The organism is Hafnia alvei (assembly GCF_034424155.1).
GTDB classification, from domain to species: domain Bacteria; phylum Pseudomonadota; class Gammaproteobacteria; order Enterobacterales; family Enterobacteriaceae; genus Hafnia; species Hafnia alvei.
The window spans coordinates 806,095-921,437 of the sequence record NZ_CP139992.1; the positions used below are offsets into that span (position 1 = coordinate 806,095).

At 49.2% G+C, this 115,343-nt stretch carries 89 protein-coding genes, 6 tRNA genes, 3 rRNA genes, 3 pseudogenes and 1 other annotated feature (2 of these 102 only partly in view); of the genes and pseudogenes, 61 read left to right on the forward strand and 40 right to left on the reverse strand.

Going from position 1 to position 115,343, the window contains the following annotated elements; all coding sequences use genetic code 11:
- Positions 1 to 775: the 5' portion of an HTH-type transcriptional regulator GalR gene (gene galR / locus U0008_RS03730; RefSeq protein WP_121626101.1), read on the reverse strand. 233 nt of this gene lie to the left of the window's left edge; the window shows 775 of its 1,008 coding nt (coding positions 1–775); it begins with the start codon at positions 773 to 775; its stop codon lies beyond the left edge, outside the window.
- A 707-nt stretch (positions 776 to 1,482) separates the two neighbouring features.
- Between galR and aas the strand changes: the two genes are divergently transcribed.
- On the forward strand, positions 1,483 to 3,651 hold the full coding sequence (gene aas / locus U0008_RS03735) for a bifunctional acyl-ACP--phospholipid O-acyltransferase/long-chain-fatty-acid--ACP ligase (protein ID WP_043491056.1): 2,169 nt from the start codon (positions 1,483 to 1,485) through the stop codon (positions 3,649 to 3,651).
- Positions 3,648 to 4,856: a lysophospholipid transporter LplT gene (lplT, locus tag U0008_RS03740; RefSeq protein ID WP_043491058.1), complete on the forward strand. Its 1,209-nt coding sequence runs from the start codon at positions 3,648 to 3,650 to the stop codon at positions 4,854 to 4,856. The genes aas and lplT overlap by 4 nt, the downstream gene beginning before the upstream one ends.
- Before the next feature lie 45 nt (positions 4,857 to 4,901).
- Here lplT and U0008_RS03745 read toward each other — a convergent pair whose 3' ends face one another.
- Complete coding sequence (locus U0008_RS03745; RefSeq protein ID WP_043491060.1) at positions 4,902 to 5,942, reverse strand: NADP(H)-dependent aldo-keto reductase; 1,041 nt, start codon at positions 5,940 to 5,942, stop codon at positions 4,902 to 4,904.
- 322 nt (positions 5,943 to 6,264) lie between these two features.
- On the opposite strand from U0008_RS03745, the gene phoA reads away from it, so the two are divergent.
- Both phoA and U0008_RS03755 read left to right on the forward strand, forming a co-directional pair.
- Positions 6,265 to 7,656 carry an alkaline phosphatase gene (gene phoA, locus U0008_RS03750; RefSeq protein ID WP_043491098.1) on the forward strand — a complete coding sequence of 464 codons (1,392 nt, stop codon included), beginning with the start codon at positions 6,265 to 6,267 and terminating at the stop codon, positions 7,654 to 7,656.
- 205 nt (positions 7,657 to 7,861) lie between these two features.
- Complete coding sequence (locus tag U0008_RS03755; RefSeq protein WP_043491064.1) at positions 7,862 to 8,695, forward strand: hypothetical protein; 834 nt, start codon at positions 7,862 to 7,864, stop codon at positions 8,693 to 8,695.
- 54 nt (positions 8,696 to 8,749) lie between these two features.
- Here the strand turns inward: U0008_RS03755 and U0008_RS03760 are convergent, their stop codons facing one another.
- Both U0008_RS03760 and mutH read right to left on the reverse strand, forming a co-directional pair.
- Entirely contained in the window at positions 8,750 to 9,466 is a 717-nt protein-coding gene (locus U0008_RS03760; RefSeq protein WP_121626102.1) for a TerC family protein, read from the reverse strand.
- Between the two features lie 100 nt (positions 9,467 to 9,566).
- On the reverse strand, positions 9,567 to 10,253 hold the full coding sequence (mutH, locus tag U0008_RS03765; RefSeq protein WP_043491100.1) for a DNA mismatch repair endonuclease MutH: 687 nt from the start codon (positions 10,251 to 10,253) through the stop codon (positions 9,567 to 9,569).
- Positions 10,254 to 10,964: 711 nt separating this feature from the next.
- On the opposite strand from mutH, the gene rppH reads away from it, so the two are divergent.
- The 10 genes and pseudogenes from rppH (at position 10,965) to rpoS (ending at position 20,511) form a co-directional block, all read left to right on the forward strand.
- Positions 10,965 to 11,501 carry an RNA pyrophosphohydrolase gene (gene rppH, locus U0008_RS03770; protein WP_025801564.1) on the forward strand — a complete coding sequence of 179 codons (537 nt, stop codon included), beginning with the start codon at positions 10,965 to 10,967 and terminating at the stop codon, positions 11,499 to 11,501.
- Between the two features lie 12 nt (positions 11,502 to 11,513).
- Positions 11,514 to 13,760: a phosphoenolpyruvate--protein phosphotransferase gene (gene ptsP / locus U0008_RS03775; protein ID WP_043491103.1), complete on the forward strand. Its 2,247-nt coding sequence runs from the start codon at positions 11,514 to 11,516 to the stop codon at positions 13,758 to 13,760.
- Between the two features lie 176 nt (positions 13,761 to 13,936).
- Positions 13,937 to 14,281: a cell division protein FtsB gene (gene ftsB, locus U0008_RS03780; RefSeq protein ID WP_025801562.1), complete on the forward strand. Its 345-nt coding sequence runs from the start codon at positions 13,937 to 13,939 to the stop codon at positions 14,279 to 14,281.
- 117 nt (positions 14,282 to 14,398) lie between these two features.
- On the forward strand, positions 14,399 to 15,109 hold the full coding sequence (ispD, locus tag U0008_RS03785) for a 2-C-methyl-D-erythritol 4-phosphate cytidylyltransferase (RefSeq protein WP_043491068.1): 711 nt from the start codon (positions 14,399 to 14,401) through the stop codon (positions 15,107 to 15,109).
- Between the two features lie 86 nt (positions 15,110 to 15,195).
- Complete coding sequence (gene ispF / locus U0008_RS03790) at positions 15,196 to 15,669, forward strand: 2-C-methyl-D-erythritol 2,4-cyclodiphosphate synthase (protein ID WP_025801560.1); 474 nt, start codon at positions 15,196 to 15,198, stop codon at positions 15,667 to 15,669.
- A gap of 3 nt (positions 15,670 to 15,672) precedes the next feature.
- Positions 15,673 to 16,719 carry a tRNA pseudouridine(13) synthase TruD gene (gene truD, locus U0008_RS03795; protein ID WP_025801559.1) on the forward strand — a complete coding sequence of 349 codons (1,047 nt, stop codon included), beginning with the start codon at positions 15,673 to 15,675 and terminating at the stop codon, positions 16,717 to 16,719.
- Positions 16,700 to 17,461 carry a 5'/3'-nucleotidase SurE gene (gene surE, locus U0008_RS03800; RefSeq protein ID WP_025801558.1) on the forward strand — a complete coding sequence of 254 codons (762 nt, stop codon included), beginning with the start codon at positions 16,700 to 16,702 and terminating at the stop codon, positions 17,459 to 17,461. Before truD ends, surE begins: the two co-directional genes overlap by 20 nt.
- A complete protein-coding gene (locus U0008_RS03805; protein ID WP_025801557.1) occupies positions 17,455 to 18,087 on the forward strand; it encodes a protein-L-isoaspartate(D-aspartate) O-methyltransferase in 633 nt (210 codons plus the stop codon). Before surE ends, U0008_RS03805 begins: the two co-directional genes overlap by 7 nt.
- A gap of 407 nt (positions 18,088 to 18,494) precedes the next feature.
- Positions 18,495 to 19,472 (forward strand): murein hydrolase activator NlpD, encoded by a 978-nt coding sequence (gene nlpD, locus U0008_RS03810; protein WP_080723909.1) that lies wholly within the window; start codon positions 18,495 to 18,497, stop codon positions 19,470 to 19,472.
- Between the two features lie 52 nt (positions 19,473 to 19,524).
- Positions 19,525 to 20,511: pseudogene (rpoS, locus tag U0008_RS03815) on the forward strand (RNA polymerase sigma factor RpoS).
- Between the two features lie 74 nt (positions 20,512 to 20,585).
- Here rpoS and mutS read toward each other — a convergent pair.
- The 3 genes from mutS to U0008_RS03830 form a co-directional block, all read right to left on the reverse strand.
- Positions 20,586 to 23,144, reverse strand: a complete 2,559-nt coding sequence (gene mutS / locus U0008_RS03820; protein ID WP_043491071.1) for a DNA mismatch repair protein MutS — start codon at positions 23,142 to 23,144, stop codon at positions 20,586 to 20,588.
- Positions 23,145 to 23,408: 264 nt separating this feature from the next.
- On the reverse strand, positions 23,409 to 26,843 hold the full coding sequence (locus U0008_RS03825; RefSeq protein ID WP_264097728.1) for an autotransporter outer membrane beta-barrel domain-containing protein: 3,435 nt from the start codon (positions 26,841 to 26,843) through the stop codon (positions 23,409 to 23,411).
- A 627-nt stretch (positions 26,844 to 27,470) separates the two neighbouring features.
- Positions 27,471 to 28,025 carry a winged helix-turn-helix domain-containing protein gene (locus U0008_RS03830; protein WP_121626110.1) on the reverse strand — a complete coding sequence of 185 codons (555 nt, stop codon included), beginning with the start codon at positions 28,023 to 28,025 and terminating at the stop codon, positions 27,471 to 27,473.
- Between the two features lie 531 nt (positions 28,026 to 28,556).
- Between U0008_RS03830 and mltB the strand changes: the two genes are divergently transcribed.
- From mltB to luxS, 13 genes are all read left to right on the forward strand, one after another.
- Positions 28,557 to 29,657: a lytic murein transglycosylase B gene (mltB, locus tag U0008_RS03835; RefSeq protein ID WP_025801552.1), complete on the forward strand. Its 1,101-nt coding sequence runs from the start codon at positions 28,557 to 28,559 to the stop codon at positions 29,655 to 29,657.
- A gap of 291 nt (positions 29,658 to 29,948) precedes the next feature.
- Positions 29,949 to 30,437, forward strand: coding sequence for a nicotinamide-nucleotide amidase (gene pncC, locus U0008_RS03840; protein ID WP_043491073.1), 489 nt, complete (start codon positions 29,949 to 29,951; stop codon positions 30,435 to 30,437).
- A gap of 72 nt (positions 30,438 to 30,509) precedes the next feature.
- A complete protein-coding gene (gene recA, locus U0008_RS03845) occupies positions 30,510 to 31,562 on the forward strand; it encodes a recombinase RecA (protein WP_025801550.1) in 1,053 nt (350 codons plus the stop codon).
- 66 nt (positions 31,563 to 31,628) lie between these two features.
- Positions 31,629 to 32,069 (forward strand): recombination regulator RecX, encoded by a 441-nt coding sequence (gene recX / locus U0008_RS03850; RefSeq protein WP_025801549.1) that lies wholly within the window; start codon positions 31,629 to 31,631, stop codon positions 32,067 to 32,069.
- Positions 32,070 to 32,203: 134 nt separating this feature from the next.
- On the forward strand, positions 32,204 to 34,831 hold the full coding sequence (alaS, locus tag U0008_RS03855) for an alanine--tRNA ligase (RefSeq protein ID WP_043491077.1): 2,628 nt from the start codon (positions 32,204 to 32,206) through the stop codon (positions 34,829 to 34,831).
- Positions 34,832 to 35,085: 254 nt separating this feature from the next.
- Positions 35,086 to 35,271: a carbon storage regulator CsrA gene (csrA, locus tag U0008_RS03860; protein ID WP_004091602.1), complete on the forward strand. Its 186-nt coding sequence runs from the start codon at positions 35,086 to 35,088 to the stop codon at positions 35,269 to 35,271.
- 360 nt (positions 35,272 to 35,631) lie between these two features.
- Positions 35,632 to 35,724, forward strand: a tRNA-Ser gene (locus U0008_RS03865).
- Between the two features lie 4 nt (positions 35,725 to 35,728).
- Positions 35,729 to 35,805: transfer RNA gene (locus U0008_RS03870), tRNA-Arg, on the forward strand.
- 55 nt (positions 35,806 to 35,860) lie between these two features.
- Positions 35,861 to 35,937, forward strand: a tRNA-Arg gene (locus tag U0008_RS03875).
- 434 nt (positions 35,938 to 36,371) lie between these two features.
- Positions 36,372 to 36,938 (forward strand): fructose-1-phosphate/6-phosphogluconate phosphatase, encoded by a 567-nt coding sequence (gene yqaB / locus U0008_RS03880; protein ID WP_025801547.1) that lies wholly within the window; start codon positions 36,372 to 36,374, stop codon positions 36,936 to 36,938.
- The gene (locus tag U0008_RS03885; protein ID WP_043491080.1) at positions 36,938 to 37,366 is read left to right on the forward strand and encodes a YqaA family protein; all 429 of its coding nucleotides are present in this window, start codon (positions 36,938 to 36,940) and stop codon (positions 37,364 to 37,366) included. Before yqaB ends, U0008_RS03885 begins: the two co-directional genes overlap by 1 nt.
- Before the next feature lie 70 nt (positions 37,367 to 37,436).
- Positions 37,437 to 39,008: a glutamate--cysteine ligase gene (gshA, locus tag U0008_RS03890; protein ID WP_040047203.1), complete on the forward strand. Its 1,572-nt coding sequence runs from the start codon at positions 37,437 to 37,439 to the stop codon at positions 39,006 to 39,008.
- A gap of 157 nt (positions 39,009 to 39,165) precedes the next feature.
- Positions 39,166 to 39,681 (forward strand): S-ribosylhomocysteine lyase, encoded by a 516-nt coding sequence (gene luxS / locus U0008_RS03895; RefSeq protein WP_040047202.1) that lies wholly within the window; start codon positions 39,166 to 39,168, stop codon positions 39,679 to 39,681.
- 68 nt (positions 39,682 to 39,749) lie between these two features.
- Here luxS and U0008_RS03900 read toward each other — a convergent pair whose 3' ends face one another.
- Positions 39,750 to 41,051, reverse strand: a complete 1,302-nt coding sequence (locus U0008_RS03900; protein WP_025801543.1) for an HlyC/CorC family transporter — start codon at positions 41,049 to 41,051, stop codon at positions 39,750 to 39,752.
- 71 nt (positions 41,052 to 41,122) lie between these two features.
- Positions 41,123 to 41,914, reverse strand: a complete 792-nt coding sequence (locus U0008_RS03905) for a cytochrome C assembly family protein (protein ID WP_025801542.1) — start codon at positions 41,912 to 41,914, stop codon at positions 41,123 to 41,125.
- 167 nt (positions 41,915 to 42,081) lie between these two features.
- Here U0008_RS03905 and ffh point away from each other — a divergent pair, with 167 nt between their 5' ends.
- From ffh to rplS, 5 genes are all read left to right on the forward strand, one after another.
- The gene (gene ffh, locus U0008_RS03910; RefSeq protein ID WP_025801541.1) at positions 42,082 to 43,443 is read left to right on the forward strand and encodes a signal recognition particle protein; all 1,362 of its coding nucleotides are present in this window, start codon (positions 42,082 to 42,084) and stop codon (positions 43,441 to 43,443) included.
- Positions 43,444 to 43,613: 170 nt separating this feature from the next.
- Complete coding sequence (rpsP, locus tag U0008_RS03915; protein WP_025801540.1) at positions 43,614 to 43,862, forward strand: 30S ribosomal protein S16; 249 nt, start codon at positions 43,614 to 43,616, stop codon at positions 43,860 to 43,862.
- Positions 43,863 to 43,880: 18 nt separating this feature from the next.
- Positions 43,881 to 44,414 (forward strand): ribosome maturation factor RimM, encoded by a 534-nt coding sequence (gene rimM, locus U0008_RS03920; RefSeq protein WP_040047199.1) that lies wholly within the window; start codon positions 43,881 to 43,883, stop codon positions 44,412 to 44,414.
- 66 nt (positions 44,415 to 44,480) lie between these two features.
- Complete coding sequence (trmD, locus tag U0008_RS03925; protein ID WP_004090614.1) at positions 44,481 to 45,248, forward strand: tRNA (guanosine(37)-N1)-methyltransferase TrmD; 768 nt, start codon at positions 44,481 to 44,483, stop codon at positions 45,246 to 45,248.
- A gap of 63 nt (positions 45,249 to 45,311) precedes the next feature.
- The gene (rplS, locus tag U0008_RS03930) at positions 45,312 to 45,668 is read left to right on the forward strand and encodes a 50S ribosomal protein L19 (RefSeq protein ID WP_004090612.1); all 357 of its coding nucleotides are present in this window, start codon (positions 45,312 to 45,314) and stop codon (positions 45,666 to 45,668) included.
- Positions 45,669 to 45,806: 138 nt separating this feature from the next.
- On the opposite strand, the gene U0008_RS03935 is transcribed toward rplS, so the two are convergent.
- From U0008_RS03935 to btsR, 4 genes are all read right to left on the reverse strand, one after another.
- Positions 45,807 to 46,571: a DUF481 domain-containing protein gene (locus tag U0008_RS03935; RefSeq protein ID WP_040047198.1), complete on the reverse strand. Its 765-nt coding sequence runs from the start codon at positions 46,569 to 46,571 to the stop codon at positions 45,807 to 45,809.
- A 192-nt stretch (positions 46,572 to 46,763) separates the two neighbouring features.
- On the reverse strand, positions 46,764 to 48,107 hold the full coding sequence (locus U0008_RS03940) for an anaerobic C4-dicarboxylate transporter (protein WP_043491083.1): 1,344 nt from the start codon (positions 48,105 to 48,107) through the stop codon (positions 46,764 to 46,766).
- 179 nt (positions 48,108 to 48,286) lie between these two features.
- Entirely contained in the window at positions 48,287 to 48,640 is a 354-nt protein-coding gene (locus U0008_RS03945) for a DUF2799 domain-containing protein (RefSeq protein WP_043491086.1), read from the reverse strand.
- Between the two features lie 69 nt (positions 48,641 to 48,709).
- Positions 48,710 to 49,426: a two-component system response regulator BtsR gene (gene btsR / locus U0008_RS03950; RefSeq protein WP_043491088.1), complete on the reverse strand. Its 717-nt coding sequence runs from the start codon at positions 49,424 to 49,426 to the stop codon at positions 48,710 to 48,712.
- A gap of 248 nt (positions 49,427 to 49,674) precedes the next feature.
- Here btsR and U0008_RS03955 point away from each other — a divergent pair, with 248 nt between their 5' ends.
- Together U0008_RS03955 and tyrA are read left to right on the forward strand one after the other, a co-directional pair.
- On the forward strand, positions 49,675 to 50,757 hold the full coding sequence (locus U0008_RS03955) for a 3-deoxy-7-phosphoheptulonate synthase (RefSeq protein ID WP_281726529.1): 1,083 nt from the start codon (positions 49,675 to 49,677) through the stop codon (positions 50,755 to 50,757).
- Between the two features lie 5 nt (positions 50,758 to 50,762).
- Entirely contained in the window at positions 50,763 to 51,884 is a 1,122-nt protein-coding gene (gene tyrA, locus U0008_RS03960; RefSeq protein ID WP_025801532.1) for a bifunctional chorismate mutase/prephenate dehydrogenase, read from the forward strand.
- Between the two features lie 62 nt (positions 51,885 to 51,946).
- Here tyrA and pheA read toward each other — a convergent pair whose 3' ends face one another.
- From pheA to bamD, 3 genes are all read right to left on the reverse strand, one after another.
- Complete coding sequence (gene pheA / locus U0008_RS03965) at positions 51,947 to 53,098, reverse strand: bifunctional chorismate mutase/prephenate dehydratase (protein ID WP_043491091.1); 1,152 nt, start codon at positions 53,096 to 53,098, stop codon at positions 51,947 to 51,949.
- Between the two features lie 48 nt (positions 53,099 to 53,146).
- Positions 53,147 to 53,272 (reverse strand) — a sequence feature (Phe leader region).
- A gap of 129 nt (positions 53,273 to 53,401) precedes the next feature.
- Positions 53,402 to 53,755, reverse strand: a complete 354-nt coding sequence (raiA, locus tag U0008_RS03970) for a ribosome-associated translation inhibitor RaiA (RefSeq protein WP_025801530.1) — start codon at positions 53,753 to 53,755, stop codon at positions 53,402 to 53,404.
- A 324-nt stretch (positions 53,756 to 54,079) separates the two neighbouring features.
- A complete protein-coding gene (gene bamD, locus U0008_RS03975) occupies positions 54,080 to 54,817 on the reverse strand; it encodes an outer membrane protein assembly factor BamD (protein ID WP_043491093.1) in 738 nt (245 codons plus the stop codon).
- Between the two features lie 131 nt (positions 54,818 to 54,948).
- On the opposite strand from bamD, the gene rluD reads away from it, so the two are divergent.
- The 10 genes from rluD to U0008_RS04025 all read left to right on the forward strand — a co-directional run bounded on the left by rluD (position 54,949) and on the right by U0008_RS04025 (position 67,150).
- The gene (rluD, locus tag U0008_RS03980; protein WP_025801528.1) at positions 54,949 to 55,929 is read left to right on the forward strand and encodes a 23S rRNA pseudouridine(1911/1915/1917) synthase RluD; all 981 of its coding nucleotides are present in this window, start codon (positions 54,949 to 54,951) and stop codon (positions 55,927 to 55,929) included.
- Positions 55,926 to 56,660: a purine nucleoside phosphorylase YfiH gene (yfiH, locus tag U0008_RS03985; protein WP_043491095.1), complete on the forward strand. Its 735-nt coding sequence runs from the start codon at positions 55,926 to 55,928 to the stop codon at positions 56,658 to 56,660. The genes rluD and yfiH overlap by 4 nt, the downstream gene beginning before the upstream one ends.
- Before the next feature lie 175 nt (positions 56,661 to 56,835).
- Positions 56,836 to 59,409, forward strand: coding sequence for an ATP-dependent chaperone ClpB (gene clpB / locus U0008_RS03990; RefSeq protein ID WP_025801526.1), 2,574 nt, complete (start codon positions 56,836 to 56,838; stop codon positions 59,407 to 59,409).
- Positions 59,410 to 59,953: 544 nt separating this feature from the next.
- Positions 59,954 to 61,496, forward strand: a 16S ribosomal RNA gene (locus U0008_RS03995).
- Between the two features lie 138 nt (positions 61,497 to 61,634).
- Positions 61,635 to 61,710 (forward strand) — tRNA-Glu (locus U0008_RS04000).
- Between the two features lie 263 nt (positions 61,711 to 61,973).
- Positions 61,974 to 64,882 (forward strand): 23S ribosomal RNA (locus U0008_RS04005).
- 121 nt (positions 64,883 to 65,003) lie between these two features.
- Positions 65,004 to 65,119 (forward strand): 5S ribosomal RNA (gene rrf / locus U0008_RS04010).
- The 16S, 23S and 5S rRNA genes sit together here with 2 tRNA genes alongside, the layout of an rRNA operon.
- Before the next feature lie 87 nt (positions 65,120 to 65,206).
- Positions 65,207 to 65,283: transfer RNA gene (locus U0008_RS04015), tRNA-Asp, on the forward strand.
- 260 nt (positions 65,284 to 65,543) lie between these two features.
- Positions 65,544 to 65,669 carry a hypothetical protein gene (locus tag U0008_RS04020; protein ID WP_327058440.1) on the forward strand — a complete coding sequence of 42 codons (126 nt, stop codon included), beginning with the start codon at positions 65,544 to 65,546 and terminating at the stop codon, positions 65,667 to 65,669.
- Positions 65,670 to 66,373: 704 nt separating this feature from the next.
- On the forward strand, positions 66,374 to 67,150 hold the full coding sequence (locus U0008_RS04025; RefSeq protein ID WP_051874078.1) for a lipoprotein YafT: 777 nt from the start codon (positions 66,374 to 66,376) through the stop codon (positions 67,148 to 67,150).
- A gap of 762 nt (positions 67,151 to 67,912) precedes the next feature.
- Here U0008_RS04025 and U0008_RS04030 read toward each other — a convergent pair.
- The 21 genes from U0008_RS04030 to tssB form a co-directional block, all read right to left on the reverse strand.
- Positions 67,913 to 68,392 (reverse strand): Hcp family type VI secretion system effector, encoded by a 480-nt coding sequence (locus U0008_RS04030; RefSeq protein ID WP_043491115.1) that lies wholly within the window; start codon positions 68,390 to 68,392, stop codon positions 67,913 to 67,915.
- A gap of 23 nt (positions 68,393 to 68,415) precedes the next feature.
- Positions 68,416 to 69,762, reverse strand: coding sequence for a VasL domain-containing protein (locus U0008_RS04035; RefSeq protein WP_043491118.1), 1,347 nt, complete (start codon positions 69,760 to 69,762; stop codon positions 68,416 to 68,418).
- Between the two features lie 184 nt (positions 69,763 to 69,946).
- On the reverse strand, positions 69,947 to 70,477 hold the full coding sequence (locus U0008_RS04040) for a DUF1240 domain-containing protein (RefSeq protein ID WP_043491120.1): 531 nt from the start codon (positions 70,475 to 70,477) through the stop codon (positions 69,947 to 69,949).
- The gene (locus tag U0008_RS04045; RefSeq protein WP_043491124.1) at positions 70,467 to 70,961 is read right to left on the reverse strand and encodes a DUF1240 domain-containing protein; all 495 of its coding nucleotides are present in this window, start codon (positions 70,959 to 70,961) and stop codon (positions 70,467 to 70,469) included. The genes U0008_RS04040 and U0008_RS04045 overlap by 11 nt, the downstream gene beginning before the upstream one ends.
- Entirely contained in the window at positions 70,945 to 71,445 is a 501-nt protein-coding gene (locus U0008_RS04050) for a DUF1240 domain-containing protein (protein ID WP_043491126.1), read from the reverse strand. Before U0008_RS04050 ends, U0008_RS04045 begins: the two co-directional genes overlap by 17 nt.
- Positions 71,435 to 71,929, reverse strand: coding sequence for a DUF1240 domain-containing protein (locus U0008_RS04055; protein ID WP_043491128.1), 495 nt, complete (start codon positions 71,927 to 71,929; stop codon positions 71,435 to 71,437). Before U0008_RS04055 ends, U0008_RS04050 begins: the two co-directional genes overlap by 11 nt.
- Positions 71,919 to 72,422, reverse strand: coding sequence for a DUF1240 domain-containing protein (locus U0008_RS04060; RefSeq protein ID WP_043491129.1), 504 nt, complete (start codon positions 72,420 to 72,422; stop codon positions 71,919 to 71,921). The genes U0008_RS04055 and U0008_RS04060 overlap by 11 nt, the downstream gene beginning before the upstream one ends.
- A 12-nt stretch (positions 72,423 to 72,434) precedes the next feature.
- Positions 72,435 to 73,328, reverse strand: a complete 894-nt coding sequence (locus U0008_RS04065) for a hypothetical protein (RefSeq protein WP_043491132.1) — start codon at positions 73,326 to 73,328, stop codon at positions 72,435 to 72,437.
- A 135-nt stretch (positions 73,329 to 73,463) separates the two neighbouring features.
- Positions 73,464 to 76,925, reverse strand: coding sequence for a type VI secretion system membrane subunit TssM (gene tssM, locus U0008_RS04070; RefSeq protein WP_051874079.1), 3,462 nt, complete (start codon positions 76,923 to 76,925; stop codon positions 73,464 to 73,466).
- Between the two features lie 75 nt (positions 76,926 to 77,000).
- Positions 77,001 to 78,428 carry a type VI secretion system protein TssA gene (gene tssA, locus U0008_RS04075; RefSeq protein ID WP_043491137.1) on the reverse strand — a complete coding sequence of 476 codons (1,428 nt, stop codon included), beginning with the start codon at positions 78,426 to 78,428 and terminating at the stop codon, positions 77,001 to 77,003.
- A gap of 4 nt (positions 78,429 to 78,432) precedes the next feature.
- Positions 78,433 to 79,176, reverse strand: coding sequence for a type VI secretion system-associated protein VasI (gene vasI, locus U0008_RS04080; protein WP_043491142.1), 744 nt, complete (start codon positions 79,174 to 79,176; stop codon positions 78,433 to 78,435).
- On the reverse strand, positions 79,173 to 81,923 hold the full coding sequence (gene tssH / locus U0008_RS04085) for a type VI secretion system ATPase TssH (RefSeq protein WP_043491146.1): 2,751 nt from the start codon (positions 81,921 to 81,923) through the stop codon (positions 79,173 to 79,175). The genes vasI and tssH overlap by 4 nt, the downstream gene beginning before the upstream one ends.
- Positions 81,924 to 81,934: 11 nt before the next feature.
- A complete protein-coding gene (gene icmH / locus U0008_RS04090) occupies positions 81,935 to 82,756 on the reverse strand; it encodes a type IVB secretion system protein IcmH/DotU (protein ID WP_080723911.1) in 822 nt (273 codons plus the stop codon).
- Positions 82,757 to 82,760: 4 nt separating this feature from the next.
- A complete protein-coding gene (gene tssK, locus U0008_RS04095; protein ID WP_025802556.1) occupies positions 82,761 to 84,104 on the reverse strand; it encodes a type VI secretion system baseplate subunit TssK in 1,344 nt (447 codons plus the stop codon).
- A gap of 2 nt (positions 84,105 to 84,106) precedes the next feature.
- The gene (tssJ, locus tag U0008_RS04100; protein ID WP_115349384.1) at positions 84,107 to 84,613 is read right to left on the reverse strand and encodes a type VI secretion system lipoprotein TssJ; all 507 of its coding nucleotides are present in this window, start codon (positions 84,611 to 84,613) and stop codon (positions 84,107 to 84,109) included.
- Between the two features lie 23 nt (positions 84,614 to 84,636).
- A complete protein-coding gene (gene tagH / locus U0008_RS04105; RefSeq protein WP_043491149.1) occupies positions 84,637 to 85,923 on the reverse strand; it encodes a type VI secretion system-associated FHA domain protein TagH in 1,287 nt (428 codons plus the stop codon).
- A gap of 16 nt (positions 85,924 to 85,939) precedes the next feature.
- Positions 85,940 to 86,983: a type VI secretion system baseplate subunit TssG gene (tssG, locus tag U0008_RS04110; RefSeq protein WP_043491151.1), complete on the reverse strand. Its 1,044-nt coding sequence runs from the start codon at positions 86,981 to 86,983 to the stop codon at positions 85,940 to 85,942.
- On the reverse strand, positions 86,950 to 88,773 hold the full coding sequence (tssF, locus tag U0008_RS04115; RefSeq protein WP_043491154.1) for a type VI secretion system baseplate subunit TssF: 1,824 nt from the start codon (positions 88,771 to 88,773) through the stop codon (positions 86,950 to 86,952). Before tssF ends, tssG begins: the two co-directional genes overlap by 34 nt.
- 5 nt (positions 88,774 to 88,778) lie before the next feature.
- A complete protein-coding gene (gene tssE / locus U0008_RS04120; protein WP_404813191.1) occupies positions 88,779 to 89,198 on the reverse strand; it encodes a type VI secretion system baseplate subunit TssE in 420 nt (139 codons plus the stop codon).
- Positions 89,199 to 89,205: 7 nt separating this feature from the next.
- Positions 89,206 to 90,690: a type VI secretion system contractile sheath large subunit gene (gene tssC, locus U0008_RS04125; protein ID WP_043491159.1), complete on the reverse strand. Its 1,485-nt coding sequence runs from the start codon at positions 90,688 to 90,690 to the stop codon at positions 89,206 to 89,208.
- 19 nt (positions 90,691 to 90,709) lie between these two features.
- On the reverse strand, positions 90,710 to 91,210 hold the full coding sequence (gene tssB / locus U0008_RS04130; RefSeq protein WP_025802543.1) for a type VI secretion system contractile sheath small subunit: 501 nt from the start codon (positions 91,208 to 91,210) through the stop codon (positions 90,710 to 90,712).
- 684 nt (positions 91,211 to 91,894) lie between these two features.
- Between tssB and U0008_RS04135 the strand changes: the two genes are divergently transcribed.
- The 11 genes and pseudogenes from U0008_RS04135 to U0008_RS04185 all read left to right on the forward strand — a co-directional run bounded on the left by U0008_RS04135 (position 91,895) and on the right by U0008_RS04185 (position 107,808).
- Positions 91,895 to 92,413 (forward strand): Hcp family type VI secretion system effector, encoded by a 519-nt coding sequence (locus tag U0008_RS04135; RefSeq protein WP_043491161.1) that lies wholly within the window; start codon positions 91,895 to 91,897, stop codon positions 92,411 to 92,413.
- A gap of 215 nt (positions 92,414 to 92,628) precedes the next feature.
- Positions 92,629 to 94,620 (forward strand): type VI secretion system Vgr family protein, encoded by a 1,992-nt coding sequence (locus U0008_RS04140; RefSeq protein WP_043491164.1) that lies wholly within the window; start codon positions 92,629 to 92,631, stop codon positions 94,618 to 94,620.
- A gap of 10 nt (positions 94,621 to 94,630) precedes the next feature.
- Complete coding sequence (locus tag U0008_RS04145) at positions 94,631 to 95,809, forward strand: DUF2169 family type VI secretion system accessory protein (RefSeq protein ID WP_043491167.1); 1,179 nt, start codon at positions 94,631 to 94,633, stop codon at positions 95,807 to 95,809.
- A 2-nt stretch (positions 95,810 to 95,811) separates the two neighbouring features.
- Positions 95,812 to 100,383: a PAAR-like domain-containing protein gene (locus tag U0008_RS04150; protein ID WP_080723912.1), complete on the forward strand. Its 4,572-nt coding sequence runs from the start codon at positions 95,812 to 95,814 to the stop codon at positions 100,381 to 100,383.
- A gap of 1 nt (position 100,384) precedes the next feature.
- Positions 100,385 to 100,744 carry a hypothetical protein gene (locus tag U0008_RS04155; RefSeq protein ID WP_043491171.1) on the forward strand — a complete coding sequence of 120 codons (360 nt, stop codon included), beginning with the start codon at positions 100,385 to 100,387 and terminating at the stop codon, positions 100,742 to 100,744.
- 353 nt (positions 100,745 to 101,097) lie between these two features.
- A complete protein-coding gene (locus U0008_RS04160; protein ID WP_080723915.1) occupies positions 101,098 to 103,230 on the forward strand; it encodes an RHS repeat-associated core domain-containing protein in 2,133 nt (710 codons plus the stop codon).
- Positions 103,230 to 103,613, forward strand: a complete 384-nt coding sequence (locus U0008_RS04165) for a hypothetical protein (RefSeq protein ID WP_121626114.1) — start codon at positions 103,230 to 103,232, stop codon at positions 103,611 to 103,613. The genes U0008_RS04160 and U0008_RS04165 overlap by 1 nt, the downstream gene beginning before the upstream one ends.
- A gap of 320 nt (positions 103,614 to 103,933) precedes the next feature.
- A complete protein-coding gene (locus U0008_RS04170; RefSeq protein WP_080723913.1) occupies positions 103,934 to 106,057 on the forward strand; it encodes an RHS repeat-associated core domain-containing protein in 2,124 nt (707 codons plus the stop codon).
- A 2-nt stretch (positions 106,058 to 106,059) separates the two neighbouring features.
- Positions 106,060 to 106,380: a hypothetical protein gene (locus U0008_RS04175; RefSeq protein WP_043491176.1), complete on the forward strand. Its 321-nt coding sequence runs from the start codon at positions 106,060 to 106,062 to the stop codon at positions 106,378 to 106,380.
- Between the two features lie 151 nt (positions 106,381 to 106,531).
- Positions 106,532 to 106,750 (forward strand): annotated as a pseudogene (locus U0008_RS04180) (transposase); the annotation flags it as partial.
- 293 nt (positions 106,751 to 107,043) lie between these two features.
- Positions 107,044 to 107,808: an endonuclease/exonuclease/phosphatase family protein gene (locus U0008_RS04185; protein ID WP_004090817.1), complete on the forward strand. Its 765-nt coding sequence runs from the start codon at positions 107,044 to 107,046 to the stop codon at positions 107,806 to 107,808.
- Positions 107,809 to 107,884: 76 nt separating this feature from the next.
- On the opposite strand, the gene mltD is transcribed toward U0008_RS04185, so the two are convergent.
- Together mltD and gloB are read right to left on the reverse strand one after the other, a co-directional pair.
- Positions 107,885 to 109,288: a murein transglycosylase D gene (gene mltD / locus U0008_RS04190; RefSeq protein WP_043491177.1), complete on the reverse strand. Its 1,404-nt coding sequence runs from the start codon at positions 109,286 to 109,288 to the stop codon at positions 107,885 to 107,887.
- A gap of 70 nt (positions 109,289 to 109,358) precedes the next feature.
- Positions 109,359 to 110,114: a hydroxyacylglutathione hydrolase gene (gene gloB / locus U0008_RS04195; RefSeq protein ID WP_043491178.1), complete on the reverse strand. Its 756-nt coding sequence runs from the start codon at positions 110,112 to 110,114 to the stop codon at positions 109,359 to 109,361.
- 46 nt (positions 110,115 to 110,160) lie between these two features.
- Here gloB and U0008_RS04200 point away from each other — a divergent pair, with 46 nt between their 5' ends.
- Positions 110,161 to 110,883, forward strand: coding sequence for a class I SAM-dependent methyltransferase (locus U0008_RS04200; RefSeq protein WP_043491180.1), 723 nt, complete (start codon positions 110,161 to 110,163; stop codon positions 110,881 to 110,883).
- 20 nt (positions 110,884 to 110,903) lie between these two features.
- On the opposite strand, the pseudogene rnhA reads toward U0008_RS04200, so the two are convergent.
- Positions 110,904 to 111,474: pseudogene (gene rnhA / locus U0008_RS04205) on the reverse strand (ribonuclease HI).
- Here rnhA and dnaQ point away from each other — a divergent pair.
- The 5 genes from dnaQ to ydcS form a co-directional block, all read left to right on the forward strand.
- Complete coding sequence (gene dnaQ / locus U0008_RS04210) at positions 111,428 to 112,168, forward strand: DNA polymerase III subunit epsilon (RefSeq protein ID WP_025800395.1); 741 nt, start codon at positions 111,428 to 111,430, stop codon at positions 112,166 to 112,168. The pseudogene rnhA and the gene dnaQ sit on opposite strands and share 47 nt — an antisense overlap.
- A 134-nt stretch (positions 112,169 to 112,302) precedes the next feature.
- Positions 112,303 to 112,379: transfer RNA gene (locus U0008_RS04215), tRNA-Asp, on the forward strand.
- 209 nt (positions 112,380 to 112,588) lie between these two features.
- Positions 112,589 to 113,494 (forward strand): LysR substrate-binding domain-containing protein, encoded by a 906-nt coding sequence (locus U0008_RS04220; protein WP_043491183.1) that lies wholly within the window; start codon positions 112,589 to 112,591, stop codon positions 113,492 to 113,494.
- A gap of 172 nt (positions 113,495 to 113,666) precedes the next feature.
- Positions 113,667 to 115,124 (forward strand): gamma-aminobutyraldehyde dehydrogenase, encoded by a 1,458-nt coding sequence (locus U0008_RS04225; RefSeq protein WP_043491185.1) that lies wholly within the window; start codon positions 113,667 to 113,669, stop codon positions 115,122 to 115,124.
- Positions 115,125 to 115,206: 82 nt separating this feature from the next.
- Positions 115,207 to 115,343: the start of a putative ABC transporter substrate-binding protein YdcS gene (ydcS, locus tag U0008_RS04230; protein ID WP_043491187.1), read on the forward strand. It continues 1,027 nt past the right edge of the window; the window shows 137 of its 1,164 coding nt (coding positions 1–137); it begins with the start codon at positions 115,207 to 115,209; its stop codon lies off the right edge, out of view.

Sequence of the window (115,343 nt, forward strand, 5' to 3'; positions counted from 1 at the left end):
TGTCGCTCAGCACCGATAGCGCGCCAGCTGCCATAGGATCGTTATAGCAGGTCACGGCGGTTACTGCTTTTCCGTGGCCAAGCAGCTCAGTCATCGCCTGTTCGCCACCGATTTCATCCGGTGAACCGTAGGCGATCAGCCTGTCGTCAACCGGAATATGATGTTCGTGCAATGCGTCTAAATATCCCTGTAGGCGATCGTGCGCATCGGAGATAGGGTGGTTTGAACAGATGCAGGCGATGTTTTTGTGCCCTTGCTGGATCAAGTGACGCGTAGCGAGCCAAGCACCGTAACGGTCATCCAGTGCCACACAGCGCTTTTCGAATCCCGGTAATGTACGGTTGATCAATACCATTCCCGGAATTTGCTTCATGAGATGCGCCAGCTCTTCATCTGGGATCATCTTGGCGTGAACCACCAGCGCCGCACAGCGATGTCGGATCAATTGCTCAATCGCCTGACGTTCTTTATCGGCGTTGTGGTAACCGTTACCAATCAATAAAAAGTTACCGGTGGCATAGGCGACCTGCTCAACCGCTTTGACCATCGCGCCAAAAAAGGGGTCAGAAACGTCAGATACAATTAAGCCAATCGTTTCAGTCGATTGCTGAGCCAGCGCGCGGGCATTGGCATTGGGATGATATTGCAACTGTTCCATGGCAGACATCACGGCATTGCGTGAGCTGTCGCTGGCTTTAGGTGAATTATTGATAACGCGAGAAACCGTGGCTACGGAAACACCCGCGAGTTTGGCAACATCCTTTATGGTAGCCATGGGATTATCCAAAAATACAGTGTGGGGAAGCGGTTACACGCCAGTGTTGCGGAAAACCCCCGCCGCCGCAAGTCCCGTGCGATATCGGTTTCTAGGGATATGTCTCAGAACGACAGAAATAACACCGCTAGTTACATTTTGCTCACGAATGTTGCGATTCACAGCTGGTAGCGAATGGAACGACGTTTTAACCTAAATATCCCAGAGGTATTGATTGGTGCGATTTCAGTACATTTGTGACTGAAGCCAATGTTTACACCGACCTACGCGGATGCGTAGGTTTTTTTTTGTTTCCCCTGCGTATTTGGAGCTGCTGCTGTGTTGGCAGCGTTCTCCACTTTTTCCGGTATTTCCCTGAGGTGTTTCGGGTTTGAAAGGTATTTTACATATCGTTGCATTTTGAATGGTTATCTTGCGATAAATGCATAGTGATGCAGCCGAATGTCTTCTACATTAGCCGTCCCAGAGGTATTGATTGGTGGGTTTTTCAGTGCATTTGCTACTGAGCCAATAAATTACACCGACCTACGCGGATGCGTAGGTTTTTTTTTGCCTCAATCCTGCCGTAACTTCTTATCGTGCGTTACATACTCTTAAAATATGATTATTTCTTATCTGTTTCCTGAAAAAATATCAGGGCTTTAGTATGCTCAACGAAAATATGCGTGATATTTATTGCGTATAACCTTTGAACATAGGGAGATGTCATGATTTTCCGTTTTTTCCGCGCTTTGTTTCGCTTGATATTCCGCATAAAAATTACCGGTCTTGAGCACTCTTTCAAGCATGAAAAATTGCTCATAACGCCCAATCATGTCTCATTTTTAGACGGCGTTTTAATGGCGCTTTATTTGCCCATTAGGCCTGTATTTGCCGTTTATAGCTCGATTGCTGATAGCCGGTACATGCGTTTTATCAGCAAGTATGTGGATATTGTGGCGCTCGATCCTACTAAGCCGATGGCGATTAAACATCTGATCCGTCTGGTTGAGCAGGGACGTCCGGTGGTGATTTTCCCTGAAGGGCGTATCACCGTGACCGGCTCGATGATGAAGATTTATGATGGTGCCGCGTTTGTGGCGGCGCGATCAGGTGCGGCGATTATTCCCGTTCGAATTGAAGGCGCAGAGTTTACGCCGTTTGGTCGCCTACGCGGGCTGTTTAAAATCCGCTGGTTCCCTCAGATCAGTATTCATATTTTGCCGCCAACGCATTTGGCCATGCCCGAAGCACCGCGTGCGCGCGACCGTCGTTTGTTAGCCGGTGAGCATCTGCATGACATCATGATGAAGGCGCGGATGGATTCTCAGCCGCAGCATACTTTATATCAGGGGCTGCTGGCGGCAATGACCCGCTACGGCGCTTCCAAACCGATTATCGAAGACATCTCTTTTAAAGAAGATAGCTACCGTACGCTATTAAAAAAATCACTAGGGGTAAGCCGTATTCTCGAGCGATTCACCACGGAAGGTGAGCACGTGGGTATGTTGTTGCCGAACGCAACGATTACAGCCGCCGCGATTATTGGTGCCACCATGCGTAACCGCGTTCCCGCATTGTTGAACTACACTGCGGGCGTTAACGGCGTGAAGAATGCCATGTTGGCTGCTAACATCAAAACCATCGTGACGTCGCGCCAGTTTTTAGAAAAAGGCAAGCTGACGCATTTGCCCGAGCAGGTGACCGAGGCTAACTGGGTCTATCTGGAAGATCTGAAAGATACCGTAACGCGCGATGATAAAATTTGGATTATCAAACATTTGCTGCGGCCTGAACGCGCGATGCTTCCCCAAAAGCCGGATGATGCCGCGCTGATCCTGTTTACCTCAGGCTCTGAAGGCTATCCAAAAGGCGTGGTGCATTCCCACGCTAGCCTGATGGCTAACGTTGAGCAAATTCGTACCGTGGCTGATTTTACGCCTGCGGACCGTTTTATGTCGGCCTTACCGCTGTTCCATGCCTTTGGTTTGACCGTTGGCTTGTTCACGCCGTTGATGACCGGCAGCCGCGTTTTCCTCTATCCAAGTCCTTTGCATTATCGCGTAGTGCCGGAACTGGTCTACGATCGTAACTGTACCGTGCTGTTTGGTACCTCAACCTTCTTGGGGAACTACGCGCGTTTTGCTCATCCTTATGATTTTGCTCGCTTGCGTTACGTGGTGGCTGGCGCTGAGAAACTATCGCCACATACGGCGCAGGTTTGGCAGGACAAATTTGGCATTCGTATTCTGGAAGGCTATGGCGTGACCGAATGTGCGCCAGTGGTGGCGATTAACGTACCAATGTCGACGAAGGTCGGCAGCGTTGGCCGAATTTTGCCATCGATGGAAGCGCGCTTAATGAAGATTACTGGCATAGAGCAAGGCGGGCGTTTACAGCTACGCGGGCCAAATATCATGAAAGGCTATCTGCGAGTCGAGAATCCTGGCGTGCTGGAAGTTCCACAGGCGGAAAATGCTGACGGCGTGATGGAAGCGGGCTGGTATGACACCGGTGATGTGGTCACGTTAGACGATAGAGGCTATTGCGTTATCCGCGGGCGCGTTAAGCGTTTTGCGAAGTTAGCGGGCGAAATGGTATCGCTGGAAAGCGTGGAGCAGCTGGCCTTAAAAGTGTCTCCCGATCATGAACATGCAGCGTCGTCGCGTAGTGACAGCAGTAAAGGCGAAGCGCTGGTGTTGTTTACGACCGATGCTGAATTAAGCCGTGATCGCTTGTTAAAACAGGCGCGTGAAAGCGGTGTGCCAGAACTTGCCGTGCCACGCGATATTCGTTTCCTTAAACCATTGCCGGTGTTAGGGAGCGGGAAAATTGATTTCGTTACCCTACGCCAAATGGCCGAAAACAAAGAGACCGCAACCGGAGAAACAGCATGAGTGATGCAGTAAGTCCGACAGCGCCGCTGTTAAACCGCAGCATGAAGGCGGTGATTCTGGCGCAGTTTTTCTCGGCGTTTGGTGATAATGCGTTGTTGTTTGCCACGCTTGCGGTGATCAAACAGCAGCTCTATCCCGATTGGAGCCAGCCGGTTTTACAGATGGCGTTTGTGGCGACCTATATCATTCTTGCCCCGTTCGTGGGGCAGTTTGCCGACAGTTTCTCCAAAGGCCGAGTCATGATGGTCGCCAATGCGCTGAAACTGCTGGGCGCGTTGGTTATCTGTTTCGGCTTTAATCCATTCTTGGGATATACCCTGGTGGGCATTGGCGCGGCGGCTTACTCTCCGGCGAAATACGGTATTCTCGGCGAGATCACCAGTGGCGATCAGTTGGTGAAAGCGAACGGGTTGATGGAGGCCTCCACGATCGCGGCGATCCTGATTGGATCGGTGGCTGGCGGTATGATGGCTGATCTCAATGTGATCGCGGCATTGGCACTATGCGTATTGGTTTATGGCGCAGCGGTGGCGGCTAATTGGTTCATACCGAAACTAAAAGCGGCGCATCCCGCGCAGTCATGGAATCCTGCCCGTATGGTGTCGATTTTCGGCAATGCGTGTCGGGTGTTATGGAATAATCAGGAAGCACGTTTTTCGCTGATTGGCACCAGCCTATTTTGGGGAGCCGGTGTTACGCTGCGTTTCCTGCTCGTGCTGTGGGTGCCAGTGGTGCTGAATATCACGGATAACACCACACCAACCTTGCTGAACGCGATGGTGGCGGTCGGGATTGTGATTGGCGCGGCGGCGGCGGCGAAACTTGTCACGCTAACTACGGTGAAACGCTGTCTGCCTGCGGGTGTTTTGATTGGCGTTGTGGTGGCGTGGTTTGCAATGCAAAGCAGCCCATCGGTTTCTTATGCGCTGTTAGTGCTGGTGGGGATTTGCGGCGGCTTCTTTGTGGTGCCGCTAAATGCGTTGCTGCAAGAGCGTGGAAGGCACAGCGTAGGCGCGGGTAATGCTATCGCGGTACAGAATCTAGGTGAAAACACCGCCATGCTGCTGATGCTAGGGTTGTATTCGCTGGTGGTGAAAATCGGTGTCCCTGTGGTGGGGATCGGTGTGGGCTTTGGCGTGGTCTTTGCCTTGGCAATCGCGGGCGTCTGGGGATGGGACGTGGTGCGTAGAAAACGCAAAATTTAAATGGTTTTAAGTGCCCTCCCGGTAAAGGGAGGGCCGTTTTAGCACTTATGGTGCCGGATAAGTAAAGCGGCTATGGATCTCATCAATAGCTTTCAGCACATCTTCGTTGAGCACCAAATTTCTGCTTTCAATATTACTCTTCAACTGTTCCTGCGTGGTTGCGCCCAGCAAAGTGCTGGACACAAATGGCTGCTGACGCACAAACGCCAATGCCATCTGCGCGGGATCTAACCCATGTTTTTTCGCTAGTGCCACATATTCAGCAACGGCACCTTCGGTTTGTTTGCTGGTGTAGCGAGTGAAACGGCTAAACAGGGTGTTACGCGCCGTGGCGGGTTTTGCCCCGTTGAGGTATTTTCCGCTTAAGGTGCCGAAGCCTAAGCAAGAATAGGCCAACAGCTCAACGCCTTCATATTGGCTGATTTCCGCTAATCCCACTTCAAAACTGCGATTGAGCAAACTGTAGGGGTTTTGGATGGAAACGATACGCGGCAGATCGTGTTTTTCTGCCAGCTGTAGGTAACGCATGACGCCCCAAGGCGTTTCGTTAGAAACCCCGATATAGCGAATTTTACCTGCACGAACTTGCTCAGACAGTGCTTCTAAGGTTTCTAAGATCGTGACTGCGGGCTTCTGTTCGGTATAGCGGTAACCCAGCTGACCGAAACAGTTGGTTGGCCGCTGAGGCCAATGCAGTTGGTAAAGATCGACATAATCGGTATTGAGCCGCTTTAAGCTGGCATCCAGCGCGGCGCGTATATTTTTACGATCGAGAGCTTGTTCAGGACGAATACCGCTGTCGTTGTTACGCACAGGCCCGGTGATTTTCGTCGCCAGCACAATTTTCTCACGGTTGCCTCGTTTGGCTAGCCAGCTGCCAATATAGGACTCGGTCAGACCTTGAGTTTCTGGGCGAGGCGGCACCGGATACATTTCTGCGGTATCAATCAGGTTAATTCCGCTGGCAATCGCCAGATCGAGTTGTGCGTGGGCATCAGCTTCGCTGTTTTGTTCCCCGAACGTCATGGTTCCTAAGCCCAGTTCGCTAACTTCCAGCGAGCTGTGTGGAATGCGGTGATATTGCATAGCTGAGCATCCTTCATGTATGGAACGTGTTCTTAGAGGATGGAACGTCATCCTCATTTTATTTCTGCTACTACTTTAGCAAGATTATATGGGCCTATACCCTTCATACTTGAAGCAACTCCAACTCCAATTATTTTGGGTATATATTTACCTCGATATTTCGAGATTACGCCACATTGTCATATTTCTAGAACAACTCCGTCACAAAACCTTCACTAAGCCTTCTTATACTGCCTGCATCTTGAAGCGCGAAGCGTATATGCAGAGTATTTATTTACAAGGAGATAGTGAAGTGGCCTCTAATAAAATTTTTTCGTTATCGATGTTAAGCCTGATGATGTTAATGCCACCGGTGCAGGCCGCTAATCCGGCTGTCGCTGATTTAACGGCGCGAGCAGCCCAAGGGGATATCACCCAGTTTGGTGGTGCACGACGCATGACGCAGGATCAAACGACCGCACTCATTGCTTCTTTAAGTAATAAAACGGCTAAAAATGTCATTTTGCTGATTGGCGACGGTATGGGGGATTCTGAAATTACCTCTGCGCGTAACTATGCCGAAGGCGCTGGCGGCCAATTTAAAGGAATTGATGCCTTGCCGCTGACGGGGCAATACACGCATTACTCTTTGGATAAGAAAAGCCATAAACCAGACTATGTCACAGACTCTGCGGCTTCAGCGACCGCATGGAGCACCGGCGTGAAAACCTACAATGGCGCTCTGGGCGTAGACGTGAACGGTAAGTCTCATCGCACCCTATTAGAAATTGCGAAAGCGGCGGGAAAAGCCACGGGCAACGTCTCAACGGCAGAATTGCAGGACGCCACGCCTGCGGCACAGGCATCTCATGTAACCTCACGGAAATGCTATGGGCCAAGTAAAACGCTGGAACTGTGCCCAGGGAATGCGTTGGAAAATGGCGGTGAAGGCTCTATTACCGAGCAGCTTTTAAAAACCCGTGCCGACGTGACGCTGGGCGGTGGGGCCAAAACTTTCTCTGAAACGGCAAATTCAGGCGATTGGAAAGGCAAAACGCTGATGCAGCAGGCCGAAGGGCTTGGCTACCAGGTGGTCACGAATCTGGATGAGTTAAACAAACTGAGCATTGCTGACCAGCAAAAGCCGGTTCTGGGGCTCTTTTCTGAAGGCAACATGCCGGTACGCTGGCAGGGGCCAAAAGCGACCTATCACGGGAATCTGGATGGCGCGCCGGTAACCTGTAGCGTTAATCCTGAACGCAGCGCTTCTACGCCGACGCTGGCGCAGATGACAGAAAAAGCGATTTCGTTGTTAGATAAAAATCCAAAAGGTTTCTTCTTGCAGGTAGAAGGGGCGTCGATCGATAAACAAGATCATGCTGCTAATCCCTGTGGGCAATTCGGTGAGACCGTTGACTTAGATGAAGCGGTACAAAAAGCATTAGAATTTGCGCGCAAAGAGGGCAATACCTTGGTGATTGTGACCGCAGACCATGCCCATTCCAGCCAGATTATTGCACCCGATAGTAAAGCGCCGGGGCTGACTCAGGCGTTAACGACCAAAGATGGTGCGGTGATGGCGATTAGCTACGGCAATTCTGAAGGTGACTCACAGGAACATACGGGAACTCAGCTTCGTGTCGCAGCCTATGGGCCACATGCGGGTAACGTGGTTGGCTTGACCGATCAAACCGATCTGTTCTTTACCATGCGTAATGCGATGGGAATTAAGTAGCTGTTTATACTTATTATATAAGGAATAGCATTGGTCATTGGGTGGGGTTCCGCCCATATTTAACGGTGGGGAGGTGGGTGCTTCTTGGCACGCCTCCTAAAAAATAGATGGCGTTTAGATAAAGTAACTCTGCGGTAATACCTTATTGCATGTTATGTTTTGGCTATAAGTATTTTCATAGGCAGTATGTATTGCGCGTTATCTTATGAAAGAAAATAGTCCAGCAGATAAACAATCCCTTATTGAAAATGAAGTTGGAGAGCATCTCCGTTTTTATCGACTTTGCGGGATAATGGCTGCAGCAAGTGTCGTATTTATTACCTTACTAACGGTATTGGTGTATCCGGAAAGCATGCATGAAAATGCCTACCGCGTCGCTTGTCTGGTGTATGGCCCTGCAACACTTCTTTTACTCCTCGGCATGTTTAAATATCCAACGGTATGCAGTTGGATATTATTCGCTGCTTTTCACGCCATGCTGCTGTATTTATTTATTGATGGCACGACGTTTAATCTCGTTATATCGACATTGTTTTCGTTATTCTTTTTATTCGGTGTTGTTGCGAATACCCAATTCTATCGTGGTATCGAACGACCGCTGTGGCTGGCGCAGCGCAGATGCAAACCAGTTGGGTTACTGTGTTTTATTGCATTACTGGCGGCTTTACTGAGCAGCGGGTATGCGTTTCGTTGGATTGAAAAGAAAAAAGAAGATCCGCTGCAGTGGATTGAATATCGCCGTGAAATGCTGAAACGCTATGTGGATACGACTCCGCAAGCTGATACTTCAGACAGCATGTTTAAGCTGCGTCGGGTCAGGTTGGAAGGGAAAACGCTGGTGTTTGTTTTCCGTGTTATTCCGCCATCGGATGAGCCGATTGAAAGCACTTTAGCCAAACATGCCAAAGATGATTTTATTGCACACTGCAAAGAGAAAGGAATTCGCCATTACAATATGAAAATCATGTACGTGTATCACGTTGAGCAGCTCGAACATATCTTTGTAATGGATAAGAAAGACTGTGCCCGATTAAGCTAATAAAAAAGGAGAACGAGAGTTCTCCTTTTTTATTTGTGTATGAATAATCTGATGTTAATCGGTGCTTTTTTCTTTTTTGCTGCGTAGCAAATTCAGCGCTTCAACCGTCATCGAGAAGAACATCGCAAAGTAGATGTAACCTTTGGGTACATGGATGCCGAAGCTTTCAAGAATTAGGGTAAAGCCAACCAGTATCAGGAAGGATAGCGCTAGCATTTTTACCGATGGATGGCAGGCAACAAATTCGCCGATTGGGCGAGCGGCAAACATCATCACGCCTACTGCAATCACCACCGCAGCCATCATAATAAAGAGATGATCTGAAAGGCCGACGGCGGTAATTACCGAATCCAAGCTGAAGATAATATCCAGCAGCATGATTTGCACGATGGCACCTAAAAACGAATGGACGTTGGTGGTAATGTCTTCGCCACCGCCCTCAATGGTTTCGTGGATCTCTTTTATCGCTTTATAAATCAGGAACAAACCACCCAACAGCAAAATGAGATCGCGCGTGGAAACGGCATGGCCGAATGCGCTAAAGAGTGGGTGCGTTAAGCGAACAACCCACGCAATGGAAGCTAACAAGCATAAACGCATCCCCATTGCCGCCAGCAGGCCGATGCGGCGGGCTTTGTTTTGCTGTGCTTTAGGAAGTTTGGCGACAACCAGAGATAAGAAAATAATGTTATCAATGCCAAGGACGATTTCTAGAATAGTCAGCGTGCCGAGCGCTAACCAGGCATTGGGATCCACAATCCATTCAAACATGACTCAGTACTACCTAAATAAACGATAAACGAAGATTATACGCTTTCTTGACCGTTCAGGGATCCTATGAACGTAGTGAAATGCTTAAGCGAGTTTGGCGTTATAGCAGAAAGTGGCGTGCGAGCAGGGCTGCGGTGAAGTTTTTCTTGAGGTAAAAACCTCGAGGGAGCGTGAGTATGGGTTCCCCATGTTCACCCGTGGCTTCGGTCAACGCACGGCTGTTGGCCGCTTTAGGTCTGATTTGTAGCACTTCGCCGTGGCGGGCGGTAATGCGCTCTACTTTGCCCAACACGATCATATCCATCAGCTCTTCCCAATCGCGCTTAAGCTGTTCGTTTTCCTCTTCATTGGGTGTCCACAACAACGGGCTGCCCACTCGGCGCTGTTCCAGTGGAATCTGCCGTTCGCCTTCAACGGGGATCCACAGAACGCGCTGTAGTTTGTGACGAACATGGCTTGATTCCCACGTTACGCCGCTGTTTCCCGTTAAGGGCGCTACGCAAACGAAGGTGGTTTCTAATGGTTTTCCGCGGCTGTCGATGGGGATGGTTTTGAGCTCAACGCCTATCTCGGGAAAGTCTTGCTCAGGCTTACTACCCGCGCTGGCACCGAGATATAACTCTAACAGCATGCCAACCCAACCCTTATCTCGCTTCAAATCGCGTGGAATAGCGATATTCGCTCTAGCCGCGAGTTCACCCAATGTATAACCGGCCAGTGACTGGGCGCGATTTAACAGTTGTTGCACATTTTCAGGCGTGGTGGTGGGGAGTGGAGGTGTCGTCATCGTTGAAATTTCACTAATTTTAATAGAACTCACGATTTGGTTAAAAAATGAACTGCACGCTGTGAGTAAAATTTGATGCCGAGTTATTTGCACCGAGCAGGAAATAATACCATGATTCATAAAAGAAATTATCGAAATTTTCTTTTATGCCGCAATTTCAAAAATTTGTTGTGCAAGACTAGACACCGACAATGAACAGGATCTTACACCTATTTATCCACAGATTTTTGGGATAACCCATTTATTTACCGATCACTGGTTTGATTTACAGGCTTGACGTAGGGGGTTTTTTGGGAAATTGCCGTCTCAGTGTGCAAGTTTGGCGAATAAGCTGTGGATAAAATCGCCATTGGACGATCTTTGAACAAGCTAAGATCCAAACCGTGCATAGGTCACATTTTTGCTTATTGGTGATATGATTGTTTCTACCTATTTAACTGATATATAAGATTAATGTCAGGATATGTAAAACGAGTTGTTTTGAGCTATCCAAAGGTTTACACCCTTTCCCCTGAAGTTCTACACAAATATATCCACAGAAAAAGTGAATAAAAACGGTGTTGGGGAGCAAACAATGTTTATAACTATGGATGAATCTGTGAGTTATCCCAATGTTATCCGTTTTTTACCCGATTTAATGCGGTGGTTTACCACCACAGGGGAGTGTGAAACAATCAGCCTATCTTGCGAATTTGCTATTGAGGTAGTCCAGTGATCGATGATGATGGCTACCGCCCGAACGTGGGTATCGTAATCTGTAATCGGCAGGGGCAAGTACTTTGGGCCCGTCGCTTTGGTCAGAACTCTTGGCAGTTTCCTCAAGGGGGAATTAATCCTGGAGAAACCGCCGAACAGGCGATGTACCGCGAACTGTTTGAGGAAGTGGGGCTGGGGCGAAAGGACGTTAAAATTCTTGCATCAACCCGTAACTGGTTACGCTATAAATTACCTAAACGTTTGGTGCGTTGGGATACAAAGCCGGTTTGTATCGGCCAGAAGCAGCGTTGGTTCTTATTGCAACTGATGTGCAATGAGTCAGAAATCAACATGCAGAGAAGTAGTACGCCTGAATTTGATGGCTGGCGCTGGGTCAGTTTTTGGTATCCAGTGCGTCAGGTTGTCTCATTTAAACGCGATGTATATCGTCGGGTGATGAAAGAATTTTCGCCCGTGGTCATGCCATTACAGGAAGTGTTGCCGCCAACGACGCGCCCATCATCTCCTGCTTATCGCCGTAAAAGAGGTTAAGTGGCTTTAATCATGCTCACGCGTTTGCGGGAAATCGTTGAGAAGGTGGCTGCGGCCACCAGTCTGACTGATGCATTGGAAGTGCTGGTTGATGAGACGTGTCAGGCAATGGATACGGAAGTTTGTTCGATCTATTTGGCTGATAACGATCGTCAATGTTATTACCTGATGGCGACGCGTGGTTTGAAAAAGCCACGCGGACGTGTGGTGACGCTCGCTTTTGACGAAGGCATCGTTGGGTTAGTGGGGCGTTTAGCCGAGCCAATTAACTTGGCTGACGCACCGAGCCATCCCAGCTTCAAATATGTTCCTAAGGTAAAAGAGGAGCGCTACCGCGCTTTTCTCGGCGTGCCGATGATTTATCGCCGTCAGCTGCTCGGCGTTCTGGCCGTACAGCAGCGTGAATCCCGCCAATTTAATGAAACCGAAGAGTCGTTTTTGGTAACATTGGCGACTCAGTTAGCCGGGATCCTTTCTCAGACTCAGCTCAACGGTTTGTTTGGCAAGCTGCGACAGAGCAGGATCCGTGCGATCGCAGCCTCTCCCGGAATTGCCGTGGGTGAAGGCTGGATGGATGTCAGCCAACCTTCGCTTGAACATGTCTATCAAGCTTCAACCCTAGACAGCGTTAGTGAACGCGAGCGTTTGACGCAGGCCTTGGAAGAGGCGGCGGCAGAATTTCGTCGCTTCAGCAAACGTTTTACGGCTAACTCGCAGAAAGATAGCGCGGCCATCTTCGATCTCTATTCGCATCTGATCAATGACGCGCGGCTTAAACGCGAGCTCATGAATGAGATCGACGCAGGATCCGTCGCTGAATGGGCAGTCAAACAGGTGATTGAGCGTTTCGCCGAACAGTTTGCCAGCTTGCAAGATCCTTATATGCGCGAGCGCGCCAGTGATTTGCGTGCGCTTGGGCAACGTTTGCTTTTCCATCTCGATGATAACGCGACCGGCATTAACCAATGGCCAGAGCGTTTTATTCTGGTTGCCGATGAACTCACCGCGACGCTTTTAGCTGAGGTTCCGCAGGAGCGGATGCTTGGCGTGGTGGTACGTGACGGTGCGGCAAACTCACATGCCGCCATTCTGGTACGCGCCATGGGCGTGCCGACGGTGATGGGGGCTGATATACAGCCTGCGTTATTGCATGAGCGTCAGCTGATTGTTGATGGCTATCGCGGTGAGGTGTTGGTGGCACCGGATCCTGTGTTGGTGCATGAATATCAGCGCTTGGTGAGTGAAGAGATCGCGCTCAGCAAAATGGCGGAAGACGACGCCGAAAAACCCGCGCAGCTCAAAAGCGGTGAACGCGTGCAGGTTATGCTCAACGCCGGTTTGAGCGCGGAGCATGAGCAACGCCAAGATAGCCGTGTTGATGGGGTTGGCTTATACCGCACTGAAATACCGTTCATGTTGCAAAGCGGTTTCCCATCGGAAGAAGAGCAGGTTGCGCAATATCAAGGGATGCTGCAAATCAATCCCAATAAGCCCGTAACGCTACGCACGCTGGATATTGGTGCGGATAAACAGCTGCCCTATATGCCGATCAGCGAAGAGAATCCAAGCCTTGGATGGCGCGGGATTAGGATCACGCTCGATCAGCCAGAGATCTTCTTGGTTCAGGTCCGTGCGATGCTGCGTGCTAACGCGGCCAGCGGCAATTTAAACATTTTGCTGCCGATGGTCACCAGTCTTAGCGAAGTGGATGAGGCAAAACGCCTGATTGAGCGAGCAGGTCGCGAAGTGGAAGAGATGATTGGCTATGCGCTGCCGAAGCCGCGTATTGGCGTCATGCTTGAAGTTCCCTCACTGATTTTCTTGCTGCCGTTTTTGGCCGAGCGCGTAGATTTCATCTCTGTGGGCACCAACGATTTAACCCAATATTTGCTGGCGGTTGACCGTAATAATACGCGGGTAGCATCGCTCTATGACAGCCTGCATCCGGCTATGTTGCGCGTACTCAACCAAGTGGTTAATGAGTGTGATCGTCTGAATTTACCGATTAGCGTATGTGGTGAAATGGCGGGTGATCCTATGGGCGCGCTGTTATTGATCGGTATGGGCTATCGAAACCTCAGCATGAATGGTCACAGCGTTCCTCGCATAAAATATCTGCTGCGAACGATTGAGCTGGAAGATGCGCGCTTTTTAGTTCAGCGAGTGCTGGAAAATCAAATGTCGACTGAAGTTCGTCATCTCACCGCTGCTTTTATGGAAAGGCGTGGGCTGGGTGGCTTAATTCGCGGTGGCTTGTAATTATTTTGTTTTATTTTCCAACTATTGCTTATGAATAATCCTAAACTATTCACGGTGATGAGTTCTTCTTATACGGATCTGATAAAGAGAAATCTGTATAACGCAGTAATTTTCCCTTGAGTGTGGAGTCTCACTAAAAGTTGTGGGATGATTGTGCGGTTTTTCAGGGGGCGTGAATGGGTAAACTAACGCTATTATTATTGATACTGTTGGGCTGGCTGCAATATTCATTGTGGATCGGCAAGAATGGTATCCATGATTATGTGCGCGTAAAAGAAGATGTTGCGAGTCAGCAGGCTAATAATGGCAAGCTGAAGTCTCGTAACGATCAACTCTTTGCAGAAATCGACGATCTAAATGGCGGGCAAGAAGCCATTGAGGAACGCGCACGCAACGAACTTGGTATGATAAAGCCTGGCGAAACGTTTTATCGTCTGGTTCCAGAACAGGCAAAGCATAATGGTGGAGCAACTCAGTCTTCTCCAACGCCTTCGTTCTCATCGTCTACGGCACGAAACTAGCCTCGAACATCGTTTTTCGTTCACTCATCATGTCCGTTAGTTTAGTTATGTCATTGGACCTAACGTCATATCCATGATCTTCATTACAATAATCTTGATAAGAACAAACTGATAAGTATGAGTGATCCTGACGTGTCTACACTCCTCCCCATTGTTGCCGTTGTACCGGCGGCAGGCGTTGGCAGCCGAATGCGTTCGGCCTTCCCTAAGCAGTATTTGACCATTACGGGAAAAACGATCCTTGAGCATTCGATCGCGGCGTTACTATGTCATGCCGAGGTTGAGCGGGTGATTGTTTCTATCAGCCCCGACGATGGCTATTTTAACGATCTGCCGTTAGCCAACGATCCTCGCATTCAGGTTGTCTTTGGCGGCGCCCAACGCGCAGATTCGGTTTTTGCCGGTTTGAAAGCGGCGACGGATGCCGCATGGGTATTGGTACATGACGCTGCTCGCCCATGTTTACACCAAGAAGATCTCAGCCAGCTGTTGGCGTTGCGCCATACCTCTAAAGTCGGCGGTATTCTTGCCGCACCGGTGCGTGACACCATGAAGCGCGCAGAAGCGGGCGCTGGTTGCGCGATTGCGCACACGGTCGATCGTGAGGCGCTGTGGCATGCGCTGACCCCTCAGTTTTTCCCCCGCGAATTGCTCATGATGTGTCTGGAACGTGCGCTCAATGAAGGCGCTAACGTGACAGATGAGGCATCGGCGTTGGAATATTGTGGTTATCATCCACTGTTGGTGTCTGGCCGTTCTGATAATATCAAAGTGACAAGGCCAGAGGATTTTGCTTTGGCTGAGTTTTATTTATCCCAGCGTACTTAATTGTTTGGTACGTGGTTTTTTTGCACTTGCGATAACTCTACGATGTTTTATTTCATTACCACACTGCCTCCAAAGGAGAATGCTTGATGAGAATTGGCCACGGTTTTGATGTTCATAAATTTGGTGGCGAAGGCCCTCTGATCATTGGCGGCGTGCGTATCCCTTACGAATTTGGTTTGCTGGCGCATTCAGACGGTGACGTTGCCTTGCATGCTGCTACTGACGCGCTGCTTGGCGCCGCTGCGCTGGGCGACATTGGTAAACTTTTCCCCGATACCGATCCTGCGTTTAAAGGTGCGGATAGCCGTGAGCTTCTGCGTGAGGCGTATCGCCGTATTCGCGCGAAAGGATACCGTTTGGGCAATCTCGATATTACGATTATTGCTCAGGCTCCAAAGATGGCGCCGCATATCCCGCAGATGCGCGTGAATTTGGCGGAAGATTTAGAGTGCCATATGGATGACGTCAACGTTAAAGCGACGACCACAGAGAAATTGGGTTTTACCGGCCGCGGTGAAGGCATTGCCTGTGAAGCTGTTGCACTGTTGATTAAGGAGTAACGCGTGGATTTTGATGCACTTCATTATTTGCACGGGCGCCCACGTGGAACGGGGGTTTTAAAAGCGTTCCCAGAAGACTTCTTTGTTTCGGAAGATTTGGGGTTTGAGCCCGACGGCGAAGGTGAGCATCTGCTGGTGCGCATTCGTAAGGAAGGTTGTAACACGCAGTTTGTTGCGGACAATTTGGCTCGCTTTGCCAAAATTCCACAGCGTTCAGTGAGTTATGCTGGCCTAAAAGACCGTCATGCTGTTACCGAGCAGTGGTTCTGCCTACATCTGCCGGGTAAAGAATCACCGGATTTGAGTCAGTTCATCTTGGAAGGCTGCCAAGTGGTGCGCAGTGCGCGCCATTTACGTAAGTTGCGCATTGGAACGTTGAAAGGCAATACGTTCCGCTTGGTGCTGCGCCATATTACCGATCGCGATGATGTCGAGCAGCGTTTGCAGGCCATTGCATCGGAAGGTGCTCCAAACTATTTTGGCGCGCAGCGCTTTGGCCGCGGTGGTAACAATCTGGTTCAGGCCGCAAAATGGTCGCGTAATGAAATTCAGGTTAGAGAGCGACCTAAACGTAGCTTTTATCTGTCTGCAGCCCGTAGTGCGATGTTTAACCAGATCGCTAATAAGCGTTTGGAACAGGGCTCTCAGCGTCAGGTGATGCTGGGCGATGCCATGCAGTTAACGGGTCGTGGTAGTTGGTTTGTGGCGAATGCCGAAGAGCTAGATAGTCTACAGCAGCGAACAGACAGCGGTGAGCTACAAATTACGGCAGCGTTGCCGGGCGATAACGATTTGGGTACGCGTGATTTAGCCGCAGAGTTTGAGCAACAGGCGATTGCCGAATATGGCGATTTACTGGCGCTGGTTAAGCGTGAGCGCGTGGAATCTGCGCGTCGAGCTATGCTGGTCAAACCGCAGGAGATGAGCTGGTCTTGGTGGGACGATGCTACGGTAGAAGTTGAGTTTGCGCTTCCAGCAGGCAGCTTTGCTACCAGTATCGTGCGTGAGTTATTTAATCAGGAAAACCCTAATGCGGATCTTGCTGAGTAACGATGACGGCGTGATGGCTCCGGGCCTGCAAACGTTGGCGGCAGCGCTGCGTGAGTTTGCTCAGGTGCAGGTCGTTGCCCCCAATCGTAATCGCAGCGCTTCTTCAAATTCATTAACGCTCGAGTCGCCGCTTCGTATTGATACTTTGGCGAACGGTGATATTAGCGTGATCGACGGTACGCCGACCGACTGCGTTTATCTGGGCGTGAATGCTTTAATGCGGCCTCATCCAGAAATTGTCGTATCGGGTATCAATGCGGGGCCTAATCTGGGTGACGATGTGATTTACTCGGGAACCGTGGCCGCGGCAATGGAAGGGCGACACTTAGGTTTTCCTGCGCTGGCGGTTTCACTTGATGGTTTCCAGCATTATGATACGGCGGCTCAGGTTACATGTCGCCTGCTGAAGGCATTGGCCGCGCACCCTTTACGCACGGGGCGCATTCTCAATGTGAACGTACCTGATTTGCCTTTGTCACAGATTAAAGGCATTAAAGTGACGCGCTGTGGTAGCCGGCATCCGGCTGATAAGGTGATTCATCAGCATGATCCACGTGGCCGCGATCTGTACTGGATTGGGCCTCCGGGCGCGAAACACGATGCAGGGCCTGATACTGATTTTGCCGCCGTCGAGCAAGGTTACGTATCTATTACGCCGTTGCAGGTGGACTTAACGGCGTATCACGCGCAGGATTTGCTTTCTTCGTGGCTTGAACAGACTAAGGTCGGTGAGGAATGGTAGATAGACGTGTGCTGACCTTATTGCAGCAGTTGATGCAGCAAGGGATCGGTGATGAGCGGGTGCTGAAAGCCATGGCTGAAGTTCCGCGTGAAAAATTCATTGATGAGGCCATGTCTCACAAGGCCTACGACAATACGGCCTTACCGATAGGCTTAGGCCAAACTATCTCTCAACCCTATATGGTTGCGCGTATGACGGAGTTGCTCCGCGTTGGGCCAGAGTCTAAGGTGCTAGAAATTGGCACCGGTTCTGGCTACCAAACTGCGGTACTGGCACATCTCGTACATCACGTATTCTCGGTTGAGCGGATTAAAAGCCTTCAGTGGCAGGCTAAAAGACGCCTTAAGCAGCTGGATTTACACAATGTGTCCACCCGCCACGGTGACGGTTGGCAAGGATGGGCATCGCGCGGGCCATTTGACGCAATTATTGTTACCGCTGCGCCGCCGGAAATCCCTGAGGCATTGCTAACACAGTTAGCCGATGGTGGACGCTTGGTTCTGCCAGTAGGTGAATTTGATAAAACTCAGCAGCTACGCTGTGTTCAGCGGCGTGGAAATGATTTCTCCGTTGAGTCGATTGAACCCGTGAGATTTGTGCCACTCGTTCAGGGTGAGTTAGCCTGATTTTTTCAGCCATGCCCCCTATTTTTTATCGTCGGGCATCGGCTATGTTTTGTGCATCAAGGCGAGTAATCGAGAACATATCTGCTATGTTAAATCTACATAACGATTTTTCTTATTGATTCGCATTTGACCCGCACTCTGTTTTTAGTGTCCAATTCATTACTTATTGCCGTATATGATTGGAAACTAAATGCAGCAGGTGAGGCTTTTGATCGTGACCTTGCCTGATTTTTTGTCTTGTTTTGTATTTCTTCGCTAACCCAATGGTTGGGCTAGCGGGTTCAGAGCGCGTAAAGTTCTGGTTACTTGAGGCTGTGGCTATCGGTAATTCAGACGGATAAGAGACTGAATATGTTGGATATCGCTGATTTTGCTGTCATGGGGGAAGCATGAGCATGGGAAGCCCGATGATGAAGTGGCGCCAGGTAGCGGCGTGTACTTTGATTACGTTATGGTTAGCTGGTTGTTCGTCAGATAATAGTTCTGCGCCGATAAGTTCGGTAAATGGCGGCGGCAATGGCCGTATGCTGTCAAATGGTGGAAATACCAGCATGGCCCAGTCCGGTGACGGCGGACGCATTGTATACAATCGTAGCTATCAGAATATTCCGAAGGGAAGCTATAACGGCGGCACTTATACCGTAAAACGCGGCGATACACTTTTTTATATCGCTTGGATCTCAGGAAATGACTTCCGCGATCTTGCAGAGAAAAACAACATTCCTGCGCCGTACAGCCTCAATGTTGGCCAAACAATCAAATTAGACGCCAACAGCAACAGCGGTGGAATGCTTGCTGCTAATGATGGAACCAGCGGAGTCCCTACGCAACCATCAAGTGGTCAAATTAAGAGCACAGGTGTTGATTCTCAATCAACCACAGCGTATTCTGACAATTCGGGTAAACAGAATGTTGGCAAAATGTTGCCTGCATCTACGGCTACAGCGGCGACAACGACTGCTGCAGCAACAGTTCCGAACTCGTCAGCCAGTAGCGTAAGCAGCAGTGCTCCAGTTGGAACCTGGCGCTGGCCTACTGACGGTAAAATTATCGATAACTTCTCTTCTGCCGAAGGTGGAAATAAAGGCGTCGATATTGCGGGTTCACGCGGCCAGTCGGTGGTCGCCACGGCTGATGGTCGTGTGGTATACGCCGGCAACGCGCTGCGTGGTTACGGAAATCTGATCATCATTAAACATAATGATGACTACCTGAGCGCCTATGCCCATAACGACACGATGCTGGTCCGGGAACAACAAGAGGTTAAGGCGGGTCAAAAAATTGCAACCATGGGGAGCACCGGAACCAGCTCAGTAAGATTGCACTTTGAAATTCGTTACAAGGGGAAATCCGTAAACCCGCTGCGCTACTTGCCGCAGCGATAGTCGGGGCAGAATCGCTGTATTCTGCCCGCAATATCACGGGTAGGGTACAGCTATGAGCCAGAATACGCTGAAAGTTAACGAGTTAAATGAAGAAGTAGACTTCGATGAGAACGGAGAAGAAGCGTTTGACGAGAAGGTGCTCGTTGAAGAACCCACCGAGGTTGATTCATCCGATGAACTGATGGCACAAGCCGTTTCACAACGTGTACTTGATGCTACTCAGCTTTACTTGGGCGAAATCGGTTACTCTCCGCTACTAACAGCAGAAGAAGAAGTCTTTTTTGCACGATGAGCGTTACGCGGAGACGAAGCGTCTCGTCGTAGAATGATTGAAAGTAACCTGCGTCTGGTGGTTAAAATCGCCCGTCGCTATAGCAATCGCGGCCTAGCGCTGTTAGATCTGATCGAAGAAGGCAATTTAGGTTTAATCCGTGCCGTCGAGAAGTTCGACCCAGAGCGTGGCTTCCGTTTCTCTACCTATGCAACATGGTGGATCCGCCAAACGATTGAGCGGGCTATCATGAATCAGACGCGAACGATCCGTTTGCCGATTCATATTGTCAAAGAGTTGAACGTTTATCTGCGAACCGCACGTGAGCTTTCACACAAACTGGATCATGAACCGAGCGCGGAAGAGATTGCTGAGCAGTTAGATCGTCCGGTCACTGACGTTAGCCGTATGCTGCGCTTAAACGAGCGTATTACTTCAGTGGATACTCCGCTGGGGGGCGATTCAGAGAAGGCCTTACTGGATATTCTCACCGATGAGAATGAAAGCGGCCCGGAAGATACCACGCAAAGCGATGACATGAAGCAGAGTATTGTTAAGTGGCTGTTTGAGCTTAACGCGAAACAACGTGAAGTTTTGGCGCGTCGTTTTGGTCTGCTGGGTTATGAAGCCGCTACCTTGGAAGATGTGGGGCGCGAAATCGGTTTAACCCGAGAGCGTGTGCGTCAAATTCAAGTTGAAGGTTTGCGTCGTCTGCGTGAAATTCTGCAAGGACAGGGATTGAGCATTGAGGCTCTATTCCGCGAATAAGACTTTCGATAATGCATAAAATAAAAAGGTGAAGCTTTGCGGCTTCACCTTTTTTTATGCTTCAAGTTTAGAGTTTAAACCATGCCTTTTAGGCGATAGAGCCAATCCAATGCCTGACGCGGCGTGAGTGTATCGGGATCGAGCGTTTCCAGAGCTTCTACGGCAGGAGAGGCTTCAGGTTCAGCCAGAAGCTGAAGCTGTGATCCGTCAATTTGGCTATTGCCGGTTTGCGCTGACAAGGTTTCCAGCTCTTTGAGTTTTTGTCTTGCACGCTTAATGACATCCCGAGGAACGCCCGCCAGTGCGGCAACGGCAAGGCCATAGCTTTTACTGGCCGCGCCATCTTGTACACTGTGCATAAAGGCAATGGTGTCACCATGCTCAAGGGCATCGAGATGGACGTTGTACACGCCTTCCAGTTTTTCTGGCAGCGTGGTTAATTCGAAGTAATGCGTGGCGAATAACGTCATGGCCTTGATGCGGCTGGCCAGATTCTCGGCACAGGCCCATGCCAGCGATAAGCCGTCATAGGTTGATGTCCCGCGACCAATTTCATCCATCAGCACCAGACTGTTTTCCGTGGCGTTATGCAAGATATTGGCGGTTTCGGTCATCTCAACCATGAAGGTGGAACGGCCAGAGGCCAAATCGTCGGCTGCGCCCACGCGGGTGAATATACGGTCGACAGGCCCAATCACAGCTTTTTCTGCGGGAACAAAACTACCAATGTGCGCCATCAGCACAATGAGCGCGGCTTGACGCATATAGGTGCTTTTACCGCCCATATTCGGGCCAGTGATCACTAGCATGCGGCGCTGTGGGGAAAGTGACAGCGGGTTAGCAATGAAAGGTTCTTTGAGCACTTGCTCAACGACGGGATGGCGTCCGCCAACAATTTTAATTCCGGGCTTATCGCTGAGCTCTGGACGGACATAGTTTAGCGTTTCAGCGCGTTCGGCCAAATTGCTCAACACATCCAGTTCGGCCAGCGCGTTGGCGCTTTGCTGTAGATCGGCCAGATGCGGTAACAGCATGTCGAACAGTTCTTCATAGAGACGCTTTTCTAGCGCCAATGCTTTGCCTTTTGATGTCAGAACTTTGTCTTCATACTCTTTTAATTCAGGGATGATATAGCGTTCTGCATTTTTTAAGGTCTGGCGACGGACATAGTGAATCGGGACTAAATGGCTTTGGCCACGGCTGACCTGAATGTAATAGCCATGCACGCCGTTGAAACCAACTTTCAAGGTGTCTAAACCGAGTTTTTCGCGTTCGCGAATTTCTAAACGATCGAGATAGTCAGTAGCCCCATCGGCTAGCGCGCGCCATTCGTCTAGCTCTTCATTGTAGCCCGGCGCGATGACCCCACCGTCGCGAACCAGAACGGGAGGCGTTTCTACCACCGCTCTTTCCAGCAATTCTTTCAGCTCATCAAACTGACCGGAATTTTTCGCCAGCGTCGCAATGTGAGGCGTAGCATGGTCGCCGATGAGTGCCTGAATTTCAGGTAGCTGCTGGAACGCATAGCGCATGCGCGCAAGGTCACGTGGGCGAGCGGTACGTAGAGCTAAACGCGCAAGAATTCGTTCAAGATCGCCGACCTGACGCAGTAGCGGTTGAAGATCTTCAACCAGAGGCTGAAGGGCTTCGATAGCCTGTTGACGATTATTGAGCGCTTTGTGATCGCGGCTCGGCATATGCACCCAGCGTTTGAGCATACGGCTGCCCATTGGTGTGACGGTGCAATCCAAAATAGCGGCCAGCGTATTTTCAACCCCGCCCGATAGGTTCTGTGTGAGCTCTAAATTTCGGCGGGTAGCGGCATCCATAATAATGCCGTCTTGCTGGCGCTCGATGGTAATACCACGAATGTGAGGCAGCGTGGTTCGCTGCGTATCCTTCACATATTGCAGCAAACAGCCAGCCGCACGCAGCGCCTGTGTAGATTGCTCTACGCCGAAGCCATTGAGATCGCGGGTACCAAACTGGAGGTTCAGCTGTTGCCGAGCGGTGTCTAACTCAAATTCCCAAAGCGGACGGCGACGCAGGCCACGGCGGTTTTCAATCAACGGCATAGAGCCAAAATCTTCGGGGTAAAGCAGCTCTGCCGGATTAGTACGTTGGAGTTCTGCTGCCATGGTTTCGAGATCGGCTGGTTCGGCAACGTGAAAACGGCCAGAGCTAATATCGAGAGTCGCAAAGCCAAAGCCGCGCGCATCCTGCCAGATTGCGGCTAGTAGGTTATCCTGACGCTCTTTAAGCAGCGCTTCATCGCTGATGGTACCCGGCGTGACGATACGAACCACTTTGCGTTCGACAGGCCCTTTAGTGGTTGCCGGATCGCCAATTTGTTCACAAATAGCGACGGATTCACCTAGCTGTACCAGCTTTGCGAGATAGTTTTCAACGGCATGATGCGGAATACCGGCCATGGGAATCGGCTCTCCGGCAGAGGCTCCGCGCTTGGTTAGCGAAATATCCATGAGCTGAGAGGCGCGTTTGGCATCATCATAAAATAGCTCGTAGAAGTCACCCATACGATAGAACAGCAGGATATCAGGATGCTGTGCTTTCAGTTTTAAGTACTGCTGCATCATGGGGGTGTGTGAGTCTAGGTTTGTCATGTCGCTCATAGAATTTCTATATCTAATATATTGAATTTTAAGATTGTCGTGATTTTTTAGATTCTGTTTAAGCATCACGAAATCGTTTGGAGAAGCAGTCATCCAGAACGATTTTTTAGGGCACTATACTAACGTAGGGATCTGCAAACTGACATAGTTAATATCTGGAAGTGCTTCGCAAGTTTGGTATGCAATAGGTGTGCTGGTTTACAGATAAAAAAAGCCCACCATACAGGTGGGCTGTGTCTTCAACTAGGGACTTAGGAACAAGGCTTAGAAGCTATATTTAATCCCTAACATCCCAGACGTATCGTTATAGCCGGCATCGCCAATTTGCTGGGCAATATTTATCCAGCCGCTGGTGCGTTGACTGAATTGCCCTTCAATACCGACTTTGACCTCACCAATGTTGCGTGCACCGTCTTGGGACAGTTTGACATTATTCATCTCTACGCCGAACCGCTGGGTATTATGGATCCAGTTAACCTCAGCGAAGGGTTCGAAAGTACGATCTTTATTGTCATCCTGCGTTGCATTGCCCTGCATATAGGCCCGAACGCCAAGTCGGGTTTGCAGATTGTTGTTGCCCGTGCTGTCTACTCGGGTGCCGTTTCTTTCAATGTGACGATCCGCTTTGACACCCATCCACGTTAGCTGTGCTTTAGGCTGAATAAACACTTTGCGGCGTTCGCTTTCACGCACTTTGAAGGTATATCCACTTTCCACAGATCCGGTGAAACCGCTAGAATCATAGGATTCTGATGGTAAATCATCACCGTTTACCGAGTTTTTAAACCAGTTGTACAGCAACCAGGTATCAACATAGAGTCCTGTCTTATCTGCATCGTTGTTATACCAAGTACCGTAAGCGCCGACGGAATAGCCATCAATGCTTGAACGCGAGTCATGGCGTGATTTATTCGAGTGGGTATGACTTTTCGCGTTGGCATAGCCAGCCATCAGGCCAAGGTGCCAACGATCCAAACCATCCGTACTCCACTGCGCGATATCACCGCCTAATTGCATAACGTAGCGGTTGGTGCTGGTTTTCAATTGCCCACTGCTGTCTTTAAAGTTATTACGCCCACCGATCTGGCGTAGCCACATGCTGGTCACTTTTTCTTCACCGGTTAATACGTCGGTATATTGGGTTTCCCCTAAGCGATCGTGCAATCGGGTCGTGAATAAAGTATTTCCTGCTGCATGGTTAGCAATGTAGCTACCTGCTTCAGGGCGTACGACCAGATCTTTCGGCTTGTTGGGGACTACCGGTGGTTCAGGTTCTTTAGGGTCAACAACCGGAGGCTCGGGCTCTTCAGGCGGTTCAACGACCGGAGGCTCGGGCTCTTCAGGCGGTTCAACGACCGGAGGCTCGGGCTCTTCAGGCGGTTCAACAACCGGAGGCTCAGGCTCTTCAGGCGGTTCAACAACCGGAGGCTCAGGCTCTTCAGGCGGTTCAACAACCGGAGGCTCAGGCTCTTCAGGTGGTTCAACGACCGGAGGCTCGGGCTCTTCAGGCGGTTCAACAACCGGAGGCTCAGGCTCTTCAGGTGGTTCAACGACCGGAGGCTCAGGCTCTTCAGGCGGTTCAACAACCGGAGGCTCGGGCTCTTCAGGTGGTTCAACGACCGGAGGCTCGGGCTCTTCAGGCGGTTCAACAACCGGAGGCTCAGGCTCTTCAGGTGGTTCAACGACCGGAGGCTCGGGCTCATCAGGTGGTTCAACGACCGGAGGCTCAGGCTCTTCAGGCGGAAGTTTGGAAATCAAATACCAGTCATTTAGCGCTGACTGCGTTGGATCATAAGCGGTTGGCGGCGTGTAAGATGAATCACCGCGCTGTAAATAATAGTCATACAGGCCTGCGACAATACGCCCTTGCTGAACGAATTGGCCGCTAGAATCACCTTGAACTTCAATGAGTTTAATCCCGTTGGTGGTCAGTGCGCCTATGCCGCCCGCGTTATTCACCGCAACATAAGTGGAGCCAGTGGTATCACCGGTAACAATGAGTTTGTCGGTCGGGGAGTTATCATCGCCTAACTGGGTATTCATAACCAATAGGCCGCCATCGCCGTGGTAGTTGCCCGTGACGGTTAAAGTTTTGAATGTTGGATCTGCATCGCTGTGGGCAAAGTTGATTTGGCTGCCTGTATTTAGCGTGAGCGCACTCACCGAGGAGTCGCCGTCCATATTCCATGAGGCATTGGTCAGTGCTACGCGGCTTTCACCGAGGCTGCTTTGATAGGCTGCACCGTTCCAAACTGAACCGTCGGTTAGGTTCAAATCGATAAGGCTGCCCGTGCCTTCTGCGTTGATGTCACCGTCAATATTATATTTACCGCCGGTGGAGCCATCGATGGTGCCTCCGGCTGCATAGAGTGCGTAGCTACCGTCTGTTTGACGACCTGCGGTGGCCACATTGAGCCCGCCCTCTAAAGTGACGAGGCCAGCTGCCGTGCTGTAAATTCCGTGAGTTGTATTGGCGCTATTCACCTGAATAGACGAGCCATCGCCCAGCGTCACCTCTGGTGATGTATATCGAGCATTGTATAAACGTGCATATATACCGTGTGCGCCATCACCGTTTGTAATGATAGACGACGCACCACCTACAGCGGCTTTACCTGAATATGCATAGATACCATAGGCCGCATTGCCCGTGGTTATGATGTTGGTCTGGCCTAACGCTACGTTGCCATCGTAATAGCTGTAGATACCGTAGGCATCAGTATTGCTTGTTGTAATTGTATTATTGCTGCCACCTGTCACTTCGCCCTTATTGAAACTATAAATGCCAGATGCTTTACTCCCTATAGTCGTAATGGTCATGCCGTCATCAACCAGAATTTTTGCTGAGCTGGTAGCATAAAGTGCGTGAGCCGAGGTGCCTTCGGTACTGAGTAGGGCATTTTTACCTAATTCTATTTGGCTGGATGATGCCGCATAAGCAGAGTAAGCGCTGCTGCCGAAGGTGCTAAGTTGAGCATCATTGCCGATTTTAATGCTGGATCCTGATTGAGCGGTACGGATAGCGTTGGAACTATCGCCATGGCTGATGATTGTTGCACCATCGCCAACGGTTACGTTGTTTGCGGCAAGCGTTCCGTCTCTAAAGGCTGATACGGATATTCCGTGCCCAGAGCGACCCCATGTTTCAATATGCGCATTTTTGCCCACATAAACATTCGCTGAACCAAGCCCGCCAGTACCGTTTGTAAAACTATAGGATGTATAGCCAGTGTTGATAGCGTCGCCAGATGACCCTTTGGCATAAATTTTGGCGTTATCGCCAATAATGACGAACATAGGGTTATCAGGTGTGCTCGCATTACCGTGAGTACGGATGGTGTCGTAGTCGGTACCGTCAGAAGTTGCCGTGAAATTATCGCCAAAAATAACCCCGATGCTGGCACCTGTCTGAGTATTATTGTTGATCATGACAGTGTGTTTGAAGGCTTCGCCTCCGGGGCCATTTAGCGTCACGTCATCGCCATAGACTCTCACGGGTTCATTAGCCCAGATATAGACGTAGTTAGGGCTGCCCGCGACGGCATTATATTCTGTGTTTGCTGCGTTGGGGATTTTTGCCCGAATGTCGTCTGGTAACGATGAGACCGGCAGCGAATAGGCTGGAATAGAAAAGGCAATCAGCGCAGCTGAAATACAGCTGGCAAGCATTGATATTTTTAACGGGCGTACTTGCTTCATAATTATTCTCCCTTCTTCTTCCATTCAGGAATGCCTCTAACCAGAGAAACCATCCGTGTAAGTAGAATCATCAATAACCCTTAGTTTTATGCCTTCATCCTAACTCAATAAAAATTAATTGGAATTTTAAACTGCCAATATGTGTTATTACAGTTTTTTGTTCTTGTTGTTTGTTTGTATTAATCTTTATTAAGTTTTAAGTTTTGTTTTATTGTGGGGGTTAATTGACGGGAACTTGATGTGATAAGCCTTTTAATGTGAATTTAGCTTTTTAAGTGGTGACGGTCGCAGGAATAAAAATGCCCGAAGGAATTACGGGCATTGGAAAAGTTAAAGATAACTTAATTTATCTAAAGGGACCTTTCATTAGTGATGCTTTCACATATTTCTATTTTGTTTTCACGCAAAATTTTGCATTTAACAACAAAGATTCTCGATATGTCAGAAATATAGCTGCTTACTCTATTGCTTCGATTGACCAAAATATAGTCGTCAGGTTTGCAACTAACATCTTTTGCCTTTAGGAATTCCAATATGTTATTGCGAGCATCCTCGGTGATAGGGCTATAGAGGGAGTTATCCGCAATAAACGTTTTGCACTCACCGACTTTACCAATGTAAATTTCTTTACTTATGGATAGATAGTAAATGGATAACGTCGCAATAAGAATTACAACGACTAGCGCGATGCCTACCAATAACAGCCATTTTTTGCGCCTGCCGCTGATTTTTTTTTTGTAAACTGGATGTTTCTATTGGTTGAACTGGAGGACTATGCGTTCTCTCAGTAATTGACGGTTCTTGCTGAGAATTATTTTCATCTTGCTCACACTTCTCTGCTTCAATTTGTATTTCGCTACGCAGCATAAAACCCATTTTAGGCGCGGTTGTGATGAACTCTTCATCTAGCCCCATGCTTTTTATTAAACGACGTAACTTGCTAACACATTGATTTAAATTACTATCGCTGGATATTAAACCATAATTATCCCATACCTTCTGAAATAGTAGATTTCTACTAACGACTTCACCTTGGTGAGTAAGTAGCAGTAATAATAGTCGCTTAGTGATATTGGATATAAGAATGGGCTCAATATCCGGTTGTTTCACAAAAGATAAAGCGCTGGTGGCTGGTGTAAATAAAATTAGGTCATTAATTTTATAACTTATGTCATCTAACATATTCACCTCGTTAACACCGACTAATGGCATCCCCCGATTGCCAGTGAACAGCTTCATAGTGGTGGTAATTAGTGTGTAAAAAATCGTACCGCGCATGAGCACAGCAGGAAATTGGCTATATTCTTATGAATAAATTGATTTTACTGGCGTAGCCAACCGTTAAGTAAATAATTAGATGTTTTCATAGTGGCTATAAGTCCTCCGTTCCATGGATGAGCGTAGGTCATTTATAGCTTATATCTATTATCAATGGAAATAATATATAACTGAAGGATTTAATGGTATAGCATTTCGTAAATAAGCGTTAAATCAGTTTATTGTTCTGTACTGTTTTGAAAAATAAGATTTTTCTCAATGCTAATTATATTTTGTGAGGTCTTATGTTCAGGCGTGAGAGGGTATAAAAAACATTAATTATGGTGGTCTATGTTTTACGTCTGTTTAGTATCACTGGATGAGATTCCAGTTTTCACCCCCTAGACAACGCGCTAACATATCGGTCACTTTTTCTTGCATTGCGATGGATATTCGATGCGTTATCTAGCTGCGCTCCTGCCTATTGTTGTCTTGCTATCTGCCTGTAGCAGCAAGCCAAAACCCTCTAACGACGTGACTGAAACTACGCCACAAACGGCCAAGGGCGGTTTTTTACTGGATCCTTCCCACTCGGGCCAAGTGCAGATGGGGGATTTTGCCTACGATCCCGCGATGAATCGTTTTGTAGACAAAATGGTCAGCGAGCATGGCTTTGATCGTCAGCAGTTGCACGATGTGTTGGCGCAGACCAAACGTTTGGATTACGTGCTCAAATTGATGGATAGACAAGCACCGACTACGCGCCCGCCTGCGGGGCCTAACGGTGCTTGGCTGCGCTATCGCGGCAAGTTTATTACTCCTGATAACGTACAAAATGGGGTTGTGTTCTGGAATCAATATCAGAATGCCTTGCAGCGTGCTCAGCAGGTATACGGTGTGCCACCAGAAATTATAGTGGGCATTATTGGCGTTGAAACCCGCTGGGGACGCGTCATGGGGAAAACCCGCATTATTGACGCCTTGGCAACTCTGTCGTTCGCCTATCCGCGCCGTGCTGAATATTTCTCTGGTGAGTTAGAAACCTTTTTATTAATGGCGCGTGAAGAGGGCGACGATCCGTTGAACCTGAAGGGGTCATTTGCAGGGGCGATGGGGTATGGTCAATTTATGCCGTCCTCATTTAAGAGCTATGCGGTTGATTTCAACGGCGACGGTCATATCAACTTGTGGGATCCTGAAGATGCCATCGGCAGCGTGGCTAATTACTTTAAGGCGCACGGTTGGCAATCAGGTAAAAAAGTGGCGGTACCGGCCAATGGGCAAGCTCCAACGCTTGAAAATGGCTTTAAAACTAACTACTCCATTACTGCGCTGGCAGAAGCTGGTCTAAGCCCTCAAAGTTCGCTAGATGGATACCAACAGGCGAGCCTGTTGCGTCTTGATATGGGCACTGGCTACCAATATTGGTACGGTCTACCGAATTTCTACACGATTACCCGCTACAACCATAGTACCCACTATGCGATGGCGGTGTGGCAGCTAGGTGAAGCCGTTGGTCAGGCTGCTCGCCAAGGCAGCGTGTTCCAGAATAACTAGCTTTCATCTTATCGCCTCCCTGCAATAGGGAGGCGTTACTATGGTATATAGCAGTCGTCATCCTCTCTCCCTCGATTTATCTAATAAACGTCTATTTTCTAAATCTATCCCAGAGATCTACCAGCACCACCACAACGTTGCAGCCCAATGTTGCTCATAGTGATGAGCATTTTTTATTATCTTGGAATCCATTTCGCATTTCTGATTTTCGACGGCGACATATCAGAGCACATCATCTAAAAGAAAGTGCTAACATCAAAAGCCGATTCTCACCGTACATAGGAAGAATACATGACGGATGATGTGTTACTTGAATTGAGCGCGACGTTGGGAGCTCGCCTAAAGGAAAAAGGCGCCACGTTAACCTGTGCGGAATCTTGCACGGGGGGATTAATCGCCAAAGTGATTACTGATATCAGTGGGAGCTCCGCTTATTTTGAACGCGGTTATGTGACATACAGTAATCAGGCCAAGCATGAAATGCTGGGGGTTACTCTGGAATCGTTGCGATTATATGGCGCCGTCAGTGAAGCCGTTGTGAATGAAATGGCACAGGGCGCACTCCGGGCTGCAAGCGCAGATTTTGCGGTTTCAGTTAGCGGCATTGCGGGGCCAGACGGCGGTTCGGCAGCTAAACCTGCTGGTACCGTGTGGTTTGGTTTTGCGGCTAAAGATGGACGTACATATTCTATTCGTCAATATTTCCCTGGCGGGCGTCTTCAGGTACGCCAACTGGCGGCAGAATTTGCTCTGTGTGTTCTAATTGAAAAATTTCTCTGAACATACTTGATACTGTATGACTATACAGTATAATCAACACCAATTTCAGGTTCGCTATGCATGGAGTAACAGATGGACGAGAACAAACAAAGGGCTCTAGCCGCTGCGTTAGGCCAGATTGAAAAGCAGTTCGGTAAAGGTTCCATTATGCGTCTTGGTGATACCCAGACGTTGGATATTGATTCTGTATCTACAGGTTCTCTGAGTCTGGACGTTGCTCTGGGCATTGGTGGTTTGCCGATGGGCCGTGTGGTTGAAATTTTCGGGCCAGAATCTTCCGGTAAAACCACGCTGACGCTGTCGGTTATTGCCAGTGCACAGGCTGCGGGCAAAACTTGTGCGTTCATCGATGCTGAGCATGCGCTGGACCCAATCTACGCCGGTAAGTTAGGTGTGCAAGTTGATGATTTGCTGATCTCTCAGCCAGATACCGGCGAACAGGCATTAGAAATTTGTGATGCTCTGGTGCGTTCAGGCGCGGTTGACGTTATCGTTGTGGACTCCGTTGCTGCACTGACGCCAAAAGCAGAAATTGAAGGCGAGATGGGCGATTCCCATGTCGGCTTGCAAGCGCGTCTGATGTCTCAGGCGCTGCGTAAACTGACCGCTAATATCAAGAACGCGAACTGCTTGGTTATCTTTATCAACCAGATCCGTATGAAAATCGGCGTCATGTTTGGTAACCCAGAAACCACTACCGGTGGTAATGCGCTGAAGTTCTACTCTTCTGTTCGCTTGGATATCCGTCGTATCGGCGCGATTAAAGATGGCGATGAAGTTGTCGGTAACGAAACACGCGTGAAAGTGGTTAAAAACAAAGTTGCACCTCCATTCCGTCAGGCTGAATTCCAGATCCTTTACGGCGCGGGTATTTCTAAAGAAAGCGAACTGATCGATCTGGGTGTTAAGCATAAGCTGGTTGATAAATCCGGTGCTTGGTATGCCTATAACGGCGACAAGATTGGTCAGGGTAAATCAAACTCCATGAAATACTTGCAGGAAAACCCGGCTATTCGTGCCGAGTTAGATACCAAACTGCGTGAAATGTTGTTGAGCCACGCAGCCGCAGAGAACGCAAACCATAAGCCTTCAGCTGATGAAGAGCTGTTGGAAGACGACGCGTAATCACGCGCCGTGCTGGAGAATATACCCGCAATGCGGGTATAGAGTACCGCCTCGAGGAACGACTGAGTGACTGAAACACTGAATCGGGCGATGCGGTTACTTGCTCAACGCGATCACAGCGAAACTGAATTGCGCCGCAAACTTGCGGCGCAAGACGTTTCTGAAGAGGACGTTGAACAAGCCATCGCTTATTGCCATGAGCATAACTGGCTAGATGATCGTCGGTTTGCTGAGCGATATCTCGTGATGCGCAGCCAAAAAGGCTATGGCGTACAGCGAATTCAGCAAGAATTAGGCATGAAAGGTATTGCTCGCGATCTTATCCATGACGCTTTTGCGTCGTCAGATATTGATTGGAGTGCATTAGCAAAACAAACTGCGCATCGTAAGTTTGGTCAAACTCTCCCCCAAGAATGGAAAGAAAAAGCGAAGGTGCAGCGATTTTTATTGTACCGAGGCTTCTTTCAGGAAGAAATTTACGCTGTTTTCTCCAATTTGTCGGATTGAATGCACGCGGGATTTTACTTCCCAGTGAAGAAAATTTATCTTATTCCCACTTTATGTTTGTGCGCGGCCGACTTGCAGTCAATTGCGAGAGGGTCTGTTCACTACAGTTCTTTTAGCCTGACTCCGGGACAATTATGAGCAAGAGTACCGCTGAGATCCGTCAAGCGTTTCTCGATTTCTACCATAGCAAAGGACACCAGATCGTAGAGAGTAGTTCTCTGGTTCCGAATAACGACCCTACGTTGTTATTCACCAATGCGGGTATGAACCAATTCAAGGATGTTTTCCTCGGCATCGATAAACGCAACTACAGCCGTGCAACAACGTCTCAACGTTGTGTGCGTGCAGGTGGTAAACATAACGATTTAGAAAACGTCGGTTATACCGCACGTCACCATACATTTTTCGAAATGCTGGGTAACTTCAGCTTCGGTGACTATTTCAAGCACGACGCTATCCAGTTTGCATGGGAGCTGTTGACCGGTGAAAACTGGTTCAACCTGCCAAAAGAAAAACTGTGGGTGACCGTGTACGAAACCGACGATGAAGCCTTCAATATTTGGGCTGACGAAGTTGGCGTGCCACGCGAACGTATTATTCGCATTGGCGACAACAAGGGGGCTCCTTTTGCTTCAGATAACTTCTGGCAAATGGGGGATACCGGTCCTTGTGGTCCATGCACCGAGATTTTCTACGATCACGGTGACCACATCTGGGGTGGCCCTCCAGGAAGCGCTGAAGAAGATGGCGATCGCTATATTGAGATCTGGAACATCGTCTTCATGCAGTTCAACCGTCAGTCTGATGGCACCATGCTGCCGTTGCCAAAACCATCTGTTGATACCGGTATGGGATTGGAGCGTATTGCGGCCGTTCTGCAACACGTGAATTCCAACTATGACATCGACCTGTTCCGCACGCTGATTGCCGAAACGGCAAAAGTAACCGGTGCAACCGATCTGTCTAGCAAGTCACTGCGTGTTATTGCCGACCATATTCGTTCTTGTGCGTTCTTGGTTTCTGACGGCGTACTGCCTTCTAACGAAGGCCGTGGCTATGTTCTGCGTCGTATTATCCGTCGTGCTGTGCGCCACGGAAATATGGTGGGGGCAAAAGAGACCTTCTTCTATAAGCTGGTTGCCCCACTGATTGATGTGATGGGCTCCGCCGCTGATGAGCTGAAACGCCAACAGTCGATGGTTGAACAGGTTTTGAAAACTGAAGAAGAACAGTTTGCTCGTACGCTAGAACGCGGTTTAGCGTTGTTGGATGATGAGCTATCAAAACTGACCGGCGATACGCTGGATGGTGATACGGCTTTCCGTCTGTACGATACCTACGGTTTCCCACTGGATTTGACCGCTGACGTTTGCCGTGAGCGTAATTTGAAAGTCGATGAGATTGGCTTTGAACGTGCAATGGAAGAGCAGCGCCGTCGTGCGCGTGAATCTAGCGGCTTCGGTGCAGACTATAACAGCATGATCCGTGTTGATGGTGCCTCTAAGTTCTCTGGTTATGATCATAACCAGCAGCGTTCAAGCGTGACGGCATTGTTCCGTGACGGTCAGGCGGTTGACGTTCTGAACGCTGGCGAAGAAGGTGTGGTTATTCTAAACGAAACCCCATTCTATGCTGAATCCGGCGGTCAGGTCGGCGATAAAGGCGAGCTGACAGCGCAAGGCGTGAGCTTTGTTGTAACCGATACTCAGAAGTATGGCCAAGCGATTGGACATCAGGGGAAAGTAGCACAGGGTTCATTGAAGGTGGGTGGCAGCGTTGAGGCGACGATTGATGAAGCTCGTCGTAGCCGTATTCGTTTGAACCACTCTGCAACGCACTTACTGCATGCTGCTTTGCGTCAGGTGCTGGGCGATCATGTTTCCCAGAAAGGCTCATTGGTGAGCGATCGTAACCTGCGTTTCGATTTCTCTCATTTTGAAGCTATGAAACCTGAACAGATTCGTCAGGTTGAAGATATCGTCAACGCTCAGGTTCGCCGCAATCTGCCAATCGAGACCAACATCATGGATCTCGATGAAGCAAAAGCGAAAGGCGCGATGGCATTGTTTGGTGAGAAATACGATGAAAGCGTTCGTGTATTAAGCATGGGTGATTTCTCCACCGAGCTGTGTGGCGGTACGCATGCGCGTCAGACTGGGGATATCGGTTTGTTCCGTATCACTTCTGAAGCGGGCACCGCGGCTGGCGTGCGTCGTATCGAAGCCGTAACAGGCGAAGGTGCGATTGCGGTTATGCATCAGGACGCTGACGCTTTACGTGAAGCTGCATCGTTAGTGAAGAGTGATGCTCATAGCGTTGCGGATAAAATCCGTGCCGTTATGGATAAAACTCGCCAGTTGGAAAAAGAGCTGCAACAGCTTAAAGATCAGCAGGCTGCTCAGGAGAGTGCATCACTTTCCAGCAAAGCCGTTGATGTGAAAGGCGTGAAGCTTCTGGTAAGCCATCTGGATAACGTAGAAGCCAAAATGCTGCGCACGATGGTTGATGAGCTGAAGAATCAGCTTGGCTCTGGCGTCGTGGTTCTGGCAACGACCGCTGAGGGTAAAGTCAGCTTAGTTGCTGGTGTCACCAAAGACCTCACTGGCAAAGTGAAAGCGGGCGAGCTGATTGGTATGGTTGCTCAGCAGGTTGGCGGTAAAGGCGGTGGACGTCCTGACATGGCGATGGCGGGTGGTAGCGATGCCGCGGCATTACCTCAGGCGCTGGCTGGTGTTGAAGCTTGGGTTGCAGATAAGCTGTAATTTAAGATAGTTCAAAAAACAAACGTCATATCTTATTGTCAGGTATGGCGTTTTTTGTTTTTTAGTTAACGTACTTGTTATAAAAATTACTACGGTGTATACCTTTTGGACTAAACTTGTACATACAGTGTGGACCAGCCTAATCTGCTTACACATTATGAACTTGTTATAGGTTACGTTTTCACAATAGATGATGGATAATGGCGGGGGAAGCTGAGAGACCCGACTCTAATTAATCTTTCAAGGAGCAAAGAATGCTAATTTTGACTCGTCGAGTGGGTGAAACCCTCATGATTGGTGATGAGGTAACGGTCACTGTATTAGGTGTTAAAGGAAACCAAGTTCGCATCGGTGTAAATGCTCCGAAAGAGGTTTCTGTCCATCGTGAAGAGATTTACCAACGTATTCAGGCCGAAAAGTCTCAACAGACGACTTACTAATCCTAGTGTAGCGCCTCGTATTATTGCGGGGCGCTAACGCTAAACGGATCATTCGCACTCTAAACTCCCTTCGCTATACCCTCATTTTTCGACTTTCTTTCGTTTTATCTCTTTCCTAGCTGCTTCTTTCCGTTTTTTCTGCTTATCTATTTTTAGATTTTAGCCACACTATATGCCGATTTCGTGATTATTAAATCAACAGCTTGCCTTAAAATCGCGCTTTTTGTCTGTGTTTTACACAAACGAATCAGAGTCTCGAAAAAATGTTTGACTTATAAACCCCAGAAAGTAATATGTGCGCCACGCAGTGCCGATGAGCTTAAACAAAGTTAGTCAGCACGCATCGAAAGATATGCGTAAGGTGAGGTGGCCGAGAGGCTGAAGGCGCTCCCCTGCTAAGGGAGTATGCGGTCAAAAGCTGCATCCGGGGTTCGAATCCCCGCCTCACCGCCATTTTGCACCCATAGCTCAGCTGGATAGAGTACTCGGCTACGAACCGAGCGGTCGGAAGTTCGAATCTTCCTGGGTGCACCATTATTGATTGTGGTGCTAGAAATTTATCAGCGTCGCAATATCAGCAGTATCCTGTGCACCCATAGCTCAGCTGGATAGAGTACTCGGCTACGAACCGAGCGGTCGGAAGTTCGAATCTTCCTGGGTGCACCATATTTCACAATACTTACCGCGAATGCTGAATTGCATAGTGATTAAGTGTTGCCGGTAGCACAAACGATGATAACGTTGCTTTAGCAACGGCCCGTAGGGCGAAACGTTCGCGTTGAGTCATCTTCCTGGGTGCACCATATTTGGTTTCTCTGAGGTAAAATACCTTGTCGTATGATAGTCAGAGAGACTGATGACACTAAGAGAGTGAGGCGCTTGCGCCGAATAACCTCCCAGATATGTCATCTTAAGACCTCGTCATTGACGGGGTTTTTTTTTATCTAAAATCCACCGTGCATAGTATTTTTCGGCAGAATTTTTCCTCATATCCATTGTCTTTTCAATTAATTCCCCCTGAAACTCTCAGAGCGACAACGTAATAGCTTTGCGTTAAAGTAACCTTCCATATATTCACCATCGTTACGGAGCTGCAATCAATGTACGATCGCTTTCAAGGACTGATTTTTGATATGGACGGCACTTTACTCGATACCGAGCCTACGCATCGTCTGGCTTGGCGGCAGGTGCTTTCCCAATATGGAATGACTTACGACGAACATGCGATGGTGGCACTGAATGGCTCCCCAACTTGGCGTATTGCCCAAGTTATTATAGAAAATAACCAAGCGGATATGGATCCACATCATCTTGCTGCATTGAAAACGGCTGCGGTAGAAGCCATGTTACTGGATAGCGTAACGCCGCTTCCGTTGATCGATGTGGTACGAGCCTATAAAGGCAAAAGGCCGATGGCAGTGGGAACCGGAAGTGAACACCGGATGGCAGATGCATTGTTGCGCCATTTGGGATTGCGTGATTGTTTTCAAGCGATTGTCGGTGCCGATGATGTTAAGCGGCATAAGCCAGAACCAGATACATTCTTACGCTGCGCGGAGCTTATCGGCGTAGCGCCTAAAGATTGTGTTGTGTTTGAAGATGCTGATTTTGGCATTCAAGCTGCTCAGAGCGCCAATATGGCGTGGGTTGACGTGCGTAAGTTGTAATGAGTTCTCTCCTGACATTAGGCGCTATGTTTGCCAGTAGTTTCACTAGCGCGACGTTATTGCCGGGAAATTCAGAAATTGTTTTAACTGCCTTGCTGTTAGCGGGGCAGGTTTCTCCGTGGTGGTTAGTGCTGACAGCGATTGTTGGCAATATTCTGGGCGGATTAACAAATGTCATCATTGGTCGTCTGCTGTCGGACATGAAACCGCAGCGGGGGTTACAGCTGTCGTTACGCTGGTTACAACGCTATGGCGCGGTAACATTGTTGCTCAGTTGGGTGCCCATCATTGGTGATTTACTCTGTGTGTTAGCAGGTTGGCTGCGAATGCCGTGGGTACCCGTAGCGCTTTATCTCAGTATCGGGAAAGCGGTGCGTTATGTGGTGTTAGCATGGCTGACGCTGCAGGGTATGTCATGGTGGTCATAAGCGAGAGTGGAAACGCTCAGCGGCAGAACATGAATGCTGGCAGTTATTATTTGATTAGCGGGAGGTCGACTTGATCCCGGACGTATCTAAAGCACTGACTTGGCTGGAGTCGCATCCAGATGCCCTTAACGGAATTCGACGCGGAATTGAGCGTGAAACGCTTCGTGTAACGCCTGAAGGCCAATTGGCCGCTTCTGGTCACCCAGAAATATTGGGTAAAGCGTTGACTCATCCTTGGATAACCACTGACTTTGCCGAGTCTTTGCTGGAGTTTATTACTCCAGTCGATCCCAGCATCGATCATATGCTTTCCTTCTTAACGGATATTCATCGCTATGTAGCGCGTAATTTAGGCTCAGAGCGTATGTGGCCAATGAGTATGCCGTGCTTTATCAATAAAGAAGAAGATATTGTACTGGCACAGTATGGGTCATCAAACGTTGGTCGATTTAAAACGTTGTACCGCGAAGGTTTGAAGAATCGCTACGGTGCGCTGATGCAAACCATTTCTGGCGTGCACTATAATTTCTCGCTGCCCATTGATTTTTGGCGCGCATGGGCTGGCGTTGAAGATGCAGAAAGTGGTAAAGAGCAGATCTCCGCGGGCTATTTCCGCCTGATCCGTAACTATTATCGCTTTGGCTGGGTGATCCCGTATCTGTTTGGTGCCTCACCGGCAATTTGTTCATCGTTCTTGAACGGTCGTGAAACCAATATTCCATTCGAGCGTGATGGGCATATGCTATATCTGCCTTATGCAACCTCGCTGCGTTTGAGTGATTTAGGTTATACCAACAAATCGCAGAACGATTTAGGTATCACGTTCAACAACCTGCCTGATTATGTCACCGCGTTGAAAAAAGCGATTCATACGCCATCACCTGAGTTTGCTAAGCTTGGTGTGAAGGTGGATGGTCATTATCGCCAGCTCAATGCCAATGTTTTGCAGATCGAAAATGAACTCTACGCGCCGATTCGTCCAAAACGAGTGACTAAAGGCGATGAGTCACCGTCCGATGCGCTGTTGCGTGGCGGAATTGAATATATAGAAGTGCGCTCTCTGGATATCAATCCATTTACGGCTATCGGCGTGAATGCTGAGCAGTCACGCTTCTTGGATCTTTTCTTGATTTGGTGTGTACTGGCTGATGCGCCTGAAATGAGCAGTGATGAACTGCTGTGTACGCGTAAAAACTGGAATCGCGTGATCCTTGAAGGGCGTAAGCCTGGCCAAACTATTGGTATTGGCTGTGATACCGAGCGCCAGCCGCTTGCGAAAGTCGGTAAAGAGTTGTTTGCTGATTTGCAGCGCGTTGCTGAAGTATTAGATAGTATCAATGGGAATAAGCAATATCAGCAGGTTTGCACTAAGCTGGTAGCCTGTTTCGAAGATGCTTCATTGACCTATTCTGCTCAGGTACTGGAGCAGATGAAAGAAAAAGGTGTGGGTGGATTTGGTCGTGAATTGTCAGAACGTTATCGCGAACAGTTGAGCTCAGAGCCATTGGAAGTATTAACCGAAGAACAGTTGCAGCAGCAGGTGGAAGCGTCGATTAAACGTCAGGCCGCTATGGAAACTCAGGATTCAATGCCGGGTGCTATGGGGTTTGAGGAGTATCTACACTTACACGCTGGGCGCTAGAAAAGAAAAAGGCCACAATACCTGTGGCCAAAATAGCATCTCTGTAGCAGGGATGATGATAACAAATGCGCGTCTTTCATATATTCAGACTCGCTGAGTTAGAAAAGGTTTCATAAAACCGAAAAAAAATTCATTTTTTTTATGAGGAGGTGACGAAATGCCACTACTGGATAGCTTCACTGTAGACCATACGCGTATGGCGGCACCTGCGGTGCGTGTAGCAAAAAATATGAAAACCCCGCATGGCGACAACATCACGGTCTTCGATTTGCGTTTTTGTCACCCGAACCAAGAGATCTTGCCTGAGCGCGGTATCCATACTCTTGAACATCTATTTGCCGGTTTCATGCGCGATCATCTGAACGGTAACGGCGTGGAGATTATCGATATTTCTCCAATGGGCTGCCGTACCGGGTTCTACATGAGCTTGATTGGTACGCCTGAAGAGTCTCGCGTGGCTAATGCGTGGAAAGCGGCTATGGAAGATGTGCTGAAGGTGACTGACCAGCGTAAAATTCCTGAACTTAATGAATACCAGTGCGGAACCTATTCCATGCACTCATTGCAGGAAGCGCATGAGATTGCTCGCCATATCCTAGAGAAAGGTGTTGGGGTTAACCACAACGACGATCTCGCCCTGCCTAAAGAAAAACTGGCCGAGCTGCATATCTAGTCTCGTTTTCTCTAAACGCAAGACACAAAAAAGGCGCTGAATGCGCCTTTTTTAATGGGGGAATTGGGCTACGAGCTATAGCGCTCGCTGTCCTCATTGGTTTTCTTACGCGCCACTGACGAAACGCGAACCTGTTTAATCATATTGTCTTGCACATCAAGGATTTGGATATGATATTGGCCAATGTTGACGTGAGCGCCTGGCAGTGGAATATCTTCTAATTCTTCAAGCAGCATGCCGTTCATGGTGCGAGGACCATCTGCTGGAAGCGTCCAGTTGAATGCCTTATTGAGCTCACGAATATTGGCGGTTCCATCAACAAGCACAGAGCCATCACTTTGCGGCATAACCTCTTCAGCTAAAGAGGGGGACATCGACGTAGTGAAGTCGCCGACAATTTCCTCGAGGATATCTTCAACGGAAACTAATCCTTTGATATCACCGTATTCATCCACCACGATGCCCATTTTTTCTTTGTTACGCTGGAATTTGAGCAGTTGAACGCTGAGATGAGTACTTTCTGGAATGTAATAAATTTCGTCAGCGGCACGCAGTAAGTTCTCTTTATTGAACTCTTTCTTTTCAATCATCAGGCGGTAGGCTTCGCGCACACGCAGCATGCCAATCGAATCATCAAGTGAGCCGCGGTATAAGACGATGCGTCCGTGTGGTGAATGCGTCAGCTGGCGCAGGATTGATTTCCAGTCATCATTGATATCAATACCGACGATTTCATTGCGCGGCACCATAATGTCGTCGACGGTCACTTTTTCAAGATCCAAAACTGAAATCAGCATGTCCTGATTACGACGTGAAATCTGTGAATTGGATTCGTTCACGATAGACCGAAGTTCATCTTTACTCACTGCGTCGCTTGGATGCGCTGTGGCTCGGATCCCAAACATGCGCAGCAGAATGCGTGTAATGCCGTTTAGAAACCAAACTAACGGCATCATGATTTTTTGCAGCGGCAGCAATAACACACTGCTTGGGAAAGCGACTCTTTCGGGATTGAGCGCGGCAAACGTTTTTGGCAGCACTTCGGCAAACACTAACACCACGAAGGTCAGAACGCCGGTTGCAATAGCTACGCCTGCGTTTCCATACAAACGGATACCGACAATAGTTGCTAAGGCTGAGGCCAAAATATTGACGAGGTTGTTGCCGATGAGCACCAAACTGATGAGGCGATCGGGATGTTTAAGTAGTTTTTCAACACGACGAGCGGAACGTGATCCCTGCTTGGAGAGATGGCGGAGGCGGTAGCGGTTGAGTGTCATCATCCCTGTTTCTGAAGCAGAAAAATAGGCTGAGACAATGACCATAATTACCAGAATGGTAATCAGTGTACCCGTAGAGACGTGCTCCAAGGAGGTGTTCCTTATAACGATTGAACGGTTCACCCCGTGGTATCACGGGGTGAGCGAAAAAGGGAGGGGAGTTAGTTTACCATGACTTCCTGAAGAAGACGGCTGCCAAAATAAGCCATCGTCAGTAAAAATGCGCCCAGCAAGCTGAACCATACGACGCGGCGTCCACGCCAGCCTTCGCGGAAGTGCCCCCACAGTAATAAAACATAGACAAACCATGCCAAAATCGACAGTACGGCTTTATGCACGTTTTCTTTGCTGAATAAGTTATCCATGTACAACATGCCAGTGCACAGGGTGAGTGTGAGTAGCACAACACCGACCTGCGTAATATGAAACATTTTGCGTTCGATGCTCATCAAAGGTGGCATATCGGCGGTAAAGGTGAGTTTTTTGTTTTTCAGCAGATAGTCGAGCAGCGCAAGCTGTAGGGCATAGAGCGCAGCAATGATCAGCGTTGCGTAAGAGAACAGCGCCAGACCAATGTGAATCATCAGAGACGGCGTCGTTTCTAGATGGGTAATGAACTCCCCTGGAACGAAGCTGGCGAGCCCAAGATTAATCAAGGCAAAACTGTATACAATCGGCAGTAAAAACCAGCCACGGTCACGTGAGGCGACAACAGTCATCACAAAACAGATCATCAGGCTTACGATCGAACCAATGTTCAGTAAGCTAAGATTTTGTCCGGTGGTGACATCAAAAACGCGAGCCTGTAGTGCAACGGCGTGGCTGATGAGCGCAATAGCGGCGAACAAAAGCGCCAAGCGGCGATAGGCTCGGTTGTTTTGTACCAGACTCGGAATGATTAAGCCGAGGCTGAGTAAGTAGGAAATCATGGCCAATATGGCAAATGCAGGCATGGTGAATTTGGCATTATCAGAGTGAATTATGAGGCCAGTATAGCGTTAGCCGCGTCACGCTCCAACCAATCCGCGCAGCAAGGAGGAGAAAGGTGCCATCTTCGTGTTATACTCGCCGCCATCTACGTCGTCGCCTTGACGGCCAGTCTTAACGTTGAGCAGAAACAATGTTTGAAAATTTAAGCGATCGATTGTCGCGCTCATTGCGCAACATCAGCGGCCGCGGGCGGCTGACCGAAGAAAATATCAAAGACACATTGCGTGAAGTACGCATGGCATTACTGGAAGCGGACGTTGCGCTGCCGGTAGTCCGTGACTTCATCAATCGTGTTAAAGAAAGTGCCGTAGGGCACGAAGTGAACAAAAGTCTGACCCCAGGGCAAGAGTTCGTCAAAATCGTTAAAAACGAACTGACGAACGCCATGGGCGAAGTGAACACCGAGCTGAATCTCGCCGCACAGCCGCCTGCTGTTGTGTTGATGGCAGGTTTGCAAGGCGCGGGTAAAACAACCAGCGTGGGTAAACTCGGTAAGTTTCTTAAAGAGAAACATAAGAAGAAAGTGTTGGTGGTTTCTGCCGACGTTTATCGCCCAGCGGCGATTAAACAGCTAGAAACCTTGGCTCAGCAAGTGAGCATCGATTTCTTCCCGTCCGATGTTAAAGAGAAGCCAATCGAGATTGTTAGCCGTGCTTTACAGCATGCTAAGCAGAAATTTTATGATGTTCTGATCGTCGATACCGCGGGTCGTTTGCACGTTGACGAAGCGATGATGGACGAGATCAAACAGGTTCATGCCGCGATTAATCCGGTTGAAACGCTGTTTGTTGTTGATGCCATGACCGGTCAGGATGCGGCGAACACCGCCAAAGCCTTTAATGAAGCGCTGCCGTTAACCGGCGTGGTGCTGACAAAGGTCGATGGTGATGCGCGCGGTGGTGCGGCTTTATCTATTCGCCATATCACGGGTAAACCGATCAAGTTCTTGGGCGTGGGTGAAAAGACCGAAGCGCTGGAACCGTTCTACCCAGACCGTGTGGCTTCTCGTATTCTTGGTATGGGTGACGTTCTGTCGCTTATCGAAGATATTGAGAGCAAAGTTGACCGTGCGCAGGCCGAGAAGCTGGCACAGAAACTGAAGAAAGGTGATGGCTTCGATCTCACCGACTTTATGGATCAGCTTAAGCAAATGCGTAACATGGGTGGGATGACCTCAATGCTGGCAAAAATGCCAGGCATGGGGCAACTACCAGAAAACGTTAAATCTCAGATGGATGACAAACTCTTGGTGCGTATGGAAGCGATTATTAGCTCCATGACGCTGAAAGAGCGTGCCAACCCAGAAATTATCAAGGGCTCGCGTAAACGTCGTATCGCGCAGGGTTCTGGTATGCAAGTGCAGGACGTCAACCGTTTACTTAAACAATTTGATGAAATGCAGCGTATGATGAAGAAGATGAAGAAAGGCGGCTTGTCGAAAATGATGCGTGGCATGAAAGGTATGATGCCACCCGGATTCCCTGGTCGTTAATCCCTCCTTTTGCCTATTTTAGCAACTGCAACCGGGGCGTAAGTACGCTTTCGGTTGCTTTTCGCGCCAAAGTGAGTAAAATTTTCGGGCTTTTATGTTCGTTAAGAACAACAGACACCGGACTCCGTTCCTCGATGGGGTCTGGTGTTCTATTAACTAATGAGGATGTTATGGTAACAATTCGTTTAGCTCGTGGCGGCGCTAAAAAGCGTCCGTTCTATCAAGTAGTAGTAACTGACAGCCGTAATGCACGTGACGGCCGTTTCATCGAGCGTGTTGGCTTCTTCAACCCGCTGGCGGCAGGTCAGGCAGAATCTCTGCGTCTGGATCTGGATCGCGTAAACCACTGGGTTGGTTTGGGCGCTACTGTTTCTGATCGCGTTTCTGCGCTGATCAAAGAAGCTAAGAAAGCTGCTTAATCCGTTGCGGTGGTCACAATGAGCAAACAACTTACTAATCCCGTGGTACTCGGGAAACTGGGTTCTTCATATGGTATTCGCGGTTGGCTCAGAGTGTTTTCATCCACCGAAGACGCCGAAAGCATTTTTGAATATCAGCCGTGGTTTATCCAGCAGGCTGGTCAGTGGCAGCATGTCGAGCTAGAAAGCTGGAAGCGCCACAATCAGGATTTGGTTATCAAAATCAAAGGTGTTGATGACCGAGATGCGGCGAATGCGCTAACGAATCGTGAGATCGTAGTGGAAGAGTCGCAATTGCCAGAGCTAGAAGATGGCGATTATTACTGGAAAGACCTTATGGGCTGCCAGGTAGTCACCACTGCTGGATACGAGCTGGGTAAAATCATCGATATGATGGAAACCGGTTCTAATGACGTCATGGTCGTTAAGGCAAACCTGAAAGATGCATTCGGTATCAAGGAGCGGTTGATTCCGTTCCTCGACGGGCAGGTAATCAAGAAAGTCGATCTCACTACTCGCATTGTTGAAGTAGATTGGGATCCTGGTTTTTAACCTCCAATTATTGGAAGGCGTGTAGCATCCGTTGTTGAAAGGGTATGGCGCTATGTGGATTGAGTTATGTGGATCGGTATAGTTAGCTTATTTCCTGAGATGTTCCGCGCAATCACTGATTACGGGGTAACTAGCCGGGCTGTTAAGAATGGCCTGCTAAGCGTGCAGTGCTGGAGTCCACGAGACTTCACGCACGATCGGCATCGTACCGTTGATGACCGTCCTTATGGCGGTGGTCCGGGGATGTTGATGATGGTGCAACCTTTACGGGAAGCTATCCACGCTGCAAAAGCAGCGGCAGGCGAAGGGGCGAAAGTGATTTATCTCTCGCCGCAGGGTCGCAAACTTGACCAGCAAGGTGTTTGCGAGCTGGCAACAAACGAGAAGTTAATTCTGGTTTGTGGTCGGTATGAAGGTATAGATGAGCGTGTAATCCAAACCGAAATTGATGAAGAATGGTCAATCGGAGATTACGTACTTAGCGGTGGTGAGCTTCCTGCTATGACGCTGATTGATTCTGTCTCACGGTTTATTCCGGGAGTTTTGGGTCATCAAGCTTCAGCAGAAGAAGATTCATTTGCCGACGGACTGCTGGATTGTCCGCACTTTACACGCCCTGAAGTGTTAGAAGGCATGGAGGTACCGCCGGTTTTACTGTCGGGAAATCATGCAGAGATTCGTCGCTGGCGCTTGAAGCAGTCGCTGGGCCGTACCTGGCTTAGAAGACCTGAACTTCTAGAAAGCCTAGCTCTGACTGACGAGCAAGCGAAGCTGTTAGCCGAGTTCCGCAAGGAATATCGTCTAGAACAGCAAGACCATGAAGGGAACGTTTAAGCGACTTGTTTATCAAGGCTGAACGACCCGATATATCAGTTTACCTAGGGTAAGAGACATATTATGAGCAACATTATTAAACAGATCGAACAAGAGCAGATGAAGCAAGACGTACCTGCATTCCGTCCAGGTGATTCTCTGGAAGTTAAGGTATGGGTCGTTGAAGGTTCTAAAAAACGTCTGCAGGCATTCGAGGGCGTGGTTATTGCAATCCGTAACCGCGGTCTGCACTCTGCATTCACTGTTCGTAAGATTTCTAACGGCGAAGGTGTTGAGCGTGTATTCCAGACTCATTCACCAGTAATCGACAGCATTACTGTTAAACGTCGTGGTGCCGTTCGTAAAGCTAAACTGTACTACCTGCGTGAGCGTACCGGTAAATCAGCTCGTATCAAAGAGCGTCTGGGCGCTAAAGCGTAAGCAACATCCAAACGTTATTAGTTTTAAAGGGGTTAGCATTGCGCTAGCCCCTTTTTTTATGGCTGTTATCGCATGATTAAATGGCACAAAAAAGCCCGCTGCTAAGCGGGCTTTTTCTATTGAGTCACACAGTTATTTTTACAGATTGTATCGCAGGGTAATCGCTGTAGACGTGTCGGTTTTCTTTGGCGCACTGGCCGGAGGCTCGGTGTTGTACACCACGTTGTATGAAAGACGCAGAGAGAAGTCGTCATTGATCCCAACGTTTAGTGCGGTTTCCGAGTTGACCGTGGTGTCATCGTTGGCCATAACAGAAACACCCTGCGTGAACTGCGTATTTTTGGTGAGCTGGTAAGCGTAGTTGCCTGCCGCATAGGCTAATGCCTGAGTCTCACGCCCACCGCCATGATATTCGTCGTGACGAACACCCGGACCAAATTCTACGCGCAGGTTTTGCGCTGGCGTTGCCAGCACTTGGCGGCCGTAACCTAAGGTTCCCGTTGAGCGGGAATCATAGCCAGCATAGCGGTCGTTAATCCAACTACCTTGACCAAAAATATAGTTGTCAGGGCTAAGGTTATAACGTGAACGAGCACCTGCCTGATATTTCTCTGAAGAACGAGTGTCGCCTGATTTAGTGTTATTTGCTGTTCCCCACAGGCTATAGGCTGTTTCGGGATTAAACCAAGTCATTGTGGTGTTAGCCAGCAGGTTCGAGCTCTCAGAGTTTCCTGATTGAGAGTTATAACCCGCTTGAACATTACCGTCGAAACTCTTCTTCGCCGTTGTTGGATCATCCATCGCGGTGAATAGCGAGGTATCAGCAAAAGCAGCGGAGCTAGTTAAAGCAGACAATATAGACAGGCACAGGGGCATTGCGCGGTATGCGCGTGTAGAAAGCATGATGGTTCCAGTAACGAGATAATGCCAAAGTTGACAAGCGTCACATTATAGCGGGTCGTCTGCTGGCTCAGAATGGGTTCATTTAGCTTATTTTTTGTATTTTCGCCAGCAGGTTATGCTCTTTATTTATATGCGAGCAATAGCCTGTGGAGGAACCGGTATTTGCTGTGGCAAATACCGGTTAGCTGAAAACTACATGAAGGATGTGACGAGCACATAGCCAACGATACAGGAGGTGATTACGCCAATAAAGCCAGGCAGGATAAAGCTATGGTTGATGATGAATTTACCGATTTTGGTGGTGCCGGAACGGTCGAATCCAATACAGGCTAAGTCGCTTGGGTAGGTCGGTAAAACAAAGTAGCCATAAGCCGCTGGGAAGAAGGCAATGAGCATCTTCGGATCGACACCAAGTTGCAGACCCATTGGTGCAATGGCGGTTAAAGCCGCTGCTTGGCTGTTGACGAGCTTAGAAACTAAGAACAGCACCAGAGCATAAGTCCATGGTTGGGACTTCACCACATCCTCGAGAACAAGCTTAAGGTCCTGCATGTGTGCTTGGAAGAACGTATCGCTCATCCATGCCACACCGAATACTGAGAAGATGGCAACCATACCGGCTTTGAATACGGCACCGCTTGAGATATCGGCAGGTTTCACCTTGCAAGCCATTAAGATGATGGCCCCAGCGATGAGCATCATCATCTGGATAACCAGATTCATCGACAATGGCTTCATTACGCCTTTCATTTCATAGGATGGACGTAATTCAGAGAACGCTCCTAGCAGAACTACCACTAAGATTGCGGCGAAAAAGATCCATGTAGACCAGTAGGCGCGTTTGTCGAATTTCTGGTTCAGCAAGGTTTCGCTGTTGCCATAGATAAACTCACGCTGTTTGGGATCGCTGATTTTTGCCTGAAATTCAGGATCCTTATCCAAATCTTTACCACGACGCAGGCTCCACAGGGCAGCCACAATAACGCCACACAGCGAGGCAGGAACGGAGATTGCCAATATTTCTAGAATGCTATAGGCGTGGCCAATTCCGTGAGCGGCACCCAAAATGGAGACGAGGGAGACAACGGCGACAGAGACTGGTGATGCGGTGATTGCCATTTGTGATGCGACCGAGGCCACGGCCATCGGGCGTTCTGGGCGAATACCTTTCTTTAAGGCGATATCGGAGATGATCGGGAACATGGTGTAAACCACGTGGCCGGTACCGCAGAGGAAAGTCAGCGTCCATGTTGTTAATGGCGCTAAAATCGTGATGTGCTGTGGATGTTTGCGCAGCAACCGTTCTGCAAACTGCATCATCACGTTCAGGCCACCTGCGGTTTGTAGTACAGAAGCGCAACCGATGACGGCAAGGATGGTTAGAATAACTTCAACCGGTGGTTTACCGGGTTCAAGGCCGAAAATAAAGGTTAAACAGAAGAGTCCAATCCCACTGATGAGACCGAGTCCCATCCCGCCGTAGCGCGTCCCCAGTAATAAACAAAGAATAATTATCGCAAATTGTAGCGTTATCATAAGTTCCCTTTTAAAAATTAACCCAAAAGTACTAGGGTTAATATCTATGAGCTTTATGTGCTAATCTGCGAATGAGATCTCTGTTTATAAAAACCAGTGAAGCAATTTCAAATAAAATTGATCTAAATAAACATACTGATATATATCCATTCTAGCGTGTTGCTTTTTATTGTTTCCTACTATCGAGGTAGCGTTTTATTTATCCCTTGCTGCCATCTAAGACGTAATTCCGCAATATTTACGGCGCTATCACAGCTGGCAGGGAAAGGCTTTCCTTGTGCTCCCCACTGTTCAATAGCGAAAGATTGGCACAGCTGATGTGCACCATGGTTGTAACCGTCTAAATAGGCGGCCCGCTCAACGTCAGGGTTTCCATACCATTCCGTCAACGCGTCATTATCGCGCACGACTTTCCCCGTGCTAGCATCTTCAAAACCGGCGTTAAACCACATTGAGCCTTTATCCACGCCACCCGGATACTGCGTACAGGCTGAAAGGGCAAGACACAAAATAAAGATATGATTTCTTATCATCACGCACCTTCATTGGGAGAATGATTTGGGGAAAATGAAATAGACCGTCTTTATAGTAAAGTGTATTTATTACGTAATTCCCAAGCGTTCTTTTAAGTTTTTCAGATAGCGGCGGCTGACTGGAATTCTTTTTCCCGTGTGGGTTATCACTTCGGCGGAGCCATTATCCAAAAGCTGAATTTCGCTGAGGCGATCCGCATTGACCATGTATTGACGATGGCAGCGAACAAAGGGCGTTTTTTCTTCCAGCGTTTTGAGCGTGAGTTGCGTATATCCGCTTTGGTGGATCCCTACAACGTGGATACCACTAAGCTCGGATGAGAGGTATTCAACTTCATCGAGCTTGAGCAGGAAGATGCGGTTTAATCCGTGGCAGGGAATGTGCTTAAGTTGGGGTTCACTAAATGGCTGTAAATTTTGTTTTACATTAATGCCTTTTTGCAAGCGTTCCAGCGTCTTGCTCAAACGGCTGTTATCAATTGGCTTAAGCAGATAATCGAAGGCGTGTTTTTCAAATGCCTGAATAGCGTACTCATCAAACGCGGTAACAAAAACGATGTACGGCATGGTATCGGGATCGAGCATAGAGACCAATTCCAAGCCGCTAATGCGTGGCATTTGGATATCAAGAAAGATCACATCCGGCTGGAGTTTATGAATAGCCGGAATCGCTTCCAGCGCGTTGCTGCACTGGGCTATCACCTCAATACTGGCGTGTTTGGTTAATAGCTCATTAAGCTCGTCGCGCGCGGGTTGTTCGTCGTCAACAATGATGACTTTAAGCATGTGTCCTCCATGATGTAACCGCCATTTTATCATGCTTAAACCATCGGCCTTCATGGCAATAGCAAAACTGGGCGTTGCCTCAAATTTTGTTGAGAAGTGTAGTGTAAAGTTTACGGTAATTATTTCTTTACACTAATGGGTTGAAAACTTTACATGGCATGATATGGTGTTTCTCAGACGCACTCACGCAAGCAGTAAAGATTCAAATCATCACGAGCGTCATCACTCAATTAAGGGCAGGTACTATCATGATTATGCAAAAAGACGCATTAAATAACGTGCACATTAGCGACGAACAAATACTGATCACGCCAGAAGAATTAAAAAATCGCTTTCCACTGAGTTCACTGCTGCAAGAACAGGTCGCGGCTTCTCGTCAGGACATTGCGAATATTTTGGAAGGTAAAGATCATCGTCTGTTGGTTGTTTGTGGCCCTTGTTCTATTCATGATACTGATGCTGCTCTTGATTATGCCCGTCGTTTGCAGTCCATCTCAGCTGAGTTGCGTGACCAGCTGTACATCGTGATGCGCGTGTACTTTGAAAAACCAAGAACGACTGTGGGCTGGAAAGGCTTGATTAACGATCCTCACATGGACGGCTCGTTTGACGTTGAAGCTGGTTTTATCAAAGCACGTGAACTGCTCTTGAACTTGGTTGAAATGGGGCTGCCATTGGCAACTGAAGCATTAGACCCTAACTCACCACAGTTTTTAGGCGATCTATTTAGCTGGTCGGCGATTGGTGCCCGCACCACGGAATCACAAACACACCGCGAAATGGCCTCTGGGCTGTCGATGCCGGTTGGCTTTAAAAATGGTACCGACGGTAGCTTGGGAACCGCTATCAATGCAATGAAAGCGGCTTCTATGACGCACCGTTTTGTTGGGATCAACCAATCAGGACAGGTTTGTTTACTGCAAACTCAGGGTAACCCACATGGCCATGTCATTTTGCGCGGTGGTAAAACGCCAAACTACTCTGCGGAGCATGTGGCAGAGTGCGAGATCCAAATGCAAAAAGCAGGATTACGCCCTGCGCTGATGATCGACTGTAGCCATGGCAATTCAAATAAAGACTTCCGCCGCCAATCGGCGGTAGCTGAATCAGTTATTGAGCAAATTAGTGCCGGAAATCAGTCTATTATTGGTGTTATGCTAGAAAGTAATATCTTTGAAGGTAACCAAAGTTCAGAGCAGCCACGCAGTGAAATGAAATACGGTGTTTCGGTAACAGATGCCTGCATTGATTGGGGAACAACGGATACGCTGCTGCGTGGTATGCATCAAAAACTAGGCGCAACGCTACGCAACCGTAGCGCAGGAGAATAAGCATCATGGTGGCGGAACTAACCGCATTGCGGGATCAAATCGATGAAGTTGATAAGGCATTGCTGGATTTATTAGCGCGCCGTCTACAACTGGTAGCCGAAGTGGGAGAAGTAAAAAGCCGCTATGGTTTACCGATTTATGTTCCTGAACGTGAAGCATCAATGCTGGCATCTCGCCGTAAAGAAGCTGAGCTGTTAGGTGTGCCACCCGATCTGATTGAAGATGTCCTACGGCGCGTAATGCGTGAGTCTTACTCCAGTGAAAACGACAAAGGCTTTAAAAGTTTAAAGCCAGATTTACGTCCCGTTGTCATTGTTGGAGGCCGAGGCCAGATGGGGCGTCTCTTCGAGAAAATGCTGCAACTCTCTGGCTATGAAGTGCGCATTCTGGAACAAGATGACTGGCCGAAAGCCGAAGTGCTATGCGCAGATGCAGGCATGGTTATCGTGAGTGTGCCAATCCATCTCACCGAGCAGGCGATTGCGCGCTTACCAAAGCTTCCTGCCGACTGCTTATTAGTGGATCTGGCATCGGTTAAAAATAAACCGTTGCAGGCCATGCTCGCTGCACATCGTGGCCCTGTATTAGGTTTGCACCCGATGTTTGGGCCTGACGTGGGCAGTTTGGCAAAGCAGGTAGTGGTTTATTGCGATGGCCGCCAGCCGGAAGCTTACCAATGGCTGTTAGAGCAGCTGCAGGTTTGGGGGGCGAGACTCCATCGTATCAGTGCCGTTGAGCACGATCAGAATATGGCGTTCATCCAGGCGTTACGTCACTTTGCGACTTTTGCTTATGGCTTACATTTGGCAGAAGAGAATGTTCAGCTTGAACAGCTGTTGGCGCTTTCGTCTCCGATTTATCGTTTAGAACTGGTGATGGTTGGGCGGCTGTTTGCGCAGGATCCGCAACTCTATGCGGATATCATCATGTCATCAGAGAACAATTTGGCGCTGATTAAACGTTACTATCAGCGATTTGGTGAGGCCATCGCCCTGCTTGAAAGCCACGACAAAGCGGCGTTTATTGATAGCTTCAAGAAAGTGGAGCACTGGTTTGGCGATCATGCCCAGCATTTCCAAGCGGAAAGCCGAGCGCTGTTACGTCAGGCTAATGATAGCCGGAAATAGTCACGTAGCCATTTAGATATCAAAAGCCTGCTTATGCAGGCTTTTGTGTTTTATACAGGAGATCAAACTGGAACGATATTTTCACTCGGATAGCACCCGAGTGTTTTCAGTGAACGCGTGATCGCTTGCAAATCTTTCAGTGCTGCTTTCATTGCCGCATCATTGGCATTGGCCTGTACATCCAGATAGAACATCTCTTCCCAAGGGTTACCGTTGATCGGGCGAGACTCCAATTTCGTGATAACAATATTGTGCTCACGAAAGACTAACAGCGCTTCTACCAACGCACCTGATTGCTGCCCCGTCGCCATAATCAGCGTGGTTTTTGCTGGAACCTGAGAGGTGACATCAATGGCCTTACGCGCGAGAACGATAAAACGCGTGATATTTTGTTGCTGGTTTGCCAGATTTTGTTCCAGTGGTTGCAGGCCATAAAGCGAGCCACCAGCTTCACTGCCAAGTGCAGCTGCATGCGGTGAGTTGAGCGCAGCAACTTTCTCCATTGCCGCAGCGGTGCTTTCACAGTATTCAATTTTCCACTGAGGATAGGCATTAAGGAACTGGCTGCATTGCTGGAATGGCTGAGGATGGCTGTAAACCGTTTGAATATCACTGAGGCGTGTCTCACCGGTGACTAGCACGCAATGATCGATAGGAATGGTGAGCTCACCAACGATAGACAGACTGGTGTGTTGCAGCAGGTCGTAAACGTCGTTGATTGAGCCTGAACTGGTATTTTCAATCGGCAACACGGCAAAGTCGGCTTGACCAGTTTCAACATGATTGAAGATATCCTGAAAACGATGGCATCCACACTCAATCAGCTGTTCGAAATGACGCGCGGCATATTGGCGAGCGGCGAGGTGGGAGTAAGAACCCTTTGGTCCTAGGAAAGCGATACGAGCAGACTTTTGGGTGGTGTGATTGTATTGATGTTGGAGCAGTGCCTGCTGGGTTAAGACGGAGTCTTCGATGATGAGCTGGAATAAACGAGTGATATAGTGACCATCAAGATTAAGTGCTTTTCCTTGTTCGGTCAGAGAGTTCAATAGCTCTCGCTCGCGCTCTTTATCTCGAATCGGACGATGACTTTTTTGTTTAGCTCGAGCGACGGCTTCGGCGAGCTCACGGCGTTCGCTCAATAGCGCCAGTAATTTGCTATCGACGGCGCTGATCCGCTCACGTAATGCCAGTAATGGGTTATCTGTTGTCATATCGAGCCTTTCTTATCGTGTATTGAAGTTGAGTTTGTAAGCGTGGAAATGAAAAAAGCCCCCCGATTGGGAGGCTTTTTTGTTTTTCTTCGCATGCTTTCTTTATACGGAAAAACGCCTCCCAATCAGGGGAAGGTAAAAAAGAATGCGAAGAGAAACAAAGATTGAGTCATGTAAAACGCCTGTCGTAGTGGTTAGTGATGAGAGTAAAATCAGAACTTAACTTACCTGTGTTACTTTTGGCCTGTCAACAAAAAACGCGCCTCCTGGCGCGTTTAGTCGATGAGTAACTGGGGGAGGGATTTATTCTACGTCTTCCTCTGCTAAGTCGGCCTCTTCTAGGTTAGCTTCTTTGACACTGGTACTTGCGCGACGCGCTTCACCTTTATGTTGTACTTTATTGAGCTGACGTTCGAGTTTAGCAATCAGTTCGTTGATGGCGGCATACATGTCTTCATGTTTTGCGCTGGCAATCAACTGTCCGTTAGGCGTATTAATCGTGGCATCGGCAACATACAATTTTGGCTCTTTAGACAAAATGATATGCGGGTTAATCAGATGCGTTTGCCATTTTTCCAGTTTACTTAGACGGTCCTCGACATGTTGACGAATGGCAGTGGTGATTTCCATTTGCTTACTGGTGATACTAATTGTCATATACATACCTCTCAGTCTTTTCCGTCTTGGTAATTTTAGAATAACGCCGTTTTCAAGAAAGTGTGAGACTAAAATCACGAATTTTTGTCACTTTTTGCAAAGATAAGTCGATTTGTGATTTTTAATAAGACATGGCGATTTAGGGCTTGAGTCAGGCCGGAAGAACAAGCATAGTGGGGAAATCGGGACAGAAAAAACGGCTAAGCTCCGGCTTTGCTACGGCCTAAAAATTACATTATTGATCGCCGACGTTTTCACTCCTGCAGATCAAATACAAAAAAGGCAGCCACTGGCTGCCTTTTTGCTGTTTAACAGGATGAGCTGTTACGCTTTTGCTGAGTTATCAGCAATAATTTTGGCGACTTTGTCGGCCTGTGCGGTCAGGTTCATCTGTTTGTACGCATTTTCCATCAACGGTAATGCATCACGCGTTGCCTGAGTATCAGGATAGTTACGCAGCATCATCTCTACACGGTTAACAACAGCGACGTAAGCACCGCGTTTGGTGTAGTATTGTGCAACGGACAGCTCATATTTTGCCAAACGGTCTTTCAGGTAGACAAGGCGTTTGGTGGCATCTGCGCTGTACTGACTATTTGGATAGCGCTGTACCAGCTGGCTAAAATCACGGAATGCCTGACGGGCATGCTCCGGATCGCGGTCAGAACGGTCAACACCGAAGAATCCCTGAAGTGCACTGTCATCCAAAGCCATATCAGTTAGGCCGCGCATGTACAGGACATAATCAATATTAGGATGTGTTGGATTCAAACGCATGAAGCGGTCGATAGACGCCTGAGCCATTGGCAAATCAGCTGATTTGTAATAGGCGTAGATCAGATCCAACTGAACCTGCTGAGAATAAGGCCCGAACGGATAGCGGTTGTCTAACGCTTCCAGTTGCGTAATAGCGGCTTTAAAGTTACCGTCCTGCAACTTTTGCTGAGCGGTAGCATAAATTTCTGAAGGCGGATTATCAGGTACCGCATCTTTGGAACTGGAGCAACCTGCCAGCGCCAGGCTCAACGTGGCGGCAGCCACCAGATATTTCATACGCGTCATGACGTTTTGATTACCCTTTTTGTGTTGTTCCGGGAGACTCTCCGTTAAGCTCCCGACAAAGACCAGCTACAATAGCACATTATTTTAAACGGCAACGCCGAGAAAACCCAACGTTAACGAAAGAAACCCATATGGCACAACAAGTAGAACTAACCGCAACGGTGACGGAATCACAGCTTGGTCATCGTTTAGATCAGGCTTTGGCCGAATTGTTCCCTGATTATTCACGATCTCGTATAAAAGAGTGGATCCTTGACGATCGCGTCAAGGTTAACGGGAAAATTATCAACAAGCCAAAAGAAAAAGTGCTCGGTGGCGAAGAAATTGCCATTGATGCGCTAATTGAGGAAGAAGCTCGCTGGGAACCGCAGAATATTCCATTAGATATCGTTTATGAAGATAGCGATATTTTGGTGATCAATAAACCGCGAGACTTAGTTGTTCATCCAGGAGCCGGTAATCCTGATGGCACGATCCTGAATGCTTTACTGTATTACTATCCAGAAATTGTAGACGTACCGCGTGCGGGTATTGTTCATCGTTTGGATAAAGATACTACGGGTCTGATGGTGGTGGCTAAAACCGTTCCTGCTCAGACGCGTTTGGTTGAGGCACTACAGGCACGTGAAATTACGCGTGAATATGAAGCGGTAGCAATTGGTACGATGACGGCGGGCGGAACGGTGGAAGAGCCTATTTCACGCCATCCAACCAAACGTACTCACATGGCCGTTCACCCGATGGGGAAACCTGCGGTGACGCATTACCGCATTATGGAGCATTTCCGTGCTCATACACGTCTGCGTTTACGCTTGGAAACCGGCCGTACTCACCAGATCCGCGTGCATATGTCGCATATTAGCCATCCGCTGGTAGGCGATCCTTTATATGGTGGCCGTCCACGTCCACCAAAAGGTGCTTCGGAAGAGTTTATTACCATTTTGCGTGGCTTTGATCGTCAGGCACTGCACGCAACGATGCTGCGTTTATACCATCCTATCAGCGGTATTCAGATGGAATGGCACGCGCCATTGCCTCAGGATATGGTTGATTTGATTTCAGCATTGCAGGCCGATACTGAAGAGTTCAAAGACGAAATGGATTGGCTATGAGTGTGTTGATCACACCTTTGTGGCCAGCACCAAACAACGTTGTTGCTTTTAACACCACCCGAAAGGGTGGGGTTAGCGTTCATCCCTATGATGCTTTAAATCTGGGGACGCACGTGGGTGATGATGTCACTGTTGTGGCAGAGAACCGCCGCCGGTTGAAGGAGATTATCGTTGCGCCAACGGAACCATTTTGGTTAGAGCAAGTACATGGCACTCGCGTTTTGCGTTTAGATGAGAATAGCGATCGCGCTGATAATCAGGCCGATGCCTCTTATACTAATATCGCTGGGCAGGTTTGTGCGGTAATGACCGCTGACTGCCTGCCTGTTCTCTTTTGTAATCGTCAGGGAACAGAAGTTGCCGCTGCGCATGCTGGCTGGCGCGGTTTATGCGACGGCGTATTGGAGCAAACGCTGGCATGCTTTGATTCGTCTCCAGAAGATATTCTTGCTTGGTTTGGTCCTGCGATTGGCCCGACTGCTTTTGAAGTTGGGGGCGAGGTTCGCGAAAAGTTCATTGAGCAAGACGCCGATGCGGAACAGGCTTTTACTCAGCATGGCGAAAAATATTTAGCTGATATTTATCAGTTGGCTCATTTACGCTTGCGTCGTGCTGGTGTTCAGACGATCACAGGTGGTGATCTCTGCACCGTCAGCGATAAATCGCGTTTCTTTTCTTATCGTCGCGAGCCCGTTACCGGGCGAATGGCTGCGTTGATTTGGTTTCGATAGCCTTATTTTTTAAGGCTTTTGTTATTCATTTAGTTTCCTTTCCAAAAACTGTACCTAATGTTTGCCACTTGACTCATAACAAAAAGTAGTCATTTTCGTGCTAATTGACCTTGAAAAGTGTTGAGTAGACCTTACTTATTCTTCAGTAGAAACTTTGATACGTCTTGGAGGAATTATGCGTCTGGATCGCTTAACAAGTAAGTTCCAGCTTGCCCTCGCTGACGCCCAGTCACTCGCACTTGGGCGTGATAACCAATTTATAGAGCCGGTACATCTGATGAGCGCGTTGCTCAATCAGGATGGGGGCACGGTTCGACCATTATTAACCTCTGCTGGTGTTAATACCGCGAGTTTACGTCAGGAGCTTGAACAAGCTATCTCTCGTTTACCGCAGGTTGAAGGCGCTGGTGGGGATGTTCAGCCATCGAACGAACTGATTCGTGTTCTGAACCTGTGCGATAAGCTGGCACAAAAACGTAATGACACTTTTATTTCGTCTGAGCTGTTTGTTCTTGCCGTGTTGGAAGATCGCGGCAATTTAGGCGATATCTTGAAAGCCGCAGGTGCCAACGTTCAGAAAGTCAGTACCGCCATTGAGCAAATGCGTGGAGGTGAGAAAGTGGATGATGCAAATGCCGAAGACCAACGTCAGGCATTGAAAAAATACACCGTCGATCTGACCGAGCGTGCCGAACAAGGCAAACTCGACCCAGTGATCGGCCGTGATGAAGAAATTCGCCGTACTATTCAGGTATTGCAGCGCCGTACCAAAAATAACCCTGTTCTCATCGGTGAGCCTGGGGTCGGTAAGACAGCTATCGTTGAAGGTTTAGCGCAGCGGATTATTAACGGTGAAGTCCCTGAAGGGCTGAAGAACAAACGCGTTCTCTCCTTAGATATGGGCTCATTGATCGCGGGTGCTAAATTCCGTGGTGAATTTGAAGAGCGACTGAAAGCCGTATTAAGCGATTTATCGAAACAGGAAGGCAACGTCATTCTGTTTATTGATGAATTGCACACCATGGTTGGCGCAGGTAAAGGCGACGGCGCAATGGATGCGGGCAACATGCTTAAACCTGCATTAGCCCGTGGTGAGTTGCATTGCGTTGGTGCGACTACGCTGGATGAATACCGCCAATATATAGAGAAAGACGCTGCGCTTGAGCGTCGTTTCCAAAAAGTCTTCGTCGCTGAGCCAACGGTAGAAGACACCATTGCTATTTTGCGTGGACTGAAAGAGCGCTACGAGCTGCATCACCACGTGCAGATTACTGACCCTGCGATTGTTGCAGCCGCGAATTTGTCGCATCGCTATATTGCGGATCGTCAGCTGCCCGATAAAGCGATTGACCTTATCGATGAGGCCGCATCAAGCATTCGTATGCAGATGGACTCTAAGCCAGAATCGTTGGATCGCTTAGAACGCCGTATTATTCAGCTCAAGCTTGAACAGCAGGCGCTGAATAAAGAATCTGATGAAGCAAGTAAAAAGCGCTTGGAAATGCTCAACGAAGAGTTAGAGCATAAAGAGCGTGAATATTCTGAGCTGGAAGAAGAGTGGAAAGCCGAGAAGGCTTCGCTCAGCGGTACGCAGAATATCAAAGCTGAAATCGAGCAGGCGAAGATTGCGCTTGAGCAGGCTCGCCGTGTCGGTGATTTAGCCAAGATGTCTGAAATCCAATACGGCAAGTTGCCTGGTTTGGAAAAACAATTAGAAGCGGCGACGCAGTCTGAAGGTAAGACGATGAAGCTGCTGCGCAATAAAGTCACCGATGTTGAGATTGCAGAAGTGCTGGCGCGTTGGACCGGTATTCCAGTATCACGCATGTTGGAAAGCGAGCGCGCGAAATTGCTGCGTATGGAAGACGATCTGCATGAACGTGTTATCGGCCAGAATGAAGCGGTAGAAGCAGTGTCGAATGCGATTCGTCGTAGCCGTGCTGGGTTGTCTGATCCAAACCGCCCAATTGGTTCTTTCCTATTCTTAGGGCCAACCGGGGTAGGTAAAACAGAGCTGTGTAAAGCGTTAGCAAACTTCTTATTCGACAGCGATGACGCAATGGTGCGTATCGACATGTCTGAGTTTATGGAAAAACACTCCGTGTCACGTTTAGTGGGGGCGCCTCCAGGATATGTCGGTTATGAAGAAGGTGGTTACCTAACTGAAGCTGTACGCCGTCGTCCTTATTCAGTCATCTTGTTAGATGAAGTGGAAAAAGCGCATCCGGATGTATTCAACATCTTGCTGCAGGTATTAGATGATGGACGACTGACAGATGGGCAAGGCAGAACGGTCGATTTCCGTAACACCGTGGTCATTATGACCTCAAACCTTGGCTCTGATTTGATTCAGGATCGTTTCGGTCAACTCGATTATGGTGAAATGAAAGAGTTGGTGATGAGCGTGGTGTCACACCACTTCCGCCCTGAGTTTATTAACCGTATAGATGAAACCGTTGTGTTCCATCCATTAGATCAGAAAAACATCAAGGCGATTGCGCGGATTCAGTTGGAGCGTCTGTACCAACGTCTCGAAGAGAAAGGCTACAGCGTAACCATCACCGATGCGGCATTGGAACAGCTTTCAAAAGCGGGCTTCGACCCGGTCTATGGGGCTCGTCCATTGAAACGCGCTATCCAGCAGGAAATCGAAAACCCGCTGGCCCAGCAAATTTTGTCTGGAAAACTGATTCCGGGCAAAGACATCACGCTAGATGTTGCTGATGAACAAATCGTTGCCAAGCAATAATAGGTAATAGAAGCGTTCTAAAGGCTCTGATAGCGATATAGAAAGAAAGATAAAAAGGCAGCCAATTGGCTGCCTTTTTTATGCTTGATGAATATAAAAGCAGGTAATGAATGAAATTCATCCATTAATTGAATTTTTGATTAAAACTTGCGCGGTTGAAAAGTTTTTTTAAATTAGGGGTTGTCAGCCGTTCAGAAGTCCCTATAATGCGCCACCACTGACCGGGAACAACGACGCAAACGTCGCTCGGTGAGGAAGAGAAAAGCATCGCAGTAATGCGAATTTCTGAAAAGAAAAAAGCTTGACTCTTCAGGAGGAAAGCGTAATATGCACCTCCCGAGTTGCTGGAACGAATGTTCGCAATTCGCTGCTCTTTAACAATTTATCAGACAATCTGTGTGGGCACTCACAAGACAATATCTAACGTCCTCGGACGATAAAATATTAAAGTCTTGAAGAGTGACCAAGCAGTAATTCATTTAGTGAATTATTACGAAAGTTAATTTTCGAGCATCGCTTCACTTGTTGAAGCAAATCAAGCTTTTAATTGAAGAGTTTGATCATGGCTCAGATTGAACGCTGGCGGCAGGCCTAACACATGCAAGTCGAGCGGTAGCACAAGAGAGCTTGCTCTCTGGGTGACGAGCGGCGGACGGGTGAGTAATGTCTGGGAAACTGCCTGATGGAGGGGGATAACTACTGGAAACGGTAGCTAATACCGCATGATGTCTTCGGACCAAAGTGGGGGACCTTCGGGCCTCACGCCATCAGATGTGCCCAGATGGGATTAGCTAGTAGGTGGGGTAATGGCTCACCTAGGCGACGATCTCTAGCTGGTCTGAGAGGATGACCAGCCACACTGGAACTGAGACACGGTCCAGACTCCTACGGGAGGCAGCAGTGGGGAATATTGCACAATGGGCGCAAGCCTGATGCAGCCATGCCGCGTGTATGAAGAAGGCCTTCGGGTTGTAAAGTACTTTCAGCGAGGAGGAAGGCATTGTGGTTAATAACCACAGTGATTGACGTTACTCGCAGAAGAAGCACCGGCTAACTCCGTGCCAGCAGCCGCGGTAATACGGAGGGTGCAAGCGTTAATCGGAATTACTGGGCGTAAAGCGCACGCAGGCGGTTGATTAAGTCAGATGTGAAATCCCCGAGCTTAACTTGGGAACTGCATTTGAAACTGGTCAGCTAGAGTCTTGTAGAGGGGGGTAGAATTCCAGGTGTAGCGGTGAAATGCGTAGAGATCTGGAGGAATACCGGTGGCGAAGGCGGCCCCCTGGACAAAGACTGACGCTCAGGTGCGAAAGCGTGGGGAGCAAACAGGATTAGATACCCTGGTAGTCCACGCTGTAAACGATGTCGACTTGGAGGTTGTGCCCTTGAGGCGTGGCTTCCGGAGCTAACGCGTTAAGTCGACCGCCTGGGGAGTACGGCCGCAAGGTTAAAACTCAAATGAATTGACGGGGGCCCGCACAAGCGGTGGAGCATGTGGTTTAATTCGATGCAACGCGAAGAACCTTACCTACTCTTGACATCCAGAGAATTTAGCAGAGATGCTTTAGTGCCTTCGGGAACTCTGAGACAGGTGCTGCATGGCTGTCGTCAGCTCGTGTTGTGAAATGTTGGGTTAAGTCCCGCAACGAGCGCAACCCTTATCCTTTGTTGCCAGCACGTAATGGTGGGAACTCAAAGGAGACTGCCGGTGATAAACCGGAGGAAGGTGGGGATGACGTCAAGTCATCATGGCCCTTACGAGTAGGGCTACACACGTGCTACAATGGCATATACAAAGAGAAGCGAACTCGCGAGAGCAAGCGGACCTCATAAAGTATGTCGTAGTCCGGATTGGAGTCTGCAACTCGACTCCATGAAGTCGGAATCGCTAGTAATCGTAGATCAGAATGCTACGGTGAATACGTTCCCGGGCCTTGTACACACCGCCCGTCACACCATGGGAGTGGGTTGCAAAAGAAGTAGGTAGCTTAACCTTCGGGAGGGCGCTTACCACTTTGTGATTCATGACTGGGGTGAAGTCGTAACAAGGTAACCGTAGGGGAACCTGCGGTTGGATCACCTCCTTACCTAAAGATAGCGTTAAGTGCAGTGTCCACACAGATTGTCTGATGAAATTAATGAGCAAGAGCACCTGTTGATGTCGTGAGTTTTAAGACTCATGCTGATACGAAACGAGAAAGCGCAAGCTTTGTCGGTATTTTCGTGTCCCCATCGTCTAGAGGCCTAGGACACTGCCCTTTCACGGCTGTAACAGGGGTTCGAATCCCCTTGGGGACGCCATTCCGATAATGAGTGAAAGACATTATCACCCGTTCTGATGAACGAAAAATCTTAAAGATGATTCTAACGAGTCGTGTTTAAGATATTGCTCTTTAACAATCTGGAACAAGCTGAAATTTGAAAGCTTAAGCAACTGTGAGAATGACTTCGGTCAAACACTGACACAGTTTGCATTAAGCAGTCTCTCAATTTTTTGCAATCTTGAATGCTGTCTTGAACCGGTTCGTAACCGCGTTCATTAAAGAGACACCTTCGGGTTGTGAGGTTAAGTGACTAAGCGTACACGGTGGATGCCTAGGCAGTCAGAGGCGATGAAGGACGTGCTAATCTGCGATAAGCGTCGGTAAGCTGATATGAAGCGTTATAACCGACGATTTCCGAATGGGGAAACCCAGTGTGATTCGTCACACTATCGTTAAGTGAATACATAGCTTAACGAAGCGAACCAGGGGAACTGAAACATCTAAGTACCCTGAGGAAAAGAAATCAACCGAGATTCCCCTAGTAGCGGCGAGCGAACGGGGAGCAGCCCAGAACCTTAATCAGCGTATGTGTCAGAGGAACGGTCTGGAAAGTCCGGCGATACAGGGTGATAGCCCCGTACTTGAAAATGCATACGTTGTGAGTTCGATGAGTAGGGCGGGACACGTGACATCCTGTCTGAATATGGGGGGACCATCCTCCAAGGCTAAATACTCCTGACTGACCGATAGTGAACCAGTACCGTGAGGGAAAGGCGAAAAGAACCCCGGCGAGGGGAGTGAAATAGAACCTGAAACCGTGTACGTACAAGCAGTGGGAGCCTCTTTTATGGGGTGACTGCGTACCTTTTGTATAATGGGTCAGCGACTTATATTTTGTAGCAAGGTTAACCGAATAGGGGAGCCGTAGGGAAACCGAGTCTTAACTGGGCGTCAAGTTGCAAGGTATAGACCCGAAACCCGGTGATCTAGCCATGGGCAGGTTGAAGGTTGGGTAACACTAACTGGAGGACCGAACCGACTAATGTTGAAAAATTAGCGGATGACTTGTGGCTGGGGGTGAAAGGCCAATCAAACCGGGAGATAGCTGGTTCTCCCCGAAAGCTATTTAGGTAGCGCCTCGTGAACTCATCTTCGGGGGTAGAGCACTGTTTCGACTAGGGGGTCATCCCGACTTACCAACTCGATGCAAACTACGAATACCGAAGAATGTTATCACGGGAGACACACGGCGGGTGCTAACGTCCGTCGTGAAGAGGGAAACAACCCAGACCGCCAGCTAAGGTCCCAAAGTCATAGTTAAGTGGGAAACGATGTGGGAAGGCATAGACAGCCAGGATGTTGGCTTAGAAGCAGCCATCATTTAAAGAAAGCGTAATAGCTCACTGGTCGAGTCGGCCTGCGCGGAAGATGTAACGGGGCTAAACTATGCACCGAAGCTGCGGCAGCGACACTTAGGTGTTGTTGGGTAGGGGAGCGTTCTGTAAGCCGTTGAAGGTGGCTCGTGAGGGTTGCTGGAGGTATCAGAAGTGCGAATGCTGACATAAGTAACGATAAAGCGGGTGAAAAACCCGCTCGCCGGAAGACCAAGGGTTCCTGTCCAACGTTAATCGGGGCAGGGTGAGTCGACCCCTAAGGCGAGGCCGAAAGGCGTAGTCGATGGGAAACAGGTTAATATTCCTGTACTCGGTGTTACTGCGAAGGGGGGACGGAGAAGGCTAGGCTATCCGGGCGACGGTTGTCCCGGTTTAAGCGTGTAGGGGGAAAGCATTGGTAAATCCGTGCTTTTATTAACCCTGAGGCGTGATGACGAGTCACTACGGTGATGAAGTAGTTGATGCCAAGCTTCCAGGAAAAGCCTCTAAGCTCTAGGTAACATTGAATCGTACCCCAAACCGACACAGGTGGTCAGGTAGAGAATACCAAGGCGCTTGAGAGAACTCGGGTGAAGGAACTAGGCAAAATGGTGCCGTAACTTCGGGAGAAGGCACGCTGGCGCGTAGGTGAAGTCCCTTGCGGATGGAGCTGAAGCCAGTCGAAGATACCAGCTGGCTGCAACTGTTTAATAAAAACACAGCACTGTGCAAACACGAAAGTGGACGTATACGGTGTGACGCCTGCCCGGTGCTGGAAGGTTAATTGATGGGGTCAGCCGCAAGGCGAAGCTCTTGATCGAAGCCCCAGTAAACGGCGGCCGTAACTATAACGGTCCTAAGGTAGCGAAATTCCTTGTCGGGTAAGTTCCGACCTGCACGAATGGCGTAATGATGGCCAGGCTGTCTCCACCCGAGACTCAGTGAAATTGAACTCGCTGTGAAGATGCAGTGTACCCGCGGCAAGACGGAAAGACCCCGTGAACCTTTACTATAGCTTGACACTGAACATTGAGCCTTGATGTGTAGGATAGGTGGGAGGCTTTGAAGCGTGGACGCCAGTCTGCGTGGAGCCAACCTTGAAATACCACCCTTTAATGTTTGATGTTCTAACTCCGGTCCCTAATCGGGATTGAGGACAGTGTCTGGTGGGTAGTTTGACTGGGGCGGTCTCCTCCTAAAGAGTAACGGAGGAGCACGAAGGTTAGCTAATCACGGTCGGACATCGTGAGGTTAGTGCAATGGCATAAGCTAGCTTGACTGCGAGAGTGACGGCTCGAGCAGGTACGAAAGTAGGTCATAGTGATCCGGTGGTTCTGAATGGAAGGGCCATCGCTCAACGGATAAAAGGTACTCCGGGGATAACAGGCTGATACCGCCCAAGAGTTCATATCGACGGCGGTGTTTGGCACCTCGATGTCGGCTCATCACATCCTGGGGCTGAAGTAGGTCCCAAGGGTATGGCTGTTCGCCATTTAAAGTGGTACGCGAGCTGGGTTTAGAACGTCGTGAGACAGTTCGGTCCCTATCTGCCGTGGGCGTTGGAAGATTGAGAGGGGCTGCTCCTAGTACGAGAGGACCGGAGTGGACGCATCACTGGTGTTCGGGTTGTCATGCCAATGGCATTGCCCGGTAGCTAAATGCGGAAAAGATAAGCGCTGAAAGCATCTAAGCGCGAAACTTGCCTCGAGATGAGTCTTCCCTGAGACCTTGAGTCTCCTAAAGGAACGTTTAAGACTAAGACGTTGATAGGCTGGGTGTGTAAGCGTAGCGATACGTTGAGCTAACCAGTACTAATGATCCGTGAGGCTTAACCTTACAACACCGAAGGTGTTTTAAGACGCAGAGACGCGAAAACACAAAGAGTAGGCTTGTTGAACAGATTGGATTAGCTGGTGAGCTGTAGAAATACGGGTCACGGGTTAATTAACAGAATATGCCTGGCGGCGATAGCGCGGTGGTCCCACCTGACCCCATGCCGAACTCAGAAGTGAAACGCCGTAGCGCCGATGGTAGTGTGGGGTCTCCCCATGCGAGAGTAGGGAACTGCCAGGCTTTAAATTCGTTCCTTTTCCTTTGACACGGAAAATAGCAGGAACAAACTGACATCAGACGAATGCTGATGTGAGAGAAAGAATCGGTGGAGCGGTAGTTCAGTTGGTTAGAATACCTGCCTGTCACGCAGGGGGTCGCGGGTTCGAGCCCCGTCCGTTCCGCCACTTATTTTTTGGACGTATTCGTACGTTTCTATAAGTAAAAAAAACCGTAAGGCCATAAGGTCTTACGGTTTTTTTTCATCTGTATGTTTCCCTCTCTGTAACATCGAAGCTGCAAGACAATGAGTGTGTGAATTCCCCCCCACAGTAAATCCTGATACACTCATCCTCAATTACTAGCGGGATAAAACGATTAAATTTCAGAATATTGCAGCCATCATTTTTTTTAACCGGCCTACGTGCCAATGTTTATTAAGGTGCTAATGATGGCTATTATCATCCGCCAACTCTTCTCTACTGAGCTCCAGAAAGTTAAACCTGCGGCAAAATCTAATATGCTGCTTGATGATTCTCTGAGCTTGATGACCCGTTACCTGATTAAATGGTAGCTGTTGAAGCTGGTACGTCTCAGAGGATACCAACATAGATAAGAAAGAGACTCGAAGGCAAGTTAGTGGTTATATATTGAACCATTACAAGGGGGAGCTGACGTCGGAAGGAAAACAGATAACGTTCTTACTGTAAAATCGTGGCCAAAATTACTTGACCACTACATATTAATAATATGCCTATCGGAAGATAATATATCTCGCCTCCGTTTTGACTATCGAGTAATCATTATTCAGTAAATTCTTGGCATCAATACAATATAAATTATCGAGAATATCATTGTGGGTTTTTATCAGAATGGCTGACTGAATTAATATTCATTGTAATTCTCCATGTTCTTACCGGTGACTGAGAATAAATAGGCAGGGAAAGATGGCTGTAAAGCGCATAGCACCAGACATTACTGTCTATCACGTTAATTTCAGGTTGTTAATTTATAATATTGACCGCCTCATAATTATTATTCAGAACGGCATAGTTAAATAATGGCTGTGGTAGTAAATATTCAATTAATTATCTCCTTCGTGCTATTCAGTATGATAATCTGCCTTATTCATTAGTTAGTTGCATTCAATTAATTTATTTGTATTGTGAATGTTTAAAAAATAAAACGCCATTTGTCAGTGGCCACTGCAGGTATATAATCCATCATGGATTTTTAGACAAAAATAAATAACCATTGAATGCAGGGAAGGGCATAAATATGTATTTCAGATCGGCTATATTCTTCTGTACCGCAGTATCTCTATTTCTACTAGCAGGCTGTGCGCCGCACTCTCCTATTGATGCGAAGAAGACGGGTGCACGGACAGTAAGTAGTGTAAGTAAAAGCGCATCTGGGCAACTGACGGATAAAGATATCTTTGGAAATGAAACCACCCTGTCGGTTTCTGAAGAAGATATCCAAGCTGCGCTAGAAGGGAATATGTTCCACGTGCCGCTAAATTCTTCCGTCATTCTGGTGCAGTCCGGCAGTCGCGCACCAGAAATTGCTATGCAGCAGGAAATGAGCAAATATTATACTATTGCCACCTTTTCCGGCATACCAGACAGGCAGAAAGCGATTTCGTGCAATAAAGACGAAAACGGAGGGACCGTAGCCAGTGAAAATATGAACTGGATGCAGGCATTACGCTTTGTTGCTGCAAAAGGTCATCAAAAAGCCATTATTGTTTACCAGGACATGTTGCAGTCCGGCAGATATGATTCCGTAACAAGAACAACAGTGTGGTCGGACTACAAAGACGGAAAACTGACGGATTTGGCCTCACTGCGCTATTTGGTGCGTTTCACTCTGGTTGATGTGGCTACGGGGGAATGGGCAACCTGGTCTCCGGTAAACTATGAATACAGCGTACTATCACCACTGTTAGGGAAAAATATGACCAGCGCTACAGAGGCAACAGAACAACAAATCACGCAGCTTAAGCAGAAAACGTATGCGGCAATTGCTAAAGATCTGGTGAATCGCTATCAGTAATCAGTGTTGCCTGCCTCCAATAATCTGGGGTAGTCAGTGGTACGAAAATTTCTGTGCATCCGGCTAGTCCTGTTTTCTGGTCAGAAGCCATGCCAGTGAGCACGCCGTAAATGGGGGAGGGGATGCTGCCCGGTTGCAGGTATTCCAGCCAGACTGTCCACCTGAGACTCGCCTGGAGCCGACCAGTCCTCCCCCCATGTTCTCGTGATACACGCCGTTTATCGGGAACAACCTGAAGCATTTCTTACCACATAGCATTCATAGTGTCGTTTTTAAGGGTAGCTATTCAGACAGTAGACCATTTTCCCCATTCAGCAGCAAATCAAGGCAGCGCCAATGGTTGATGTCATCAGGCTTAGCGTAGTCAGCATCCGTGTGATATCTCACTATCCTTACGTATTTCTTGCTTTCTTACATAGACAGGCGAAATAAAATATCTACCGGGATCGAATTAGATAGAAATATGTCAGTCAGAGCAGCCCGAATTGACGGATGCAGGATTAATGCAATATCACATCTTCAGGAGCGATAGCGTTTGTATTTCCTGCCAGAGTTAATGCGTATAAGGACTATGTCGTTTATCCATAAACAACATCATCTAGCAGGATATCGGTAAAAATATTAGTACGGCCAGCCAGAGATTTCTTTGCCCTTCATAAGTTGGACTTGTTCAATATTCGCCATAAATCTGGATATTTTTACAGAAAATATTAGTAACTCTGACCGAATCAGAAACGATATCATCACAGAAAATCATTTCCCTCAAAAAAGCCGATCTTCCCACAAACTGTACGCGCTGGTACCGGCAATGCAGTGTTCCTGAGTGATGCTTTCATAAGTGAAATACACAGATTCCTCTGGTTGGCCACCACTGTCGGTGATCAAATGCGGCACTGATAGATGGATAGCTGAAATGCGTGCGTTAATCAGTTTCACTTTATAATACAGCTCATTAATACCGAAACGGTTAGTGCGATAGAATTCAAAATCACAGGTCAGGCATTCATTTTCGGTAATCGCTTTACTCAGTAAAGGTGTTGATTTATCCACCGGTTTCTGGATATTCAGGGCAAGATGATTAACGTTTTGTGCTCGGTTCAGCCCGTGGCTCATACCCAAAATCATAATCTGATCAGTATGCGCAATCTGAGCCTTATTACCGATTGATGCCTGAGAACAACAGCCTGCTGAAATTAGCGCCTGAAGATCGCCGTTCAGCGTCAGATAAACAAGATTTGCCATGATAAACTCCTTTGATTCATTTGTTATTTCTCAGATTTGGTTTCGCTTGCCATCTCCGGCAAAGTATTATTTTTCAGCAATAGCCAGCGACTTGATACGCCATCCAGCCGTTCGTTGATCTGTTTTTCCAGTGCACTGGTATTCTGTCCCTGAGAGCGGGCGTCCTGATACTGTGTCAGCAGGGACTCAAGTGGTGTCTCTTGCCCCAGCCCCCGCTCCGCCTGCCAGATGACATTCTTGATATAGGACAAGGTTAATCCCTCTTTCTCACGGCGCATCACCAGGTCAGCAAAAGCATGTAAATCCTGACGGGTCTGCAACCAGCCCCGTAACTGCGGGCTGCTCTGTGCGCGGATTTTCAATGTCTCATTCCATTCGGCTGTAGCCTGCTGCTGCTGTTGACTTTCCGGCCAGCGGCTGTCTGCGATACGGGTCATTTGTTCGCCAGTATCCAGCGGCTGTAGTAGTGATGACGCCAGAAGCTCTTGCAGCTGCTGCGCATAAGTTTCTGGCGCAGGCGAGGAGAGCCAGAGGGTGGCGGCGCCCTGCGCCGTATCTCTGACCCGCGCTAGTTGCTGCTGCATCGGATAGACCTGCCACCACCAGAGCGCGGCAGCGATAATCGCCGTACCGACAACGCCTGCCACGAAACTTTTTATCACGCGGATCTGATTTTGTTTCTGCGCTGTGCCTACATCCGTCAAGTTGAGAACGGCTACCTTCATTTTCGGTAAATTCGGTAACGGCGGTATGCCTTCTGCCATTGTGGACACTGTGCTCTCCGGCGCATAAACCAAAGTCCTGACAGAGGGTTGCGCCTGCGGCTCTATCATCTTCTTCTGTTGTGGCTCAAGCCGGTTACGGGTGTTCTGCACAAAATACAGCAGATTCTCTACACGCGGCTGGCGCTTCAGCTCCACTTGTTGGAGTTTGTCGCAAATAAGCTGCAATGCCCGCTCGGTGCGGTATAGCACCGGTAAGTCCATCTCTGCAAAAGAAAGCTGCTGACGCAGAATATTGCCGGTACGGGTATTGAACCAGTCCAGCATTTCGGTTCTTGCCTGCCCGTTCTGTGGCCAGAAGTTATCCCACTCGTGAGCCACCATCGCCGCTAGCAGCTCGGTCCCTTCACAGAATCCCTCAAGCCCCTGAATGCGGGTACGCGCTAGTGCGTAGTAGGTCGCCGTGTGTAAATCCACTCCGTTGGTTTTAAAAATCGTCAACGCCAGTGACTCTACCAGCCGCCAGTTCAGTTCCGGCTGTGACGGATGACTGGCTTTGTTGATTTCCTCACGAATGGCGCTGAACTCCGGCAGGCCACGAGGGTCGCTGCCGGTAGCAATGATTTGTGAAAGTGCGTCAGTGCTCATATCTGCCTCATTAGTACAACGTATCTGGTAAGAGGGACGGGCTGAACTGTCCGCCAGTAAACAGGTTGTTCTGTATCGGTATGTACCCGGTAAATCATTGCGCTCTCTTCAACTGTAATTTCACGCGGCACCCCGTGATCGATTCTGCAGCAGCAGTAGTGGTTTTGCGCACACGCTGGCATGTTCATTTTATTTTCGTATTCGCAGGCATGACAGGCGTAGAAGCATCATCGGATTTATCCTTTTCAGAATGGTATTCAAACTGCTCACACATTTTTGGGGCTTTTACGTAGTAAGAGCCTGAAAAGGGACCTTTTTGGCCGCACGAATGATAGTCAGCAAGGGGAATGAATGAAATATACAGTGACAACGGGAAAGCAAGAACAAATGCGATATAAATATAAGCGCTAATTATATTTAAAAGCTTCCACCATAGCTTTGCAAGGTGAAGTGTTAAAGGGAAGAATAAAAATAAAAGCACTAATACATCAAAATACCCCATAACAGGAAAATAGATAACTATGAACACATCCCGCCAGCTATAATAAACTGCATCTGCTCCGGTGAAGATATCTACTATTGTAATGCCACAAGTATTGGTAAAAAAAATCAATGCTCCGGTAAGCAAAAAAATGGCAAATAAGCATAAAAAAATAAATTTCATGCGTTCTTTTAATGTAATTTCTTTCGTTGTCAATTCATTCTTATTGAACATTAGATTTATCCTTTTCAGGATGGTATTCAAACAGCTCACACATTTTGGGGTCTTTTACGTAGTAAGAGCCTGAAAAGGGACCTTTTTGGCCGCACGAGTGATAGTTCGACAGAGGAAAGAAAGAGACATATAAAGACAATGGAAGGGTAAGAATAAATGCGAGTATGATATACCCCCAAACAATTTTTATCGCTTTATGCCATAATTTCGCCAATTGGAGAGTAAAGGGAGTAAGCATAAGAAGAAATACAAATATATCAAAATACCCCATAATAGGGGAAAATAATAATATAAGAACATCTCGCCAGTCGTAGTAGAACGTCTCAGTCCCTGCAAAAATATCTTTAATTACAACAAAGCTAGTACTGGTGAAAAAAAACAGTGCCCCGGTAAGTATCATAATAGCGAGAAGACATGTGAGAATAAATTTTATTCTTTCTTTTAATGTCATATCCTTCATTATCAATTCATTCTTTTTGATCATTAGATTTATCCTTTTCATAATGGTATTCAAACTGCTCACACATTTTGGGGTCTTTTACGTAGTGAACACCTGAAAAGGGACCTTTTTGACCACACGATTCATAAACATTCAGAATATAAACAGAAATCACTATGGATAACGGAATGGCGATAAAGAAGGCGATAAGACCATACCCCCATACTATATTTATCGCTTTGTGCCACAACTTAGCGAGATTGAAAGTAAATGGTGAAAAAAGAAGCAACAATGCAAATATATCAAAATACCCCGCAACGGGAAGAAAGAGCAATATAAAGACGTCTCTAAAATCGTAGTAGAATGTGTCCGCACCTGTAAAAATACTCACTATGACAACACCGCTAGTATTCGTAAAGAAAATGAGTCCCCCAGTGAGCATGGCAATAACAAACAAACCAGCAATATTAAATTTCATTCTTTCTTTTAATGTCATATCCTTCATTATCAATTCATTCTTATTGATCATTAGATTTATCCTTTTCAGGATGGTATTCAAACTGCTCACACATTTTTGGGGCTTTTACGTAGTAAGCGCCTGAAAAAGGTCCATTTTGGCCGCACGAGTGATAGTTCGAAAGAGGAAAGAAAGAGACATATAAAGACAATGGAAGGGTAAGAATAAATGCGAGAATGATATATCCCCAGACAGCTTTTATCACTTTACACCATAACTTAGTGATACCGACAGTAAAAGGAAGGAACAAAAACAAAAATACCAGTACATCAAAATACCCCATGACAGGTAAAGATAATACTGCAAACATATCACGCCAGCTATAGTAGATGGCATCTGCGTTTGCGAAAATATCCCTGATTGCAGCCCCACTCGTACTGGTAAAAAAAATCAATGCACCAGTAAGTACCATAATTAAAAAAAGACATACAAGAATAAATTTAATTCTTTCTTTTAATATCATATCCTTCATTATCAATTCATTCTTATTTATCATTAAATTTATCCTTTTCAGGATGATATTCAAACTGCTCACACATTTTTATTTCTTTTACATAATAACTGCCTGAAAAGGGACCCTTTTGACCACATGATTCGTAGTTGCCCAATGGGTAAAGTAAAATTATCAGAGATAGTGGAATTGAGAGGAACAACATCAGCCATCCATATACTGCTACAGCCTTCATCCCTGTCAGAAGATACTCCAGTAAGTTTCGGGTAACGGGAAAAAACATCATGGCAACAATAAGAATATCAACATAAAAAAATACCGGAAGCCAAATGAAAAGCGGTATAGTTTTCCAGTTATAGTAAACAACGTCTTTTTTATGTAGTATATCGGCAAGCTCAGAACCGCCGGCTGTAAAGATAAAAACAGTTGCAGCAGTAGTGCAACTAAATAAAAATAATGCGGTCAGTCTCACTTTTACTGAGATATTTTTCAATGCCCGCCTTGCCATGCGCTCCTGATTTTCTCGTTTTTCAGACATGACATATCCTTACTAGTGTGTATTCATCAGGCCATATGTAAATGGGTTGGTGTGTTCAAAATTCCATTTTTCTATTTCGGCCTGCGTCCTCATGCCTTCTCTAATTGCTGAAATTAACTTATCAGATAAATGATACTTACGATCCAGATAATCCAAGCCTTTAGCAATAACAAAACCTACTGCAATCAACAGAATTATGCTAACTGCGATGGGGACTGCAATGCTACCCGCTGCCGCAATAGCGGTCCCTATTGCAACCAAAATCTTCGTCACAAATATCGTCACAATAATCTTGGCAATATCCATCGTGATATTACCAATAAAGGCCGCCACATCATGGTCTGATTTAAAAATGAGTTGAACAGTACGATACGCCAATGAAAACCAAATGCAGAATTTGGCACCTTCAAGAATTCCTCCATTAATACCCGCTTTGCCAATACCTAACTCAAGTATTTGAGGCGAGTTAATTTTATATCTTGTCCCCTGGAGAATACGTCGCAACGAGGCATAACCAGTAATTTTGACATAAACCTGTCCACCATACTGATACTGAATGGCTTTAATACCTAATCCCTTTAGCCGATAGACTAGTTTACCGGCATCAGTATAACTCACGAGCTTTGAGATATTTTTGGCCCCAGCGATGCTGTCCTTAATATTGCCTGCATAGGTGGTGGCAAGAATCACAGGCTTACTGTTGTCCAAATCCTCAATCACGCTCTGTGCCTCATCCAGAGTCAGTAACATAATATGCGCGGTATTTTTCTCAAAGGCCTCTGCTAGCCCTAGCGTATCCAGAATATAAGGATGCTGTGGGATCAACTGGTTGACGGGCACATTGCCGCGTAGGACATCACCGAGATAATCTGCCGCTGATGGATTCTGTTTATTGAACTCAGACATTCCTGCCTCCATAGATTCGGGAAACAACTATCGTTGGCAAATAACAGAAAGCATCCTGCACTTGCCCCTCCTGCCTCTGTCTGCTGAAACTGATCATGATCGCGTCCTGCTCCTCCATCCTCTGGCAACGGCTGTTTAGTACAGCGTATCCGGTAACCGGAACTGACTGAACAGTCCGCCGCTGAATGGGTTATCTTCCATATCGGTATGAACCCGATACACCATCGCGCCGCCATCCACATTGAAGCGCACGATAAAGTTGCCATCCTGTACATCAGTCAGTTGCCCGGCACCAAACAACCGGAACTGCGCCCACGGCCCGCTGAAGCTGATACTGCGCGGCGCACTGCCGCTGGTGCCAACCAGCGTCAGTTTACTTTCATTGCCTTCGCGCATGTTGTTCGGCCAGACCAGGTGTGCGGTATAGTTGCGTCCCTGGCTGTAATCAATGAGCTGACCATCAAGATTCAGCACGCTGCGGCGCTTATTACCGGAGAGCGATACCGTTTCCACAGCAAACTGTGTTCCCAACCCGTTTTGTTTGCTGAAGAAGATGTTGCGAATTTTCTGCGCAGCATCCAGTTGCCGGATAATATCTTCACGGATGATCACGCCGTCATCACCATCGCGACTCAGGTCATTTTCGATAAATAGTTTCAGGTTCTGTTGGTAGAAGGTATCCAGCACACCGTCTGGTTTAAAGAAACGTTCGAACGCATCCAGCGACGCATCTTGTTGCGCACGGGAATTAAACGGATAGCTGTTCGCCAGTTGTTCGTTGAACGGTTTCACTACGCTGTCGCGCCAGTCGATCTCCATGTAATGAACCGCCTCCACCATCACTACATGCCAGGCTTGGTCGGCTAGTTTACCCACCCAGCGGTTAAGCGGGGCAGGCAGCGTTTTCGCCATCTGGCGAGTGGCGAATATTGGATCGCTACTGTTCTGATCAAGCCGTAGCTGCACCGCTTTTAGCGCCGATTTTCCTGGAACTGGCGCATTTTGGATGGCCAACAGGTAACGGTGAAGTTCCGTTAACTGCTGATACACAGCCTGTATCGTGTTTTCTTTGTTATTCTGTATCGCCAGCGTGCTGTTCTCCGGTGCGAACTCATGTCCGAGACGGGTCAGCAGGCGGTAGTCTGGCTCCGCTAACGCTTCCTCACGCTCTTTATCAGAGAGCTTTTCAGAGAGTACCGCAGGTTGTGTATTGTCCCTCAGAGCTGTCAGCGCCCGCTGTAGCGGCTGGTCGCCACTGATAATCTGCTCCAGCGCGCTGGTCAGTTGCGCGATGGATTCATAATCACGGACGTTCAGATTATCCATCCCGGCGCGCCAGGTGGCAGTGTAGTCGCTGGTATATTGCTCGGTCAGCTGGCGCTGGATTTCTGTGCGGTCAGCTTCGCTGTATTTTACGCTTTGCGTCAGATTCAGTACCCATGAATCCATCGCCGTCAGTTCCACCAGCTCATCACGTTGCTTCACAAAATAGCTCTGCAAGCCATAACGGGTCAGAAATTGCGGGACGACGAGCTTACTGTCATCAGCGGATGTGAATACCTGATCAAAGGTCGGCCCTATTTGGTCACGAAGGTTAAGAGCAGCAGGGAGTACGCCCAGCGCCCGCGCCTTCAGACTCTGATAAACTCGCTGGTAGACGGGCAATTTGCTCAGTTCTTTTTGTGCTGCTACTACCGGGCTGTCATATGGTGTCCAGCGGCTGATGGCATCCCCATCGCCCGCCGCACGCTCCGCGTGCCAGTCGGTATGTTTCAGCGCATAGTCAAGGTGCGACATCAGTTGTGCCTGAATATCCTGCTTACCGTGGAATTTGTCGCTCCAACGTTTCGCCATATACTGCTTCACCACCTCATTGTTGCGTCCGCTTTTATCCTCTAGCATTCTCATGACGCGCAGTACCGCCAGTTTTTCTTCACTTTCCGGCGGCGCGTTGTTCATGTCTTTCACCAGACCGTTAAATAGGGCAGGCAGGTAGCTCTGTTCCAGCAGTTGCAGGTAAGTCTGTTCCACGTAAGGGCCGACATGTCTCCCCTGATATAACCCCATATCTGACAGGCGACTCCTGTCATCCCAGTTTCCATAGGCTAATGTCGCGTCGCGTACCGGATTGAGTAAGGGCAGTTGCAGGTCGCCATAGTCATCCATTCCCTGTGGTGGTTTGATGGCCATAAAGGCTTCAGCCTGTTTCAGTACCTGAACCCCAGAGGCATAGTTATTATTGTAATAATGATGCCAGCCGGTGATTAGCAACAATGCCGTCACCCCGCCAGCGGCAGAAAAAAACGTCAGACGACGACGGCTAGTCATCAGCCAGGTACGGCTTTCTCCGGCCAGATTCGGTTCTGCCAGTAAAGCCTGTGGAAAAAGATTGCGGGTAAAGTATGGCGTGGTATCGACCAGCGGCCAGGCCGTCAAGGGGCTGCTGCCCAGCCGGTACTGACGGGCGGCAGACTGCGTAAAAATGTCATCTATCTGGCCGCGTTGCAGCGAGGAGGTCAGATACACACCACGCAGCATGACGTCCATATTTTCACCGTCCAGCAAGCCGTCAATCAGCGCCACTAGAGACTCCCGGCTCCCCTGCATCTGACGGACAAAGCTGAACAGAGAACTTCGCATATGGCCCTGAGCCAGCAACAGATCCGGTAAGGCCTGGTTCATCCGCTCGCACCACGACTGCCAGAAGGCAGTAAACTCGCTTCTCCAGTCCTCGTTCTCATGGGCGCGGCGGGTAAAGGTGACGCCGAGGATGGCATCGCGATCTTTTTTGTCCAAGGACTGAAACAGTGCTGCAAAACCGTGCATCAGATCCAGTCGGGTCAGTACCACATACACCGGTAACTGGCAGTGCAGATGCTGGCGTACATCCTGCAAATGGCTACGCAATGTTTGTAACAGATGCTCCCGGCGACGTTTGTCGGCGGTCAGCAGATCGGGTAAATCCAGTGTCAGAATGAGTCCGTTAAGTGGCTGGCGGGCGCGTTTTTCCACTAGCCAGCCGAGGGCGTGTTCCCACAGGCGGCGGTGTAATACGTTTGCATCCGGCTGTTCACAGAGCGAACCATCAATATCAAAAATCACCGCCTGTTTCCCAACATGCGGAGTGATATACAGATGTTGCTCTGCCCCACGAACCGCTTCCGGCCTATAGATAATGTCGGACGGGAAGCCTTCGCGCAGCAGCGACGTTTTACCACTGCTGGCAGGACCGAGAACCATATACCAGGGCAGTTGCCAGAGGAAACGACGGTTGTCAAGATGGCGCTGCAGACGCAGCAACCAGCGGTCGAGATAGCGCTGCTGTGCATTCAGCTCAACGCTGAGTGGGTCAACGGCTTCCTCGCGTTGCTGCTTTTGCTGTTTTTCAAGCTGTTGCAGGCGTTTCATAATCCGAACGGTGAGCCATACCAGGGCGATAAATCCCCACACTGCCGTCGCAAGCCAGCGGTTAACTGATGGTTTCAGCCACTGTTCGTCATACAACGACCATGACGGGCCTTTCCACCAGATCCACACCAGCAGAAAGAGCCATGCCAGCACCAGCAGCCAGAAAGCAGAAACTTTAAACCGTGGCATTGCTGGTCGCAGAGCAGATTTCAGACCACTGAATAGTCGGGGTGTAGGTAATCTCACAAAAACTCCTGTTCTCTTTTATTGTGCTGCCGTGAATTTCTGTTCAAGCTGCTCAAGCAGGGATGGCTCCCAGTCAGCCAGCCCTATTTGCGAGCCTGTTCTGAACAGCATTCGGTACTGTTGCTGTGCCAGTTTTTCCATCCCGGACTCTTCCATGAGCTGTGCGCCAAAATACTGTCGGTGAAACTGGTCACGTGGGTCGCCTTCAGGCAGTGAATCTAAATGCCGCAACGCGGCTTCTAGTCCCTGTTCTTTAAAACAGGTTCTGACAGTCTGTAATTCCTCTCCAGATTGCAGTGGCGATACGGCCTGACTGCCGGAAGATGAGACGGTCAGCCACTGCTTTGTCTGCTCGCTGATAAAGGGAGTACGGTCGTTGAACAACAGGCCGGTAAGCGCCGGAAGACGCGTCAGAAAGCAGGACAATTCATCACGAATGGCCTCTGCAACCTGTTTGTAACCAAGGCGCAGAGCGGTCTGTGCGGAGAGGTAATGCCCATCTAGCCAGTAAGGGGCCAGCAGTATACTTTTCTCTACTTGGTTCCAGAGCACCATATTCGCACCGCTAAGACGGGCCTGATAATCCGCCACCATATCCGCGGAAACAGCGGCCAGTGGAGTACGACCGTCGCTTTCAACCTGTGGCGTGCTGGTGATGGTCAGCCACAGTGCGTGACGGCGCAACCGGTAGCCTTGCGGTGAGTCCGGCTGGCGTTCGCATAAAATGGTCGCCACTTTTTGCAGCGTATCGCGCCAGGCGGTCTCGTCATGGCTATCGACAGTAACTTGTGGAACCGGGATTTCAGGGGACAGAGTATTTTGCGATACATCGCGTCCAGCTGTGGCATCGGTCTTCTGCAAAATACCGGCGTTTGCTGTAGTGGGGGATGAGGACGGTGCAACACAATTAAACGCTTGCTGATAAAGGGCAAGCAGGTCATCCGTTGCTTTCACCAGTTCTGGTACATTATGTGCCAGCCAGCACTGCGCCAGTCTTCCCAGCGCTTTCGGTAGCTCGTCACGTTGCTCTGTCCCGGCGTTTTCCGCAAATCCGCTAATGCCCGCTTCAAAGCGTTTCATCACCTGCGCGGCAAAACGTTTTTTATGCGCCATATTTTGCGGTGCAGCTACCGTCCAGTAATGCTCGACGAACAATGCCAGCAGGCGCAGTGCTAGTAATGGATCACCGGTATGTTGCAACGTTCTTAGCAGATGCGTCAGTAGACGGAAGTCTTTACTCTCTGAGGCCAGAATCGCCAGCCCCCTACGTTGAAGTTCCGGTATATCAAGCTGACTGTGAGTCAGTGAACCCAGCTTGACGATTTCGCCGTCGATATACTCCCATTCTTCGTCATCGTCATTCAGGGCGCTGGCTAGTTTATCTTCCGGAAGATTTTCCAGAAGATGCGAAATCCACACTGCCGGATCGTGTAAATCCATTGCCATTCTCCTACTCTCCCGCCCAGTGACAGGCGTCGCGCAGCGGCCCGATAGTCTGTGCCAGCCCGTCGATGTTAAAGGTCAGTTTCTCGTCGGCATTGCCCGCACCGGTATCCACCGTCAGCGTTTTTGCACCAAACAGTTGTTTAATTTCATCAATGCCGGATAGCCCACGACTGGATTCCAGCAGGATGCCGTTTTCGCGCACAAACCAGCGGCTGCGGAATGTCCTGCTGTCGGCCTTTAAGGTGACGGCGATATCGTGCGTGTCTAGCGCCTTAGCTAGCGCCACCTGCATTCGGGTGATATTGTCCATGCAACTGAACATCAGTACTGGACGCGGCGGAACATGCCCAATAGCCGGAGTGGTGATAATCACTGTCGGGCGTTCGCCCGATGTCTGCATGACCAGCAGTTCAGTAGTGTTATCCTGACGGTGTTTTTCCTGCGCAGTCGCGCGGGTCCAGGACTCACCAACAAAATCCGCTTTCACCAGCGCCCCGTTAAGACCGTCCGGCGTTATGGGGGACAATAGGCGGTCGTAACAGTCAAGGCGTTCCAGCGCCGCAGGCTCTTGACGACAGGTCTGCATCGCCTGTAACGTAGCCTGCGTATCCTGAGAGATCGCCGTCACACTCGTCATCGCCGAACCGGAAGCGGGGGAGAGATTCGCCGTCGCCGCACGTGCAGAGAGTCCGGCCAGCAGGCCCGCTAACAGCCACCCGGTATGCCAGAAAACGCGCATCCTGTTCATAAAACAGTCTCATCCTCTGTTATGGACTCGCTGTCTTCTACATCTTCCACGTCTGCAGTAAATGCGCCGTCAGCAGCTGACAGCTGGATACGGGCAATGCCGGTGCCTGTTGCCATTTTCTGCAACAGTAGCAGCGAGAGCGGCGGCAGCATGTCGCCGTCAATCACCGATTCCAGCATCCTCGCCCCGTTTTCGGCGCGAGTGACGCGTTTCATGATTTCATCTGTGACTTCCTGTTCGATAATGACATCAGCACCAAAGCGGCTGCGCAGCACGTTATCCAGTCGGGCTAGCTTCCCTGTGATAATGGTGGCGAGAGTTTCTTTTGACAGCGGCAGATACGGCACCACTTCCATACGCGCCAGCAGCGCAGGTTTAAAGAAGTCGGCCAGTACCGGATACAACACTTCCAGCATGGTTTCCGGGTCATCAGCGTGTTCGACAATCACCTGATAACCGAGGTTGGAGGTGAGGAAAAAAACGATATTTTTGCAGTCAATTAGACGGCCTTCGCCATCGGCCATCTCGCCCTTATCAAAGGCCTGGTAAAACAGGTTGAGTACGTCTGGGTGGGCTTTTTCCACCTCATCGAGCAACACTACCGAGTACGGTTTCTGACGGATGGCCTCGGTCAGCACGCCGCCTTCACCGTAGCCGACATAACCCGGAGGCGAACCAATCAGCCGCGAAACCGTGTGTTTTTCCTGAAACTCCGACATATTGATGGTGGTGAGGTATTGGCGACCGCCGTAAAGCAGTTCCGCTAATTGCAGCACGGTTTCAGTTTTACCTACGCCGCTGGGACCCGCCAGCAGGAATGCTCCTAGCGGTCTTCCCGGGCGACGCAAATCAGCGCGTGCGGTGAGTAAATGCTTATGTAGGTTGGCTATTGCTAGATGCTGCCCCTTGATGGTATTGCCCAGCCATCGTGGCAGATCAGTAATGACTGACATCTCATTCTGCGATAAGCGGTTTAACGGCACGCCTGTCCATTCGGCAATCACCGCCGCAATCTGCTTTTTATCGACGTGTGCAGAGACCAATAACTGCGTGTTATGTAGGGCATCCAGCTCAGCGGTTAACTGCGGCAGTCGTTCAGCCGGAGAAATCATATCTGCAGCCTGACCTGCTTCTGTGTTTTCTTCCGACAATGTGTTCTCAGTGTCATCAGCCCGCATGGCTTCTGCGCTATCCCGTTCTGCCGTGATATCCGGAACGGTGTCATCATTTGGGAGCGAACCTAGCAGTTGCTGGCGCAGCGCAATGATCTCTTGCACCAGCAACTGCTGTTGTCGCCAGGCAGACACTAGTGTCTGCAGCGCCTGCTGCGCTGTTTCATACTGTGCATGAATCTCATTCAGCCGCGTGGTATCGGTACGCAGCCCGATCCGGATCTCTCGTTCAAGCTGGTGGATCTCCGCTTTACACTGGTGGCTCTGGGTGGTCAGCGCCGAGATTTGTTTCGGCGGAGAGGAGAGATTAATTGCCACGCGGGCGCAGGCGGTATCCAGCACATCAATCGCTTTGTCCGGCAACTGGCGGCCAGAAAGGTAGCGCTCGCTTAATGTTGCTGCCGCCTGTAAGGCTTCATCGTCGATCAGTACACCGTGTGATTTTTCATACACCGCCGACAGGCCACGCAGAATAATGGTCGCTTCCGACGCTGTTGGTTCGCTGACTTTTACTAACTGGAAGCGGCGCGACAGCGCGGCATCTTTTTCGAAGTATTTTTTGTATTCGCTCCAGGTGGTGGCGGCGATGGTTTTCAACTCACCACGAGCCAACGCCGGTTTTAGCAGGTTGGAGATATCCAGTCCGCCTTGCTGGTTGCCCGCGCCAATTAAGGTATGTGCTTCATCGATAAATAAAATGACGGGAACAGCAGAGGAAATGACTTCTGCCATCAGCCCCTTGAAGCGCTTTTCAAATTCGCCTTTTACTGATGCTCCAGCCTGAAGCGCTCCTAAGTCCAGGGTCATAATATCGGTGTTTTTCAGCTTATCCGGTACTTGGCCTGCGACAATACGCAACGCCAGTCCTTCAATTAAGGCACTTTTACCGACGCCAGCTTCCCCCACCACCACCGGATTGTTTTTACGGCGGCGGCAGAGAATATCGATCATTAGGTCAATTTCATGGTCGCGACACAGTACTGGGTCGAGTTGCCCCTGACGCGCATCTTCAGTCATATTCTTCGCGTAGCGGCTAAGTAGATTGTCGCCGGTGGGTGCTATCATGCTGGGCGATGGGCCGTCCACATTCCGCATTACTGTTTCCGCCGATTCTCGCGTCCATTGCGCAAAATCCTGTTGCAGTTGATCGCGGTTAATGGCTGTCAGCAACCGGGCGGCAACCGGCGGCACATAACGCAGCGGTGAGTGCAACAGTGCCAACAGCAACATACCGCCGCGCAGTTCACTGTGCTGCATCTCAGCTGATGCCAGTAGCCAGCCTTCTTTCAGCCACTCAACCAGCATCGGGGAGAATGCAGGGTAACTGTCTGTTGCCCGCACCGTCGCGTAATTTTCAACCGTGAGCGCTCGACGCAGCGCATTCGTGTCAATGTCCGCTTTTTCCGCAATCACCCTTACGTCACTGCGTACCGATGTCAGCATCTGTAACAATACATGTGCCACGGTAATTTCCGACGCCTGCTGGCCCATGCACTCCGCCGCTGCCGCTTCCAGCGCCTGCCGGGATAATTGGTTAAGATGCTTAACCAGAGAGGCCAGATTAATCTGGATCATATGCTGTGTCCTTACCTGGCCAGTAGCCGGTTCAGTTGATGCAGAATATCCTGCGTCTGGCTGTCCAGCCGCAACATGTAGAACAGATAAAAGAGCGCCAGAACGGCAATGCCGCCAATGAGCACATGTTTGATGGTCAAGCGTCTCATGAGCTGATAGCGTCCACCTTGCGTTTTTTTGTCCTGATGCAGTAGCGGAGAAGGGGCATCACCGCGCAGTGTGTGCAGAACATGGTGCAGACGGCGATATATCTGTTCAAACTCACCCTGATCATGTATGGCGGCCACCTTGTAGCGCCCACGAAAGCCCAGAGAAAAGCAGAGATATACAAATTCCAGCAGATCCTGATAACGCTTTGGTTCGCGGATCAGACGCTCTAGCAAAATAAAAACCTTCTCACCGCCCCAGGCTTCATTGTGGAAATGGACCAGCAGTGACTGTTTAATCCACTCGTTCTTGTTCGACCAGCCATTACCCAGAGCAGCCTCGTCAATAAAAGTGCAGAGCACATAGCGACACGAGACAATCACTCCCGGCTCGTAGCCCTGCTCTTGAAGCAGTTGCTCCACCGCCTGGACATCTGTTACTACCTGCGCGAAGAGGTGCTCCGGCATGGTCTGGCTGTTCATTCCCTCCATGCGCATGACCATTCCCAACAATGGTGTGGCAGCATCAACCATCGGGTTTAGGCTGTTACCACGTAGGGGCAGCCGGTACTGACGACCGGAATGTTCCTCTGACAGCTCATGCAACGCCGAATCCTTTTTTTCCGCTGGTGAAATGGCATCCTGGCTGTTATTTCCGGCGGGAAACAGAATGGATTGTTCGCTCATGATCTCATCCTCTTATTGCCCACAACTGTATGTTCAGTTCAGGAAAAGAGCCGGAAATATGTAGTCCCAACGCCCCAGCTTTCACCACGTCCTGCCAAGCGGCTGCGCCCTTATCCAGTTCAAAGTAAACAAAACCATCGTGATAAGGTAACTGTCGCGGCGCGGCTGTTCTCGGCGTCAGTGGCACGCCGGGCACCTGTACGCTGACCATATCGCGAATTTTATTTGTGGCCGCCACTTTGGACTGCTGAGTAAATTGGTGGATAAGCTGGCCGTGCGGCATCCGCGCACGTACCGCGAGAATGAAGGTGCCAGCCTGCAACAGCGTCGGATCGTTAACCGTAGCAACATAAAATCCGTCGGAGAAGGCCAGGGGTAGGTTTTGCGCACGCGGCATCAGCACGGTGTTAAGCGCCCGACGCAATTCCGGGATCACCGTTTTAAACGACTGCGTGAGATCGCGGTGGTTGTAAACATCCACCGGGCAGGGCAGACGGCTGTCCTCCGTAAAAGTCATCAGTTCACCCAGCAGCCGAACTAGATCCAGATAAAAGCTCTCCGGGGGCAGTGTGCGCAGATGCGAACGATGAGTGAAATGCATCTGGCTGCGGTTAAGCATCTGCAGCATCATAAACTCCGCCACATCGGCGATCCCACTCTGTTCCGGCGAACCAATTCGTTTTGCCAGTTCACTGGCACGGTTACTGATAAGCCCCTGTACGTCACCGGCAAATCCGTTAAGCACCGGGCTGACGCGTATGGCCTGACAGGTTGGGATGAAACTGTCATCCAGTATCAGCGCCCCGTTAGCATGCTGGCTGCGGATACGGCACAGCGGCAACGTCACCATCGCACTGAGATCGTCCGCGCCGCAGACGATTTTTGGGGCCAGTTGCCCCAGCACTATTTGCTGTACATCGCCATCATCGGAGTGCAAATCGCGGACATCAGCTCGGGCCAGACGGTAGCGTTCCGTCCCTTGACCGGCGCTCTGACGGCCCTCAATTTCGCAGGTAATATCGCTAATGACCGGTAGTGCCAGATAGATGTCATGGCTGCCCTGACGGGAAAGATCGAGAGGCTGAAAAGGCACTGGCAGCTGATCTTGTCCTGGAATACTGAATACCGTGCCGTCCGGCATACAGCCCTCTGCACTGTCTAGCATGAGTTTCCCTTGGGCCAGCAACTCCGTATTGATCGACAGCGAGGTGAACCCCCAGGCAAAATCGACCTGCGCATTCATACGCTGGTTAAGCAAGTATTCCTGATTGCGCTGCTGTTGCTGGAAGTGTTGCGGCAGGGCAAACAGCCCCTCCTGCCAGATCACCTTGTTTTTCATGGTCGCCATCGTCAGTTGTCCTCTTTTTTCATTTCGATGCTGCTCTGCCGTACATGTACCAGCAGGCGGTAGCTATGGCCGGTGCTTTCCACTGGTTCAATTTGTTTCCATTCGGTGGTCTGGTCATCAGAAAAATAGGCCACAACGCCGATAAACTGAGTTTTCCCATCCAGCTTCACCGGCGGCAGGGTCTTAATCGTGTCCGGCAGCAGGCTAAAATCTTGGTGATCGATATAGTTTTTCCCCAGCACATCCGGTAGCGCCGTGCTGGCTATCTGGTCATAGTCGGTGGCCTGTAACTTGGAGTCGTCACTCATATAAATCAGTTGCACATCCACAGAGGCGGCTTCACCATCTGCATTGATGTTGGTGTCTGGCTCGGTCAGCAGCGTCACCGTAATCTCTGACGGTTGCTCCGCCAGCTTCCCGACCTGAACATCCGGATTGGCGATCACCTGACCGAGTTTTTTCGCCGTTTCGCAGCCGGTCAGGTGTACGCAGAAAAACAGCGCCACCATGCAGACACGAAAAAAACGTATTGTCATGCTTCCGGCTCCCGCTGTTTTTCGCGCAGTACACGGTCATAGATCTGGGCATAGACTTCGTTAAACAGCATCTCAAACCCCTGCTGGCGGCTGGATGCTAACTCGTCGTAATAATCCCTATACATTTTCCATGCCCCTGCATCGTCCAGCGGCTGACGCAGTTCATGGCTGCGGCGGTACTGCACAAAGCGACGCATCAGGCTCTGCGGTGAGAAGGCATCGAGTAACACACGTAATGATTCAACAATCGCGGCGCGATTAGCATCTTCGTGATGACGGATGTTACGCAGACTCTCACCAACAGCCGCGGGGGCTGCCAGATGTACCGGGCTTTTACCCTCAGCAAACATCACGTCGAGTGCTGTGGCATAATCCATGTTCAGGCGCAGCGGGTTATCTTCCAGCGGGCGCAGGTGTTTATCCGATAGGCTGTTGCGTCGCTGTTGTAGATCGAGCAGTCCTTTAATTGCTGCCTGTAATGTCCTCCCAGCTTCTTCAAGGAAAGCATCAGCATCCTGTGAGTTGCGTACAGCAAGTGAGCTGCCCAGCCCACGTAAAAGAGGAGTAACGGCAAGATGAAGTTGTGCCATATCTGCCAGGGAGGTCGTATCATCATGGTTCTCTTGCGGGTCGGGATACACAGACGGCAGATCCATAAATGATTTGTCGATAGCGCCATCTCTGCCGGTGAACGAAGAGCGGTCAGGGACGATCCCCGAAAGCGGATCGCCTGCTACGGTCAATCTTTCTGTCTGTAGTGCCTGAAGTGGATCGGCAGAAAAGCTGTTAACGACTGTATCTGCAAGCTGATGCATCCGGGGCATTCCCGGGTATGCAGGCTGGCCATCTGTTGTCAGAAGTGCGTCCGCCAGTCGGTCACGGTTGCTAACAATCGTTTCTGGTGCGGCCATTTGCTCGCTGTAACTGACCAGCTTCCCTTCGTGAATAAAGGCTTTCAGCGTGAGCGCGCCCAGCGAGATTTCATCGCCTTGCCGCAGGCGCACCACCCCCGCATCTGGGGCTACCGGTGCTTGATTAATCATCAGGCCTGGCATTAGGCTCTTCAAGCAAAATGCGCCATCATGCAAAATCACCCGGCAGGCGCGACCGGCTACGGCCCCCGCCCTGTCTTGTACCGGCCAGTGGCATTCGGGGACGTTGCCAATATCCCCGCCATCAGTGGTAAAGAGGCATTTTGCCGCACGCCCACTTTCCAGTTCGTTGCCATTCATCACCTGCAATGTCAGTGAGAGGGTGGGAGACTGCGTTTTTTCCTCAGCCATATGCGATTCCATAAAATTAATCCCTGATGTGGAGGGTGATGGACGGCGGCGCTTTAGGCTGACCAATAAACGCTGTGCGCCCGATACAGGAGCGGGAACGGTCGCCCAGCCGCATTCCTTTTGCTTGTTCCGGTGCTAGGTCGAGCCGTAACTCCCAGGCGAGTTGATCACGCAACAGAAAGGAAATGAACAAGGTCAGTGCCTGATGATTCTCGCCGTCTGGTAAAAACGAGAGATAACGCGCCATTGACAGATTGCCTAAGCGCAGCAGGAATTTTCCGCTACGGTCAAGCACTCTGGCCCCGAGGGTAAAATTAACGCCGATAACCGAGCGCCCCGGCACATATCCGGCGGTTCTACGTTTCGGGTTGCGCACGCCCAGCCGGTTTTGCTGTGCGGGATCAACGGGTACTTTACGTAACTGCCAGCTCTCAATACTGACATCCGGCAAATCGAAACAGTGGCTGACAAGATTGCATACCACATCCGGCGAGCGCCCCGGCGTTGCCAGTATTCCTGCATAGGCCAGCATTTTGCTGTGGTTAATGGCGAGTCTGTCACGCACGCTCGTATTGCCCAGCCCGACCAGCGAGTACATCCGCAGTGAAAAGGCATCCGTTCCGCCATTGCGAAAACAGATGTAATAGCGATATTTGCGCCAGGCGTGATAAGCGAACTGTGTCCAACGGTGGCTGAAAAGATCGAGGAATGCTTTCAGCCCTTCTTCATTTTGTGCTGACTCCCGCGCCATTCGGTCTAGGTAGTAACCAGGTAAGGGCGACTGGCTACCGGAAAATCCCAGAAACTTTGTGGTCAGGGTAAACAGTCCAGTATGGTTACGCTCAAGTGTGCTCAGATCGCTGCCTGGAAAAGCAATACTGGCATCGGATTTGAACAATGCCACTTCCTTCTCCGGCTCGGTGCGCAGCGACGGCTCATGATTCGAATCACCATACCGGCGGTATAATGACTCCATTAGCACAAAAAAATTTATACCGCGCACATCCGAGGACAATGCGTTTTCCCCTACATCAGGGCATGCTGGCCAGTGTGTTGCCATTCCCAGGACTCCTGACTTTCCGTGTTAATGATTCTGAGACAGTGAAATGAATTGATGCTGGCGTACAGAGCAAAGAAATACGACAACACGTTCCCCAACAGGTAGATTTCGCCTTCGCAGACGAAAGGGGCTGGATTGATCCACAGCGTGGTGGACAATCCCCGCACCGGCACACCTTTAAACAGACGGTCTACCGGATGGGACTCCATCCTCTCGATAGCGTCCAGCTTTTGGGAGGAAAGGCGGGCCTGTTGCGGATGATGAATACCAGGTAAATCAAAGGTGCGAAGTATCTGGATCAGTACGTCTCGGTCCAGCAGCGAGAGATAGTTCAGGTTCATACAAGAAATCAGCGACCAGTGCATATCGCCGTCCATCACCGGATACAGTGGGCGAGTCGGGCGTGTGACGTTACTGAAAGAAGCCACTGCTGGATTTTTATTAACGGCTTCGCAGATATCGCCAGTATGCAGCGAAGCAGGTAGCATCCGGTTGGTACAGACCAGCGAGGCGGTAAACACCTCACCTTTCAGACGAGGGTCTTCTGGTAGGCTGCCATCGGCGTGGACAAAAGCAATGGAGTGATCCAGACCACGATGAAACAGGGACGTTTTTGTACGGTGATGCCAGTAGACAACGTCACGCTGGCTGCTGTACTCAATCTGGTGCTGAAATCCCTCGAATTCAGGCCAGAGCCTAAATTTTTCACCATGTTTAGATTCGTTTGTTTTACTGGAAACCGATTGTATCCGAAAGATGTCACAGGACTCCGGATGCTGCTGGCTAGCACACAACGGATACTGCGGTGCGTTACCATCCGGTCTGACGGGTTCAGAATGATGCACAAACAGGTTTACTGCAGGTGTACAGTACGGACGCAGTGAATCTCGACGCAGTTTGATATCTGCGGGCAACGGCAGATTAAAACGCAGGCGCAGCGTAAAGTTATTGACTGGGAAGTTCTCTGGTAACGGGGTAGCATCCCGCAGATGAAAAAAGAAAAAGCTCTCTGGGTAGCAGAAATACTCCTGAAGCACCCGATAGCCGCTATGAACGTTTTTCGGCCATGGCAACAGCGCATCTTCCCGTTCAAATCCGGCAGCATCTAGCCACAGATCCGGCAATGATACGTGGTGTTCTCCGCTCACCAGTTCCGCATCCATCAACCGCTCACTAAACCACATATAGAGCTGATGGCGGGTATAGTCGTCATCATTGCCCAGCCAGAAGGTGAGTTTATTCAGATCCAGTTCACTGGGAGAAACGTTACCTTCCGTGAAAAAATCAATCTCAATAAGGCCTTCTTTCAGGGTGCTATTGTTTCGCACATCCTGGACCAATAGGGGTTGCAGCCAAATATCACGCGCTAGAGTAAAATGGCAGGCCGTCTGAGCCACTTTATTATCTTCGCTCGTCAATACGCCCTGAGCAAAGAGCTGCCTACTTCTTCCTGCCTGTGTTTTTATCAGTTCATCTCGGCAAACTTGAACAGGTGTTTTCAGCTCTTTTTTAGGACGGTATTCAATCACCGCCATTGCTGGAACAGGACGCAGATAATTGGGCCACAGCATATTTATTAGCCCATGTGTAAACTCTGGGAACTCATCTTCCAGCTTTTGCCGCAGGCCACCGGAAAGGAAGGCGAAGGCTTCCATCAGGCGCTCCACATCAGGATCACCCTCCTTCTCGGCCAGAAACCGGGCAAGATAAGGTTTTTCTTGTGCCAGCAACTTGCCGAGTTGGCGCAGATAGTCCAGTTCCTCGCGATAGTAACGCTCTTCGAAAGCCATCCGGTTTACTCCACGTACCAGTGCTGGTGGTTATCCAGCATAATGTCAAACTCCAGAACATCCTTTCTGTCGCTGAAATTCAGGTATGCAACAATGTGAAAATGCAGCTCCAGCTGCGCATAGCTATCCTCTGCGCAGCTGCTCACCACCACATCTGAAATACGAGGCTCATAGCGCAGAATGCAATGTTTTATAGACTTAACCATCCATTCCCGTAGGTTCACAGAATCAGGAGATTCATCATTAAAATCAGCAATCCCCAGTTCTGGCGAACCGTAGCAGCTACCGGAACGGGTGTTGAGGACATTACGCAGATTATTGCGCACAGAATGCAGCAATATTGCCTTTGTCCGCTGGCGCGAAGAAGGCTTAGCCGATTCCCCGATGCGCTCAAATAAACTGCCTCCGGACTCCCGTTCCGTTATCATGGATTTATTCCCTGTCTAACCGTCCAACGAGAGACAGTTCAAACGACGCTCCCATGTATTTGAAGTGCGGGCGGACACTTAGTGCGACCTGATACCAGCCGGGTTCTCCTTCCACATCAGATACTACAATCTTCGCCTGACGCAGTGGTTTGCGGCTGCGAACTTCAGAAGGTGGGTTTTCCTGATCAGCGACATACTGGCGAATCCAGGTATTTAGTTCGCGCTCCAGATCACCTCTTTCTTTCCATGAGCCAAGCTGCTCACGTTGCAGAACCTTGATGTAATGAGCCAGTCGGTTGATAACAAAAAGGTAGGGGAGTTGAGTACCGAGTTTGTAGTTAGTTTCGGCTTCTTTGCCTTCCACTGTGTTGGGGAACACTTTCGGTTTCTGCACCGAGTTAGCGGAGAAAAATGCTGCATTATCAGAGCCTTTGCGCATAGTGAGAGTAATGAAACCCTGCTCTGCCAACTCATATTCCCGCCTGTCGGAAATGAGAATTTCAGTTGGTACTTTAGCTTGAAGTTGACCCATTGCCTCATACAGATGCACCGGTAAATCTTTCACAGCTCCGCCGCTTTGTGGACCAACAATATTTGGACACCAGCGGGTTGACATGAAGCTTTCGGCCATGTTCGCCGCCAGAAGAAACGCTGTATTCCCCCATAAATAGTGCTCATGGTTTTTGCTGACATTTTCGCGATAATTAAAGCTTTTCACCGGATTTTCATTTGGTCCATAAGGGTGGCGAAGCAGGAAGCGCGGAGCTGTCAGACCAAGATTACGAGCATCTTCCGATTCACGCAGCGAACGCCATTTCGTATACGCTGGACCTTCAAAAATGGCGGCAACATCTCTGATACCAGGGAGTTCGGTAAACGAATCCAGGCCAAAAAACTCCGGAGAAACTGAAGACAGGAACGGAGCATGGGCCATTGCGGAAACTGAGCTGATGTATTTCAGCAGCTTCATATCTGCGACCGTGTTGTTAAAAGCGTAATTACCGATCACGGCGGCTACTGGCTCACCGCCAAACTGGCCAAACCCCGTGGCGTAAACCTGGCGATAGAAGCCGGACTGCGTGATTTCTGGGGCAAATGAGAAATCGTCCAGAAGCTCTTCTTTGGTGGCGTGTAGCAGGTGAATTTTGATGTTTTCTCGTGGATCTGCATGATCAACTAGCAGCTTAAGTGAACGCAGGAACGACTCCAGTTCCTGGAACTCTGGGGCATGAAGGATCAAATCCATCTGGCGGCTCATACGCTCATCAATATCGGCAATCATGCCGTTGACCGCAAGGATATCGACAGATTCCGTTTCGTCGTTACTCTGCAACAGCGTGGTAATGAACGCTGTCACGCCCTGTCGGGCGATATCGTAGCTTTCTGACTCCGGTTTAAAACGGGTCTGCGCCATAATTTCATCCAGCAGATTGGGCGCTGTGACCGTTGCGGTGGAAGCAGATGCTTCCGGTAAGGTGATCTCTGACATACTGAAGTCCTTTTACAAGTTAATTCCGACCAGCGAGGCCCAGTTCTGCAATCAGTTGTTCACGGCTCTTTTCGTCACCAAGTAATGCCTGAAGTTGTGCACGGAAAGCTGGGATATTGCCCATTGGGCCACGAAGTGCTACCAGCGCTTCGCGTAACTCCAGCATTTTTCGCATTTCTGGCACCTGGGTGGCAATGTTGTCCGGCGAGAGATCGGTCAGCGCTCTGACTTTCAGGTTGATCCCCATACGTGCATCGGGTGTTTCACTGAGCGCAGAAGAAACTGTGAACTCGCGTTTAATACCCGACTGTTCCAATACCGCATTAAAATTATTACGATCGATGGCAATTAGCTGGCGCTCATCCATTGGTGTGTCATCTGTACCGCCAATCAGATTGCCCGCGACCAGCAGGTTAAGTGGTAATTCCACTTCCGCTGTTTTATTTCCTGTTGTTGGCTGAAATTTAATATTTATACGCTCTCGTGGCGCAATACTGCCACTATCATGTTTGCTGCTCATAAGAATACTCCGTCAGGTTATCTTCCAGGCCATGAATACAGCATGAATCGCACTAAAAATACTGAAAATGCCGTTTCAGTGGCAGTTAAAACTTTTTTACGACTTAATGTTTTTGCATTCTACGCGCAGAAAAATATTTGAGAAGAACTTTTTATTAGAATGAAAGAGGGGTATTCTTCGATGAGTTCTTAGCGAATTAATAAGAATATTCAAACCAGCGGTGGTGCGAATGAAAAGAATTTTAAGTTGTTGTTTGTTTCATAACTGATTGTGTTTTAAGAATTAAGCGTGGATTAATAATTAAAACTTATAATTAATTCTTTTTTTATTAGAACCAAAAATGAAGAATGACTTTTCTTAGTTAATATCTGATTAATTACAAAATTAAATATCAGTAAAATAACGAGTGAAATATTCACTCAGGAACGAGTTATATCGATAAGTGCAGATATAAGAAAGGACTAATAAAATATAAAACTGAACATGTATTTCACTTAATCAAAAGTGCATTCACATCATCAATATAAAAGATTCTTGTGATTGCTGCTCGTTTCGGTTTACCCATAAACCGGATAAAGAAATATAAAACGGTTCCCGGTGTGAACCGTGTCTGTATCTGCCTGCCGAGGATTAACGACAGGTTATCGTAAGTAGTTGTTGATAACATTCACAAGGAGTTTATAAATGCCTACACCGTGTTACATTTCCATTAAAGGTCAGACTCAGGGAAATATTACCGCTGGTGCTTTCACCGCTGATTCTGTCGGCAACATCTACGTGCAGGGCCACGAAGATGAAATGCTGGTGCAGGAGTTCCAGCATAATGTGACAGTACCGACTGACCCACAATCCGGTCAGCCTTCTGGCCAGCGTGCCCACAAGCCGTTTATCTTTACCGTGGCGCTCAATAAAGCCGTTCCGCTTCTGTACAACGCACTCGCCTCAGGCGAAATGCTCCCAACGACGGAGCTTAAGTGGTGGCGTACTTCGATCGAAGGTAAGCAGGAGCATTATTTCACCACCAGTCTTACTGACTCGACTATCGTCGATATCAATCTCCATATGCCGCACTGTCAGGATCCGTCTCAGCGTGAATTTACCCAATTGCTGGCCGTGAAGCTGGCTTATCGCAAAATCGAGTGGGAACACGTTAAGTCAGGCACTTCCGGTGCAGATGACTGGCGTGCGCCGTTGGAAGCATAAGTTAATCAACAGCATCCTGTCCGTGAAGGGCGGGATGCTGTTTTTGCATTGAGCACCGATAAAAAGAGGGTTGTCAGTAAGGGGTTACGCTTTTACGGGAGATAGCGGGTGCCGGAAGCTTCGGCGGTTCCGTGTTTGAAGATAAGCGTAACACTGTACTGTCACAGCCGCTAACAGCGGATGTCTGTTTTCCCGCAAGGATCAGGGAGGTCATTATGTCATTAAAAGGGCTGCGTTTTACGCTGGAGGTGGATGGGCAGGCACCGGATACTTTCGCTGTAGTGAATTTCCAGCTTACACAGTGTTTTTCCGTCCCATTTGTATTGAATGTGGATGTTGCCAGTAAAGAATTTGGTCTTACGGCAGAGCGTTTACTGGAGAAAAAAGCCACGCTGACCATTTGGCAGGGGGGAACGGCACTGCGTTATGTCACCGGAGTGGTAGCCAGCTTTGGGATGAAAGAGAACAACCGCTGGCAAATGCAGTACAATCTTCTTATCCATCCTCCCCTGTGGCGTAGCGGTTTGCGCCAGAACTTTCGCATCTTCCAGCAGCAGGATATCCAGACTATCTCAGCCACCCTGCTGGATGAAAATGGTGTAACTGACTGGACCCCCTCCTTTAATGCAAGTCATCCAGCACGTGAATTCTGTGTGCAGTATGGTGAAAGCGATCTGGCATTTTTATCACGCCTGTGGGCTGAAGAAGGTATTTTCTTCTATGACAAACTGGCTTCAGAGGGTCCGGACCAGAAGCTGACGTTGTGTGATGACGTGGCAGGTCTTACACCAATAAAAAACGCCATTACCTTTAATCCAAACGTCAACACTGGAGTCACCGAGGAATGCATCAGCGTATTCTATTATATAGCGAGTGTGCGTCCCTCATCCGTGCTGAGCAAAGATTATACCTTCAAGACCCCCGGCTGGGAGGGCAAATTTACCCAACAGGGCGAGAACCTGAACGGCCAGTTCACTCAGTATGAAATCTATGACTATCCGGGGCGTTTCAAGGACGAACAACACGGCCAGGATTTCGCCAGTTACCAGATGGATGGGCTACGCAACAATGCTGAATTAGCCAGCGGTGTCAGTAATTCGCCGAAACTGTGGCCGGGGACTCTCTTCACGCTGAAGATGCATCCGCAGGAAACTCTGAACCGGGAATGGCAAGTAGTCAGCAGTACAATAAGCGGTGAGCAGCCTCAGGCACTGCATGGTAGCCAGAGACAAGGAACCAATCTGTATAACCAATTCAGCGCTATCCCGGCGGATCGTACCTGGCGTTCACTGCCACTGCAAAAACCTAAAGTGGACGGACCACAAAGCGCCATCGTCACCGGCCCGGCGGGTGAGGAAATCTTCTGTGACGAGCATGGTCGCGTGCGCGTGCAGTTTCACTGGGATCGGTATAACCCGAAGGATGAAACCAGCTCCTGCTGGGTACGTGTCTCGCAGGCATGGGCTGGTACCGGATTCGGTAACCTTGCTATTCCGCGCATAAACCAGGAAGTGATAGTGGACTTCCTTAATGGCGACCCTGACCAGCCCATCATCATGGGGCGCACCTACCACCAGGATAACCGCTCTCCCGGTGGCCTACCCGGCACCAAAACTCAGATGACTATCCGCTCAAAGACCTATAAAGGAAGTGGTTTTAATGAGCTGCGCTTTGAGGATGCGACCAGCAAAGAACAGCTCTATATGCACGCCCAGAAGGACATGGTGACAGAGGTGCTGCATGACCGAACGACAACGGTGGATCACGACCATACCGAAACCGTGAAGAATAACCAGATGGTCACGGTGGTTGTGGGGCAGACGGTAAATGTGGGCAGTAAGAACGAAGAGAAACACGATCAAAAAGTTGCTGTTGCCCACGATCAAACCATCACCATTCAGAACGATCAGACACTCCATGTTGTTCATGACCGCCATAAAAGTGTGGATAACGATCAGATCACCACAGTTACAGGGTTTGATACCGAAACCGTGGTGAAAGATCAGAAGGTCAGTGTTAAGCAAAGCTATACGCTCGATGTCGCCAATATCACCACGATCAAATCCGGCGACAAAATCGAACTGATATGCGGTAAAAGCTCTATCACGCTGGAAAGCAGTGGAAAAATAACCATCTCCGGGCAGGAGTTTGACTTCACCGCGGGCGGCCCGGCAAATATCAAAGGCAAAGACGTATTCATCAACTGAGGCCTGAAAAATGGAATTTCGTAATCTGACGCCATTTTCAGTGATGGAATACGCGATGGACGACAAGCATAACGAGCGTCATCACGTTATCGCCATGAAAACGGGTTTCCGGCTGGTACAGGATGTAGAAGGACACTGGCAGGCGCAACTGATGGAAAACCCACCGCTGCCGCTCTGTCTGGAAGATGAGTTTATCGGGGAAATGAATATGTCTCCGGTCCTGCGTGAAAGTGACCTTGCGCCCCTGAAAACCGCCTGTGACATCATCATCAATGGAACTGCCTATACGCCGGGTGGCGTCGCTGTACCGGAAATGATGGCGGGCGTATTGATGCGTTCCCCCTTGGGTGACGTCATTCTGGACAAAAAAATCCGGGTGACGGGACCTCGCTTTTACCGGCGTCAGGCATTAACGGGGCAGTGGAGCGAAACTGAACCCGAGCCTTTCACCTTCCTACCACTAAATTATCGATACGCCTTTGGCGGCGAATGCCGCGTGGAAGCCGCCAGCGAATATGCTGAGCGTGTTCCTGAAGAGTTTCACCTTACCGAGGCCCAGCGTGGTGAACATCCTGATCGGGATAACCCTCCACTGGCACACGTGGTCTGCGAGGTGAATCCGCTGGGGCTGGGTTACGCGCAGCCCTGGTATCTGCGGGCCTGTGATATTCAGCAGGTCGAAGCTCCGCGCCTTATCGCAACCGACAGCCCGTTTACCCTGAAACAGTTTACTGCCGTTCTGGACGGAAAAGCCGACTGGAATGCACCTGAATTTCAGCCTGCGGGTTTTGGTTGCCTCAGCCGCACCTGGGTTCCACGCCTGCGGCTGGCCGGTACTTATGACCAGAAGTGGCTGAAAAATCGCCATCCCGGCCTGCCGGATGACTTTAACGCTCGTTACTGGAATTGCGCACCGCGTAACCAGCAAATTCCTTTTCCTGCTCCTGGTACAGAAATCACCCTGCAAGGGCTACACCCTGACGGCGATATTACCTTCACGCTGCCTGCAAACTGGGCGGGTATTCTGCTGCGGATGAAGAGCGGGGAAATGGTGCCGCAGATGATGTGGTCTGACATGTTACATATTGATACCGATACCCTCACGGTGGCGCAGACCTGGCGTTATGTATTGCCGGTCAGTTCGTCAATCCGGGTGATGGAAGCGCGTTACAGCCTCGCAGGAGAATAACGATGGCGAATAATTATATGGCACGTCAGGACGGGTCATGGACGGTGGTCAGCCTGTGCCCGGACGTCTGCAAAACCCCAATGGGGTGCGCCACTCCGCCGATCCCCTATTCGGTCATTGCCTTTATGGGGGATGCAGTACAGATCGTTCCATCCGTGAAAGTCAACGGATGTCCGGTGTTGGTTCTGGATCAGAGTTTTATCCCTTACACCAAAGGGGATGAGCCGGGTGTGGCAAAAGGGATTAAGAGCGGTACGGTGGGCGATATCTGCGAACCACTGGAGTTCAGTAAAACGGTTTTTGCAGGGGGGAAGCCTGTTCTCAGGCACTTCGACACGTTCTGGATGAATGCCCGGAATACGACAGGGTTAATTATCGGTCAGCCACCTAAAGCAGCAATTCCAGCCAGCGAAGCCGATCCTGCACCAAAGCCAGAAACAAAAGAAGAGCAAAGCATCTGGGATCGAATGTTGATGATCCAGATGGAACAAAACCGGTTAGAAATCGATACAGCTCCTCTGAAGGTTCAGATGACTATTGGTTTCATCAAAGCAATCTGGAACCAGATCCCTGATATAGCAACGATGCTGATCCAGGGTAGCAACCTGCAGTATGGCGGAGAAATGCAGATGAATGCGGCCATCCTGTCGGCGATGGGCATGGATAAGATGGGGGAGTCAGAGAACCAGATGGGCAAGGAGGTGATGGCACACGCCGGTGACTTTAATCTGGATAAATACCGACTGGAGATGAGTAACGAGACGCAGAAAGTCGGTGGCAGGATGTTTGACTATGGTTCGCTGGTGTTCGCGGGGTATGGTCTGTTGAAAGTCGGATTCACAGGCCTTAAAGCGATGCGGGCTGTCAGTGAACTGGCACGTGAAGAAGCGGCCGCAGGAAAATTCACCGCCGATCTACTGAAACTTGATAAGGCCGGAGATGCTGCAAAAGATACAGAAAAGCTGGCGGATAATGTGATACCCGAAGGCCAGGATGGTGCAAATGTTAGCGGTGAAATCGAGGGGACTGGTGAGAGTCAGGGGGTTGATGCTCAGTTGTGTACGAAACCCGGTGAACCTGTAGATATCGGCACCGGCGATTTTCTCCAGCATTTTAGCGTGCTTTCGTTGCCAGGCTCCCTGCCGCTGACGCTCTCGCGCTTTTACCGCTCTCAGGCTAAAGGTGCTGGGATTTTTGGCCCGAAATGGACCGATGAATGGTCTGCATCGCTGACGTCACAGGATAACCGGCTGCATTTTACCGACAGTGAAGGCGTTGTACTGTATTACCGCCTGCCGCAGGACGGTATTTTTCGCGGGGCGGTGAATTCTCGTCAGGCACATTACCGGTTGACAGGGAATTTGCGAGACGGGGTGAGCGTTTTCGATCGCCGTTCGCAGCAGACACAGCTCTTTTCCCCGGCAGGAAAGGGCGTCTGGCTGTTATCCGCTGTCTTCGATAATTATGGCAACCGGATTAATTTTATCCGCACGAATGGCCTGCTGACGGAAGTCCGTCACAGTGACGGCTATACGCTTACGCTTGCCTGGCAACAGTCTCAACTGATGAGTATTGATCTGGTGACGCCACAGCGACAGCGCCTGGTGAGCTGTCATTATGATAGTAATGATTTTCTGGCAGAATGCGATACCTTCCAGTTCTCGCATTTATGGCATGAGTACACGTCAGAAGGCTTCATGACCCGCTGGCGGGATACGGACAAAACCTGCGTGGATATCCGTTATGATCCGCAGGGGCGCGCTGTCAGCACGCTGTCAACGGAAGGCTATTTCGATGATCGTTTTATCTATAACGATGATGAAAAATGCACCACCTATCTGGATGCGGAAGGCGGCGAAACCCGTTACTGGTATAACGAGGACGGTCTGGTTACCCGCAGCACCGATCCGCTGGGGCGGGAAGAGATTACCGTTTGGAATAATGCCCGACTTCAGTCTCGCACGGATGCGCTGGGGCGCACCACCGCGTATCGCTATAACCGGGAAGGAGAAATCATTCAGGTTACCCTGCCTGGCGGTTACAGTTTGTATTATGACTATAACGAAAACGGTCAGTTAGCTCGCCTAACTACGCCCGGCGATCAGGTGTGGCAGTGGGATTATGACGACAAAGGCAGCATGGTCTGCCTGATCGACCCACAGGGTCGGAAGCAGCAGTTCAGCTACAGCGAGCAGGGTGATTTACTGGCACGTGTTTTGCCGGGGGGAGCCACCTGGCGTTGGCGCCATGACGCCCTGCATCAGGTGCGCGAGACTGTTGCGCCAGACGGCGGCATCACGCAGACCGAACAGGATATTCTGGGCCGCCTGCTGAGTGTCAACGATCCACTCGGTTTTACCACGCAGTTCCGTCACAGCAAAACCCACGCCGGGCCACAGGGCAGCGTCGAGGAAATCAACCGCCCGGACGGCGTACGTGAGTTAATGCGCCAGAACAGCGAAAAGCTCGGGGAGAGCTTTACCGATGGTGAGGGGAAAACTACCCACTACGAATATGGCGCATTCGATCTGCTTACGGCACTGGTACGCCCAGACGGCGAACGGCTGGAATGTCGCTACGATAAACTCACTCGTTTAACGGGCATCATCAACGCCGCAGGCGAACAGTATCAACTCGAATACGACAAATCCGGGCAACTCATCACCGAAACGGACTTCACCGGTCGCACGTTGCGCTATGAATATGATGCCGCCGGGCGCTGTATCCGCACCACCTTCCCGGACGGCACACACCTCAACCGGCGTTATAACGTCACCGACCAGCTTACCGATGAAGAGGTGACACACGGGGAAAGCAACCGCACGCTGAGTACCACCACTTTTCGTTACGATACGCAGCGTCGTCTGGTTGAGGCGAAAAATGACGCTGCCACCGTGACCTTTGAATATAACGATGCAAATCAAATTGTTGCTGAAACCCTGAACGGCAGGCGGACAGAATACGGTTACGACTCTGAACTGGATACCGTCAGACAGCGCACCAGCGCCGGTATTACAGAACGCTTTACCCGCGACCCGATGGGGCATCTGACATCATGGCAACTGAACGACCACGCTCCGCTCACGTTTGAACACGACCTGCGAGGTCAGGAAACATCCCGCCGCAGCGATGCCGGATTTTACCAGACGCTGGGCTACACCCAGACCGGAATGCTGACAAAGCAGGTTGCCGGAGACCATCACACCCAGCCGGACACCCGCCACAAAAGCCTGCAACGCCAGTGGCTGTACGACCACGCGTACAACCTGACGATGATATCGGACTCGCTGCGCGGTTCGGCCTTCAACAGCGTGACCGCCAACGACCAGATAAGCCACGCCACTTGGACCGGCAGCGGCCCCGTGCCGATGTGCGAAGAACGCTTCACGTATGACAAAAACCTGAACATCACCCGCCGCCAAACGTGGGTGAATGAGGTGCTGGAGAGTGAATCACACCAGCAGCAACAGCAGGGGCGGGTGGTATACAGCGAGCACAAAGGCTGGCGGCACCAGACGCACCGTATCAACCCGGACACCGGCAAACCGGAAGAGGGGAAATTTGTCCGGGTAGTGAACGCCCACAACATCACCTGGAAGTATGATGCCAATGGTCGTCTGGTGGAAAAACTGGTCGATAAAGGCGGATACCGCCCGCTGGAATGGCGCTACCGCTGGGATGCCAGAAGCCAGCTTACCGGACTAGAAACCCCAGAAGGCGAACGCTGGGAATACAAATACGACCCGTTTGGCAGGCGTATCAGTAAGCGCTGTACAAACCGCGACAGACCGGGGATGGATTTTCACTGGAACAGCGACCAGTTGGCAGAGGAAATCCCACTGCACTCTGATGGTACGCCAGATGATAAAAATACGATCCACTGGATTTACGAGCCGGGCAGTTTTACGCCGCTGGCGCGCTACGAAAAGGGGCACCTGCACTATGCGGTGACGGATATCACCGGGCGTATTCAGGAGTTACTGACCGAAGACGGCACCATAGTCTGGAAAGGCAAACCGCAGCTCTGGGGCAAAGAAGAAGGCAGAAGTCAGGAAGGCGCCCCGAGCTGTCGCCTACGTTTTCCGGGGCAATATGAGGATGACGAATCAGGGTTGTTTTACAACCGTTACCGGTACTATGATGGTGATACGGGGCAGTATGTGTCGCCGGATCCGATAGGGCTGCTGGGTGGAATAAATCCGTATTCATATGTACAGAATCCGCTGAAGTGGATAGATCCACTGGGGCTGTGTAAGGGAGATTTAACTCACTATAGTGGGACTGATAAGCCAATGACTAGTGGCGCTTCGCCTAACTCTCTTTATAGCCATGTTGATCCAAAGACCGGAAAGGTTGTACAAAATGCTATATATGACTCAAATGGAAATGTAATAGGCCATGTTGATTTTAAAAACCACGGCATTGGGTCAGGGCATTATCATGAGTTCCCTATTCCTGGCAACCCTGCATCTGGGCATGGTGCTGGCAAACCTCACAACCCTTATTCAACAATTCCTCCTGGTTGGGATAAATTGCCTCCGGAATTAGAACCGCATACACCAATAGGTAAATGAAATGATTAGTAATTTATTAAAAGAAATAGCTAATGGATATGATGGGCTAATCAGGAAGATAGAGTTCCAGTCTTTTGATAGCGCATTTATCGTCATATCTGCAATGAGAGGAGAAAATAGAGAATGGGTAAATGTTAAATTTCAGTTGAATGGACTAAAAGAGTTTTCCGTTAAACAAAAATTAAACTACTCAAATGTTGTTTTGTCTTCTGGTATTTCTTACATGAATATAAACAACACTCATTACATTGATTTTTCGCCCTATTCTGACTCTATGGAAACCGAGAGTGATTTTAGAATGTCTGATGTGTATTTTTCCTCAGAACTAATTGATTACGAGATAATTCCTTATTCAGAGTAAATAAAAAGCCGGAGAGATCATTAGATGTTCCCGGCTTTCTATCTGTAAATTATTTAATTAGTCATTTCTCGCAGCACACTTTTAATATTTTTATTAGCCTGCTTAATATCCCGAAGTTGCTGGCGAAGCGCCTCCTGCTCATGCTTCAGAACGTCCACTTCATCGCGTCACGAATAAGTACAATACAGCCGTTAGATATTTTCACGGTAAGATGTGCCCCGTCTCAAATCCCGCCTCGCGCAACTATTTGCCTTTAAGATGAATACGCGCAGCCAGTTGCCTTTTAGGATCAGCATCGGATAGCGTGAGTAATAGCGAGTTCTGAGGTGCTGCTGTGTGCCGCGCAAGAGTTGATGTGCCAGAACAGCGAAAAGCTCGCGGAGAGCTTTACCGATGGTGAGGGCAAAACCACCCATTACGAATATGGCGCATTCGACCTGTTAACAGCAGTTGTTCGCCCAGACGGCGAGCGGCTGACGTGTCGCTACGATAAACTGACTCGCTTAACCGAAATTACCAACGCCGCAGGTGAACGCTATTGCCTTAAATATGACAAAGCTGGGCAGCTTGTTGCGGAAACAGACTTCACCGGGCGCACGCTGACCTACACCTACGATGCTGCGGGGCGCTGCATCCGCACCTCTTTCCCGGACGGCACACACCTCAACCGGCGTTATAACGTCACCGACCAGCTTACCGATGAAGAGGTGACACACGGGGAAAGCAACCGCACGCTGAGTACCACCACCTTTCGTTACGACACAGAGTGCCGCTTGGTGGAGGCGAAAAATGATGCTGCCACCGTGACCTTTGAATATAACGATGCAAATCAGATTGTTGCTGAAAACCTGAACGGCAGGCGGACAGAATACGGTTATGACTCTGAACTGGATACCGTCACACAGCGCACCAGCGCCGGTATTACAGAACGCTTTACCCGAAACCTGATGGGGCATCTGACATCATGGCAGCTAAACGACCACGCTCCGCTCACGTTTGAACACGACCTGCGCGGCCAGGAAACATCCCGCCGTAGCGATGCCGGATTTTACCAGACGTTGGGCTATACCCAGACCGGAATGCTGACAAAGCAGGCTGCCGGAGACCACCACGCCCAGCTGGGCACCCGCCACAAAAGCCTGCAACGCCAGTGGCTGTACGACCACGCGTACAACCTGACGATGATATCGGACTCGCTGCGCGGTTCGGCCTTCAACAGCGTGACCGCCAATGACCAGATAAGCCACGCCACCTGGACCGGCAGCGGCCCTGCGCCGATGTGCGAAGAACGCTTCACGTATGACAAAAACCTGAACATCACCCGCCGCCAAACGTGGGTGAATGAGGTGCTGGAAAGCGAGACTCACCAGCAACAGCAGCAGGGGCGGGTGGTATACAGCGAGCACAAAGGCTGGCGGCACCAGACCCACCGTATCAACCCGGACACCGGCAAACCGGAAGAGGGGAAATTTGTCCGGGTGGTGAATGAGCACAATATTACCTGGAAATACGATGTTAACGGCAGACTGATACAGAAGCTGGTTGATAAAGGCGGTTATCGCCCCCTGCAGTGGCGCTACCGCTGGGATGCCAGAAGCCAGCTTACCGGACTCGAAACCCCAGAAGGCGAACGCTGGGAATACAAATACGACCCGTTCGGTCGGCGCATCAGCAAACGGTGTACTAACCGCGACAGACCGGGGATGGATTTTTACTGGAACGGCGACCAGTTGGCAGAGGAAATTCCGGTTGGCGCTGACGGTAAACCGGAAGATGAAAACGCCATTCGTTGGATATATGAACCGGGCAGTTTTACACCGCTGGCGCGCTACGAAAAGGGCCAGCTGCACTATACGGTCACAGACACCGTCGGGCGAATTCAAGAGCTGCTGACCGAAGAGGGCACCATAGTTTGGCGGGGACAACAGCAACTCTGGGGTAAAGAAGAAGGCAGAAATCAGGAAGACGCCCCGAGCTGCCACCTGCGTTTTCCGGGGCAATATGAGGATGAAGAATCAGGGTTGTACTACAACCGTTACCGGTACTATGATGGTGATACGGGGCAGTATGTGTCGCCGGACCCGATAGGGCTTGCGGGGGGAGTGAACCCTTACGGGTATGTATCGAATCCGCTGAAATATATTGACCCGAAGGGGTTGTGCAAAACGGATGGTGGTAATAAGAATCCCCATGGTACTTATCGACCTGATCGTCCATTACCTCGAGATAAAAATGGGAATCCGATCCCTGATGTTGACGCACCGCATACTCAATTAGGTACTAAATCAGGTAGAAAAGGAGCTTATACTCAAGCCCGAGAATGGGGGCGTGATGAAAATGGCAATTTAATTCCTAAGAGAGGTATTGACTTTACAGATCATGGAAGACCGAATGAACATCCAAATCCCCATCAGCATGATTATATTCCTAACCCTACGGGGGGAACACCTCAGCATGGCCCGGCAAAACCTCTGGAGATTCCATAATGAATGTGAGTAAAGGACTGATGTGGCATAACGGAGAAAAGATCCGTTTATCTCATTTATTAGAGAAAATACCTCCTAATAAATGGGACTGGTATCTATATGAAATAGAAGCAGTTGGTATTGCACCAAGGGGTATGTCAATGATTGACTTTGAGCAGCAAGTTTTATCCAGCGATACCGGTTTAAATTTATCCTGGGATGAACTAACCTCTTTTGCTAATTCATTGGACGACATAACTAATTTTTTTTTAGCTGCATTATTAAAACCAGTGCAATATAGTGTGTTAGACAATGGAGATTTATCACACTGCCTAGCTTTAATAACCATTTCAGATAGTATGTCATGGGAAATAAAATTGGCAAAAAACAACAATTTATTATGATATAAAATAGAGCCGGAAAGATCGCTAGATCTTTCCGGCTTTTTTCTAATTAGTCATTCCACGTAATATATTTTAATATTCTTGTTAGCCTACTTAATATCCCGTAGTTGCTGGCGAAGTGACTCCTGCTCATGCTTCAGGTTATCGACTTCGTCTCTTTCCCGAATAAGCACAATACAGCTGTTCGATATTATTACGGTCAAATGTGCGCCTGTCTCAAATCCGGCCTCGCGCAGTCATTCGCCTTCAAGGAGCAGCATCGGATAGCGTGAAAATAACGTGTCTTAATATCTGCGGATCGGCGTGTCGTTCGGGAGTTAATGCGCCAGAACAGCGAAAAGCTCGCGGAGAGCTTTACCGATGGCGAGGGCAAAACCACCCATTACGAATATGGCGCATTCGATCTGCTTACGGCACTGGTACGCCCGGACGGCGAACGGCTGGAATGTCGCTACGATAAACTCACTCGTTTAACGGGCATCATCAACGCCGCAGGCGAACAGTATCAACTCGAATACGACAAATCCGGGCAACTCATCACCGAAACGGACTTCACCGGTCGCACGTTGCGCTATGAATATGATGCCGCCGGGCGCTGTATCCGCACCACCTTCCCGGACGGCACACACCTCAACCGGCGTTATAACGTCACCGACCAGCTTACCGATGAAGAGGTGACACACGGGGAAAGCAACCGCACGCTGAGTACCACCACCTTTCGTTACGACACAGAGTGCCGTCTGGTGGAGGCGAAAAATGACGCTGCCACCGTGACCTTTGAATATAACGATGCACACCAGATTGTTGCTGAAACCCTGAACGGCAGGCGGACAGAATACCGTTATGACCCTGAACTGGATACCATCACACAGCGCACCAGCGCCGGTATTACAGAACGCTTTACCCGAAACCTGATGGGGCATCTGACATCATGGCAGCTTAACGACCACGCTGCGCTCACGTTTGAACACGACCTGCGCGGCCAGGAAATCGCCAGAAAAAGCGACGCCGGGTTTTATCAAACGCTGGGCTACACCCAGACCGGAATGCTGACAAAGCAGGCTGCCGGAGACCATCACGCCCAGCCGGACACCCGCCACAAAAGCCTGCAACGCCAGTGGCTGTACGACCACGCGTACAACCTGACGATGATATCGGACTCGCTGCGCGGTTCGGCCTTCAACAGCGTGACCGCCAATGACCAGATAAGCCACGCCACCTGGACCGGCAGCGGCCCTGTGCCGATGTGCGAAGAACGCTTCACGTATGACAAAAATCTGAACATCACTCGCCGCCAAACATGGGTGAATGAGGTGCTGGAAAGCGAGACCCACCAACAGCAACAGCAGGGGCGGGTGGTATACAGCGAGCACAAAGGCTGGCGGCACCAGACGCACCGTATCAATCCGGACACCGGCAAACCGGAAGAGGGGAAATTTGTCCGGGTGGTGAATGAGCACAATATTACCTGGAAGTACGATGTTAACGGCAGACTGATACAGAAGTTGGTGGATAAAGGTGGCTATCGCCCCCTGCAGTGGCGCTACCGCTGGGATGCAAAGAGCCAGCTAACAGGGCTGGAGACCCCAGAGGGTGAGCGCTGGGAATACAAATATGACCCGTTTGGCAGACGCATCAGCAAACGCTGTACTAACCGCGACAAACCGGGGATAAATTTTCACTGGAATGGCGACCAGTTGGCAGAGGAAATTCCTGTTGGTGCAGACGGTAAACCGGAAGATGAAAACGCCATCCGTTGGATATATGAACCGGGCAGTTTTACACCGCTGGCGCGCTACGAAAAGGGGCACCTGCACTATGCGGTCACAGACACCGTCGGGCGAATTCAAGAGCTGCTGACCGAAGAGGGCACCATAGTTTGGAAAGGCAAACCGCAGCTCTGGGGCAAAGAAGACGGTAGAAATCAGGAAGACGCCCCGAGCTGCCGCCTGCGTTTCCCGGGGCAATACGAGGATGACGAATCTGGGTTGTTTTACAACCGTTTCAGGTACTATGATGGTGATACGGGGCAGTATGTGTCGCCGGATCCGATAGGGCTGGAAGGTGGTACCAATCCTTATGGTTACGTCAGTAATCCATTAAAATGGATCGATCCGCTGGGGTTATGTAAAACAGATGTAAATAATGATGGTCCATTATTACCAGATTCAGCATGGCACAAGAATGCTCCCCACCAAGTCACTCCAGGCACAAGAGAATTAGAACATTATAAATTTAACCCTGATACAGGTGAGCTTGAGTATTCAACTATTAAATATGATCAATATGGTAGGCAGATACAACGTACCGACTATACTAACCATGGATATGGTAATCCGTCGGCTCCAGATTATCATTCTAATCCTCATGTACATGATTATGAATATGGTCCTGGATATAGTCCAAAAGGAAAACAAACTAGAACTAATACAGGAGTGAACTAGTTATGGATTTTAACGAAATAAATAGAATTTTGATAAAAAACAATGCATTGAAATTCATACACATAGACATTGATCCTAGTACTATGAAATATAATATATTACTTTCACTAAGTGACGATGAAGATTTTAATGATGTGGTGTCTTTTTATTTTTATGACGTCAGTAATATTAGAATGGAGGGCATGGGGGGAGGGCTAACACAATTCATGCTTCTTAAAATATCAATTATTGATATCTCAAACGACCGAAATAAATATAAACTAGAAGATAGCGAGGATAAGAAAATATCATTTGAATTTAATTCCGTCGATGTCATTAAATAAATACCTTTAGATAAAGCCCGAGGAATATCATGGCCGATATCCCACGGGTTTTTTATTCATCTTCACCCCATTAAGCAATCAGCGCCTTCGTTCCCATCGCCGCCTCTTTAAACTGATAAAGTTCAGCCTTTAGCGCCTGTACTTGGCTGGTATCTCAACGTTGATGAGCGTCCCGAAAGGGCGCACATCTATTCGTCTCTACAACAAGTTCCCACATATACGAAAGAAGCTCTGGGATAATCATGTTTGGGAGAGAGACTACTTTGCAGACTCAGTTGGAGTGAACGAAGAAATTATCAGGGATTACGGGAGACATCAGGATAAGAGAGCCCAAGAAAACGAACAACAAATGGCGTTATTACTGGACTAAAACAGACAATGCCCCTTTAAACCCATCTCTTCAGAGGTTGATTTTTTCATTTACGTTTTAAAAACTCTAAACTAGCACTAAACCCGCTGCTAATTTATGCCTAACTTACCTAGCTTTACTCGCCATTACCCCCGCCACAGTTGTTTTTCCCAGCATTAGTCCCTATAACAAGTTAAGTGCTTTAGATTGTTTTTGATGTCGTTGTGGAAGGCGTATAATTCTCGAACGATTGTTGAAATGATTGAATGAATTTTCACAAACAGGCGGCGAAAGTGCGGAAAAAAAATTATGCCATGAGGTATGTGGCGGGTCTTCCTGCTGAGCGAGTATTCCCCGGCGCAATGAATGAGCTGGGGCAAACGTTGCCCGTTACTCAATCTCTTCCAACAGATAATGTTCTACGCATTATGGTGTGGAACATCTTTAAGCAGCAGCGTTCAGACTGGCTGTCAGTGTTAAAAGAATATGGTAAAAGCTCGCAGCTTGTTCTCTTGCAAGAGGCGCAAACTACCCCTGAATTAGTCAAATTTGCGACAAGCAATTATCTTACCGCCGATCAGGTTCCTGCGTTTTCGTTTCCGCAGCACCCTTCTGGCGTGATGACTTTGGCCGCTGCACACCCGGTTTATTGCTGTCCACTGCGAGAAAAAGAACCGTTAATTCGATTGTCAAAATCTGCGCTAGTCACCGTTTATCCGTTGTTTGACGGACGGTTATTAATGGTTGTGAATATCCATGCGGTGAATTTTAGCTTGGGTGTGGACGTATATAGCAAGCAGCTCGATCCGATTGGCGAACAGATAGCGCTACATAAAGGCCCTGTGATCATGGCCGGAGATTTTAACGCTTGGAGCAAACAGCGCATCAACGCGCTGCAGAGGTTTGCGAGTGGGATGGAGCTACAGGAGGTCAACTTTACCAACGATCGTCGCCGGACAGCCTTTGGACGACCTCTAGATTTTGTTTTCTATCGTGGCCTGGGTGTTGTTGAGGCATCGGTGTTAGTTACACAGGCATCTGACCATAACCCGCTATTGGTCGATTTTAAACCTGACTAAATCGTAACTTAAAATCCAGCTATAAAAAAAGCGCCTTGCGGCGCTTTTTGCGTTTGACTGATTCTGCTTACGAGCATTAGCTATTGGAGTTAGCTGAGTCTCTTACATACAGCGTTAGCATATCGCCAGGCTGGATTTGACTCGCTTTCGTAATGACGCTGTTCCAACGCATTACATCATTGATGTTTACACCATGACGTTTTGCAATGCTGGCCAGTGAGTCGCCTTTACGTACCTTGTAAGTAATGCTGCTGTTATCAGCGATCGACGTGCTGGCGTTATTCGCCACCTGCAATGTCTGACCGGCTTTCAGTTTGCTGTTGCTGCGCAGATTATTCATGCTCAACAACTCTTTCTGACTGATATTTAAACGCTTAGCAATTGCAGATATCGTATCGCCCGAACGAACTTTATAGCCTGAAACTTTCGCTTTAGACGAAGTGTTCGTTGAGGCTAACTGCGCATTGGGCTGGATTGCTGCAATCTCGCCTTCGGCCAGTGAATCTTTAAACTGCTCAACATGTGCTTTTGGCACCATGATGTAGTGCGGGCCATTTGGTGCGGTTACATTCTTTTTGTAACCAGGATTAAATGCCTTAATCTTCGTCAGAGACATGCCCGCCATTTCTGCGGCCTGAGTCAGCTGAATCTGTTGCCCTACATCAACTTTTGCCAGCGCACGTTGGTCGTTAGACTGCGGCAGTTTAATGCCATAACGTTTATTATTTTTGATCAGATCGCTCAGTGCTAGCATCTTCGGAACATAGATAGATGTTTCGCGTGGCAATGACAATGACCAAAAATCAGTCGGCAAACCTTTACGCTTATTCGCTTTGACTGCCTGCATCACACGGCCTTCACCGCTATTGAATGCAGCCACCGTCAATAACCAGTCACCGCCAAACATGCGGTTCATTCGCTGCATCATATCCAATGCGGCGGTGGTAGAGGCGGCAACATCACGTCGACCGTCATACCACTGGTTCTGTTTCAACCCGTAATTGCGCCCCGTCTGAGGAACTATCTGCCAAAGCCCTGCGGCGTTAGCGGATGACGTTGCGTGTGGGTTAAAAGCGCTCTCCACTATGGGTAGTAGTACCAGTTCCATCGGCATTTTACGTTGCTTAATCTGCTCGACTATCCAGTACATATACGGCTCTGCCCGTAATGTTACATCGTGGAGATAGCTCTTATTTCTTAAAAATTTATTTTTTTGTTCGCGGATCCGGCTATTGTCCGGAACCTTCATCTTCAGATCGTCACTAATGAAGCCCCACAAATCTTTCTGCGCAATGTCACTACTACTATCGTTGAGCCATCGCGCGGAGGTCGCTCGAGCGTCCCTTGAGGGCTGTCCTGCTTCACTTCGACTGACTGAAGACAAACTCTGTGCATACTGTTCGGGCTCATTAGCGTGATGGTTTACGCCTTGGCACCCGGCCAGCAACATAGAGGCAAAGATAATTGCTTTAGCCTTCATGTGTGTGTCTACTGGTGATTAAAAGACGAGCAATAATACTTTGCCTAGCCTCAAAACACAACAAAAAGCTTTAGAAGCTGTCTTTCATGTCGCGTAGGCGGGCAAAAACTTGCCAAGTCTTAATTGGTTGATTTTCGAATCCTAAATTTCGTTGCAAATCATTATCATAACAACGTAAAAAAGGATTAATTTCCTTCTCAATTTTGAGTAAAGAAGGCACGCTAGGTTGGTGTTTTAACCGTAACTCGTGAACTTGTTTCTGATATGTTTCAATCTCTTTGTTTTCTGGTAAAACGTATCTTGCAAACCTAAGATTTGACTCAGTATATTCATGAGCGCAACAAATTAAGGTGTTATCAGGAAGTTGCGCAATGAGCTGTAAAGAGGCATACATTTGCTCAGGCGTACCTTCAAAAATACGTCCGCAACCCGCTGAAAATAAGGTGTCTCCACAAAATAGATAGGGAGTGGCATAGTAAGCAATATGTCCGAGAGTATGCCCAGGAACATCCAACACGCTGAAAGTCATACCTAATACGGTAATTTCATCGTGTCCACGAACTTGCTGCGTGCAGCCTTTATTGGCCGTTTCGTGTGGCCCATATACGGGAATATCCGGATAGTGCAGCAAGATCTCGCCCACGCCGCCTACGTGGTCATTATGATGATGCGTGAGTAGGATGGCTTTAGGAGTAAGCTTATTTTCCGTCAGGTAGTGTAAAGCCGGAGCCGCAACGCCGGGATCGACGATCAAACATTCTTGTTGATCGTTGGCGAGCAGCCAAATGTAGTTATCTTGCATTGCAGGGATACTGATAAGATTCATAATCGATAGCTCTCCATTGGGGGATTCCCCCTATATAGGTGAACGGATGAAACCAGCACAGATAACACGAATGATTTCTCCTCCGTTGTCGTGGAGTGAGATCCCTTGGGGAGAGTATTACCGTGCCGCATTAGAGCAGCAGCTTGCGCCTTGGTGGCCGAAGCTATTTGGTTATCATCTTCTTAAAATCGGCACGCTGAGCTCTCAGCTCGCTACCGAAAAATGCGGTATATCTCATCAGGTCAGCGTAGGGATGAAAGGCGATAACCTACAGGTAATCGCCGACCCATGCTGTTTACCTTTTGCCGCTAAATCCGTTGATGCATGTCTGCTTGCGCATAGCTTAAGCTTTGCCAGCGATCCTCATCGAATTTTACGCGAAGTTGATCGTGTGCTCGTGGATGACGGCTGGCTTATTCTAACTGGGTTTAACCCCACCAGCCTGGTTGGCCTAGGTAAACTGGTTCCTAAACTGCGTAACCAACTGCCTTATAGCAGCCGAATGTTTAGCATGATGCGAATGAAAGACTGGCTGCAACTCCTAAACTATGAAGTTTTGTATGAGAATCGCAGCCAAATTTTACCGTGGAACCGTCGCGGTGGCTTATTCCTTGGCAAACATTTACCCGTATTGGGTTGCCTAAGCATTATCGTGGCGCGTAAAAGAACCGTTCCTCTCACGCCGACTGCCCTTCGAGAGAGAAGCCTACGTGCGAGCTGGCGTGGAACCGTTGGCGCGACGAAGAGCTTCCGCAAACGATCTGACTAACGGTTGCCCTACATCTGGCTTTATTTGTTGTCAGGCTGATAGCCGGTGTCATCTCTGTCGGGCGAGCCTGCGGCTGTACGCGCTAGTTCATCGCAGCGCTCATTCTCTACATGTCCAGCATGGCCCTTGATCCACACCCATTCAATTTTATGCGATTGAATCGCGAGGTCGAGGCGTTGCCATAAATCGACATTCTTAACCGGCTTTTTATCCGCTGTTTTCCAGCCGCGCTTTTTCCAGTTATGGATCCACTGCGTGATGCCTTGGCGAACGTATTGACTATCGCTGCACAACACCACTTCGCAGGGATCCTTCAGCGTTTCCAGGGCCACAATGGCCGCCATCAACTCCATGCGGTTGTTGGTGGTTAGGTAATACCCTGCGCTTAGGGTCTTTTCGTGTTGCTTGTAACGCAATATGGCACCGTAGCCACCGGGGCCGGGGTTGCCTAGGCACGAACCATCGGTGAAAATCTCAACCTGTTTTAGCATCTCTGGTAGACTACTCCGCAGTCAAAACCGTAAGTCTGACATAAAGTGACATTATGAGCACAGGAATAACTCGACAGATCGTCCTCGATACAGAAACCACCGGTATGAATAAGCTGGGGGTTCACTACGAAGGACATAGAATCATTGAAATTGGTGCGGTTGAGGTCATCAACCGTCGTTTAACGGGGCGTAACTTCCATGTTTACATCAAGCCCGATCGCTTAGTCGATCCAGAGGCTTATGGTGTTCACGGTATCAGCGACGATTTCCTGTTGGATAAACCGACTTTCGCTGATATCGCCGACGAGTTTCTGGAGTTCATCCGCGGTGCTGAGCTGGTTATTCATAATGCACCGTTTGATATCGGGTTTATGGACTACGAGTTCCGTAAGCTCAATCGCGATATTCCGAAGACGGAAACCTTCTGTAAGATCACCGATAGCTTGGTGATGGCGCGCCGCTTGTTCCCCGGCAAGCGCAACAGTTTGGATGCCTTATGCAATCGCTACGAAATAGATAACACCAAGCGAACCCTGCACGGCGCACTGCTTGACTCCCAAATACTGGCCGACGTCTATTTAACGATGACGGGCGGGCAAACGTCGCTCACATTTTCCATGGAAAGTGAAGGCGAGAAAGCGAGGCCGACAGGCGAAGTTCAAAAGATAATCCGTAAAGCGCATGCGCTAAAAGTGGTGAGAGCCAATGCGGATGAATTAGCTGAGCATGAACATCGGCTTGATTTGGTGCAAAAGAAGGGTGGCAGCTGTTTATGGCGTGCTGAAGCTGAGTAGTTTTTTGCGCGGAATTTGTTGAAAAATAGCCAAAAAGATGAAAAAGCGCTCAGTTGAAATTCTTTGTTAGAAAAACAGTTGACGACTCAGAGCGGTATCCGTATTATCCGCATCGTTCCCACAAGGAACAACGCGGAGCGGTAGTTCAGTTGGTTAGAATACCTGCCTGTCACGCAGGGGGTCGCGGGTTCGAGCCCCGTCCGTTCCGCCACATTCAGAAGCCCTGAGTCAGTAATGACTCAGGGCTTTCGTCTATTTAGCGCTCCGCAATTTTAATATTTCCCGCTCACCGTATTTTCCCCGCCCAAGTAGAAATATGAATTCGGAAAATCCGAACGTCGTCATACTTTTGACATAAAACCGAACGAGATGTTTTTCCTGTCTACACTTTGATCATCAGCACAAACGGATGATCTCCCCATGATGACCTTACGCCAGCTTCGCCATTTTATTGCCGTTGCCGAAACCGGCTCGATTTCTGCGGCGGCGCAGACGGTTTTTGTTTCTCAGTCCTCGCTAACTCAGGCAATTCAGTTGCTGGAACAGGAGATTGGCGCCGTATTATTTAAGCGCCACGCGAAGGGAATGGAGCTCACCCACCAAGGACATCAATTTCTACGTCAGTCATATTTAATTCTCGCCACGGTTGAAAATGCCAAGCGCAGCCTGGAGCTGGGGTGTGAGAATCTCAGCGGGACGTTAAAAATTGGCGTGACCAGCCTTGTCGCCGGCTACTTTCTGGTGGATATGCTTACGCGCTTTCGTGCGGCTTATCCTAATGTCACCACCCAACTGGTTGAAGATGAACGCCCCTATATCGTACACTTATTGGTCAACGGCGAGATTGATATCGGGGTGCTTATTTTATCGAACCTCGAAGACCGAGATGCGCTGCAAACCGAAGTGCTGATGCACTCGCCGTATCGCTTATGGCTCCCGCCGCTGCATCCGTTGCTGGAAAACGACAGCATTCGTCTGGCCGACGTGGTGAAAGAACCGCTCATTCAGCTCAACACCGATGAGATGGGCAGCCATCTACGCCGTATCTGGGAGAAAGCCAAACTGACGCCAACTATTGCTATGCGCACCGCATCCACCGAAGCCGTTCGTAGCTTGGTTGCGGCGGGAATTGGTGTCGCTTTGCTTCCTGATATGGCCTATCGCCCGTGGTCGCTTGAGGGAAATATGATTGAAGCCCGCACGCTGGTCGATACGCCAGAACCATTGGATGTGGGATTAGCGTGGCGGCGCGGCAGCGCAAGACCAGAACTCGTCACCCCGTTTCTGCAAATTGCTCGCGAGAATGGTGGGGCTCGCAAGTTATAACATCTCTATATCCCTATAAAGATTCAGGTATCTAAATAATCGAATGCAGCGTTCATAATTTCGTATTTGCCGCTGGCTAGCGGCTGCTCTAGGCTAAAATTAATTAATTTACATTTTTATTACAAATAAATGACATTTTAGTAATGTCGATTTTGCCCTAGAGGAACGCAGCATGAGCAGCGCGACGCAAGGACTTAACACACAGCAATTCATTGATGGTCTGCTGGTCGCAGGAGAAGGCCCAGAAGAGCAATTGCTCAATCCGGCCAGCGGTGAGGTTTTGTTGTTGCTCGCCGAAGCGTCTGCCCAGCAGGTTTCCGATGCCGTTGAGTCTGCACAACGCGCTTTTCCATCATGGTCTCGTACCATTCCGGCTCGACGCGCTGCCGTATTATTGGCGATTGCCGATGTGATTGAACGCCACGCCACTATGTTTGCCGAGCTTGAATCACTCAACTGTGGCAAACCCTACCATCAGGCTCTTTCAGACGATATTCCCGCCGCTATTGATACCTTTCGCTATTTCGCTGGAGCCGTACGCTGCCAGCATGGGCAGCTAGGAGGGGAATATCTGGAAGGTCATACTTCGATGATCCGCCGTGATGCGATCGGCGTGGTGGCGTCCATTGCACCATGGAATTACCCCTTGATGATGGCAGCATGGAAAATGGCTCCTGCGTTAGCCGCGGGCAATACCGTAGTTTTCAAACCCTCCGAACACACACCACTTTCCACACTGGCGCTGATCCCTTTATTGCGCACCATCATCCCTACTGGCGTGATTAACGTCGTTTATGGGCGCGGCGAAACCGTGGGTAATTATCTGGTGAATCATCCGCTGGTACGCATGGTTTCCCTTACCGGCGACATTGTGACCGGGCAGAAAATCATGCAAGCGGCGGTTAAGAACGTAAAACGCACGCATTTGGAACTGGGCGGAAAAGCGCCGGTGATCGTATGCGATGACGCCGATTTAGATGAGGTGGTCGCGGGAGTACGCCGTTACGGCTTCTATAACGCCGGGCAGGATTGTACAGCGGCTTGCCGTGTTTACGCCGACCGCAAAATTTATGACGCGCTGGTGGAGTCTCTTGGCCATGCAGCCCGCTCTTTACGCTATGCGCGCAGCAACGATAGCGAAAATGAAATGGGGCCTCTTATTAGCGCCAGACAGCGCGACCGCGTGGCGAGTTTTGTTGAGCGGGCGCTGGGCCATCCGCACATCGAACGCATCACCGGTGCGCAGATGCATTCCGGCCCCGGTTTTTTCTATCCACCCACGATCCTCGCAGGCTGTCAGCAGCAGGATGAAATTGTGCAGCGTGAGGTTTTTGGCCCCGTCGTCAGTATTACACCGGTTGACTCATTGGAACAGGCGTTGCAGTGGGCGAATGAATCTGAATACGGCCTCGCGTCTTCGGTTTGGACCAAAAATATCGATCGAGCCTGGCAGCTTGCGGCGCAGCTTCAGTACGGAACCACGTGGATCAATACCCACTTCACGCTGGTGAGTGAAATGCCGCACGGAGGCCTCAAGCGCTCTGGCTATGGCAAGGATTTATCCGGTGATGCTTTGCAGGATTACAGCGTTGTGCGCCACATCATGGCGAAAGTGAAAGCGCAGTTTTAAGCACGAATCAAATGATGACATAACAATGCAGGCAGTCCATCTGCCGCACTAAATAGCAACACGACACAGACAGGGGATAGCAATGAAAAATACAGTTATCACGGCGCTTTCGGCGCTCTGTATCAGCGGACTGGGTGGGATTGCAACCGCTCAGGCCGATGGACTACCGCAAAAGCTCGGCCCGGCTGAAGGGCAGCTCGATATCATTACATGGCCAGG

Bases quoted from the DNA above. Each gene is read 5' to 3' on its own strand.
- aas (WP_043491056.1), top strand. From the start codon at position 1,483: ATGATTTTCCGTTTTTTCCGCGCTTTGTTTCGCTTGATATTCCGCATA.
- lplT (WP_043491058.1), top strand. From the start codon at position 3,648: ATGAGTGATGCAGTAAGTCCGACAGCGCCGCTGTTAAACCGCAGCATG.
- U0008_RS03745 (WP_043491060.1), bottom strand. From the start codon at position 5,942: ATGCAATATCACCGCATTCCACACAGCTCGCTGGAAGTTAGCGAACTG.
- phoA (WP_043491098.1), top strand. From the start codon at position 6,265: ATGTTAAGCCTGATGATGTTAATGCCACCGGTGCAGGCCGCTAATCCG.
- U0008_RS03755 (WP_043491064.1), top strand. From the start codon at position 7,862: ATGAAAGAAAATAGTCCAGCAGATAAACAATCCCTTATTGAAAATGAA.
- U0008_RS03760 (WP_121626102.1), bottom strand. From the start codon at position 9,466: ATGTTTGAATGGATTGTGGATCCCAATGCCTGGTTAGCGCTCGGCACG.
- mutH (WP_043491100.1), bottom strand. From the start codon at position 10,253: ATGACGACACCTCCACTCCCCACCACCACGCCTGAAAATGTGCAACAA.
- ptsP (WP_043491103.1), top strand. From the start codon at position 11,514: ATGCTCACGCGTTTGCGGGAAATCGTTGAGAAGGTGGCTGCGGCCACC.
- ftsB (WP_025801562.1), top strand. From the start codon at position 13,937: ATGGGTAAACTAACGCTATTATTATTGATACTGTTGGGCTGGCTGCAA.
- ispD (WP_043491068.1), top strand. From the start codon at position 14,399: ATGAGTGATCCTGACGTGTCTACACTCCTCCCCATTGTTGCCGTTGTA.
- ispF (WP_025801560.1), top strand. From the start codon at position 15,196: ATGAGAATTGGCCACGGTTTTGATGTTCATAAATTTGGTGGCGAAGGC.
- surE (WP_025801558.1), top strand. From the start codon at position 16,700: ATGCGGATCTTGCTGAGTAACGATGACGGCGTGATGGCTCCGGGCCTG.
- U0008_RS03805 (WP_025801557.1), top strand. From the start codon at position 17,455: ATGGTAGATAGACGTGTGCTGACCTTATTGCAGCAGTTGATGCAGCAA.
- nlpD (WP_080723909.1), top strand. From the start codon at position 18,495: ATGATGAAGTGGCGCCAGGTAGCGGCGTGTACTTTGATTACGTTATGG.
- mutS (WP_043491071.1), bottom strand. From the start codon at position 23,144: ATGAGCGACATGACAAACCTAGACTCACACACCCCCATGATGCAGCAG.
- U0008_RS03825 (WP_264097728.1), bottom strand. From the start codon at position 26,843: ATGAAGCAAGTACGCCCGTTAAAAATATCAATGCTTGCCAGCTGTATT.
- U0008_RS03830 (WP_121626110.1), bottom strand. From the start codon at position 28,025: ATGTTAGATGACATAAGTTATAAAATTAATGACCTAATTTTATTTACA.
- mltB (WP_025801552.1), top strand. From the start codon at position 28,557: ATGCGTTATCTAGCTGCGCTCCTGCCTATTGTTGTCTTGCTATCTGCC.
- pncC (WP_043491073.1), top strand. From the start codon at position 29,949: ATGACGGATGATGTGTTACTTGAATTGAGCGCGACGTTGGGAGCTCGC.
- recA (WP_025801550.1), top strand. From the start codon at position 30,510: ATGGACGAGAACAAACAAAGGGCTCTAGCCGCTGCGTTAGGCCAGATT.
- alaS (WP_043491077.1), top strand. From the start codon at position 32,204: ATGAGCAAGAGTACCGCTGAGATCCGTCAAGCGTTTCTCGATTTCTAC.
- csrA (WP_004091602.1), top strand. From the start codon at position 35,086: ATGCTAATTTTGACTCGTCGAGTGGGTGAAACCCTCATGATTGGTGAT.
- yqaB (WP_025801547.1), top strand. From the start codon at position 36,372: ATGTACGATCGCTTTCAAGGACTGATTTTTGATATGGACGGCACTTTA.
- U0008_RS03885 (WP_043491080.1), top strand. From the start codon at position 36,938: ATGAGTTCTCTCCTGACATTAGGCGCTATGTTTGCCAGTAGTTTCACT.
- luxS (WP_040047202.1), top strand. From the start codon at position 39,166: ATGCCACTACTGGATAGCTTCACTGTAGACCATACGCGTATGGCGGCA.
- U0008_RS03905 (WP_025801542.1), bottom strand. From the start codon at position 41,914: ATGCCTGCATTTGCCATATTGGCCATGATTTCCTACTTACTCAGCCTC.
- ffh (WP_025801541.1), top strand. From the start codon at position 42,082: ATGTTTGAAAATTTAAGCGATCGATTGTCGCGCTCATTGCGCAACATC.
- rpsP (WP_025801540.1), top strand. From the start codon at position 43,614: ATGGTAACAATTCGTTTAGCTCGTGGCGGCGCTAAAAAGCGTCCGTTC.
- rimM (WP_040047199.1), top strand. From the start codon at position 43,881: ATGAGCAAACAACTTACTAATCCCGTGGTACTCGGGAAACTGGGTTCT.
- trmD (WP_004090614.1), top strand. From the start codon at position 44,481: ATGTGGATCGGTATAGTTAGCTTATTTCCTGAGATGTTCCGCGCAATC.
- rplS (WP_004090612.1), top strand. From the start codon at position 45,312: ATGAGCAACATTATTAAACAGATCGAACAAGAGCAGATGAAGCAAGAC.
- U0008_RS03935 (WP_040047198.1), bottom strand. From the start codon at position 46,571: ATGCTTTCTACACGCGCATACCGCGCAATGCCCCTGTGCCTGTCTATA.
- U0008_RS03940 (WP_043491083.1), bottom strand. From the start codon at position 48,107: ATGATAACGCTACAATTTGCGATAATTATTCTTTGTTTATTACTGGGG.
- U0008_RS03945 (WP_043491086.1), bottom strand. From the start codon at position 48,640: ATGATAAGAAATCATATCTTTATTTTGTGTCTTGCCCTTTCAGCCTGT.
- btsR (WP_043491088.1), bottom strand. From the start codon at position 49,426: ATGCTTAAAGTCATCATTGTTGACGACGAACAACCCGCGCGCGACGAG.
- U0008_RS03955 (WP_281726529.1), top strand. From the start codon at position 49,675: ATGATTATGCAAAAAGACGCATTAAATAACGTGCACATTAGCGACGAA.
- tyrA (WP_025801532.1), top strand. From the start codon at position 50,763: ATGGTGGCGGAACTAACCGCATTGCGGGATCAAATCGATGAAGTTGAT.
- pheA (WP_043491091.1), bottom strand. From the start codon at position 53,098: ATGACAACAGATAACCCATTACTGGCATTACGTGAGCGGATCAGCGCC.
- raiA (WP_025801530.1), bottom strand. From the start codon at position 53,755: ATGACAATTAGTATCACCAGTAAGCAAATGGAAATCACCACTGCCATT.
- bamD (WP_043491093.1), bottom strand. From the start codon at position 54,817: ATGACGCGTATGAAATATCTGGTGGCTGCCGCCACGTTGAGCCTGGCG.
- rluD (WP_025801528.1), top strand. From the start codon at position 54,949: ATGGCACAACAAGTAGAACTAACCGCAACGGTGACGGAATCACAGCTT.
- yfiH (WP_043491095.1), top strand. From the start codon at position 55,926: ATGAGTGTGTTGATCACACCTTTGTGGCCAGCACCAAACAACGTTGTT.
- clpB (WP_025801526.1), top strand. From the start codon at position 56,836: ATGCGTCTGGATCGCTTAACAAGTAAGTTCCAGCTTGCCCTCGCTGAC.
- U0008_RS04020 (WP_327058440.1), top strand. From the start codon at position 65,544: ATGATGGCTATTATCATCCGCCAACTCTTCTCTACTGAGCTCCAGAAA.
- U0008_RS04025 (WP_051874078.1), top strand. From the start codon at position 66,374: ATGTATTTCAGATCGGCTATATTCTTCTGTACCGCAGTATCTCTATTT.
- U0008_RS04030 (WP_043491115.1), bottom strand. From the start codon at position 68,392: ATGGCAAATCTTGTTTATCTGACGCTGAACGGCGATCTTCAGGCGCTA.
- U0008_RS04035 (WP_043491118.1), bottom strand. From the start codon at position 69,762: ATGAGCACTGACGCACTTTCACAAATCATTGCTACCGGCAGCGACCCT.
- U0008_RS04040 (WP_043491120.1), bottom strand. From the start codon at position 70,477: ATGTTCAATAAGAATGAATTGACAACGAAAGAAATTACATTAAAAGAA.
- U0008_RS04045 (WP_043491124.1), bottom strand. From the start codon at position 70,961: ATGATCAAAAAGAATGAATTGATAATGAAGGATATGACATTAAAAGAA.
- U0008_RS04050 (WP_043491126.1), bottom strand. From the start codon at position 71,445: ATGATCAATAAGAATGAATTGATAATGAAGGATATGACATTAAAAGAA.
- U0008_RS04055 (WP_043491128.1), bottom strand. From the start codon at position 71,929: ATGATAAATAAGAATGAATTGATAATGAAGGATATGATATTAAAAGAA.
- U0008_RS04060 (WP_043491129.1), bottom strand. From the start codon at position 72,422: ATGTCTGAAAAACGAGAAAATCAGGAGCGCATGGCAAGGCGGGCATTG.
- U0008_RS04065 (WP_043491132.1), bottom strand. From the start codon at position 73,328: ATGTCTGAGTTCAATAAACAGAATCCATCAGCGGCAGATTATCTCGGT.
- tssM (WP_051874079.1), bottom strand. From the start codon at position 76,925: ATGCCACGGTTTAAAGTTTCTGCTTTCTGGCTGCTGGTGCTGGCATGG.
- tssA (WP_043491137.1), bottom strand. From the start codon at position 78,428: ATGGCAATGGATTTACACGATCCGGCAGTGTGGATTTCGCATCTTCTG.
- vasI (WP_043491142.1), bottom strand. From the start codon at position 79,176: ATGAACAGGATGCGCGTTTTCTGGCATACCGGGTGGCTGTTAGCGGGC.
- tssH (WP_043491146.1), bottom strand. From the start codon at position 81,923: ATGATCCAGATTAATCTGGCCTCTCTGGTTAAGCATCTTAACCAATTA.
- icmH (WP_080723911.1), bottom strand. From the start codon at position 82,756: ATGAGCGAACAATCCATTCTGTTTCCCGCCGGAAATAACAGCCAGGAT.
- tssK (WP_025802556.1), bottom strand. From the start codon at position 84,104: ATGGCGACCATGAAAAACAAGGTGATCTGGCAGGAGGGGCTGTTTGCC.
- tssJ (WP_115349384.1), bottom strand. From the start codon at position 84,613: ATGGTGGCGCTGTTTTTCTGCGTACACCTGACCGGCTGCGAAACGGCG.
- tagH (WP_043491149.1), bottom strand. From the start codon at position 85,923: ATGGCTGAGGAAAAAACGCAGTCTCCCACCCTCTCACTGACATTGCAG.
- tssG (WP_043491151.1), bottom strand. From the start codon at position 86,983: ATGGCAACACACTGGCCAGCATGCCCTGATGTAGGGGAAAACGCATTG.
- tssF (WP_043491154.1), bottom strand. From the start codon at position 88,773: ATGGCTTTCGAAGAGCGTTACTATCGCGAGGAACTGGACTATCTGCGC.
- tssC (WP_043491159.1), bottom strand. From the start codon at position 90,690: ATGTCAGAGATCACCTTACCGGAAGCATCTGCTTCCACCGCAACGGTC.
- tssB (WP_025802543.1), bottom strand. From the start codon at position 91,210: ATGAGCAGCAAACATGATAGTGGCAGTATTGCGCCACGAGAGCGTATA.
- U0008_RS04135 (WP_043491161.1), top strand. From the start codon at position 91,895: ATGCCTACACCGTGTTACATTTCCATTAAAGGTCAGACTCAGGGAAAT.
- U0008_RS04140 (WP_043491164.1), top strand. From the start codon at position 92,629: ATGTCATTAAAAGGGCTGCGTTTTACGCTGGAGGTGGATGGGCAGGCA.
- U0008_RS04145 (WP_043491167.1), top strand. From the start codon at position 94,631: ATGGAATTTCGTAATCTGACGCCATTTTCAGTGATGGAATACGCGATG.
- U0008_RS04150 (WP_080723912.1), top strand. From the start codon at position 95,812: ATGGCGAATAATTATATGGCACGTCAGGACGGGTCATGGACGGTGGTC.
- U0008_RS04155 (WP_043491171.1), top strand. From the start codon at position 100,385: ATGATTAGTAATTTATTAAAAGAAATAGCTAATGGATATGATGGGCTA.
- U0008_RS04160 (WP_080723915.1), top strand. From the start codon at position 101,098: ATGTGCCAGAACAGCGAAAAGCTCGCGGAGAGCTTTACCGATGGTGAG.
- U0008_RS04165 (WP_121626114.1), top strand. From the start codon at position 103,230: ATGAATGTGAGTAAAGGACTGATGTGGCATAACGGAGAAAAGATCCGT.
- U0008_RS04170 (WP_080723913.1), top strand. From the start codon at position 103,934: ATGCGCCAGAACAGCGAAAAGCTCGCGGAGAGCTTTACCGATGGCGAG.
- U0008_RS04175 (WP_043491176.1), top strand. From the start codon at position 106,060: ATGGATTTTAACGAAATAAATAGAATTTTGATAAAAAACAATGCATTG.
- U0008_RS04185 (WP_004090817.1), top strand. From the start codon at position 107,044: ATGAGGTATGTGGCGGGTCTTCCTGCTGAGCGAGTATTCCCCGGCGCA.
- mltD (WP_043491177.1), bottom strand. From the start codon at position 109,288: ATGAAGGCTAAAGCAATTATCTTTGCCTCTATGTTGCTGGCCGGGTGC.
- gloB (WP_043491178.1), bottom strand. From the start codon at position 110,114: ATGAATCTTATCAGTATCCCTGCAATGCAAGATAACTACATTTGGCTG.
- U0008_RS04200 (WP_043491180.1), top strand. From the start codon at position 110,161: ATGAAACCAGCACAGATAACACGAATGATTTCTCCTCCGTTGTCGTGG.
- dnaQ (WP_025800395.1), top strand. From the start codon at position 111,428: ATGAGCACAGGAATAACTCGACAGATCGTCCTCGATACAGAAACCACC.
- U0008_RS04220 (WP_043491183.1), top strand. From the start codon at position 112,589: ATGATGACCTTACGCCAGCTTCGCCATTTTATTGCCGTTGCCGAAACC.
- U0008_RS04225 (WP_043491185.1), top strand. From the start codon at position 113,667: ATGAGCAGCGCGACGCAAGGACTTAACACACAGCAATTCATTGATGGT.